This window comes from Variovorax monticola (assembly GCF_051216855.1).
Lineage (GTDB): Bacteria > Pseudomonadota > Gammaproteobacteria > Burkholderiales > Burkholderiaceae_C > Variovorax.
The window spans coordinates 442,346-552,328 of sequence record NZ_JBPJZP010000005.1; the positions used below are offsets into that span (position 1 = coordinate 442,346).

Below are 109,983 nucleotides of genomic sequence, written 5' to 3' on the forward strand. Positions count from 1 at the left end.
AGATGGTCGCCAAGATGGCGGCCAAGCCGGTGATCTTCGCGCTGGCCAACCCGAACCCCGAGATCGCGCCCGAAGACGCCCACGCGGTGCGCGACGACGTGATCATGGCCACCGGCCGCACCGACTACCCGAACCAGGTCAACAACGTCCTGTGCTTCCCGTACATCTTCCGCGGCGCGCTCGACTCGGGCGCGACCACGATCACCGACGAGATGGAAATCGCCGCGGTGCACGCCATTGCCGACCTGGCGCAGGCCGAGCAGAGCGAGCGCGTGGCCGCCGCCTACGTCGGTGAAAAGCTGTCGTTCGGCCCCGAATACCTGATTCCGAAGCCCTTCGACCCGCGCCTGATGATGAAGATCGCGCCGGCCGTGGCGCAGGCCGCCGCCGACAGCGGCGTGGCGACGCGCCCGATCAAGGACATGGACGCCTACCGCGACCGCCTGCAGAGCTTCGTCTATGCCTCGGGCACGACCATGAAGCCGATCTTCGACGCCGCCAAGCGCTCGCCGAAGAAGCGCGTGGCGTACAGCGAGGGCGAGGAAGAGCGCGTGCTGCGCGCCGCGCAGATCGTGGTCGACGAAGGCCTGGCCCGCCCGACGCTGATCGGCCGCCCGGCCGTCATCGCCCAGCGCATCGAGAAGTTCGGCCTGCGACTGAAGGAAGAGCTCGACTACGACATCGTCAACGTCGAGCAGGACCACCGCTACCGCGACTTCTGGCAGACCTACCACCGCATGACCGAGCGCAAGGGCATCACCGCCCAGGTCGCGAAGATCGAGATGCGCCGCCGCCTCACGCTGATCGGCGCGATGCTGCTGCACAAGGACGAGGTGGACGGCATGATCTGCGGCACCTGGGGCACCACGCTGATCCACCTGCACTACATCGACCAGGTGATCGGCAAGCGCCCCGGCGGCTGCGCCAGCACCCCGCAGGACGTGCCGGTGTACGCCTGCATGAACGGCCTGCTGCTGCCCGACCGCCAGGTGTTCCTGGTCGACACGCACGTCAACTACGACCCCTCGCCCGAGGAACTGGCCGAAATCACGACCATGGCGGCCGAGGAAATGATGCGCTTCGGCCTGAAGCCGAAGGCTGCGCTGCTGTCGCACTCCAATTTCGGCACCAGCAACGAGCCCAGCGCCATCAAGATGCGCAAGACGCTCGACCTGCTGCGCGTGCAGGCACCTTGGCTCGAAGTGGACGGCGAAATGCATGGCGACGTGGCGCTGGACAGCAAGCAGCGCGCGATCGTCATGCCGCACAGCGCGCTGGCCGGCGACGCCAACCTGTTGGTTTTTCCGAACATCGACGCGGCCAATATTTCGTACAACCTGCTCAAGACGGCCGCCGGCGGCAACATCGCGATCGGCCCGGTTTTGCTCGGCGCCGCCAAACCTGTGCACATTCTCACGGCCAGCGCGACTGTTCGACGCATCGTGAACATGACAGCCTTGACAGTGGCTGACGCAAACGCCGAAAGATAGGCGCTTTGGCGAGAGTGGTCGCCAACTTAAAACGCCACTTGCACCTCCGGGGACTGCTCAAACTTTGGGCAGTCCCTTGCTATTTTCTCCAGCGTGGTGCACACTCGCGGGCTTGAATTTGCGGGTTAACCCCGACGTTGAACGCTGATTCGAACTCCCCCCGCTCTTTTCTTGTGGTGCCCCATGGCGGCTTACGCCTCGATCACGTCCTCAGTCACAAAGTTTGCGCTCACCGGCCTGATGCTGGCGGCGTTGGCGACCGGGGCCGAGGCCCGCGGATGGTTCGGCGCCGAAAAAACGTCCACTGATGGAACGATTGCCCTGTCCGAATTGCCGGTGCAGGGCCAGCGAACCTACCAGTCCATCCTCAACGGTGGACCTTTCCGGTACGACAAGGACGGCACGGTTTTCGGCAATCGCGAGCGTCTTTTACCGCCGGCACGGCGTGGCCACTACCTCGAGTACACGGTGACGACACCCGGCTCGCGCAATCGTGGTGCACAACGAATTGTTTGCGGCGGTGCGCAACGCACCACCCCCGAGGCCTGCTGGTACACGGCAGACCACTATGCAAGTTTCAGACGGATTGCGCCATGAGCGATGACAACGACCTGGGTGGCGCCCCGAAGCGCCCCGAAGAAATGATGATGACTATGGAAAGACCAGCGGAGATGACCTTATCCCTTCGTGCCGTACGCCCGAACATCGTGCAATCGATCCGCGCGTTCCGCGTGAACGACCTGCAGGACGCTGCCAACGCAGCCGGCCAGCACTTCCTGTACGCCAACCTGGGCAACGCCCAGACCAAGCAGGACGTGCTCGACCTGATCGCGCAGCAGTTCACGTTCCCGGCCCACTTCGGGAAGAACTTCGACGCGCTGTACGACTGCATGACAGACCCGCTGCATAAATCGGGCCCACAGCCAGGTTTCGTCATCGTGCTGGAGCAGATTCCGGCCAATGCCAAGTTCGACAAGGAAGCGCGCGAGCAGCTGCTCGACATCTTCCGCGACGCCTCGGACTACTGGGGCGACCGCAAGGTCCCGTTCCGGTGCTTCTATTCTTTTCTGTAGCCCGTTCTGCATCTACCAGCCAAGCAGAACGGGCGAACGAGGCTCAGCCGAAAGCTGAAAACCTCGATGGCATCGAAGTGAACAACACCGCAGCAGCAACCACCACGGCCAGCACGGAGCCGGCCGGCGAAAAAATGCCAACCGACAAGCTCGTCGACGTGTCGCCGCTGGCGCTGCGCATGAGCAGCCCGTTCAACGCGAGTTACTGGCTCGCCGCCGCTTAAAGCGGCTTGAGCATCGGCGCCTGGGAACCTCCCCGGCGCGCATGAAAAAGCCCGTCTGTGACGGGCTTTTTCATGGGGCCACGGCCTGCGCCAGGGCCACATATTCGTGCACAGGCACTTCCTCCGCCCGGCGCTGGGTGTCGAACTCGCCGGCAAAGCCGTGCTCCTGCAGCCACTTGCCCAGTGTGTGCCGCATGATCTTGCGCCGCTGGCTGAAAGCCACCTGCACGATTTCGCCCAGGCGCTTCGCATCAACGACCGGTGGCTGCGCCAGCGGCACCATGCGCACCACGGCGCTGTCCACGCGCGGCGGCGGCTCGAAGCTTTCCGGTGGCACGAACAGCACGTTGGCCATGTCGTAGCGCCACTGCAGCATCACGCTCAGGCGGCTGTAATCCGACGTGGCGGGCTTGGCCACCATGCGGTCGATCACCTCTTTCTGAAGCATGAAGTGCTGGTCGGCCACCAAATGGGCCGAGCCCAGCAGGTGGAACAGGATGGGCGTGGAGATGTTGTAGGGCAGGTTGCCCACCACGCGCAGCGGCTTGGCCGGAAAGCGGCCCGCGAGTTCGGCGAAGTCCACCTTGAGCACGTCGGACTCGATCACGTCGAGTTGCGCATGGTCGCGCAGGCGCTTGGCCAGGTCGCGGTCCAGTTCGATCACGGTGAGCCGGCCGAGCCGCTCGACCAGCGGCTGCGTGAGCGCCGCGAGCCCCGGGCCGATCTCGACCATGGCGTCGCCGGGCTGCGGGGCGATCTCCCGCACGATCGCATCGATGATCCCCGCGTCGGACAGAAAATGCTGTCCGAACCGCTTCCTGGCGATATGTGCCATCGGTGAATCAGGACTGCGGGGGTTCGCGGTACTCGACGTAGGCCCGCGCACGCACTTCCTGCATCCAGGTACTGAAGGCTTCCTCGATGCGCTGCTCGCGCAATGCTGTCCGCGCGGCTTCACGCTGCTCGGACTGGCTCAGCTTGGCATCGCGGCGCCCGACCACCTGGATCAGGTGAACGCCGAAGCGCGACACCACGGGGTCGCTGATCTGGCCCGGCGAGAGCCGGTCCATCGCTTCCTCGAACTCGGGCACGAACTGGCCTGGACGCGACCAGCCGAGGTCACCGCCGGCCTTGGCGCTCGCGTCCTGCGAGTTGTCGCGGGCCAGGCCCGCGAAGTCGGCCGTGCCGGCCTGCAAGCGGCGCTTGAATTCCGCGAGTTGCGCGACCGCCTGGGCGGTGGTGCGCTTGGGATCGTTCAGCAACAGGATGTGGCGCACCTGCGTCTGGGTGACGGTGGCATCGCTGGAGCCGACCTGGGCCTTGGCCACCACCTTGAGCACATGGAAACCGGCGCTGGAGCGCACGGGTCCGGCAATGCCGTTCACGGCCGTCGATTGGGTGGCCTCGACGAACAGCGCCGGGTAGCGGTCGGCGCTGCGCATGCCGATGGCACCGCCATTGGCACGGTCGGGCGAATCGGAGTTGTCCTGCACCAGTTTGGCGAAGTCTTCGCCAGCGCGGGCGCGCTGGGCGAGGCCCTGGGCCTTCTGCTGCGCGGCGGCGATCTGCGCGTCGGTCGCGTTCTCTGGCAACGCGATCAGGATCTGCGCGAGGTTCAGATTCTCCAGCGCGGCGTTCTTGACGGACACATTGCGCTGGTCGCGCAGGTACTCGTCGGCCTCGACGTCGCTGATCTTGACCTTCGACTCGACCTCGCGGTCGCGCAGGCGCGTGAGCAGCAACTGGTCGCGCAGGTCGTTGCGGAACTCCTTCTGCGCAATGCCTTCGGCCGCCACACGGCGGCGCAGTTCGACAAGGCTGATTTCGTTCTGGCGCGCCACGGTCTGCTCGGCCTGGTCGATCGCCACCTCGTCGACCTTGATGCCGTTTTCCTTGGCGAGCTGAAGCTGCGCGCGCTCGGTGATCAGGCGCTCGAGCACGAGCCGCGTGAGCTCGTTGCGCGGCACGCGCTGGGCGTCGGGGTTTTCCTTCAGCAGGCGCTCCACGCGGGTGAGCACCTCGGTGTTGGTGATGGGCTCGGAGTTGACCAGCGCGACGATGAATTCCGCCGAGCGTTGCACCGGAGCCGCCGCAGGCGGCGTGCCGGGGGCGGGGCGCGCCGCCGGCGGGCCCAGGCGCGGACCGGCGCGCATGATGTCCGTGATGCCGCCGCCCGAGCGAAAGCCCTGGGCGCCTGCGGTTGCAGCCATGGCCGCAAGGCAGCCGAGGGTGATGATGGAACGGATGTTTTTCATGGCTAGCTCAGTCAGTCGACTCAGTCGTAATTGGTGAAGCGGCTGGGCGCCTCGCCCGGTTGGCGCAGGGGTTCGTAGCGCTGGATGTTCTGCCGCAAGGCCTGCATCGGGCTGGAGCCGATGCTGGAGAACCCGACGAATTCGAGCTGGAACATGATGCGGGTGTTCGCCGTCACCTGGCCGGTGGTGATGCGTTGCAGCACCACGCGCCCGATCCAGCAGCAGCCGTCGTATTCCAAGCCGAGCACGCCGTCGGTGAGCTTCTTGTCCTGCAGGCTGTAGTTCAGGCGGCCCACGGCGTACAAGCGTCCGCCGCCCTGGCCCTTGCCCGGACCGAGGTTCTTGCCCTTGTCGCCCCACAGGTCGTTGAGGGGCCATTGCCAGCCCACGTCGAACGACTTGTTGCCGTCGGTGGCGGTCGGGGTGGTGGGTGCCTGGTAGCGGAAGGCCGCGCTCAGGTTGTGGTACGGCTCGGGGTTGTAGCGGGCGCTGATGGCCGAACGCTCCGAGCGGCGGGTGTCGGGGTTGTACTGGACCACCGTGTCCAGGCTCCACTTGGGCGTCCAGTTGATCTGCGCGCCCACCAGCAGGTCGCTCGCGCGGTCGGTGACCGGCGTGCCGCCGGGCAGCGTGACCTTCTGGTCGCTGAAGCGCAGGCGCTGCGCGATGCCGAAGCGCGCCGCCTCGATGCCGGTGGCCGGGTCGATGAGGCGCGAGGTCACGCCGAGCGTGAGCGCATTGGTGTCCGAGATGCGGTCGCCGCCCGAGAACGCGTTCTCGGTGTAGATGGTCGCGAAGCTGAAGTCGTTGGCCGCCGAGTCGTAGTTCGGCAGCATGCTCTGGTTGCGGTACGGGGTGTACACGTAGTACGCGCGCGGCTCGAGCGTCTGGCGGAAGGCGCGCCCGAAGTAGCTGGCGTCGCGTTCGAAGATCAGGCCGCTGTCGAGGCTGAAGGTCGGCACCGTCCGGTTGCTGGAGGTCGGGAAGAAATACAGCGAGCTCGGGTTGTAGGGAATCCCGCCGACGTACTGCGTGCCGTTGATCGTGAGCTTCGGAATGTCCGCTTGCGGCACGTAGTAGCTGTAGGACGCCGTGTTCAGCATCAGCTTGGGAATGACGAACGAGCTGGGCGTGATGAACGGCCGGCTGATCGAGGCGATGGCAGAGGCCCGGTCGCCGTCGGGCTGCGACTGCTGGTTGACGTCGAAGCCGGGCTGGCCGCTCAGGATCGTGTTGACCCGGAAGCGCGTGTAGTCCAGGTTGAGCGACACGTCGAAGCCGTGCCAGTCGTACTTGTTGTAGTTGGCCGTGATCTGCGGCATGCGGTCGTACGACGGCACGATCGGCGACAGGTTGTACTGCAGGTTCTGGTACTTGAGCGCGCGGATCGCGCCGCTCCAGTCGTCCTTGGTCCAGCTGAGCGACGCGTCGTTCGGCAACTGGCGCTGCGCGAGCGACGGCGTGCGCGTGAAATCGCGCCAGTAGTCGTTGTCGCTCACGCGGTTGATCGCGATGTTGGCCGACAGCGAGTCCAGGCCGAACGCCTTGGCGTCGAAGTCCTGGTGGTGACTGAGCCAAAGGCCCCAGCGCCTGGTGCTGTTGGGTGGGCCGGTCAGGTCCTTGGCCTGGATTTCTCCGTTCGCCAGCTGCTGCAGCTGGGAGGTGCGCAGCTCGTTGTAGCGCTGGCCCACCAAGCGGTCGCTGCCCATCAGGTCGAGCCGTGCCGTGCCGCTGTAGCCCTTTTCGAGGTAGCGGAACTCGTTGCTGAGATTGAGTCCGCGCTTGCTCATGAGCGTGGGCGTGATCGTGGCGTCGCGGTTCGGGGCGATGTTCCAGTAATACGGCTGCGCGATCTCGATGCCGTTGTTGTTGTCGATGCCCATGGTGGGCGGCAGCAGGCCGCTCTTGCGGGCATTCGACAGCGGGAAACTCACGCTCGGAATGGGCGGCGTGGTGATGCCCATGAAGCTCAGGCGCGCATTGGTGGCCACGCCTTCGTCTTCCTCGGTGTCGGTGGTCATGGTGGTTGCGGTCAGCAGCCATGCCGGCATCCAGCCGGGGAAGTCCTCGCGGCGGCAGGTGGTGTAGGTGGCCTGGCGGGCCACCGACACGTTGGCGTCGACGAAATCGATGCGTTGTGCCTCGCCGTGCGCCTCGTTCGCCAGGAACTGGTAGCGCACGTTGTTGAAGAAGCCCTCGAAGGTCTCGAGCTTGAGTTGCAGCTCCGGGCCTTCGTACACGTTGCCGCCCTGGTTGACCCGCACGTTCCCGGTGGCCTTGGCCTGGTCGTCGGGCTGGTAGTACTCGAGCCGGTCGGCGGTGATGGAGACCGGGCCGCGGCGCAGCGTGGCATTGCCTTCGACCAGGGTGTCGAGGTCGGGGCGGCCGGAAATGCGGTCGCCGGTGATCAGGCTGGGCAGTTGGCCGCGCTCGGCGGGCGGCACGATTTCGGTCAGCAGCGGCGTGCGCTTCAGCGTGAGCGGTCCGTCGACGTTGGCGGCGGTCTGCGCGGACGCGCCGTGCACATGCATGAGGGCCAGCGACAGCACAGCCAGCGGCAGAGGCGGGCTGGAGCGCCGCGGGGTCGCGCGTCGGCTCATCAAGCCTCCCGCCCGGCCATTCCGAGGAAAGCCGGCGACTCCCCCGGGGAGAGCAGCGAGCGCACAAGGTGCCAAGCGTGAGGGCTTTGGGTCGTAGGCATCGGTTCGGAACGAAGGATCGTCGGGGGACGGCGCGGCAGGCCGGCGGGTTGCAGGGGCCGGCAGCGACCCCGGCCCGGCCGCAAGCCGGCCGCGAGGGGTTGCCGCGCCAGGCGGATTTGTAGAATCGATTATCCATGACAGCACCCTTGCCCCCCGCCTCTTTGGCCCCGAGCCCCGCCGAGACCATTCTCTGGACCGATCCGCAACGCGCAGAGGCGTTCCGGACCTGGCTGGCCGGCATCGCGCCCACCCAGCGGCTGTTGCCCGACACGGTGCGCCTCGCCTCGGCCGACGCGAGCTTTCGCCGCTACTTCCGCGTAGCCACCACCGACCCGGTCGCGCCCACGCGCATCGTGATGGACGCGCCGCCGGACAAGGAAAACAGCGACCCGTTCGTCCAGGTGGCGAAGTTGATGGCCGAGGCCGGCGTGCTCACCCCCACGGTGCTCGAATGGGACCGGCTCCAGGGCTTCCTGCTGCTCGACGACCTGGGCCGCCAGACCATGCTGGACGTGATCGACCCGGCCCAGCCCAACGCGAGCCGCCCGCTGTACGACCAGGCGATCGACACACTGATCAAGTGGCAGCTGTCCTCCAGGCCGGGCGTGCTGCCGCCCTATGACCGGGCTCTGCTCGAGCGCGAACTGGCGCTGTTCCCCGAGTGGTACATCGGCAAGCACCGCGGGGTGGCCATCGAGGGCAAGCTGAAAGAGCGGCTGGAGCGCAGCTTCAGGCTGATCGTCGACACCAACCTGGCGTCCCCCAGCGTGTACGTGCACCGCGACTTCATGCCGCGCAACCTGATGATCGGCAACGGCGCGGCGCTCGGGGTGCTCGACTTCCAGGACGCGGTGTACGGCCCCATCAGCTACGACATCGCCAGCCTGATGCGCGACGCCTTCCTGAGCTGGGACGAGGAGTTCGTGCTCGACATCACCATCCGCTACTGGACCGCCGCGCGCAAGGCCGGCCTGCCGGTGGACGAAGACTTCGGCGCGTTCTACCGCGCCGTCGAGTGGATGGGCCTGCAGCGCCACCTGAAGGTGGCCGGCATCTTCGCGCGCCTCACGCTGCGCGACGGCAAGCCCAGGTACCTGGCCGACACGCCGCGCTTCATCGCCTACATCCGCGCCACCGCCAGCCGCTACATGGAGTTGACGCCGCTGGTGCGGGTGATCGACGAGGTCGAAGGCACGTCGGCGCTCACCGGCTTTGCCTATGGCCGCGTCTGACGCCCGTCGGATGGCCCTGTGTCGCTACTAATTTCATAGCATGCCGCGTTTTCACTGTTCCGTGCCGCTGACCGCCGGCACCAGCCTGGCGCTGCCGTCCGGCGCCGCGCGCCATGTGCAGGTGCTGCGCATGCAGCCCGGCGACGCGCTCACCCTGTTCGACGGCGCGGGCGGCGAGTACGCGGCCACGGTCGAGCGCATGGGCCGCAGCGACGTGTCGGTGGCGGTCGGCGCCCACCTGCCGGTGGAGCGCGAGGCGCCCCGCGCCGTGCACCTTGCGGTCGGGATGCCGGCCAACGAACGCATGGACTGGCTGGTCGAGAAAGCCACCGAACTCGGCGTGGCGAGCATCCAGCCGCTGGCCACCGCCCACGGCGTGCTGCGTCTCTCGGGCGAACGGGCCGAGAAGAAGCGGGCGCACTGGGAGGCGATTGCGGTCGCCTCCTGCGAGCAATGCGGGCGCAACCGCGTGCCGGTGGTCCATCCGGTGCAGTCCTTTGCGGGCTGGATCGATGCGCAGCCAGCCGAATCGTCCGCTGTGCGCCTGGTGCTCAGCCTTGCCGACGGCACACGCGCCGTTCATGCCGTGCCAATGCCGGACGGCCAAGGCGCTCTGGTGCTGAGCGGCCCCGAAGGCGGCCTCAGCAGCGCCGAGGAGCAGCAGGCCATCGTGCGCGGCTTCGCGCCTGTCACCCTCGGCGCGCGCGTGCTGCGCGCCGAAACGGCGGCGCTGGCAGCGCTGGTGTCGCTCGCCGGCCTCTGATCCCCCGCGGCAAACGCCGAACAGAAGGCAAAAGGTGAGTGTTTTCCGCAACGTGCGCGCGGAAAACCTGGGAAACAATCGTTACTTCATTAAGACAAAAGAAGGACTTTTGCCCCATGTCCCGCTTGCCGGGCGCTTTGCGCCTCGCCCCCCTCGCTCTCGCGGTGCTCTGTGCGGCGCCAGGCGCCAACGCCCAGAGCCCGGCCGTCGCTCCGGCGCCCGTGCAGGCCAGCCCCGAGGTCGACAAGGCCTACACCCAGCTGATGGCGTCGACCGCCATCCATAAGCTGCTGGACGCCGTCAAGGCCGACCATGAGCGCTCGGTCGAAGACCTGAGGATGCTCGCCGAGATCGAGGCGCCCCCCTTCAAGGAGCACAAGCGCGCCGAGGCCTTTCTTGCGCGCATCAAGGCGCTGGGCCTGAGCCACGCGAAGATCGACGCCGAAGGCAACGTGGTCGGCCTGCGCAAGGGCATCGGCGGCGGTCCGAAGCTGCTTGTTTCGGCCCACCTCGACACCGTGTTTCCCGCCGGCACCGACGTGAAGGTGAAAGAGCGCGACGGCCGGCTGTACGCGCCCGGCATCGGCGACGACACGCGCGGCCTCGCCGTGCTGCTGTCGTGGCTCAAGGTGCTGAACGACAACAAGGTGCAGACCGTGGGCGACCTGGTGTTCGTCGCCAACGTCGGCGAGGAAGAGCTGGGCAACCTGCGCGGCATGAAGGCGATCTTTCGCGACCACCTCGACATCGACGGCATGGTGGGACTGGAGCCGTCCCCGCCGGGCGCCGTGCTGGTGCTGGGCACCGCGAGCCACCGCTACGAGGTCACGTTCCAGGGCCCGGGCGGCCACAGCTTCGGCGCCTTCGGCCAGGTGCCCAGCGCCATCCACGGCATGGGCCGCGCCATTGCGAAGATCGCCGACGTGCGCACGCCGAGCTTCCCCAAGACCACCTTCACCGTCGGCACGGTCGGCGGCGGCACCTCGGTCAACACCATCGCGCCCGACGCGCGCATGGCCATCGACATCCGCTCGGACGACATGGGCGCGCTGCTCGAGACGGAAAAGAAGATCCTTGCCGCCGTCGACGAGGCCGTGGCCGAGGAAAACAGGCGCTGGAACGTGAACACGCTGAGCGCGAGCACCCGGCTCATCGGCGACCGGCCCGGCGGCCGCACGCCGCCGGACTCGGTGATCGTGGAGGCCGCCACGCGCTCGAACGCGGCCTTCGGCCACAAGACGATGCTGCGCGGCGGCAGCACCGACGCCAACGTGCCGATCTCGCTGGGCATTCCCGCGATCATCGTCGGCAGCGGCGGCAAGGGCTCGGGATTCCATTCGCTCGCCGAGTCCATCGACGTGACAGACGCCTGGAAAGGCGCGCAGAATTCGCTGGTGACGGTGCTCGGGTTGGTGGGTGTGCAAGGGGTGAGCCCTGCATTGCTGCCCAAACGCGTGGCGCGTACCAAATAATTTGTCACGTTACCGGTGCGAAAGTAGCCCTACTACTTTCCACTTAAGGTCCGCAGCATTTAACAATGTTGTCGGTTCTGTCACACACCAAGAAACCAAGGAAACGGCCATGGGATTGCTCGATTCGGTACTCGGACAAGTGCTGGGAGGCGCTGCACAACAGCAGCAGCCGCAAGGCGGCGGCCTCGGGGGGCTGGGCGATCTCGGTGGCCTGGCCGGCGCGCTGGGAGGCCTGCTCGCGAACAATGGCGCTGAAGGTGGTCTGGGCGGCCTGGGAGGGCTGGTCTCGAAGTTCGAGCAGGCCGGCATGGGCAACGTCATCAACTCGTGGATCGGCAAGGGAGAGAACCAGCCGGTCTCGGGCGACCAGCTGCAGAACGCGCTGGGCGGCGACACCATTGCCGCCATCGCGTCGAAGCTGGGCATCAATGCGCAAACGCTGCTGCCGATGCTCGCGACCATGCTGCCGGCGCTCATCGACCATCTCACGCCGCACGGCAAGGTGCCCGAGCAGGGCCTGGGCACCCAGGAAGACCTGCTGGGTTCGCTCAGCGGCCTGCTGCAAGGCAGGAAGTTCTAAGCCGGCCACGGCTTGCTCGAATTCCGGCGCCCGCGAGGGCGCTTTTTTTTGGCCCGCCGCCGTGGCCGACAATGCCGCTCGCATCAGTTCGAGGGGAGCATGGCATGGCGGTCGGTGGCAAGTCGAAAGAGCAGAAGGGGGCGCAAGGCCTGCAGGCAGAGCCCGACGGCAGCGTGCGCTGGACCAAGGGCATGCGCGAATCGCTCGCGCGGTTCAACGACCGGGCCTGCGGCCACTGCGGCGGCCTGCTGTGCGCCGAGCGCAGCCTGGCCGACAGCCTCGACTTCTTCCGCCGGCACCGCGCCAGCTTCTACCCGCCCCGCGCCGCGCGGCTGCGCATGCTCGAGATGCACGGCGCCGCGGCGGCCGAACTGTTCTTCGAGCCGTCGCCGCACAAGGAAGCCGTGACCGACCTGCTGGCGATTTACGACGCGGCGGTCGTGCGTTTCTTCGTGGCGCAGGTCAAGCAGATCGACTGCAAGACCGCTCTGGCCAAACAGGCCGCGCGCTGGCCGCTGTTCGTGCTGCGCGAGTTGCTGTCGGCGAACCCGGCGCGCCACCAGGCCGGCGCCGCGCTCGTGCTGGAGCTGCTGGCCGCCAACCCCGACTGGCAGGCGCCGCTGGAAGCGTCGTGCGACGACGGCCAGCGCAAGACGCTCGCACGCCTGCAGGAAGACGGCTCCGGCGGCGTGACCGACGCCACGCCCGAAGCGTGGCCCGCGCTGCTGCGACGTCCGCCCTGGAACAACCGGCAGGCGCTCCCCGTCGTGCCCACGCTCGCGCTGCAGCCGCTGCCCGCAACCGCCGCGCTGCACTGGAACGCGCTGCCCCCGCCGCAGTACCAGCAGGACACGGGCGACGCGTCCGACTGGCTGGGGCAGGAGGTGCGCTCCTTGCGCGCGCGCTCCGACGAGCAGGCCAGGGATTTCGCGCGCCTCCAGCCCGACGCGCCCGAGGCCATTCGCAACGCCGACCCCGTGCGCAAGGCGCTGTGGATGCTCGGCGTGCGGCCGGAACGCATCGACGACATCGCTGGCGGTCACGCGGTGCAGCCGGAAGACTTCGGCGACATGCCCGGCAGCGCCTGGGCCACGGCCGACCACATCTGGCAGCTGCCGCCGCAGCTGGCCATGGCGGTGTTCACGCACGGGCCGGCGCCGATGCACGCGCTGAGCGACGCGGGCCGCATCCGTCCGGTTCTGCATCACTTCGGCGTCGCCGCGCTGCCGGCGTTGCCACACTACCTGCGGCACGGCGCGCGCGCCATGTTCGAGCTGGCGTCGGCCATCGAGTGGGACCCGCTGGCGGGCTGGATCGCCAAGGGCCTGCACACCAACCGCTGGGTGCGGCGCGAAGCCGGCGACTGGCTGGCCCGCTACCCCGACACGGCCGCGCGGGGGCTCATTCCCGTGGCATTGGGCGAACCCGGCGCCGCGCACGAAGCCGCCCAGGCCGCGCTGCGCTGGCTGCACGCGGCCGGCCATGCCGACGCCGTGCGCCGCCAGGCCGCCGCCTACGGCGCCGAGGCCGCCGACGCGGTGGCGACGCTGCTGGCCATCGCGCCCGAAGACCTGCTGCCCGACGAGTTGCCCGTGCTGCCCAAGACGCTGCCGCTGGCGGCGCTGCCCCGGCTGATCCTGAAAGGCAGCGGCCACGCGCTGCCGCAGGCCTGCGTGCCGGACGTGCTGATGGCCATGATGCTCGGCCGCCCCGACGCCCCCTACCCGGGGCTGCCCGCGCTGCTGGACACGCTCGCGCCCGATTCGCTCGCGCGTTTCGGCCGTGCGCTGCTGGCCTGGTGGATCGGCAACGGCCGCCCCGGCAAGGAGCGCTGGATGTTCGCGCTGCAGGGCCGCCTGGGCGACGACGAAACCGCCCGCCAGCTCTACGGCCTGCTGCGCCAGTGGCGCGCCGCGCTCGACCGCGTTCGCGCCTACGACGCCATGGCGATGCTCGGCGACATCGGCAGCGACGCCGCCCTGATGCACCTGGCCGAGCTCGCGCGCCAGACCCGCTACGACGACCTGCGCACCCGCGCCGACCGCATGCTGGGCGAGGTGGCCGAGCAGCGCGGCCTGAGCCTCGACCAGCTGGCCGACCGCACGGTGCCCGACCTGGGCCTGGACGCGCGCGCCCGGCTCACGCTCGACTTCGGCCCGCGCACGTTCGAAGTGCGCATGGACGACCACTTCCAGCCCGTGGTGCACGACGCCCGGGGCAAGGTGCTCAAGACGCTGCCCAAGCCCGGCGCGAACGACGAGCCCGGCAAGGCCGCCACCGCGACCACGCAGCTGAAAGACCTGCGCAAGCTGGCCAAGACCGTCGCCACCACGCAGGTCAAGCGGCTCGAAGCCGCCATGTGCGCGCAGCGCCGCTGGAGCGCCGACGCGTTTTTGCCCTTCTTCGCGAACCACCCGGTGCTGCGCGTGTTCAGCCGGCCGCTGGTGTGGGGCCTGTTCGATGCGTCGAACCGGCTGACAGGCACCTTCCGCGTGAGCGCCGAAGGCGAGCTGACCGACCTGCAGGACGACCCGGTGGCGCTTGCGGACACCGCGCGCATCGGCCTGCCGCACCCGCTCGAACTGGCGGCGAGCGATCCGGTGCTGGCCACCGCCTGGGCCGCGGTGCTGGCCGACTACGAAATCATGCAGCCCTTCGAGCAGCTGACGCGCCAGACCTTTGCGCTCGACCCGTCGCTGCGCACGCGCCGCGAGCTTGCGCACTGGGCCGGCCGGCAGGTGTCGAACGCCGGCCTGATGGGGCTGGAGGCGCGCGGCTGGCTGCGCGAGGTGGGCGACGGCGGCATGGTCGACAGCTTCAACAAGGCGCTGCCAGGCGGGCGGCGCCTTTGCGTGCAGCTGGAAGAAGGATGGTTCGTGCAGGACAGCCCCGACGGCAAGGCGCTGCAGACAGTGCGCGCGGTGGCGCTGGACGGCACCGACGCGACGAAGGGCACGCTGGGCGACCTGTCGCCGATCGCGTTCAGCGAGATCGAGCGCGACCTGCAGCGCGTGATGCGGGACGCTGCATGAACCACAACCTCCGGCTGCCCTGAAGTCAGCCGGGTGTGCGGCTGAAAGGCGCGTTCAGGCGGGCGGAAAACGCGCGTCGAGCCAGCGCCGCAGGGCCGCGAAGACCGGCGCGGCGTCGAGCTCGTTGAAGATCTCGTGGTACAGCGCATCGAAGCCATGCGCCTCGACCATGCCGCTGGGCGCGGCCGCAGCGGCAAAGGCGCGGCTCGCGTCGGGCCGCACGAGGTGGTCGTCGCCCGCGTAGAGCAGCAGTGTCGGCACGGGCCAGCTTGCAGCGCGCTGCTGCACCCTTGCGCCTTCGCTCGCGAGAAAGCGCGCCAGGCGGCTGCCGATGCGGTCGTGCGTGAGCGGATCGTCCCGGTAGGCCTGCACCACGGCCGCATCGTGCGAGAGGTAGTTGTCGTCCAGCCCGTTGCCCACGCGCAGGTTCGGCGCAATGCGCGGCAGCACCGCCAGCAGCACTTTCTGCACACCGCTCAGGCCCGGGTCGAGCCCCGGCGAAGACAGCACCAGGCCGTCGACCGGCCGCACGTCGCGCGCCACCAGGCTCGCCGCGACCAACCCGCCGAGGCTGTGCCCCAGCAAGACCAGCGGCACGCCGGGGCTCAGGCGGCGCGCGTCGTCGATCACCAGCGCCAAGTCGTCGACCAGTCGCAGTTCGCTCGGCAGGCCGCCGCGCGCACCGGTCGATTCACCGTGCCCGTGGTGGTCGTGCGCCCACACCGCAAAGCCCCATTCGTGGAGGCATTCGGCCACCGCGTGGTAGCGGCCCGCGTGCTCGCCGAGCCCGTGGACCACCACGATGACGGCCCGCGCCGTGCCCGGTGCCGGCAGCCGGCGCAGCACCAGCGTCTCGCCGTCCGGGGTGGACAGCGACACGCGCTGCGGCAGGGGCAGCGGCTCGCTCAAGCGGCGACGGGTTCCGACGCGGCGGCGCGGTGCGCCACCGGCAGGGCCGCGATCACCTCGGCCACGGCGGCGGTCAACTTCTTGGCATACGGCACATGCAGGAACTCGTTGGGGCCGTGCGCGTTGCTCTTCGGGCCGAGCACGCCGCAGACCATCATCTGCGCCTTGGGGAAGCCGGCGCTGAGCATGTTCATGAGCGGGATCGTGCCGCCCTGGCCGATGTAGCCGCACGAGGCGCCGAAGTGCGCCTGCGAGGCCTTGTTGAGCGCTTGCTCGAACCACGGCGTGATGGTCGGTGCATTCCAGCCGGTGGCGCCGCCGCCGCTCTCGAAGGTGACACGGGCCTGGTAGGGCGCGTTGTCTTCCAGCAGGGCCTTGAGCTTTTGCACCGCCTCGGCCGCGTCGATCAGCGGCGGCAGGCGCAGCGACAGCTTGAAAGCGGTGTACGGGCGCAGCACGTTGCCCGCGTCCTTCAGCGCCGGGAAGCCTTCGGCGCCGGTGACCGACAGCGTGGGCTTCCAGGTGCGGTTGAGCAGCGCTTCCACCGGGTCGGTGGTGGTGGGGAGCGCGAACATGGTCGAACCGCCGCAGTCGTAGTGCGCCCATGGAAAGCGCTTGTAGACCTCTTCGCCGAGGATGGCGGCGGTGGCCTGCGCCTGCGCCAGGCGATCGGCGGGCACTTCGCAGTGGAAGCTCGCGGGCAGCAGGCGGCCGGTGGCGCTGTCTTCGAGGCGGTCGAGCACCTGGCGCATGATGCGAAAGCTCGAGGGCACCAGGCCCGAAGCGTCGCCTGAATGGATGCCTTCGGTCAGCACCTCGACCTTGAGCGTGCCGCTGGCCATGCCGCGCAGCGAGGTGGTGAGCCACAGCTGGTCGTAGTTGCCGGCGCCCGAGTCGAGGCAGATCACCAGCTCGACATTGCCCAGGCGCGGACGCAGCGCGTCGACGTAGGGCAACAGGTCGTAGGAGCCGCTTTCCTCGCAGGTCTCGATGATGCCGACGATGCGCGGATGCGCCGCGCCCTGCGCCTTGAGCGCCTGCAGCGCGGCCACGCTCGCGTACACCGCATAGCCGTCGTCGGCGCCGCCGCGGCCGTAGAGCAGGCCGTTTTCGTACTTGGGCGTCCAGGGGCCCAGGTCGTTGCGCCAGCCGGTGAACTCGGGCTGCTTGTCGAGGTGGCCGTACATCAGCACGGTCTCGCCCATGTCGGTGCCGGTGGCCGGCACTTCGAAGAACAGCACCGGGGTGCGGCCTTCGAGGCGAACGATTTCCAGCTTCAGGCCTTCGACCTTCTGCGCCTCGACCCAGGCCGCGGCGTTGCGCAGCACGGTCTCCAGGTAGCCGTTGGCCGACCAGTCCTTGTCGAAGCCGGGCGACTTGGCGGGAATGGCGATGTAGTCGGTGAGTTGCTTGACGATGTCGCCGTCCCATTGGGCGGTGACATCGGACAGGGCGCGCGCGGCGTCGAGCGTGCCGGCGGGCATTTCGCGGTGCAGGGGAGCGTTCATCGGGGTTCTCCGCGGAAAGGGGAAAGAGGGGAAAAGGGAAAAGGGGAAAAATTTGCATTTTGCGCCTTGAAGCGACCGCGCGTAGAGTGCGGGCGATCTCAACGCTGGAGGCCATGTGAGCAAGCCAAACATCAAGGTGGGCATCGGCGGCTGGACCTACGAGCCCTGGCGCGACAACTTCTACCCGAAGGGGCTCGTGCAGGCGAAAGAGCTGAACTACGCGAGCCGCCAGCTCAGCGCCATCGAGGTCAACGGCACCTACTACAGCACCTTCAAGCCCGAGACTTTCCGCAAGTGGCACGACGACACGCCGGCCGACTTCATGTTCTCGCTCAAGGCCTCGCGTTTCGCGACCAACCGCAAGCTGCTGTCGGGTGCGGGAGACTCGATCAAGCGCTTCATCGACAGCGGCGTGGCCGAGCTGGGCGACAAGCTGGGGCCGATCGTGTGGCAGTTCATGCCGACCAAGCCCTTCGAGGCGGAAGACTTCGAGGCGTTCCTGTCGATGCTGCCGAAGAAGGAGGGCAGCCGCGTGCTGCGCCACGTGATGGACGTGCGGCACGAAAGCTTCATCGTGCCCGCCTACAAGGCGCTCGCGAAGAAGCACAAGGTGTCGACGGTGTTCACCGACGCCGACAAGTTTCCGTCCTTCGAGGAGCCCGAAGGCGACGTGGCCTATGCACGGCTCATGATGGCCGACGCCAAGCTCAAGACGGGCTACGGGCCGAAGGCGCTCGACACCTGGGCCGAGCGTGCGCAGGGCTGGGCTGCGTCGCCAACGTCATCGAAAAAGCGCGACGTGTTCGTCTACTTCATCAACGGCGCCAAAGAAAAAGCACCGGCCGCGGCCGGTGCTTTGCTGGAGCGCCTGGGGTGGACGCCGCCGGGCGCCTGAGGCCCGGGCGGCGCACCGGAACTACGCCTTGGTGCCGAAGCTGATTTCACCGGACAGCTGGCCGCCTTCTTCGATGACGATCTTGCCGTAGCGGATCTTGCCGGTGACCTTGCCGGTGGAGTGGATCACGAGCTTTTCGCGCACCGTGAGGTTGCCGTCGAACACGCCGCGGATTTCGGCGATGTCGATCTCGGCGGAACCCTTGAACTCGCCCTGTTCGGCGATCTGCATCAGGCGCGAATCCATCGTGGCTTCGACCAGGCCTTCGACCACGAGCGTGTCGCAATCGGTGATCTCGACGCCCTTGAGCTTGATGTTCGGGCCGACGGTGAGCTTGCTGCCGCCTTCCTTGACTGCGGGTGCAACGGCTGCCGCTGCCGTGTTCAGGCCGCCTTGCTGTGCGGTCAGCGACGAGGGATTGACGGGGGTACCCGAGAGATTGGTGCCTGCGCCGACCAGCGGTGCGGGGCGGGAAGTCAACGAGTCGGTGTCTCGGTCACGCTTGCCGAAGAAGGGGGACTGTGTAGCCAATGGGGAGCTCCTCAAGGAAAAGGACTATCGTAAGAACGCACTTGCGGCCTGCCGTACTTCATTGCGCAAGAGGCGTAACCGAGTAAGACGTTACACCCCGCCGACAATGGCTTTCCAGTAGACCCTAAACCACGGCAGATGACGACCCTTTCGAGCAGCAGCGAAACAACCTCTTCAGATTCGGCCGCAGGCGACGCGCGCTTCGGCAAGCCCGAACAGGGTTGGCGCCGCACATTGTTCTCGGTGATCTTCGAGTCGGAGTCGCGGCTGGGACGGCTGTTCGACCTGATCCTGATCGCGGTGATCGTGACCAGCGTGGGCGTGGTGATTCTGGACAGCGTGCAGGCCATCCACCAGCGCTGGGGCCACGTGTTCGGCGTGCTCGAATGGGTGTTCACCGCGCTCTTCACGCTCGAATACATCGGGCGGCTGGCCTGCGTGAATCGGCCCGCGCGCTATGCGGGCAGCTTCTACGGCGTGATCGACCTGCTCGCGCTGCTGCCGACCTTCCTCGCGGTGCTCACGCCCGGGCTGGCGTACCTCATCGACGTGCGCATCCTGCGGCTGCTGCGCGTGTTCCGCATCTTCAAGCTGTCGCGCTATTCCGAGGAGTACCGCGCGCTGGTGTCGGCGGTGCATGCGAGCCGGCGAAAGATCACGGTGTTCGTCGGCTTCGTGATGATGGTGGTGCTGGTGATGGGCACGCTGATGTACGTGGTCGAAGGGCCGGTGCACGGTTTCACCAGCATTCCGGTGGCGATCTACTGGGCCATCTCGACGATGGCCACGGTGGGCTTCGGCGACCTCGTGCCCAAGACCGACCTGGGCCGCGCGATCGCCTCGGTGATGATGCTGCTGGGCTGGGGCGTGCTGGCCGTGCCCACCGGCATCGTGACGGCCGAGATGGCGCGGCGCGGTCCCGACGACGAGGCGGTGCCGCTGGCGCCGCGCGGCATCCTGGCCATGACGGCGTCCGTGTCCGCGGCACCTGCGCGCGTCGCGGCACCTCCGGTGCCGGCGAAGCGCGTCACGCCTTCGGCCAGACGGCGCGCCCTTGCGCAGCATCGCCGAGACGGGCGATGAACGCATCGGCATCGGGTTCGGGCAGCGAGAAGGCGAAGGCCACGTCGTCGCCGTGCGCCACGCCTTCGAGCACCGCGCCCGCCGCCGCAAGCTCGCGCCGCACCAGGCCTTCGAGCGCGTAGGGCACCGTGCAGCGCAGGCTGCGCTGGCGCACCAGCGGCACGAGCGTGGCGCCGAGCAAAGCCTGCGCGACCGCATCGGTGTAGGCCCGCACGAGGCCGCCCGCGCCCAGCTTCACGCCGCCGAAGTAGCGCACCACGGTGGCAAGCGCGCCTTCGATCTGCTGGTGGCGCAGCACCTCGAGCATGGGCCGGCCGGCGGTGCCGCCGGGCTCGCCGTCGTCGTTCGCGGCCGACTGTCCGCCGGCCATCAGGGCCCAGCACACATGCGCGGCAGCAGGGTGTTCGGCGCGCAGCGAAGCCACCACGGCCAGCGCGGCCGCGCGGTCGGCCACCGGCTGCACGCAGCCGATGAAGCGGCTCTTCCTGATGAGCAACTCGCTGTGGACCGGCCCGGCCAACGTGAAGCTCATCGTGCGCTGCAGGGGTGCTTCAGCTGCCGCCGCGCTCGAACTTGAAGACCGCCGTGCCGGCGCGCGCGTTGGGCAGCCAGCGCACGCCGCGGCCGTCCTGCAGGCCGAAGGCATCAAGCACGCGCAGGTTGTTCTTGCCGGCCAGCACCTCGAAGTCCTTGAAGGTGCCCACGCGGATGTTGGGCGTGTCGTACCACTGGTAGGGCAGGCGCCGCGTCACGGGCATGCGGCCGCGCGCGATGCTCAGGCGGTTGGGCCAGTGCGCGAAGTTGGGAAAGGCGACGATGCCGGTGCGCCCGACGCGCGCGGTCTCGCGCAGCATCACCTCGGCATTGCGCAGGTGCTGCAGCGTGTCGATCTGCAGCACCACGTCGAACGAGGCGTCGTCGAACATCGCCAGGCCTTCGTCCAGGTTGAGCTGGATCACGTCGACGCCGCGGCGGATGCACTGCAGCACGTTGCCGTCGGCAATCTCCACGCCGTAGCCGGTGCAGCCGCGCTCGCGCTGCAGCAGGTCGAGCAGGGCGCCGTCGCCGCAGCCGAGGTCGAGCACGCGCGAGCCTTGCGGCACGAGCTGCGCAATCAGCCGTTGATGGTCGAGGTCGCTCATTGGAACTCCTTGGCAACGCGCTCGAAGTAAGAGCGCACCACACCCATGTAGCGCACGTCGTCGAGCAGGAAGGCGTCGTGGCCGTGCGGCGCGTCGATCTCGGCGTAGCTCACGTTGCGACGGTTGTCGAGCAGCGCCTTCACCAGCTCGCGACTGCGCGCGGGCGAGAAGCGCCAGTCGGTCTTGAAGCTCACGAGCAAAAACTTGGCCGTGGCATTGGCGAACGCGGTGCTTAGCTTGCCGCCATGGCTGCGCGCGGGGTCGAAGTAGTCGAGCGCGCGGGTGATCAGCAGGTAGGTGTTGGCGTCGAAGTACTCGCTGAACTTGTCGCCCTGGTAGCGCAGGTAGCTCTCGATCTGGAACTCGACGTCCTGCGTGGAGTAGCGGTAGTCGAGCGCCGCGGCCCCGCCGCTGCCCTCGCCCTCGACGGCGCTGCGCAGGATGCGGCCGAACTTGGTGTTCATCACGTCGTCGCTGAGGTACGTGATGTGGCCGATCATTCGCGCGATGCGCAGGCCGCGCTTCGGAATGACGCCGTGTTCGTAGAAATGGCCGCCGTGGAAGTCGGGGTCGGTCACGATGGCGCGGCGCGCCACCTCGTTGAAGGCGATGTTCTCGGCCGTGAGGTTGGGCGCGCTGGCCACCACCACGGCGTGGCGCACGCGCTGCGGGTACTGCAGCGTCCACGACAGCGCCTGCATGCCGCCGAGGCTGCCGCCCATCACTGCCGCAAGCGTCTCGATGCCCAGCGCGTCGAGCAGCGCGGCCTGGGCGTGGACCCAGTCTTCCACCGTGACCACCGGGAAGTCGGCGCCGTAGACGCGGCCGGTGACGGGGTTGACGTGCATCGGGCCGGTCGAGCCGAAGCAGGAGCCCAGGTTGTTCACGCCGATCACGAAGAAGCGGTCGGTGTCGACCGGCTTGCCCGGCCCCACCATGTTGTCCCACCAGCCCTCGGAGCGGGCCTGGCCCTGGTAGACGCCGGCGACATGGTGCGAGGCGTTGAGCGCATGGCACACCAGCACCGCATTGCTGCGCTCGGCGTTCAGGGTGCCGTAGGTTTCGTAGGCGAGCGTGTAGTCGCTGATCGACGCGCCGCTGCGCAGGGCCAGCGGCCCTGCGAACTGCATCGACTGCGAGGTGACGACCAAGGGAGGTGACGACGACATGAATGAAAAAACCCGGCCTCGCCAAAAACGAGCCGGGTCTGCCGCGCCTGTCTTTAGCTGAATTTATAAAGCGCCCGCAAGCTGTAGCAAATCGGCGCAGAGCAAGTATATCCCCCAGGCTTCGCGCACTTCGTGTCGCTTCTCCACCCCCCTTTCCGGGGGCAACACCGGCGGCCCGGCGAAGCCGGTTCCGCGGTGTTCCTGGAAGGAACCCGCCCTTCTTACCAGCCGAAGATCATGATGATGCCGAGCACCAGGAAGATCGCGGCGGAGATGCCGTGCACGAGCTTGATCGGCACGCGCTGCACGATCTTGTCGCCGAGCCACACCACCGGCGCGTTGGCCAGCATCATGCCCAGCGTGGTGCCGGCGACCACCCAGAGGTAGTCGTGCGTGAAGCGCGCGGCGAGCATGACGGTGGCGATCTGGGTCTTGTCGCCCATCTCGGCCAGGAAGAAGGCGATCACGGTGGTGCCGAAGACGCCGAACTTCGACGCACCCCGGGCGTCGTCGTCGTCGAGCTTGTCCGGAATCAGCATCCACGCAGCCATCGCGATGAACGAGCCGCCGAGGATCCAGCGCAGCACCTCGGGCCCGAGCCAGTGCGTGATGTAGTTGCCGACGGCGCCCGCCAGCGCGTGATTGACGATGGTGGCAACGAAGATGCCGAGCACGATCGGCCAGGGTTTTCGGAAACGGGCCGCAAGCAAAAGGGCCAGGAGTTGGGTCTTGTCGCCCATTTCCGCGAGCGCAACGACGCCGGTTGCAACGAGAAAAGCTTCCATGATGAACGTGGGGTTCCTTGGGCCGAAGGACGCAATTGACCATGCAACACCTTCGGCCGTATTTCCCGAAGTTGCATGGTCAAAGGTCTCGCCAGGTGTGGGTTCACTGCACGCGCCATGTCCTGTGTGGGGCAGGACAAGTCTGTTGACGCGGGCCCTTCTCGCAAATCGGAAGGCGGCTACTCCCCAATGACGGGGCGGATTCTAACCACCGGTCGCGCCCGAACACGGCCCCCGGCAGTCAGCGTGCGCTGGCTTTGTGGTGGTTTTGAAAGGGGCTACCTCAAGACGCAAATTCCCGCTTGCTTTTCGGATATTTCACCCATAATGCACGAGCCTCCCTCTTCATTTTGGCCGGGAGACAGTTCGGTGATCGGTCAGTTTCGCGCGACTCGACGGCTCTCGTTTGAGTGATGCTTTCGGGACTCCATCGCTTTTATTGATGTGTTTATTAGGAGTCCCTTGATGGGCAACAAACTGTACGTCGGCAACCTGCCTTATTCGGTGCGCGACCAGGATCTCGAACAGGCTTTCGGCCAGTTCGGCGCGGTGACCAGCGCCAAGGTCATGATGGAACGGGACACGGGCCGCTCGAAGGGCTTCGGCTTCGTCGAGATGGGCAGCGATGCGGAAGCCCAGGCAGCCATCACCGGCATGAACGGTCAACCCCTCGGCGGCCGCGGCATCGTGGTCAATGAAGCACGTCCGATGGAAGCACGGCCCCCGCGCAGCGGCGGCGGTGGCGGCTACGGTGGTGGTGGCGGCGGTGGCGGTTATGGCGGCGGTGGTGGAGGCTACGGCGGCGGCGGTGACCGCAGCGGTGGCGGTGGTGGCTACGGTGGCGGTGGCGATCGCAGCGGCGGCGGCGGTGGTGGCCGCTCCGGCGGTGGCGGCTACGGCGGCGGTGGTGGTGGTGGCCGCAGTGGCGGCGGCGGTGGTGGTGGCGATGGCGGTTTCCGCAGCCCCTACGGTGCCGGCCCCCGCGGCGGCGGCGGTGGTGGCCGCAGCGGCGGTGGTGGTGGCGGCGGTTACGGCGGTGGTGGTGGCGGCAATAGCTACTGAGCCACGCACCTCGGCACACAGAAAGACAAAAGGCTCCGTCAGGAGCCTTTTTTCATGGCCGGCCGCTCAACGCCGCCCGCACGATGGCGCTCAGGCTTCCCCGCTTCGCTTCTTGCGCCCGCGCCCCTGCACGGCCCGGTCGAGCAGGGCATTGGGCAGCAAGCGCATGACCTTCGCGATCACGCCCATCTGCCACGGAATCACGCGGTAGCTGGTGCCCGACTCGATGGCGCGCAGCGCCTGGGCGGCAAAGTCTTCCGCCTTCATGAGAAACGGCATGCCGTAGCGGTTGCCCTGCGTGAGCGGCGTGTCGATGTAGCCCGGGCACAGGGTGACCACCTTGACGCCGCTGTTGTGCAGCTCGCCGCGCAGGCTTTCGCAGTACGCCACCACGCCGGCCTTGCTGGCGCAGTAAGCACCGTGCCCCGGCAGCCCGCGAATCGACGCCACGCTGCCGATGCCCACCAGCCGCCCGCTGCCACGCCGCACCATGGCCTGCACGAAAGGATGGAAGGTGGCGGCGAGGCCGACGTTGTTGGTGGCGAAGGTCTGCGCCAGCACGTCGAGGTCGGCGCGCTCCGCCGTGTCGATGCCCACGCTGATGCCGGCATTGGCGATCACCACGTCGGGCAGCCCCTGGCGCGCGATGCAGGCGTTGCCCGCGGCCACGATGCTGTCGGTCTGTGCCACGTCGGCACTGTAAATTTGATAGCGGTCGGCGCTTAACTGGCGTGCGTTTGCCCACGATTCGATCTCTGCCGTGCGGCGCGCGACGAGCGCCAGCCGGTAGCCCGCGTCGTAAAAGCTCGCGGCCAAGGCCTGGCCGATGCCGCTCGATGCGCCGGTGATGAAGACTAGCGGGGACGTGGTCATGCGGGAATGTTCTTCTTCAGCGCTTCTTGGCGGGAGCAGGGGCGGCAGCCGCCGCCGACGGAATCAGCACCCCGCGCACACGGCCGTTCAGGTTGGCCACGCCGCTGAGGTTGTCGTAGTCCAGCGTGTCGCCCACGAATTTGTCGGTGCCGCGGATGAGCGTGACCGGCTTGTTCGAGGTGACGCGCTCGGTGTCGACATAGGCATGCAGGAAGTCGCCGCGAAACTCGAGCTGCGGCGTGGCCTTGCCGCCCGGGCTCACTGTCGGCTCGCGGATGACGATCGCATTGCCGAACAGCTGGATCTCGCTGCCGTCGGAGTTCGACAGGCCCCGGTCTGCCGTTGCGCGGGTCACGAGCCCCTCGGGGGACACGGAGCGCATGCGCACCTTGTCGACTTCCATGGTGTCGGTGTCCGGAAAGTGCCGGCCCTCGGTGCCGTGCAGCTCGCTGCGCAGGTCGCCGCTGGGCAGGAAGTTCTTGATGACGAAGTCGCGCATGAAGTAATCGGGCTCGTGCGTGGGCGCCACCTTGGCCGCGGGCTCCAGCAGCTTGGGCGCGTTGCGCACCAGCCAGTAGGTGCCCAGCGCGACGCACGCCGTCAAAATGATCGGCAGGTAGATCGTGGTGCGGTCGAGCGCGTCGCGCACCAGGCCCCACGCGCGTTTCACGTTGCTCATGGCTTCGGTTCCCGGTTCTGGCCCAGCGCCGTGTCGAGCAGCGCGCGGTACTGGCCGCAGGCGGTGAGCAGCAGGTCGCAGAATTCGCGCGCCGCGCCTTCGCCGCCGCGCGCCTGGGTTACGTAGTGCGCAATGCCGCGCACCTCGGCGTGCGCGTTGGCCGGCGCCGCCGCGAAGCCGACGCGCGTGAGCACCGGCAGGTCGGGCCAGTCGTCGCCGATGGCCGCAGCCTGCGCCCAGCCAAAGCCCAGCTGGTCGAGCATGGCCTGCGCGGCGGGCAGCTTGTCTTCGGTGCCGTAGCGCACATGCTCGATGCCGAGTGCTTCGAGCCGCACGCGCAGCGGCTTGGAGTCGCGCCCGGTGATCACCGCGGGCACGATGCCCACCTTGCGCAGCAGCTTCAGGCCGTAGCCGTCGAGGATGCTGAAGCGCTTGAGCGTCTCGCCGTGTTCGGTGAAGTACACGCCGCCGTCGGTCAGCACGCCGTCGATGTCGAAGAAAACGATGCGCACGTCCTGCGCGGCGAGCAAGGTCTCGGCCTGGAACTCGAGCGGCATCAGATGACCTTCGCGCGCATCAGGTCGTTGGTGTTGATCGCGCCCACGATCACCCCCGCGCCGTCGATCACGAACAGGCGGGTGATGCCGCATTGCTCCATCAGCTCGGCGGCTTCCACCGCCAGCGCGTCCACGCGGATGGTGCGCGGGTTGCGGTGCATCACGTCGGCGGCCTTGGGGCTGCGCAGGTCGGCGCCGGCTTCGATCAGGCGGCGCAGGTCGCCGTCGGTGAAGATGCCCGCGGCGCGGCCGTCGGGCTCGACCACCGCCGCGGCGCCGAAGCCCTTGATGCTCATTGCGCGCATCAGTTCGCTGATGCTGGCCGACGGCGGCACGCGCGGCACCTCGTCGCCCGAGCGCATGACGTCGCTCACGTGCGTGAGCAGCTTGCGCCCGAGCGCGCCGCCCGGGTGCGAACGCGCGAAGTCTTCCGAGCCGAAGCCGCGCGCGTCGAGCAGCGCCACGGCCAGCGCGTCGCCCATCGCCATCTGCGCGGTGGTGCTCGCGGTGGGTGCGAGGTTGAGCGGGCAGGCTTCCTTCGCCACGCCCGCGTCGATCACGATGTCGGCATGGCGCGCCAGGGTCGATTCGGGGCGTCCGGTCATGGCGATCAGGGACACGCCCTGGCGCTTGACGACCGGCAGGATGACGGTGAGTTCGTCGACCTCGCCGCTGTTGGAAATGGCCAGCACCAGGTCGACCGTCTTGATCATGCCGAGGTCGCCGTGGCTGGCCTCGGCGGGGTGCACGAACATCGCGGGCGTGCCGGTGGAGGCGAGGGTGGCGGCGATCTTGCGGCCGACATGGCCGCTCTTGCCCATGCCCATCACGACCACGCGGCCGCGCACGTCGAGGATCTTGCGCACGGCCTCCACGAAGCTCGGGCCGACGCGTGTCTTCAGGCCGAGAACGGCCTCGGCTTCGATGTCGAAAGTCAGGCGTGCCCGGGCGAGGATCGCTTCGGGGTCGACCACGGGGGCCGGGGCGGGGCGGGAACTCATCGGTCGATTTTACGGGCGGTGGCTGTATGCCCCCACGCTCGGCACTGCGTGTCCTCGCTGCCCCCCCGAGAGGGCCGCTCGCGCCTTGGGGCGGCCCGGCGGCGCTCGGTGCCCTTTCGGACGCCCGCGCACGGGTCTTGCTCTAGCATCGGCGCCTATGTCTTCGTTCGATCTCACGCTGTTGTATCTGTTGGCCGCGGTGATCGGCGTCGTTGCATGCCGGTCGCTGAAGCTGCCGCCGATGCTCGGCTATCTGTCGGCCGGCGTGCTGATCGGACCGCACGCCTTCGCGCTGGCGCAGAACACCGAAGGCATCCAGCACCTGGGCGAATTCGGCGTGGTGTTCCTCATGTTCGTGATCGGACTGGAGTTCAGCCTGCCCAAGCTGCGCGCGATGCGCAAGCACGTGTTCGGGCTCGGCCTGCTGCAGGTGCTGCTGACGATGACCATCGCCACCGTCGGCGCGCTGGTGATCGCCACGCAACTGCCGCCCGCTTGGCGGCTGGGCTGGCAGACCGCGCTGGCGCTGTCGGGCGCGCTCACCATGAGCAGCACGGCCATCGTGGTCAAGCTGATGTCCGAGCGCCTCGAGCTCGAGAGCGAGCACGGCAAGCGCGTGATGGGCGTGCTGCTGTTCCAGGACTTGGCCGTGGTGCCGCTGCTGGTGCTGATTCCCGCGCTGGGCGCACCGCCCGAGGCGCTGGCCAAGGCGCTGGGCTTCGCACTGCTGAAGGCGAGCTTTCTCATCGGCGTGCTGCTCTACGGCGGGCCGCGCGTGATGCGCTGGTGGCTCACGCTGGTGGCGCGGCGGCGCAGCGAAGAGCTCTTCATCCTGAACGTGCTGCTGGTCACGCTGGGCCTGGCCTGGCTCACCGAACTGGCCGGCCTGAGCCTGGCGCTGGGCGCGTTCATCGCGGGCATGCTGGTGTCGGAAACCGAATACAAGCACCAGGTCGAGACCGACATCCGCCCGTTCCACGACGTGCTGCTGGGACTGTTCTTCATCACCGTGGGCATGTCGCTCGACTGGCACATCGTGGTCGAGCGCTGGCTGCTGGTGGGCGTGCTGCTGCTGGTGCCGCTGGCGTTCAAGCTGGGGCTGGTGACGGTGCTGGCCAAGGTGCTGGGCGCCACCTCGGGCGTGTCGCTGCGCACCGGCCTGTACCTGGCGCAGGCCGGCGAGTTCGGCTTCGTGCTGCTCACGCTGGCGCAGGAGCGCAGCCTGCTGCCGCCGTGGCTGGCCAACCCGGTGCTGGCGTCGATGGTGCTGTCGATGCTGGCCACGCCCTTCATCATCATGTACAGCAATGCCATCGTGCGAAAGCTCGTGGCCAGCGACTGGATGCAGCAGTCGCTGCAGATGACGAGCATCGCGCGCAAGACCATCAACACCGCCAAGCACGTGATCATCTGCGGCTACGGGCGCTGCGGACAGAACCTGGCGCGCATCCTGGAGCGCGAAGGCATTCCGTACATGGCGCTCGACCTCGACCCCGACCGCGTGCGCCAGGCCGCCGCCGCCGGCGACTCGGTGGTGTTCGGCGACGCGGCGCGGCTGCAGGCGCTGATGGCCGCGGGCCTGGCGCGCGCGAGCGCCGTGGTCGTCACCTACCTCGACGTGCCAGGCGCCATGAAGGTGCTGGCCAACACACGCGCCCACGCCGCCCACGTGCCGGTGATCGTGCGCACGCAGGACGACCACGACCTGGAGAAGCTGCAGGCGGCAGGCGCCACCGAGGTGGTGCCCGAGGCCATCGAAGGTTCGCTGATGCTCGCCAGCCATGCGCTGGCGCTGGTCGGGGTGCCGATGCGCCGCGTGATCCGCGTGGTGCAGGACCAGCGCGACGCCCGCTACAACCTGCTGCGCGGCTACTTTCACGGCGCGGACGACGACAACGCCGACGAGATCAACCACGAGCGCCTGAACAGCTTCACCCTGAACACCGGCGCGCGCGCCATCGGGCAGACGCTGGAGCGCATGGCGCTGCCCACGCTGGACGTGCGCGTGGTCAGCCTGCGCCGACAGGACGGCCAGACGCGTGCATTGGCCGAAGACACGGTGCTGGCGGACGGCGACACGCTGGTGCTGTCGGGCAAGCCGGCCGCGCTGGCCGTTGCCATCGAGCGCCTGCAAAAGGGCTGACAGGGCTGAAGAACGGGCAACGACGGGTGAGGGCCGAAAGGGCCGCCATCGGCCCGGTCAGTTGACCAGTATCGGATTGCGCTTTTCTTCTTCGAGACGCTGCTGGCGGCGCACCGCTTCGCATTGCGCGTGGGCCTTGAACTCGGCCTTCAGGCACTGGGCGGCCATGCACTGCGCCTTGGCGATGAAGTTGCGGTCGCCGCACAGGGCCTGGGGCTCGGCCGCTGGCACGGGGGCGGCCGGCGGCGGGGCCGGTGCGACAGCCGGCGCCGCAGGTTCCGGTTCACTCGGCGCCGGCCCGGCGACAGCCGCCTGCTTGCGCGGCTTGGCGACGGGCTTGGGCGTCGCCAAGCCTGCCGCTGCCGGGGCTGTTTCAACGACCGGCCGTGCATCAACCGACTCGGCTGGCTCTGCGGCCTGCGGTGCCGGTGCCGCAGCAGGCGGCGGCTCGGTCGCTGGCGGGGTTGCGGCAGGCGCCGAAGCCACCACGGCCTGCGCTGGCGCATCGGCCACCGCTGGCGCCTTGCGCGTGCCGTAGCCGTACCAGCCCGCAACGACCATCGCCACCGCCACGACCAGCAAGCCGAGCCACAGCAACACCACGCGCTTGCGCGGCGGCGGCTCGGCAGCAACAGCAGGTACAGGCCGGCGGACCGAAACCCGCGCCTTCGTGCGCCCGTCCTTCGCAGCTTGCTGCGACTCGAAGGTCGCCGACACGGCATGCGGCGCCGCGGCGTGCAGCGGTTCGTCGTCGTCGTCGTGCACCATGAACACCGTCTGCTCGTCGTCCCGCGGCGCGGCGCCCAGCCTCCCGAAGAACGACGACCGCGCGGGTCGGCGCGCCGGCACAGGCGCTGGCGCGCCCGGATCGAACAGCGGCGCCGGAATGGTCGGCGCGCGCAACTGGGCCGGCGCGGTGGTGGCCCATTCGCGCTCGGGGCTCGGCGGCGGGGGAGGCCGCTCGGGCGTGGTGGACAACGCGAGGCCGCAGCTTCGGCAGAAATGGGCGCCGTCACGGTTTTCCGTGCTGCAGACCGGACAGATCAAGGCCATGGCTTGCGACTGACTACTCTGGGATCAAAAAAGAAAATGGGGGCTTCGAGCCCCTGTGGAAGACGGTCTGGCGGCGGACAGCGCAGGCCTCAGGTCACGGCGACGCGCTTGGAGCGGTGACCCATGCGCTTGGCGAGCACGGCGCCCAGCGCCATGGCGATTTCCAGCGCCATGTTGGGCTGGCGGTTCGACATTTCGCCGAAACGGATCGCGTTGAGCCGCCACACGCGGCCCGCGCCGGTGACCACCACGTTGGCCGGGTGCGGCTGGCGCGAGAAGAACGACCCCTCGCCGACCACCGAACCGGGCGTGAGCACCGCGAGCTTCATCTGTTCCTTGCTGCTGACACGGTGCACGCTGATGGCGCCGCTCTCGATGAAGAACACCGAGCGGTCCGGCGTGCCCTGCTCGATCAGCACGTCACCGACGCCGGTCTCGATGGGCTGGAGGTAGCCCGCCAGGGTGTCCCACTGCTGGACGGTGAACGTCAACGCGAAGGCGTCTCCGTTCATGTTCTCCGCGATGGCGCGGCTCAGGTTCTGGATGGACATGTTTTTATTCAACCCCGCAAGTGAGCCGAAGTATCCGCGAACGCCGCAAGATTCGGCTACAAGTGTTTACGCTTTTCCTCGGCGCCTGTCGCTATTTGCCGATGCAGAAGCTCGAAAAGATGACCCCCAGCAGGTCGTCCGCGCCGAACTCGCCGGTGATTGCGTTCAGCGCGTTCTGCGCCAGGCGCAGTTCCTCGGCCAGCAAGTCGAGCAGTTGCGCCTGCGCGGCAAGGTGGCCCGCGGCCAGCGCCAGGTGCGTTTCGACCTGGGCCAGCGCCTGCACATGGCGCGCCCGCGCCAGGTACACGCCCTCGGGCACGGCCTGCCAGCCGGCCATGGCCAGCAGCTGTTCGCGCAGCGCCTCGATGCCCAGGCCGGTCTTGGCCGACAGGGCGATGCCCTGGTCGTGGGGAGCCGAAGGCGCCGCGTCCTGCTTGTTCCACACGTCGAGCACCGGCACGCTCGCGGGCAGCTTGCTGCGCAGGCTGGCCAGGATGGCGGCATCGGCGTCGGCGTAGTCGCTCTGGTGGGCGCGCGTCAGGTCGTGCAGGAACAGCACCGCATCGGCGCTTTCGATCTGCCCCCAGGCACGCGCCACGCCGATCTGCTCGACCTCGTCGCTGCTCTCACGAAGCCCGGCGGTGTCGGCCACGTGCAGCGGCACGCCGTGGATCTGGATGGTCTGCGAGACCACATCGCGCGTGGTTCCCGCCACGGCGCTCACGATGGCCAGCTCGGCGCCGGCCAGCGCATTGAGCAGTGAACTCTTGCCCGCGTTGGGCTGACCCGCGATGACGACCTTGATGCCTTCGCGCAGCAGCGCGCCCTGTTTTGCGCGCTGTTGCACCGTGGTCAGTTGCGCCTGCAACCGCACCAGCTGGCCCGCCGCATCGGCCTTCTGCAGGAAATCGATTTCTTCCTCCGGAAAGTCGAGCGTGGCCTCCACCAGCATGCGCAGGTGGATCAGCGCGTCGCGCAGCGTGTGGATCTCGCGCGAGAAGGCGCCCGACAGCGAGCGCCCGGCGCTGCGCGCGGCCGCCTCGGTGCTGGCGTCGATCAGGTCGGCAATGGCCTCGGCCTGGGCCAGGTCGATCTTGCCGGCGAGGAAGGCACGCTGGCTGAACTCGCCGGGCTCGGCCACGCGCAGGCCGGGGAGGCGAGGGCGCCCGCTGGCGGGGTCGGGCTCGGCGGCGGCCTCCAGGCAGCGCGCCAGCAGCAGTTGCAACACGACCGCGCCGCCGTGGGCCTGCAACTCGAGCACGTCCTCGCCGGTGAAGGAATGCGGCGAGGGAAAGTGAATGGCCAGCCCGTGGTCGATCGGCTCACCGGCCGCGTCGCGAAAGGGCAGGTAGGTGGCTTCGCGCTGCTTCAGCGGCCGGGCGCACAGCGCGTCGATCAGCGGCGCAAGCCGGACACCGGACACCCGCACGATGCCGACCGCCCCGCGGCCGGAGGCGGTGGCGATGGCGACGATGGGGTCGGTGGTGTGTGCGAGCATGGTGGAGGGCGGATTCTTTCAGCAAAAAGGGCCGCAGATGCGGCCCTTCGGGAACGACGCAGGTGGCGTCCGGCTATTTCTTGCCGATCGTGCCGAGCACACCCAGCCGCTTGTTGATGAACCACTGCTGCGCGATCGACAGCGTGTTGTTCGTGATCCAGTACAGCACCAGGCCTGCCGGGAAGAAGATGAACATCACGCTGAACGCGAGCGGCATGATCCACATCAGCTTGGCCTGCATCGGATCGGGCGGCGTCGGGTTGAGCCAGGTCTGGAACAGCGAGGTGGCCGTCATCACGACCGGCAGGATGTACCACGGGTCTGGTGCCGACAGGTCGGTGATCCACAAAATCCACGGTGCGTGGCGCATCTCGACCGACGACAGCAGCACCCAGTACAGCGCGATGAACACCGGAATCTGGATCACGATGGGGAAACAGCCGCCCATCGGATTGACCTTCTCGGTCTTGTAGATCCGCATCATTTCCTGCTGCATTTCTTGCGGCTTGTCCTTCAGCCGCTCGCGCATTTCCATGATCTTCGGGTTGATGGCCTTCATCTTGGCCATGCTGGCGTAGGCCTTGGCGTTGAGCCAGTAGAAGGCCGCCTTCAGCAGCACCACCAGCGCCACGATCGACCAGCCCCAGTTGCCCAGGAGGCCGTGCAGCTGGGTGAGCAGCCAGTACAGCGGCTTGGAGATGATTGCGAAGATGCCGTAGTCCTTCACCAGGTCCAGGCCCGGGGCGATGGCTTCGAGCTTCTTTTCTTCTTCAGGGCCGGCGAACAACGCACTGTTCACGACCTGCGTGGCACCCGGGGCGATCTTCGGCAGCGTGGCCACCATGGCCACGGTGAAGAGGTTGTCGCCCAGATCCTTCACGCGGAACTCGCGGCGCAGCTGTTCGCTGGCCGGGTCGCCCTTGAGCAGCCACGCCGACGCAAAGTAATGCTGCACCATCGCGATCCAGCCGTCGTTGGCCGGCGGCGGTGGTTCGATCTTGCCCTTGGCAATGTCCTTGAAGTCGAGCTTGTGGAACTTCTTCTCGTTGGTGTACGCAGCGGGGCCGGTGAAGGTGTTGGTGCCGAACATGGTGCCGGCGGCCACGGTGCCGTGACGCAGCAGCTGCAGGTACAGCTGGGCTTCGCGCGGCTGGTCGCTCACGTTGACCACTTCGTGGCGCACGCCGATGACGTAGTCGCCGCGGTGGAACACGTAGGTCTTGATGTACTTCAGGCCGCCGACGGGCGCGCTCTCGAAGCCCACTTCCAGCGTGTTCTGGCCGTCGGCCATTTCGCGCGGACCGGCCTTCGGCGTCATCGGCGTCAGGTGGTTGGGGAAGCGGTCACCGGTGTCGACCGTGTTCAGCAGGCCGGTCTGCGCCACATAGCGCGTGGCCGGGGAGCCGTTCTCGAACAACACGACGCGCTTGGTGCGGTCGGCTTCGTCGTACTTCAGCAGCTCGAGGTGGTTGACCGTGGCGCCTTCGCTGTCGATCGTGGCCTTGAACAGGTCGGTGGTCACGCCGACCTGCTCGCGCGGCGCGACCGCGGCCGCCTGCGTGGGCACTGCGCCGGCGTTGCCGGTGGTACCGGCCGCGGTCGGCACGCCGTTGGCTGCAGGTGCGTTGGCGGGGGCGGCGGCCGTGGCCGCCGGCTTGCTCGACGGCAGGAAGGTCGGCTTGTTGCCGTTGAAGACCTGCCATTGGTCCCACAGCAGCACCAGCGAGAACCCAAAAATCACCCACAGGATCGTGCGGCGGATATCGTTCATGACGAAGACTTCTTGTCGGAGGAGAGAAGAGACGAAAACAGCGATCCTGACTTGTCAGTGCGACGCTTTGATTTCGGTGGAACCGGATCGTGCCCGCCCTGGCACCAGGGCTGGCAGCGCACGATACGGTGCGCAGTGAGGTAGCTGCCCTTGAGCGCGCCATGCACCTCGAGCGCCTCGATCGAATACACCGAGCAGGTCGGCGTGAAGCGGCACGACTGGCCGAGCCAGGGGCTCAGCAGCAGGCGGTAGCCTTTCACGAGGCCGATCAGCAGGCGTTTCATGGCGAGGAGGCAGAAGGAGGGGGCGTGGGCGCACGCTCGGAACGCGCGCGCGGCGGCGGCGCCGGGCGGGCAGCCCGCTCCAGCAGCTGCTGGAGCTCGGCGCGCACGGCGGCCTTGAGCTTGTCCGACGTGGCGCTCACGAATTCCTTGCGGTCGAAGGTCGAGCGCAGCCGCACCACGTGCGCAGCACGTGGCAAAACAACGCCGGGAGCAGCGCTCACGGCGTAGATCTGGCGCTTGATGGCGTTGCGCGTGACCGCGCGGCGCGCCCAGCGCTTGGGCACCATGGCACCCAGCCAGACGTCGTCGGACACGAACAACGGCTGTGCGCTCGATGCGAGATCGAGCGCACAGCGGTGCAATGCGAAATGAGCAGTGCGCGCCACGGTGGCACCTGCGAGAGCGGCCTGGAATTGCGCGCGGGTCTTGAGCCGCTGCATGGAAGCCGGGCCGGACACGTCGCGGCCGGTAGAACCGGGTGCGCTGGCTGCGGGAGCTGGCGCTGGCGTGTCGGCTGCTGGCAACGGCAGGTGAGCTGCCGTCAGACTGCCAGGCGCTTGCGGCCCTTGGCGCGGCGTGCGTTGATGACGGCACGGCCGCCACGGGTCTTCATGCGGACCAGAAAGCCGTGGGTACGGGCGCGGCGGACTTTGGATGCTTGGTAGGTGCGTTTCATGGTGATTTCCTGTTTCCCTGTTCGCGCGGACTCTTCGTACGGAAGGCATGAAGAACCTGCGGGGCGCCGGGGGAGCGTATTGGGATGGCCCCTGAGCTCCTAGTGACGAACGCAAGAAGGTTTTCAGGGAAACCCGCAATTATCGCAAACATTGGCGCCCCGGACAATCTTCGAGCGGATTTGCGGGCCTTTCGCCAACCTTGCCAGCATGTGGATAAGGTTTTGACAAGTTAGAATGCCGAGCGCCTTCCAGCAGAGAATATCCACAGTACCTATACCAAAAAATGCACGAGGGTTTCACCACTTTTTCAAGCGCCCATGTCCACTGACGGCATCGGCGAAAGCCTCTGGCAGGCCTGCGTCGACCAGCTCGCGCAGGAGCTGTCCGAGCAGCAGTTCAATACCTGGATCAAGCCCCTGACCGCACAGGTCGCCGACGACCTGTCGCGCATGACCGTGTTCGTCGCCAACCGCTTCAAGCTCGACTGGATCCGCGCCCAGTACGCCGGCAAGATCGCTGCCATGGCCGAGAAGATGTACGGCCAGCCGGTGGCCGTCGAGTTAGCGCTTGCTCCGCGCGAAGCCCCCATCCGCTCTGCGCCCGTGGCCGTCATGGCCGAAACCGATGTGCCGCGCGACGTGGCCGGTCCGGGCGAGGAGCCCGCCGCCGCCGGCTTCAAGAACCGGCTGAATTCCGGTCTCACTTTCGACACGCTGGTCGAGGGCACCGCGAACCGCATGGCGCGCGCCGCGGCCATGCACGTGTCGGGCATGCCGGGCCATCTGTACAACCCGCTTTTCATCTACGGCGGCGTCGGCCTGGGCAAGACCCACCTGATGCACGCAGTGGGCAACCGGTTGCTCGCCGACCGTCCCGATTCCAAAGTTCTCTACATCCACGCCGAGCAGTTCGTGTCGGATGTGGTCAAGGCGTATCAGCGCAAGACTTTCGACGAGTTCAAGGAGCGCTATCACTCGCTCGATCTGTTGCTGATCGACGATGTGCAGTTCTTCGCCAACAAGGACCGCACGCAGGAAGAGTTCTTCAACGCGTTCGAGGCCCTGCTCGCGAAGAAGTCGCACATCGTGATGACCAGCGACACGTATCCCAAGGGTCTGGCCGACATTCACGAGCGCCTGGTGTCCCGCTTCGATTCGGGCCTCACGGTGGCCATCGAGCCGCCCGAACTCGAAATGCGCGTGGCCATTCTTATCAACAAGGCGCGCGCCGAATCGGCCGAAATGCCGGAAGAAGTGGCCTTCTTCGTCGCCAAGAACGTGCGCTCCAACGTGCGCGAGCTCGAAGGGGCGCTGCGCAAGATCCTGGCGTACTCGCGCTTCAACCAGAAGGAGATCTCGATCGCCCTGGCGCGCGAGGCGCTGCGCGACCTGCTGTCGATCCAGAACCGGCAGATCTCGGTCGAGAACATCCAGAAGACGGTGGCCGACTACTACAAGATCAAGGTCGCCGACATGTACAGCAAGAAGCGACCGGCCAGCATTGCGCGGCCGCGGCAGATCGCGATGTACCTGGCCAAGGAGCTCACGCAGAAAAGCCTGCCGGAAATCGGCGAGCTGTTCGGCGGCCGCGACCACACGACGGTGCTGCACGCGGTGCGCAAGATCTCGGGCGAGCGCCAGCAGCTCACCGAGCTCAACCAGCAACTCCACGTGCTCGAACAGACGCTCAAGGGCTGAAGAAGCCGAATGTCATCAGGAACGCCCCCCGCGACAGCGGAGAATGGCGCCCTTACAAGCTGATTCAAAGAGATAGAGAAGAGGAAGAAGACATGATCGTTTTGAAGGCAAACCAAGACAAAGTCCTCGCTGCGCTGCAGTCGGTGGCGGGCATCGTGGAGCGGCGTCACACCCTGCCTATCCTGGCGAACGTGCTGATTCGCAAGACCGGCGGCCAGCTGCAGCTGACCACCAGCGACCTCGAGATCCAGATCCGCACCACCGCCGAGCTCGGCGGCGACGAAGGCAACTTCACCACCACCATCGGCGCGCGCAAGCTCATCGACATCCTGCGCACCATGCCGGCCGACCAGACCGTGAGCCTCGAGTCGAGCGCCAGCAAGCTGGTGCTCAAGGGCGGCAAGAGCCGCTTCACGCTGCAGTCGCTGCCCGCGGAAGACTTTCCGCTGGTGCAGGAAGCGGCCAACTTCGGCCCCGTGTTCAGCGTGCCGCAAAAGACGCTGAAGGACCTGCTCTCGCAAGTGTCCTTCGCCATGGCCGTGCACGACATCCGCTACTACCTCAACGGCATCCTGTTCGTCGCCGAAGGCAAGCAGCTGAGCCTGGTGGCCACCGACGGCCACCGCCTGGCGTTCTCCTCGGCCACGCTGGACGTCGAAGTGCCCCGTCAAGAAGTGATCCTGCCGCGCAAGACGGTGCTCGAAATGCAGCGCCTCTTGTCCGACGCCGAAGGCGCCATCGAGATGCAGTTCGCGAACAACCAGGCCAAGTTCAGCTTCGGCGGCATGGAGTTCGTCACCAAGCTGGTCGAGGGCAAGTTCCCCGACTACAACCGCGTCATCCCGAAGAACCACAAGAACACCGTCACGCTCGGCCGCGCGCCGCTCCTGGCCAGCCTGCAGCGCACCGCCATCCTGACCAGCGAGAAGTTCAAGGGCGTGCGCCTGAACATCGAGCCGGGCACCCTGCGCATCGCGTCCAACAACGCCGAGCAGGAAGAAGCGCAGGACGAGCTCGACATCGACTACGGCGGCGACGCCATCGAAATCGGCTTCAACGTGACCTACCTGATCGACGCGCTGTCGAACATGGAACAGGACATGGTGAAGCTGGACCTGGCGGACTCCAACAGTTCCGCGCTACTGACCATCCCCGAGAACGCATCCTTCAAGTACGTCGTGATGCCGATGCGTATCTAGCAGACAGACCCTGTAGCGCCTTGCGCACACAACCCGCGGCCCCCCGCGGGTTTGCGCTTTCAAGAGGCGGCGAATTGCGTTGTTGCGAGCCCGAAAAATCACGGCCATGCCGTGAGAGAGATAGAGGAATACCGAATGAGTGCAGAAGAAAACAAGCCCGAAGTGCCGCACACCGAGCCGGTCTACACGCCTGAAGTGCAGGTCGTGCCGCCCGAGTCCATCGCGCCCGACACCAGCTACGGCGAAGGCTCGATCACCATCCTCGAAGGGCTTGAGGCCGTGCGCAAGCGCCCCGGCATGTACATCGGCGACACCTCCGACGGCACGGGCCTGCATCACCTGGTGTTCGAAGTGGTGGACAACTCCATCGACGAGGCGCTGGCGGGCCACTGCGACGACATCGTCGTGACCATTCACAGCGACAACTCGATCTCCGTCACCGACAACGGCCGCGGCATTCCTACCGGCGTGAAGATGGACGACAAGCACGAGCCCAAGCGCTCGGCGGCCGAAATTGCGCTCACCGAGCTGCACGCCGGCGGCAAGTTCAACCAGAACAGCTACAAGGTCTCGGGCGGCCTGCACGGCGTGGGCGTGTCCTGCGTGAACGCGCTGAGCATCAAGCTGCGCCTGGTCGTGCGTCGCGAAGGCAAGATCCACGAGCTCGAATTCAGCCGCGGCTTCGTGCAGAACCGCCTGCTCGACAAGGTGAACGGCATCGAGGTCTCGCCGATGAAGGTCATCGGCGACACCGACAAGCGCGGCACCGAGGTGCACTTTCTGCCGGACACCGAGATCTTCAAGGAGAACTCGGACTTCCACTACGAAATCCTCAGCAAGCGCCTGCGCGAACTGAGCTTCCTGAACAACGGCGTGCGCATCCGCCTGAAGGACGAGCGCACCGGCAAGGAAGACGACTTCTCGGGCGCCGGCGGCGTGCGCGGCTTCGTGGAGTTCATCAACAAGGGCAAGACCGTCCTGCATCCGAACTCGTTCTACGCCGAAGGCGAAAAGCCGGCCGACACCTACGGCGGCATTCCCGGCACGCACATCGGCGTGGAAGTGGCGATGCAGTGGAACAGCGGCTACAACGAGCAGGTTCTCTGTTTCACCAACAACATTCCCCAGCGTGACGGCGGCACCCACCTCACGGGCCTGCGCGCCGCGATGACCCGGGTCATCAACAAGTACATCGAAGAAAACGAGTTCGCGAAAAAGGCGAAGGTCGAAGTCACCGGCGACGACATGCGCGAAGGCCTGTGCTGCGTGCTGAGCGTGAAGGTGCCCGAGCCCAAGTTCTCCAGCCAGACCAAGGACAAGCTGGTGTCCAGCGAAGTGCGCGCGCCGGTGGAAGACATCGTCGGGCGCCTGCTCAGCGACTACCTGCAGGAACGCCCGGGCGACGCCAAGATCATCTGCGGCAAGATCATCGAGGCCGCCCGCGCCCGCGAGGCGGCCCGCAAGGCCCGCGAAATGACGCGCCGCAAGGGCGTGCTCGACGGCATGGGCCTGCCCGGCAAGCTGGCCGACTGCCAGGAGAAAGATCCCGCGCTCTGCGAGGTCTACCTGGTGGAGGGCGACTCCGCCGGCGGCTCCGCCAAGCAGGGCCGCGACCGGAAGTTCCAGGCCATCCTGCCGCTGCGCGGCAAGATCCTGAACGTGGAAAAGGCACGCTACGAGAAGCTGCTCACCAGCAACGAAATTCTGGTGATGATCACAGCCCTGGGCACCGGCATCGGCCGCGCCGGCGCCACCAGCGCGGGCAGCGGCGCAGACGACTTCAACGTCGCCAAGCTGCGCTACCACCGCATCATCATCATGACCGACGCCGACGTCGACGGCGCCCACATCCGCACGCTGCTGCTCACCTTCTTCTACCGGCAGATGCCTGAACTGGTGGAGCGCGGCCACATCTACATCGCGCAGCCGCCGCTCTACAAGGTCAAGGTCGGCAAGGAAGAGCAGTACCTGAAGGACGAAGCCGCCCTCAACGCCTTCCTGATCAAGGTGGCGCTGAAGGACGCGCGCATCGAGACCGGCGGCGCCGGCTCCACCACCCTGACCGGCGACACGCTGGCCGAACTGGCGCGCAAGCACCAGCTGGCCGAGGCCGTGATCGCGCGCCTGCGCAACTTCATGGATGCCGAGGCGCTGCGCGCCATTGCCGACGGCGTGGCGCTCGACCTCGACACCACGCCCGCAGCCGAAGCCTCGGCCGCGGCGCTGCAGGTCAAGCTGCGCGAGCTCAACACCACCGGCATCCCGGCCGAGGTGAGCAACGAGTTCGATGCACGCACCGACAAGCCGCTGTTGCGCATCAGCCGCCGCCACCACGGCAACATCAAGAGCAGCGTGATCACGCAGGACTTCGTGCACGGCGCCGACTACGCCGCGCTGGCCGAAGCCGCCAACACCTTCCGCGGCCTGCTGAGCGAAGAGGGTGCCGTGGTTCGCCGCGGCGAGGGAGAGCGTGCCAAGGAAGAAAAGGTCGGCGACTTCCGCCAGGCCATGAAGTGGCTGATCGGCGAAGCCGAGCGCGCCACGTCGCGCCAGCGCTACAAGGGCCTGGGCGAAATGAACCCCGCGCAGCTGTGGGAAACCACCATGGACCCGACCGTGCGCCGCCTGCTGCGCGTGCAGGTCGACGACGCGATCGAAGCCGACCGCGTGTTCACGATGCTGATGGGCGACGAGGTGGAGCCGCGCCGCGAGTTCATCGAGCAGAACGCGTTGCGGGTGGCGAACATCGACGTCTAGGAAAGACGCATCGGCAGGCAGCACCGCACTGCCGAGACGCAACGAACGCCCGGCCGAGCCGGGCGTTTTTCATTGGAGTTGCAAGGTCGTGGAAGCCTGCGAACCTTCGGCGCACGGTCCGTCGGAATACTCGGCAGTGCCGGAAGACGACACACACTTGGTCACCGCCAGGCGCACGGGCGTTGCGACGACGGGCGACAGCGCAGGCGCCACGCGTGTCGCGTCCCGCGCAATATAGGCCCGACCGGAAGACGCCGGCCCATACACCGGCATCGCATCGTCGGCGCCACCGCCCGCCAGAGGCGGCTGAACGACGGCCGGGACCGCGCTCACCGGCACGGGTGCGTGGGCGGCGCGATCTTTCAGCAAGTCGGTCAGCGCCACATAGAAGAGGCACATCGCCACCAGCGCCACGGCCAGGCAGGGCGCCCAATAGCGCTGCGAGCCGGGGCGAGCAACAGTCCGCTCGCTCAGCGCCGCGGCCATGCCAGACCCCCGCTCTGCAACGTTCCGGCCAGCTTGGCGATGCCGCCGGTGCCGCTCGCCGCGCGCCCGATCAACGCACCGCCCGCCGCGCCCACCACCACGCGCATCAGGAACGACCGGCTGCGGCCCGCCGCCAGCAGCAGCAACACACCGGCGCCCAGCACCGCGAGGTGCTCGCCGGGGTAGTCCGCCCGCTGGGCGTCCACTTTCTTGAACTCGTTGAGGGTCGATTCGAGGGTCATGGCCGAAGCTCCTTGTGTCTGTTCAGCCATTCATATCGCGCCCCGCCGTGCACCGCTGTAGGCGTGCACCCATGCACGTTTGCGGATTCGGACGCCAAAACGCCGCAGAACGCAGCGAAACCGCACGGATCAGGGTTTCCGTGAGGCTTGTTGACAAAAATAGCCAGAACGCACGTCACACGGACGTCATCAGCTATGAAAACAATAGCATTCAACCTGAATCCGCAGATCGTTCCTCGTAAACGCTATATCTAGCCCGACTCTTGCTAAGCAAAATCCTTGACGGATTTCACGTTACGCAAGATCGAGGACCACACAGCAATGAACCCTTCGCGTCTCCGCCGGCCACTGGCCGCGCTGGTATTGAGCGGCACAGCAGCATTCCTCGGGGCCGTGACCCTGGTCGCACCGGCCCATGCGCTCTCGAACCCGCCCATCGAAGTGGCGCAGGGCATCGAGTACATGTGCGGCGGCGCCGCACGCGACGAAGCCGCCTTCATGGAAATGGTGTCGCCGCGCTGGGCCGCCACCATCGCGCTCGGCGTGAGCGACGGCAAGGGCGCGCAGCAGGGCGGCTTTCCGGCCAAGGCCGCCGTGCAGATCCGCCAGAAGTACACCGGCCAGCTGGTGATGGACGTGCAGACGAAGTCGCCGTACATGCTCGCGCGCCTGAACCCGGGCGCCTACGACGTGAACGTGACGCTCGGCGGCCTCACGCTGACGCAGTCGCTGGTGGTGATTGCCGGCGTGCCGGCGCGCGCAGCCTTCGTCTGGCCGTCGAACTTCGACATGGCCTCGGTGGCGCCGCAGCTGCCGCAGACGCTGGCGCAGAGCACGGCCACCGCGCGCTGAGGCCTTTGGGGCCCCGGCCACGCCGCATGGCGTGGCCCGTTTTCTTTTCAGGTCAGCCTTTCCTCAGCCACGCCGCGCACAGTGGCCTCGTGGCGTTCCGCCATGTCGACCCGGAAAGGATCCAGACCATGACCTCCCGTTTTCCATCGCGCATGCGGCCCCTGGCGGCCGCGCTGCTGTGCGGCGCCGCCCTGCTCGGCGCGCTGTCGTCGGCCCAGGCGGCGGTGAATCCGCCGATCTACATGTCGCACGGCGTCGAGTACATGAGCGGTGGCATCGGCAGCGATGAAGCCCAACTGATGGAGACGGTGGCGCCGCGCTGGCCTGCCACCTTCGAGTTCGCGGTCAAGGACAGCAAGGGCGCCGACTTCGCGGCCAACGTGCACGTCACGGTTCGCGACAGCCACGGCGTGGCCTTGATCGACAACGTGACCTCGGGCGGCCCGTTGATGGTGGCGCGGTTGGAGCCGGGCAGCTACGAGGTGGAAGCACGCCTGGGCAGCCAGGTGCTCAAGCAGCGGGTGCGGGTGCCCGAAGGCGCGTCGGCCAAGGCGAGCTTCGTCTGGCCTGCGGGCACCGACATGGCCTCGGCCGGCACGCGCGCGGTGCAGTAGCGCTGCGTGAGGGCGCGCAAGTGGGCGCCGGCACCGCGTGGCGACAGCGTTTTTCTTCGGCGCCTTGCCCGCCACAGCGCCCGCTATCCGGGCCCCTTGCGCTATAGAAAAAATAGCGACTGCCGCGTACCGCGGCGTCTTGAATGCGCGGCATGCGCCTTGCAGGTGGTGTATCCCGGGCAGTGCCCGAACCCATTGCCCCGATGCCGATCCGTCCCCTGAGCGCGCTTACCGCGCTGCTGCACGTCTACATTGCGCTGCGCCTGCTGCCCGCGCTGGCTGCGCTCACGCCTGCCTGGCCCCTGGCGCTGCTGGCGCTGGTGGTGTCCGCAGCCACGATTCCCCTGCCTTTTGTCTCGCGCCGCGTCGGGCGCGAGGGCTCGGCCGGCGCCGTCCTGAAATGGGTCGGCCTGATCAGCATGGGCTGGTTCTCCTCGATGTTCGTGCTGACGCTGTTGCGCGACGCGGGCCTGGGGCTGACCTGGCTGGCCAGCATCGCGGGCGGCATGCAGGTGCCGTGGAGCAGCCTGAAGCCCTGGAGCGCGCTGGCGGTGCTGGCGTTGGCTACGGCCACGTCGGCCGTCGGCTTTCTCAACGCGCGCCGCACGGCCAGCGTGAAGCGGGTCGACGTGCCCATCAGCGGCCTGCCGCAGGCACTCGAAGGCTTCACCATCGCGCAGCTCAGCGACATCCACGTGGGCCCGACCATCAAGAGCGCCTACATCCAGCGCATCGTCGAAGCGGTCAACCGGCTGGGCGCGGACGCCATCGCGATCACCGGCGACCTGGTCGACGGCAGCGTGCCCGAGCTGCGCGAGCACATCGCGCCGCTGGCGGGCCTGCGCGCGCGCCACGGCACCTTCGTGGTCACGGGCAACCACGAGTACTACGCCGGCGCGCACGCCTGGATTGCCGAGCTGCGCCGGCTCGGCCTGAAGGTGCTGCTCAACGAGCACGTGGTGCTGCAGACGCGCAACGTGCGCGGCGCGCAGACCGACGAAGAGCTGTTCGAAAGCGCGCTGGTGCTGGCCGGCGTGACCGACTTCACCGCCGGGCACTTCGACGCGGCGCATGCCAGCGACCCGCACCTGGCGCTGCACGACGCCCCGCCGCTGGTGCACACGCGCGTGCTGCTGGCGCACCAGCCGCGCAGCGCGACACTGGCCGCCGCCGCCGGCTACCAGCTGCAGCTGTCGGGCCACACGCACGGCGGCCAGTTCTTTCCGTGGAACCTGTTCGTGCCGATGCAGCAGCCCTTCACGGCGGGGTTGCACCGGCTGCACGACATGTGGGTGTATGTGAGCCGGGGCACCGGCTACTGGGGTCCGCCGAAGCGCTTTGGCGCGCCTTCTGAAATTACATTGCTGACGCTGGTGCCGGCGAAGGGCTGAGCGTTTTCGTCAGGCTTCGAGGTCGGCCAGCCGGCGCGCGTTCGACGTGGCGGCCGCATGGATCGGCTTGAGGCCTTCGCGCGCGATGCCCGCTGCAATGCCCGGCAGCTGGCTCGCGGCCGAGACGGATCCGGCGGCCGACTGCACGAAGGCATCGCCGTTGGCCGCTGCCTGGGCCGGCGTGACGCTGCCGGCCAGCAGAAAGAAAGCCGTGGTGCCCTGCACCCAATGCTGCACCGTGCGGCTGGCCAGCGACACATGGCTGTCATGCCACTGCCTGGCCATCGCCATGCCCGACTCGCTCGCGGCGGCGAGCTTTTCCTGACCCATGAGCTGGAACTCGGCCAGGTCGACGGCGCTGGGCGCGAGCCCCGCCTTGGCCATGCGTTCGGTCCGCATGCGGATCACCGAGCCGGAAGACAGCAGCATCTCCTGGGTCTTGAGTGCCAGGTCGAGCCACTGCGTGAGCGGATGGGCCGGACGGGCGGCGGTGGTGAGAGATGACATGAGGGGGCAGTGCGCAGGTTGGGAGGAGGTCGTACCACTATAGGCTTCTCGCGGCGAAATTGCTGCAGCGCAACAATTTCGTTTTCATTGCTGTGCAATCGGTCCGGACGCCGCGCGCAGCCGCCTGGCGCGCACCTCGGTCGCCAGGTAGGCCACGGTGGCCACCGCCAGCGGCAGCAGGTAGTAAAGGGCGCGGTACGCCAGCAGCGCCCCGAGCAACTGCGCCTCTGCCACGGCATGCCCCAGCAGCGCCACGAACACGGCCTCGAGCACGCCGAGCCCCGCGGGCACGTGCGTGACCACGCCGGCCACCGCAGCCACCAGCAGCACCGCGAGCACGTGCACGTAGCCGACCTGCCCCTGCAGCAGGAACCAGATCACGCCGCCGATCAGCGACCAGTTGGCGCACGACATCGCCAGCTGCAGCAGCGCCATCGGCAGGCCCGGCGTCTTGAACGCATGCCCGCGCACGCGCCACACACGCCCTTTGGCCACCGCACACAACGCCAGGTACGCCAACGCAGCCGCCAGCAGCGCCGCGCCCAGAATGCGCAGCCCTTCGTTGCCGATCTTCCAGCCCGGCGGCAACGCCAGCGGCCAGAAGCAGAAGGCCGCGCCCGCCACCACCAGGTAGCCGAACCAGTTGGTCAGCATGCTGAAGCCCAGCACCCGTGTGATGGTGTCGTTGCTCAGCCCCAGGCGCGAATACAGCCGGTAGCGGAACGCCACGCCGCCCACCAGCGAGCCCAGGTTGAGGTTGAATGCATAGCTGATGAAGGTCACGCCCATCACCGTGCCCGCGCCCAGCCGGTGCTGCGTGATGTGCCGGCCCAGCAGGTCGTAGGTGCTGTACAGCACGAAGCTGCACACCACCAGCGCGCCGGCGGCCAGCAGCGCGCTGGCGGGGAGAGCGCGAATGGCACCGAGCACCTCGGCCCAGTCGATGGTGCGCGCCTGCGTCACCAGCAGCCAGGCGATCAGCGCGAAGAAGCCCCACACGGCCACGCGGCGGGCCCAGGGCCACCAGGCGGTTCGGGTCAGGGTCATCGCGCTCATGTCCATTCGCTCATGCCCGCTTGTTGACACCCGGCCTCAGGCGGCTTCAGTCTGCGTGGCACCGCCAGTCGGGTTGCTCAGCCCGGTGTCGCGCCGATTCGCCAGGTCGGTCGCCTCGGCCGGCGTCAGGCGCGGCACGTGGCGCGGCAGCCGGCCCAGCAGCGCCGGGTACCAGCGCAGGATGTGGAACACGAAGAAGCTGCGCACCAGCCGCCAGCCGCTCCATTCGCTGGCCAGGTCGGCCGCCTCGATCTGCTTGCAGCTGTGGCGCATCAGCTGGTCCATGCGCTCCCACAGCACGCCGTTGAAGGCGGTGTCGCGCACGATCACGTTCGACTCGAGGTTGAGCGACAGGCTCAGCGGGTCGAGGTTGCTCGAGCCCACGGTGCTCCACCTGTCGTCCATCAGCGCGACCTTGCCGTGCAGCGGCCGTTCGCAGTACTCGTAGATGCGCACGCCCGCGTGCAGCAGGTGGTGGTACAGCATGCTCGCGGCCGTCTTCACGATCGGCATGTCCGGCTCGCCCTGCAGGATGAGCCGCACATCCACCCCGCGGCGCGCCGCGCGGCGCAACTCCTTGATGAGCCGGTAGCCCGGAAAGAAGTACGCGTTGGCGATCACGATGCGCTCTTTCGCTGCGCGGATGGCCGCGCGGTACTGGCGCTCGATGTCGTTGGTGTGGCGCCGGTTGTCGCGCGTGACGAACATCACATCGGCCTCGCCGGCAGGGCTTTGCCGCACCGGCGGCGCCAGCTTCAGGCGGCGGCGGAACCAGCCCGCGCCCTTGCCGCCGAGCGCGATGGCGCGCAGCACGAACTGGTGGATCTCCGCGACGACAGGGCCTTCGAGCGCCACCGCGTAGTCCTGCTTGGCCTTGGGGCCGAAGTCCAGCAGGTGATCGGCCGAGTAGTTGATGCCGCCCACGAAGGCACGCTCGCCGTCGATCACCACGATCTTGCGGTGCATGCGGCGAAACACGTTGAGCCGCCGGCCCATGAAGCGCGCACCGGGGTCGAACACACGCACCTTCACGCCGACCGAGGTCAGCCCCTCGATGAACTCGCGCGAGAGGTCGGGCGAGCCGAAGCCGTCGATCATCAGGTCGACCTTCACGCCGCGCTGCGCGGCCTCGCGCATGGCAGCATGCAGTTGCAGGCCCACCTTGTCCTCGAACAGGATGAAGGTCTCGATGATCGCTTCGCGCTTCGCATGGCGGATGGCGTCGAACACGCGCGGGAAGAACTGTTCGCCGTTCTCGAGCAGCTCGATGCGGTTGCCACCGATCCAGTGGTTGTTGTTGTTCATGGGAATGCCCGAAAAACGTCTTGAATTTCAGAGGTCGATGTTCGCCACCAGCGGCGCGTGGTCCGACAGGTGCGACCACGGCCGGCGCGGCAGCACCACCGGCGCATGCACGCCGGCGTTGCGCACGTAGATGCGGTCGAGCTGCAACACCGGAAAACGCGCCGGAAAGGTCTTGGCCGCGCGGCCGTTGGCCTGCACGAACACCTCGCGCAGCGCGGCACCCTTTTCGAGCACCTCGTGCGCCCGCCCGCGCCAGTCGTTGAAGTCACCCGCCACGATCAGCGGCGCGTCGGGCGGCACCTCGTCGCGCACGATGTGGCACAGCAACTCCAGCTGCTGCTGCCGATGCGCCTCGGCCAGGCCCAGGTGCGCGCAGATCGCGTGCACGTCGACCGGGCGGCCCGGCAGGCGCAGCACGCAATGCAGCAGGCCGCGCTTCTCGGGCCCGCTCACCGACACGTCGTGGTTGCGGAAATGCACGATCGGAAACTTCGACAGCACCGCGTTGCCATGGTGGCCCTTGGGGTACACCGCGTTGCGCCCGTAAGCGAACTGCGGCCACATGGTGTCGGCCAAAAATTCGTAGTGCGGCGCCTCGGGCCAGTTGCTCACCTTGCGCTCATGGCGCGAATGCGTGCCCAGCACCTCCTGCAGGAACACCACGTCGGCGCCCACGGTGCGCACCGCATCGCGCAGTTCCGGCAGGATGAACTTGCGGTTCAGCGCGGTGAAGCCCTTGTGGGTGTTCACCGTCATGACCTTCAGCGAGGTGGTCACCGTGGGGGTCACGGGCGCTGCGGCAGCGGAGGGAATGGGCGAAGAAGACATCGTTGCAAGGGTTGTACGTGGCTGAACGCGACCTGACTGTAGGAACGGGCCACCTTCTGGCGCCCCTTTCAGGCCCGGGGCGCGACCTCCTACAGGCAGGCCTGCCCCACCCCCACGTGGCACGGATTTCGGCGCTCCTACGGTGAATTCAGGGCCTGAAGAAAGCAGCCCGCGTTTTCATCCATCCACACCGAGACAAGCCACAAGGAGCACAAACATGAAGTCATCCACTTTTCACGCCGCCGTTCTCGCCGCGCTGCTGGGTACCGCCGGCATGGCCATGGCGCAAACCACGTCGATCCCCGCCGCGCCCGACGCGTCGGTCGGTGGCGAGGCCAGCACCATGACGCCAGCCGGCGTGGCCAATCCGCCGCAGCGACCCGACAACTCGATGCCCGCCTCGCGCGAAGCCGTGAAGGCCGAAGCGCGCGCGCAGAACCGCAACAACGCCAACAGCCTGGTGCCCAAGGGTGAAGCCAGCACCACGTTGAACCACCAGCCCAACGCCACGCCACAGCCCACCGGCGAGATGTCGCGCGCCGAAGTGAGCCAGACCGGCCGCAAGGTCAAGCCGCAGTTCGGCCAGAAGGGCGAACGCCCGGACGTGGCGACGAACCCGACCGACAAGACCGGCACGCCGAAGTAACCCACGAAGTCACCCGGCCACGCACGCAGGAAAAAGCCCGCAGCGCTTTCGCGCCGCGGGCTTTTTTACGAGCCGCCGGGATCAGCCCTTGGCAGGTGCCGCACCGCGCTGGCCGTCAGAGCCGCCATGGCCGTGGTGACCGCGGGGGCCACCATGACCGCCGAAATGCACGGTCTCGGCGTCGAAGGTCTTCTGCTGGTCCGGCGTCAGCGCGGCATAGAAGGTTTTCGTGGCGTCGGCGCGCTTGGCGAACATGGCGCTGCGTTCGGCCTGGCGGGCCTGCATGCGTTCCAGGCGCTGCGGCGTGGTCAGCTTGGCGAACTCGGCGCGGTCCATGCGCGGCGGGCGGGCACCGGCCGGCGGTTGGCTCGCGGCGGTGAAGGTGCTCCAGGCGCTTTCCTGGCCGCCGTTGAGCTTGAGCTTTTCCTTCAGGGCCGCGAGGCGCTTGGCGCGGTGTTCCTGCATGCGCTCCATGCGCTGGGCGGGGTCCATGCGCTTGTGCTGCGCCTTGGGCGCGGCAGCGTTGTCGGCCTGGGCCACCGCGGCGGCGGGTGCGGCTGCGGAGGGTGCGACCGGCGCTTGAGCGAAGGCGCCCGAAGAGGCGAGGGCGGCCGAACCGAGCAGGCTGGCCCAGACGATGCGTTGGCGAAGAGAGATCATGAGAAGTGCTTCCTTTCGAAGACCGCCGCCGATGGGCAGCAGGTGAGACGAAGTGTGGAAGACCTCTGTATCGGCACCGTTAGCCCGGCGTGAGCTTGCGTAAAGAACGGTGAATGCCGCACCGCGTGCCGGACAGTCGTGCGCTCCTTACTTGGGCCGCGGGCGCTTCAGCCCCTGGTCGGGCGGCTGCAGCTTGCCGGCGCGCAACTCGCCCACGGCGCGAGCCACCGCGCGCGCCACGTTGCGCACTTCTTCCTGCATGTCGGTATCGGCGTCGAGCACATCGTGGCTGGTGGCGTAGGGTTCGTAGTAGCCGATGTAGCGGTCCAGCCGCGCTTGCGTGCCGGCGTCGACGAGCCCCATCCAGTCGAGCCAGTCGCAGAGGTTGCGTCGCAGGCTCTCGACGCCGGCCACGTCGCCGTGCACCACCACGCCGTAGGCGCGGCCGTCGAGGTGCTTGGGGTAGCCCCAGCCGCTGCCTTCCAGCTCGAGCGCCTTGGCTTCCTCGGGCTTCTTGCCGTGGGTGCTGCTCGGGTCGGGGTTGCCACCGTCGGCGCACACCAGCCGGTCGATCATCAGCTTCAGCGGGCTCGTGGCCTGGTACCAATGTGTGGGCGTGAGCAGGATCACGCCGTGCGCGGACACCCAGCGCTCGTAGATCTCGTTCATCCAGTCGCCGGTCTGGCGCAGCGAATGGTTCGGGTAGCAGCTGCATGGCCAGTGGCACAGCGGCATGGCGGTGGACACACACCCCTTGCAGGGATGTATCTGCCGGCCGTACTCGGAGGTGACAAGGCTCAGGTCGAGCAGGTCGGTCTCGATGCCGCTGCCTTCGAGCACCTCGCGCGCCAGCTCGGCCATGCGCCATGTCTTGGAGATTTCGCCGGGGCAGGTGCCGTCGTTGCGCGGCGAGGCGTTCACCAGCAGCACGCGCGAGCGTGTCTGCGGCAACCCCCATGCGGCCTGCGCCGCATCGATGCGCGCCTTGGCGTCGAGCCAGTCGACGGACAGGTCGTAGTCGGGATCGGCGTAGCCGGGCCCGGCCTTGCGCGTGACCGGTGCCTTGCGGCCTTCCTCATAGGCCTCCCACGCGACAAGCTCGATGCGCTTGAGCGCTTCGGCCTCGGCCTGGAAGGCCGGGTCCTGAAAAGGCTGCATGAAGCGTTCATGGAACTGGGCGCGCTGCAGCGTGTCTGGCGCCTGTCCTTTTCGGATCGTGGGGGTCATTGCTGCACGCTAGGTAGCGGTGCGTCGGGCCGCACCCGCGCCCCACGCCGTCTTTCGGTAGGCGGGCGACTACATCAGCCCAGCTTGCCGCTTTGAAAGTCGTGCATCGCCTGCCTGATTTCTTCCTGCGTGTTCATCACGAAAGGGCCGTACTGCGCAATGGGCTCGTGCAGCGGCCTGCCCGCGATGAGCAGCGCGCGCGCCGGGCTGTGGTTGGTGGCGCCCGCGCGCAGCACCACGCCGTCGCTGGCCGCGTCGTTGGCGAGGATGGCCATGCGGCGCGTGGGTATCTCGCTGCCAGCGATCCACACCGATTCGCGGAACACGTAGACCAGCACGTTGTGGTCGTGCGGCAGCGGCTGCGCAAACTCGGCTCCCGGCGGCAGCGTGATGTCGAGGTACAGCGGCTCGGTGTGCGCGCGCTGCTCCGCGCCCGCAATGCCGTGGCTGGTGCCGGCGATCACGCGCACATGCACGCCGGCGGCGGTGGTGAACTCGGGAATCTCCGCGCTCTGGATGTCGCGGTACCAGGGCTCGCGCATCTTGTCCCTGGCGGGCAGGTTGAGCCACAGCTGGAAGCCCTCCATCAGGCCTTCTTCCTGCTCGGGCAGCTCGCTGTGCACGAGGCCGCGGCCCGCGGTCATCCATTGCACACCGCCGTTCTCCAGCAGGCCCTCGTGCCCCGCGCTGTCGCGGTGGCGCATGCGGCCCGCGATCATGTAGGTGACGGTTTCGAAGCCGCGGTGCGGGTGGTTGGGAAAGCCGCCGATGTAGTCGCCCGGGTTGTCGCTGCCGAAGGCGTCAAGCATCAGGTACGGATCGAGCCGCTTCTGCAGCGGCTGCTGCAGCACCCGGGTGAGCTTGACGCCGTCGCCGTCGCTGGTGGAAACACCGGCCACGATGTGGTCGATGCCGCGCGGCACGGCGACGGGATCGGTGGGGTGGTTGGCGTGGTGGTGGGCGTTCGTCATGCGGCCATGGTGGCACTAACACGCGCCCGGCGCCACCCATGCACGTGTTCCCGGTCTTCTTACTTCGTCCAGTAGTTGTACTGCCAGTGCGTCTCGAAGCCGGCGCGCCGGTACAGCGCCAGCGCGGCGGGATTCGCCGCGTCGACCTGCAGGAACACCCGCTCGAACCCCTGCGCCAGCGCGGCCTGCGCCAACCCGGCCAGCACGCGGCCCGCCAGGCCGCGTCCGCGCTGCGCCTGCTCGGTTCGCATGCCGTGCGCGCTGGCCCAGCCGTGGCCGAACGCCATGGCGCCGGCCGCCACCGTGCGGCCGCCTTCGCGCACGCTCGCATACAGCGTGCCCTTGGCGCGCGACAGCATGCGCACGCGGTGCGCGCCGTCCACCGGGTCGAAACCTTCACCGAGGAACAAGGCAGCCCACGCGTCGTCGGGGGCGCTGTCGACATCGGCCGGCGCCACGCCGGGCGCGGCCACCTGCCGCATGCGCTGCGCCGAGCCGACCTGCACGCAGGTGGGGGTGTCCGCCTTGTACTGGCGGCGTTCCAGCTCGGCGCGCAGCCCTTCAAAGCAGGGTGCGTCCGCCAGCCGCAGCGCGGTCGCGGCCTGGCGGCTGGCGTAGCGGTCCTCGATGCGGTCGAGCGTGGCCGGCTCGACCGCGCCGCGGTGCAGCGGCACGGCCGACTTGGCGCGCTTCACGGTGCCTTCGGCGAAGGGCAGCAGCCAGCCGTCGAGTTCCTCGGTGAGGTCGGGCGACACGGCCGCGACGGTGGCACGCTCGATGGCTTCGATGTCGGTCACGCTCGGTGGTCGGGTGTTCATGGTGTGGCCTCGGGCGCCGTGAACTTCGCCGCGGCCACGCCCTTGAGCAGCGCCTCGCGCTGGTTCCGGCTGATGCCGCGGATGCCCTCGGCCACCCACTTGATGCGCTCGGCGTCGATGTGGCCGTCGCGCCGCCATTGTTCGAGCACGGCCTGCGGCTTGTGCAGCATCGCCGCGAGCCACACGGCCTGCGCCGGCTCCAGCGTGCGCGCGCTGCGCTTGAAGTAGCGGCGCGCCGCGGCCTCGGCGCCGCACAGGTTGCCGCCCCAGGGCGCGTTGTCCAGGTACAGCTGCAGGATGCGGGCCTTGCCCAGCGTCTGCTCCATTTCCACGGCGTAGAGCAGCTCGCGCAGCTTGCGTTCGGCCGTGCGGTCGCTGCCCGTCACCAGCAGCTTGGCCAACTGCTGCGTGAGCGTGCTGCCGCCGCGGCGGATCTGCCCGGGCTTCTGGTTGTTGTCGATCGACGCGAGGATCTCGGTCAGGTCGTAGCCGGTGTGGGTGAAGAAGCGCTGGTCTTCAGCCGCGATGACCGCGCGCGCCAGCCAGCTGTCGCTGGTGAGTTTGGCCGACGGGCCGCAGCTGGTGCGCGCGTTCAGCATGGCCTCGGTGCCCAGCCCCTCGACCGTGAACTGGCCGATGTTCGGCTGCACCGCGAAGGTGGCCTCTGGCAGCAAGAGCTGGCCGCGCAGCGACAGCGTGCCGCCGATGCGCGCGCGCTGCAGCTCGGGCAGCGTGGGCACCAGCACGGCGTACCAGCGCGCGATGGGCGCGTCCTGCACGCTGGCGTTGAGCTGCAGGGTCCTGGGTGCGAGCTTGCCGTCCCACTGGCCCTGCAGCGGCGTGGTGTCGGTGCTCAGCGGCATGGCCTCGAAGGTGCCGGCCAGCGTGTTGCCGTCGCGCTTGACGGTGGCGACCAGGCGCTCGACCTTGATCGGCTGCGAGCCCAGCGCCGGCACCTCGGCGCTGCAGGGCGCGCACTGCATTTCGAGCAGCTCGCCGGCCGGCTTCCAGGCGAAGCGCACGGTGCCGAAGCGGGTGTCGAGCGAACGGCCGTCCAGGTACGGCGCGAACCATGGCGAGGTGGCCACCCGCAGCGCGGTCGGCACGCCGATCTCGAAGTTCAGCGGCCCGGCCTTCACCGCGGTGCTCCATTCGCCCACGGCCGGCGCGAGCGCCAGCTTGACTATCAAAAAGATAGCTACACACGCAGTGATGACAAGGGCCAGCAGGCCATAAAGCACAAATCGCAGGGTCTTCTTCACAGGCACGTTTTCTCAGATCGGTCTCGCCACGGTGACAGCTTGCCACGGGCCATGCGACTGGCCGCTGGCCGCTGCCCAGTACCAGGCTGAAGTGTCAGTGAAAGCCGTGCCTTGGGCGTCCACGATCCGCTCGCAGACGCGGATTTTTTGCGCGCCGTGCCGTTGCGCAACAAAACAGCGCCACAGGCGCTCCTGCGCATCGCGTTCCAACCGTGCCTGCTCGATGCGGTAGCCCAGCGCGCGGTAGCAGTCCACCGCGGGGTGCAGCATGCGCGTGGGCTGCGTCACCGCGCGCATCACCAGCGTCTGCGTGCCATCGGTCATGCGGCCGATGGCGCCGGGAAAGTTGTCGGCAAAGCGCTGCTCGACCTCGCTCAGCGCCAGCGGGCGCAACGGCGCACCGTCCCATTCGCGGGGCCATTCGTGCGAGGCAACGGCAGCGGCCCGCTCGGCCGGCGCGCGCACCGCCGCCGTGAACGACCACCCCATGCACAGCACCATCGCCAGCGCGAAGGCCGACTTGTGGCCGATGCGGTTGATGAAGTGGTTGGCGAACCAGCGCTCAAAGAAAGGTGTCGACACGGCGGCCTCCTGGGGCGGTGATCAGGCCCGGAATGGGTTGTTCGGAATATTCCGGCGCGGCGCGCACCGGCACCATCAGCCGGGCGATGGCGCCGCACACCACGGCCAGCACCAGCAGGCCCAGTGCGTTGTGCGCCCAGGGCGCCAGCGGATGGCCGGCGCCCTCGAAGGCGATCAGCACGCTGTTGCGCACGATGTTCCCGCCCAGCACGAAGAGGCCGACCATCGGCAGGCAGCGCACGAAGCCGCGGTCGCTGCGGCCGGCCCACAGCGCGACCGCGCAGGCCGTGAAGTAGCCGAGCCAGACCATCTGCACACCGGAGCAGGGCGCGTCGACGATCACCAGGCGCCCATCGACCATCAGCGCCGCGCCTTCGCGTGCCACCTCGAAGCCCGGCGCCAGCAGCCAGCGGCTGACCTCGGCCGTGACCACGCGCAGCGGGTAGCCGGCATAGAACTGCAGCGACGACAGCAGCGGCAGCGCCAGCACCGACAGGCCGACCACCGGCAGCGCCGCCACGCGCCTCGGCAGGAACGCGAGCAAGCCGCAGGCCACCGCCAGCACGGCCACCAGTCCCGCCGCCAGCGGCGGCAGCGCAGGCACGACGCCGAGCCCCGTGCGCAGCAGCGTCGCCAGCACGGTGCCTGCGCCCGCCAGCGCAAGCCAGCCCAGGCGCGGCGAAGCGCGCAGTTCGCGCCGGCGCTGCCAGGCCAGCGCGGCGAGCGCAACCAGCGCCAGCAGGCCCATCGGATCGTCGGAGCCGTCGCGCATGCGCTGGACCATCCAGGCCCAGGTCGGCACCAGCGCGGCGAACTGCAGCGCCAGCCAGCCGGCGGCCGGCGTGCGGTCGATGTGGATGCCCCAATCCACGATGCGCGGGTGGCGGTGGGCGAGCGTTGCCAAGGACATGGGTCTTCTCTCTTTTTTCTGTTCAGGACGTGAAGCGGCGCGCGTCGTTGCGGCGCGCGCGGCGGCGCAGCATGGCGAGCATCGACAGCACGACGGCGATCGCACCCAGCGATTCGGGTTCGGGCGTGCTCGGCACCTCGGCACCGAGCGCCAACTCGCTCACGCCTTGCGGCAGGGGCAACGGCTGGTTCACTGGCGCGCTGTCCTGCGGCGCGAGGTTGCGCACCACCTTGTCGACCGCGATGAAGCTCGTGTACTGCGTGAGCAGGCTGTACTTCAGGCCCAGCTCGGTGATGCGCTCCTTGAAGGCCGCGCTGCCTTCCAGCGTTTCCTGGTCGCCCAGGCTCTGGATGCGGTGGCGCGCCCACAGCGTGCGCAGCGCGGCCGTGTCCTGGCGGGTGCGGCTGTCGATGCGCACCTCCTCGCGGTACGGCCCGCTGGCGCTCTGGCCTTCGATGATCACGCGGCCCCTGGCCTCGCCCCTCCATTTGCCGAACACGATCACCGGGCGCTCGCCCAGCACGTCGGGCAAGGCCTGCGGCTCCACGTCGTACACGTCGAGGCCGCCGAAGGTCGCCTTCACGTTCGTGAGCACCGGCGACTCCACCATGCGGCGAAAGCGCGCGGCCTGCTCGGGCGCCTGCACCGGGTCGGTGATGATGAAGGGCTCGCCCATGCCGGCGCGCGCAATGCCTTCCATCAGGCTGCGGTTCACCGACGAGCCGATGCCGAAGGCGAACACGTTGGCCTTCGACAGGTTGTTGCGCACCAGCTCGAAGGCCTCGCGCTCCACCGTCACGTAGCCGTCGGTCACCACGACCACGGTGCGCGACACCTTGTCTTCCTTCGGTTCGGCGTACACGCGCTTCAACGCCGGAATCAGCTCGGTGCTGCCGCTGCCGCTGTAGTTCTGGATGGTGGCGAGCGCCTGCTCGATGTTGGCGCGCGTGGCCGGCACCGACCGGGGCGACAGCATCTTGTTGCTGCCCGAGAACAGCAGCACGTTGAAGGTGTCGCTGGCGCGCAGCCCGCCGATCAGGCGTTCGAGCACCGTCTTGGCGGTGTCCAGCGGAAAGCCGTGCATCGAGCCCGAGATGTCGACCACGAAGATGTAGTCGCGCGGCGAAATGGCACTGGCGGCCACGGCCTTGGGCGGCTCGATCATCGCGAGGAAGAAGTTCTCGGCGTTCTCTCCCTGGCCCTTGTAGAGCATCAGGCCCGACTCGATCTTCTCGCCCGCCAGGCGGTAGTCGAGCACGAAGTCGCGGTTGTCCGCGGGGCGGCCGTCGGCCGTGAGCGCAATGTCGGCGTGCTGGTCTTCGCCGCTCTTCTTCACCTCGATGGTGTGCGTGGCGGAGCGAATCTCCTTCAGGCCCATCGGCGTGTCGATGCTGGCCTTGAGCTTGAAGCTGGCGGTGGGCGCCGTGCCCGAGGCCGGTGTGGGAAGCGTCGGTTGCGCGACCCACTTGGCCTGGGCGTTCTCCGACTGCGGCGAGTTGTAGCGCGGCCCGACCACGGTCGGGAACACGAACTGGTAGTTGCCCGACTGCGGCACCAGCAACTCGGTGTAGCGCAGCTCCACCTTCACGTCGTCGCCGGGCAGGATGTTGGCGACGTTCATCTGGAACACGTTGGGCAGGTGCTGCTCGAGCAGCGCGGCGGTCTTGCCCTCCTTCTTCGCGGTGTCGTACTCGATCTGCGCCTGCTGCTTCTCGCGGATCTGCGCGGTGATGAGGCGGTCGGCCAGGCGCACGTTCAGGCCGCTCACCGCGGCCTTGGTCGAACCCGGGAACACGTACTTCGCCTCGATGGCGCGACGGCCTTCGTTGCGGTAGGTCTGCGTGACCGTCACGTCGGCGATCACGCCCGAGATCTTCACCGAGACCTCGGTGCCTTTCAGCGGCAGGCGGTCGACCGCGGGGTCGTCGCTCTTCACGAAGAAGTAGGGGCTCTCGGTCTTCAGCCGTTCGCCGGTGGGCACTGCCTGCGCATGCGCCGGGCGCACGCCCATGGCGATGAAGCCCGCGGTCGCCAGGCTCACGGTGGCGAGCCAGAGCCATCGGCCGGGGCGTGGGGTGGTGTGGGCATCCATGGCGGGGTCCTTGTCCGTGCGAACTTGCACAGCGGCAACTGTCGCCAGCGCAAGAGAAGGCAATGGGAAGGCGCCTTGAAGTCGCAACCCTTGAATTCCCCGCTGTGTGAAGTCTGTGTGAAGCCGTGCGGCGCGGGCGCTTCACACGGCCTTCGGATCGCGCGACGAGCATCGCGGCTTCGCTGACAACGAGGAAAGAAAGAAATGCTTCAGTTCCTGAGAGCCCTGCAAACCTCGATGCTGGTCAAGGTGGCCGGCCTGTTCTTTTTGATGCTGCTGCTGTGCATTCCGCTGGCGGAGATCGACTCGATCAACCGCGCGCGCGGCGACAGCCAGCGCGAAGCCGCCCGCGAACTCGCCGCCACCTACGCCGGGCGCCAGACCGTGGTCGGCCCGCTGCTGCTGGTGCCGTATGTCGAACGCTGGATGGAGCCGCAGCGCAATGCGCAGGGCACGGTGATCGGGCAGGAAGCGCGGGCCAAGGAAATGACCCACGTGGTGTTTCCGGAGAAGCTGCACATCGAAGGCACCATGGCGCCGCAGGAGCGCTACCGCGGCATCTTCAAGATTCCGTTCTACACGCTGAACGCCACGCTCGGCGGCGGCTTCGCGGCCTTCGATCCGAAAGCCGTGCAGCACAGCGAGACCGATTCGAAGATCGAATTCAAGACCCCGTTCATCGCCTTCAACGTGAGCGACCTGCGCGGCCTCGACGGCTCGCCCGCGCTGGTGATGGGCGGCGAGCCCTTGCGCTTTCGCCAGCGCGTGCCGGGCATTGCCGACGACGCCTGGTTGGCCGACGGCATCCATGCGCCGCTGGCAGGGGCGGCGCTGGCGGCATGGCAGGCCGACACCCCCGTGTCTTTCGAAATGAAGCTCGGCCTCGTCGGGCAGGACACGCTGGCCATTGCCCCCATTGCCGAGGAAACCACCGCACACCTGAGCTCACCCTGGGCGCACCCGAGCTTCGGCGGCCGCTTTCTCGCGGCCGAGCGCAGCGTGACGCCGCAGGGCTTCGATGCGCGCTGGCGCGTGTCCTCGCTCGTCACCTCGGCGCGCGAGCAGGTGCGCGCCGGCCTGGCCGGGCGCGGGGGCGACTCCGAGAGCGACGCCGAAACCACAGGCCGCGCGCGCCGCACACTGGGCGTGCTGCAGACCTTCGACGTGTCGCTTGCACAGCCCATCAACGTGTATTCGATGAGCACGCGCGCAGGCAAGTACGGCATGCTGTTCATCGGCTTGGTGCTGATGGCGGCCTTCATGTTCGAGCTGTTTCGCAAGCTGCGCCTGCACCCGGTGCAGTACGGGCTGGTGGGGCTGTCGATTGCGCTGTTCTTCCTGCTGCTGCTGGCGCTGTCCGAGAAGTTCGCCTTCTGGATGGCGTATGCGGGCGCCGCCACGGCCAGCGTCGCCTTGCTGGCGGTGTACTTCAGTGCGGTGCTCGAAGGCTGGCGGCGCGGGCTGTCCTTCGGTGCGTTCGTGGCGCTGCTGTATGGCGCGCTCTACGGACTGTTGGCGTCGGAGAGCAACGCGCTGCTGCTCGGCGCGCTGCTGATCTTCGGCATGCTGGCCGTGCTGATGGTGGTGACGCGCAAGGTCGACTGGTATGCGCTGTCGCGGCAAAACAAGGCGAACGAAGCGACGCCGGCCGCAATCGCCGAAGCACGGGCGGCATGAAGTGTCGAAACAATCTGACGCATCCATCGTGCGGGGCCATGTCATCCTTGTGGAACTGGGCGCGCGGCACCCGGTTTCTTTCTCGCGCAAAATCGTGCGGCAGGTGATTCGGGGCGAACGGGGTGGGCAGGGCCTGCGCGTCATCGACGATCTCACGATGGCGCGGCCTGCAAGCGCGGTCTCTGCGAAGCCACCGCTCGCGCCTTTGACGACGACACGTATTTCGATGCCCTGCATTGCGCGCACCAGGCTGTGCAGCGTGGCGCACTCGATCTCAAGATGCTGGAACGCCGCGCCGCGCAGCGGCTCCAATCCTTTCGCTAGCTAGCTTTCTCCTATGTTCAAACGTTCAAGCTCCACCCCTCCCGACGGCCCTGAAGACGATGGCCGTCCCGGCGATCCGAACCGCCGCTGGAAACGCATCGCAGGGTGGGGCGCCATCGTGGTGGGTTCCGGTGCGCTGGTGGCCATCGTCGCGGCCATCGTGGCCGTGGTGGCCATCTACCCGAAGCTGCCCGACGTGTCGGCGCTGTCCGACTACCGCCCCAAGCTGCCGCTGCGCGTGTATTCGAGCGAAGGCCAGCTGATCGGCGAATTCGGCGAAGAGCGCCGCAACCTCACGCCCTTCGCGAACATTCCCAAAGTCATGAAGGACGCGGTGCTGGCGGTGGAAGACGCGCGCTTCTACGACCACGGCGGCGTCGACTACAAGGGCTTCGTGCGCGCGGCCGTGGCCAGCCTGAAGGGCGGGCGCAAGCAGGGCGCCTCGACCATCACGATGCAGGTGGCGCGCAACGTATACCTGAGCTCCGAGCGCACGCTGAGCCGCAAGTCGTACGAGATCTTGCTGGCGCTGCGGCTGGAGCAGCAGCTCACCAAGGACCAGATCCTGGAGATCTACCTTAACCAGATCTACCTGGGCAACCGCGCCTACGGCTTCGCGGCTGCCGCCGAAACCTACTTCGGCAAGCCGCTGCAGAACGTGACCGTCGCCGAAGCCGCCATGCTGGCCGGCCTGCCCAAGGCACCGGGCGCCAACAACCCGGTGGCCAACCCGCGGCGCGCGCGGGCGCGCCAGTTGTACGTGATCGACCGCATGCAGGAAACCGGCTTCATCACCGCCGCGCAGGCAGCCGACGCGAAGAAGGAAGAACTGCACCTGCGCGACTCCGCCGACCCGAGCCGCCTGCACGCCGAGTACGTGGCCGAGACGGTGCGCCAGATGATGTACGCGCAGTACGGCGACAGCATCTACACCAGCGGCCTGAAGGTCTATACCTCGCTGGTCGCGGCCGACCAGGCGGCGGCCTACAAGTCGCTGCGCAAGGGCATCATGGATTACGAGCGCCGCCAGCCCTACCGCGGTCCCGAGAAGTTCGTCGACCTGCCGACCGAGCAGAAGGAAGTCGACGAAGCCGTGGACGATGCGCTGGCCGAACACCCCGACAACGGCGACGTGGTCGCGGCCGTGGTGCTCGATGCGGACGCCAAGGAAATCAACGCCGTGCGCGCCAACGGCGAAACCGTGCAGATCACCGGTGAAGGCTTGAAGCCCGCGCAGTCGGGCCTGGCCGCGAAGGCGCCGCCCAACATCAAGATCCGCCGCGGAGCGGTCATTCGTGTGGCCCGCACGCCGAAGAACACCTGGGAGATCACGCAGCTGCCCGAGGTCGAAGGCGCCTTCATCGGCATGGACCCGCGCAGCGGGGCCATCAAGGCGCTGGTGGGCGGCTTCGATTTCGGCAAGAACAAGTTCAACCACGTGACGCAGGCCTGGCGCCAGCCGGGCTCGAGCTTCAAGCCTTTCATCTATTCGGCCGCACTCGAAAAGGGCTTCTCGCCTTCCACCGTGGTGAACGACGCGCCGCTGCACTTCGACGCCGCCGAGAACGGCGGCCAGCCCTGGGAGCCGAAAAACTTCGAAGGCACTTACGAAGGCCCGATGCCGCTGCGCACCGCGCTCATGAAGTCGAAGAACCTGGTCACGCTGCGCGTGCTGCAGTCGATCGGCGCGCCGTACGCGCAGGACTGGGTCACCAGGTTCGGCTTCGACAAGGACAAGCAGCCCGCCAACCTGCCGATGGGCCTGGGCGCCGGCTCGGTCACGCCGATGCAGATGGCGGTCGGCTATTCGGTGTTCGCCAATGGCGGCTACCGCGTCAACCCCTACCTGGTCACGCGCGTCACCGACCTGCGCGACAAGGTCATCATGGAAACCGAGGCGCCGGTGCTAGACGAAACGCGCCGCGCCATTCCGCAGCGCAACGCCTTCATCATGGATTCGCTGCTGCAGAGCGTGGTGAAGAACGGCACCGGCTTCAAGGCGCACCAGGCCCTGAAGCGTGACGACCTCTACGGCAAGACCGGCACCACCAACGACTCCTTCGACACCTGGTTCGCAGGCTTCCAGCCGACCATGGTCGGCATCGCGTGGATCGGCTACGACACGCCGCGCCAACTGGGCGTGCGCGGCGAGACCGGCGGCAGCCTGAGCCTGCCGATCTGGATCGGCTACATGCAGACCGCGCTGCAGGGCGTGCCGGTGACGCTGCCGCCCGAGCCACCGGGCGTGGTGAACGTCGACGGCGAGTGGTACTTCGACGACTTCACGCCGGGCCACAACGTGGCGAGCCTGGGGCTGGAGACAGAGACTGCGCCGCCACCGGTGGAGGAAATCACCGGCGCGCCGCTGGGTGCGCCGCCGCAGCCTGAAGAGCGCAACAAGATCCTGGATTTCTTCAGGTAGCTCTTTCAACCAGAAAACAGGGCGGGTCGCGGTGCCTACACTCGGTGCTGCGTCCCGCCTTCTCTTTTTCTTCCCCACGATTCCATGGAAATTCTTACCCTGGTGGCATTGATTGCCGCCGGCTTCTACATTCTCAAGTCCCGGGAGCAGCGCCAGCGCATCGCCGTGCTGGGCAGCCACCTCGGCCGCTACCAGATCGAGCGGCTCATGGAGAGCCTGACTTCCGGCTACCTGCGCTGCCTGGGCGAAGACGACGCCGAACGCCGCCAGCAGATCTGGCACCTGCTGGACGCCACCGAGGAAAAGATCGCCAGCCAGCTCGAGAGCTTCGCCACCGAGATGTCGCGCGTGCCCGAACCCATCGCGCGCGTGAGCAAGCTGCCGGTGGCGCTCCCGCTGGCCACGCAATTTCTCCCGGCCGCCAGCTTCGACCTGCGCGAAGCGCTGCGCATCCACGCACGCGGCGTGGCCGGCGTGACGCGCAACGACGCGAACCGCACGCCCAAGTCGAAGGCCTTCACCATGTCTGCCGAGCTGTTCCTGATGCAGCACACCTGCCACTGGTACTGCAAATCGAAGACCGTGGCGTCGGCGCGCATGCTGGCGCGGCACAAGACGTCCTACGACCAGTTGCTGGCTGCGGTGAGCACCGAAACGCGCAGCGCCTACCGCGCCCTCACGGGCCAGTGACGAACTCAGTGATGTGACGACAGCAACGGCAACGTGAGCGTCGCCACCGCGCCGCCCCGCGATGCGTTGCCCAGCTCGATGCGGCCGCGGTGCAATGCCGCGATCTCCTTCACGAACGCCAACCCGAGCCCCGTGCTTTTCTTCTGGCTGTGCGGCCGGGCGAGCGAATAGAACTTCTCGAAAACCTTTTCCTGCGCGTACTCCGGAATGCCCGGCCCGTGGTCGCGCACGGTCACGCGCGCGAGCTTCGAGGTGGTTTCCAGCGTGAGCAGCACCTCGCTGTCGCGCGGTGAAAAATCGATGGCGTTGTCCAGCAGATTGCTGATGGCCCGGCGCAGCAGAAAGGGGTCGCCTTCGGTGCGCGCTTCGTCGCGGATGTTCACCAGCAGGCGGATGTTGCGCTTGGCCGCCGCGGGCTGGGCGCTGGTGGCGATGTCGTCGATCAGCAATGCGAGCGCCACGGGTTCGGTGCGGTCCAGCCTGCGGCGCGTTTCCAGCGCGGTGAGCTCCATCATGCGATCGACGATTTCCTGGATGCGCTGTGTCTCGCGTTCGATGTTGGTGAGAAAGCGTTCGCGCTCGGCATGCGGCATCGACGGTTCCTGCAGCAACTCGGCCGCGCCGCGAATGGCCGACAGCGGGCTCTTCACTTCGTGCGTGAAGGTCTGCACGTAGTCGGCCACGTAGTTGCGCCCGGTCAGTGCGTCGCGCATTTCGCTGAAACCGGTGCGTACGCCGTCGACCGCGCGGCGCGCCATGCGCCACAAACTCAGGCTGCCCATGCGGTGTTGGGCGCGCACCCAGATCCAGTAGTCGCGGATCAAACCGAAGGGCCGCACCAGCCACACCGAGACGATCAACGCCAGCAGCAACAGCGCCAGCCCCGAGCCCACGCCCACCCAGATGGTGCGGGCCCGCGCGTCTTCCACGAACTGGCCGAAGCTCTGCACCGGCTTGCCGACGCTGACCATGCCGACGATCTCGTTGTTCCAGCGGATCGGCGCGCCCACGTACATGACCGAAGTGCGCGGGTCGCCGTCGACATCGCGCGAGGTGCGCGCGCCGTACAGGCCGGCGAGCGTGCGGCTCACGTCGCTCCACTGCGAATAGTCGGCGCCCAGGTGCCTGCCGAGCGAATCGAACATCACGCGCCCGCTGCGATCGGTCACGTACACGCGCAGCTCGACGCGGCTCTTGTGCAGGTTGTAGATCTGGGCCGAGAACTCGCGCGCGTAGACCGTGCGGAACAGCGGTTCGAGCCGCGCCGTGTTGATGGCGCCTGCAATCACGTCCTGCTCGATCAGGCTGGCCACGAGCTGCGAGGTTTCGACCAGCGATTCCTCGGCCGACTCGCGGTAGCGCGGGTCGATGTCCGAAACCACGCGGTAGAGCAGCAGCCCGATGCCCGCCGTGTAGATCAGCAGGATGCCGATGAAGATGCGCGTGCGTCGCGTCAAAGGCTGGCCCTCCCCCAGGCTTGCCCACTTCGTGTGGCCTCCAACCCCCTCGCCGGGGGCAATACCAGCGGCCCGGCAAAGCCGGTTCCGCGGTATTCCGCGAAAAGGCATGCCCGGGTCGGAGTCATGCCTTCGAGGGCAATTCTTCGTTCAATGCATAGCCGGTGCCGCGCAGCGTGCGGATCGGCTCGACGTCGGGCGCGATCGCCTTGAGCTTGGCGCGCAGGGTCTTGATGTGCGCGTCGACCGTGCGGTCGAAGCTGTCGCTGGCGTCGTCCCAGACGAGCTGCAGCATTTCGTCGCGCGTGAAGACGCGCCCAGGCCGCTGCACCAGGAGCCGAAGCAGGCCGTACTCGTAGCGGGAAAGCTCCAGCAACCGGCCGTAATAGCGAATCTGCATGCGCTCGTTGTCGAGCAGAAACGGCATTGCAGGTGCCTGCGGGCTCGCTGAGGAGGCCTGGGGCGCGATTTGAGGGAGTACCCCATGGTTTACCGCTGCGGCGGCTGGCGGGGCTCCTGTGCCGTTCCTGGCGCTGCGCCGCAGGATCGTTCGCACCCGGGCGACCAGCTCGCGCGGCGAGAACGGCTTGGCGATGTAGTCGTCGGCGCCCAGTTCGAGGCCCACCACGCGGTCTATTTCGTCGCTGCGGGCCGTCAAGAACACCATCGGTACCTCCGGACCACCCATCGCCTGATTCAGCGCCTGGAGGCGTTTGAAGAGCTCGAAGCCGTTCAGGTCGGGCAAACCGATGTCCAGGATGGCCAGCGCCGGCGGTTCCTGCGCGAACTGGGCGATGGCTTCCTCGGCCGTGGCGCACCAGACCGGAATGAATCCGTCGCTTTTCAGGACGTATTGCAGCGTGTCGGCAATGCCCGACTCGTCTTCGGCAATCAGGATCCGGGGTTTGAAGCTCATTCCCCGGATGGTAGCGAGGCAGGAGAACCGGGAGCACACGTTGTTGCCCAAGGCGCCGTGGACCGGCGCGGCCGTTCGCGGCCTTTTTTTTGCGCGCAGCTGTCTCTGTCTCCTATCTTCTTATTCTTCTTATTCAAATTAGTAGTAGTAGATAAGGGTCGCACTCTTCTGTGGACATGCCACTTTTTTCGTTATGTGACAACGAGTTGTCATGCCTGCGTCACTGTGCGCACCTGCGCTTCCGAGGTGTACCCGCCAAATGAACAACATTGGGTAACCGCTTCGGCCTGTGGATAAGCCATGACTTGTGCAAAAACTGTCCCCAGAGTTGTGCTTTGACGCCCTCCGGAAAATCTGCCAAAGACGGTTTTGGCGCAAAGAAATTCAGTGCTCAAAATAGAGGCAATGTGTAGATTTCCTTTGTAGATCAACCACTTGCCACACCCCTACACGGAATTGCCAAGGTTATCCACAGAGTTGCCCAAGGTTTGTGGGGAGAACACGGCGCGGAACCTTCCGTCGGCTTTGGCAACCCAACCTGCTCCTTCCATTTACCAAATGTCGAAAATGACACCTTCAGAAACAAAGTCGATCGTGACCCTGAGCCTGCTGGCTGCCTTTGTCGATGGCGAGAAGCACGAGCGAGAGCGCGCCGAGATCAAGCGGATCGCGGAAGGCCTGTCGCAGGCCGACGGCGTGAACCTGCCGACGCTCTACCAGGACGTGCTGATGAAGCGCGTGTCGCTGGCCTCGGTGGCCGGGGAACTGAAGAGCAGCGAGTCCAGGCAGCTGGCCTATGAGATGGCGGTGTGCGTGTGCGACGCGGACGGCACGCAGTCGCAGGCCGAGCGCTTGTTCCTGGCGGACGTGCGCACGTCGCTGGGACTGGACGCGTCGGCGGTCGGCTTTTCGCAGCAGGCGGAAGACATTGCGGCGGCGGTGCCCGCTGCGGCGGCCGGCACGGCGGTTGCAGCGTCGTCGCAGCCGAACTTGCCCGGTGCAGCTGCGTCCGACGCGGCCGAGCTCGACAAATCGATCCTCAACGCCGCCATCCTGAACGGCGCGCTCGAGCTGCTGCCCGAGACGCTGTCGACCATGGCGATCATTCCGCTGCAGATGAAGCTGGTCTACCGCATCGGGCAGGCGCACGGCTACCAGCTCGACAGCGGTCACATCAAGGATTTCCTGGCGACGGTCGGCGTGGGCCTGACCTCGCAGTACCTGGAGCAGGCCGGGCGCAAGCTGCTCGGCGGTTTGCTCGGCAAGGTCGGCGGCGGCCTGCTGCGCGGGCTGGGCAACCAGGCCGTGAGTTCGGGCATGAGCTTTGCCTCGACCTATGCGCTAGGCCACGTGGCCAAGCGCTACTACGCGGGCGGTCGCACGCTGTCCACGCAGATGCTGAAGGAAGCGTTCTCGGGCGTGGTCAAGGAAGGGCAGAGCCTGCAGACGCAGTACCTGCCAGCGATCCAGGAGAAGGCCCGCACGCTGGACGCGGGCAAGGTCTTGTCGCTGGTTCGCGGCGCCTGAACAGGCTCGCCCCAGGCTTCGCGCACTGCGTGTCGCTGCTCCCACCCCCTGCCGGGGGCGACACCTGAGGCCCGGCAAAGCCGGTTTCACGGTGTTCCTGGAAGTGGAAGGGAGCCGGGCGCTAGTTTTTGCTCAAGTCGTCGAGGATGGGGCACTCGGGCCTGGCGTCGCCGTGGCAGCAATGCACCAGGTGGGACAGCGTGTTGCGCATCGACTGCATGTCCGCAATGCGCTGCTCCAGTTCGCCCAGGTGCTTCTGGGCGATGCGCTTCACGCTGGCGCTGGCACGGCGGCGGTTGTGCCACAGCCCGACCAGCTCCGCGATCTCTTCCATCGAGAAACCCAGGTCGCGCGAGCGCTTGATGAAGCGCAGCGTGTGGATGTCGGCGTCGCCGTACTGGCGGTAGCCGCTCTCGGTGCGCGCCACCGCCGGCAGCAGGCCCAGCCCTTCGTAATGCCGGACCATGCGGGCCGACACGCCGGAGCGCTGCGCCGCTTCGCCGATGGCGACGGGGCCTGTCATTGGACGGCGTAGCCCGCGTTCTCTATCGCGGCCGCGATGTCCTGGCGCGGCTGTTCGCTCAGCACGTCGACATGGCCGGTTGCAAGATCGACCGTGACCTGCGCCTGGGCGTCCACCGTCTGCACCGCGTTCTGCACCGCACTCACGCAGTGACCGCAGCTCATGCCCGTGACCTGGAATTTCTGGCTCATCGTTCTGACTCCTTCGAAGTGGGTGAATGGTTTGACCGGGAAGACATCGCAGTCTGAACCTTCTCACGATGTCAATGTCCAGCGAAGGGGCACTGAAATTCTCCGCTTGACCTTGCCATCGTGTGAAGCCTTAGCCTATTGCTCATGTACTTCATGCAACCCACGGAAAACCTGCAGCCATCCCCCGCCGCCACGCTGGACCTCTCGGTCGGCGGCATGACCTGTGCCTCATGCGTCATGCGTGTAGAGCGGGCCCTGAAGAACGTGCCCGGTGTGCAGGACGTGAGCGTGAACCTGGCGACGGAGTCTGCGCGCGTCGTGACCCAATCCGGCAGTGGCGGCAGCGACGACATGGACGTTCGCCTGCGCCGCGCCGTGCGCGCCGCCGGCTACGAGCCGCGCGCGGCGAGCACCGCGGCCGACGACGCCGCGGCGCTGTCGCCGTGGCATGGCTTCGCGCCCGTCGCCGCCGGCATGGCGTTGTCGGTTCCCTTGCTCGCGCCCATGCTCGGCGACCCCTTCGGACAAGACTGGATGCTGCCGCCCTGGGTGCAGCTGTTGCTCGCCACGCCGGTGCAGTTCTGGCTGGGCGCGCGCTTCTACCGTGCCGGCTGGCATGCGGCCAGGGCGCGCACCGGCAACATGGACCTGCTGGTCGCGCTCGGCACCAGCGCCGCGTTCGGGCTTTCGCTGTGGCTGTGGTGGCGCTCGGCCACCGGCGAGCACGCAGGCCACGGCGCGATGCCGCACCTGTACTTCGAAGCCTCGGCCGTGGTCATCACGCTGGTGCTGCTCGGCAAGTGGCTCGAGGCGCGCGCCAAGCGCCAGGCCACCTCGGCCATCCGGGCGCTGCAGCAGCTGCGGCCCGAGGTGGCGCACCTGGTGGGCCTGCGCGGCAAGGAGAGCGACGTTCCCCTGGCCGAGGTGATGGTGGGCGACCGCCTTGCGGTGCGGCCCGGCGAGCGCGTGCCGGCGGACGCCCGCGTGGTCGAAGGCCAGTCCGAAGTCGATGAATCCATGCTCACCGGCGAACCGCTGCCCGTGCCCAAGGGCCCGGGCGATGCGCTGACCGGCGGTGCGGTGAACGGCGACGGCCGCATGGTCGTCGAGGTGCGCGCGGTCGGTGCCGAGAGCGTGCTGGCGCGCATCATCCGCCTGGTCGAGGACGCGCAGGCGGCGAAGGCGCCGATCCAGCGGCTGGTGGACAAGGTGGCCGCCGTGTTCGTGCCGGTGGTGCTGGTGATTGCGCTGGTCGCGCTCGCCGGCTGGCTGATGGCGGGCGCAGGCATCGAGACCGCGCTGATCCACGCGGTGGCCGTGCTCGTCATCGCCTGCCCGTGCGCATTGGGCCTGGCCACGCCGGTCGCGGTGATGGCGGGCACGGGCGTGGCGGCGCGCCACGGCATCCTCATCAAGGACGCGCGCGCGCTGGAAGTCGCGCACCGCGTCGACACCGTCGCGTTCGACAAGACCGGCACGCTGACCGTCGGCCGGCCGGTGCTCACCGCGCTGGTGCCGCTCGCGGGCACGCAGGCCAGCGAAGACGAATTGCTGGCCACGGCCGCCAGCCTGCAGGGCGGCAGCGAGCACCCCTTGGCCAAGGCGGTGCTGGCCGCCGCGGCACAGCGCGAGCTGCAGGCGCCACCGCTGGGCGCGATGCAGGCGTGGCCGGGTCGCGGTGTGCGTGGCGAGGTCGGCGGCGTCCATTGGGCGATTGCCAGCCTGCGCTGGTGCCGCGAGCTCGACGCGATGCCGGAAGCCCGCGACATCGACGCCCTGCAGTCGCAAGGCGCCACCGTGTCCGCCTTGCTTCGTTTCGACGAAGCAGGCACCGCGCATGCGCAGGCCTTGCTCGCCTTTGCCGACGAGCCCAAGCCGCAGGCCTCCGAAGCGGTTCGCACGCTGCGTGCGCGCGGCCTGCGGGTGGTCATGATTTCAGGCGACAACCTGCGCGCGGCGCAGGCGATGGCGGCGCGCCTGGGCATCGATGCCGGCGACGTGCGCGCCGACGTGCTGCCGGCCGACAAGGCCGCGCAGGTCAGCGCACTGCGAAAGAACGGGCATGTCGTCGCGATGGTGGGCGACGGTGCCAACGACGCGCCCGCGCTGGCCGCGGCCGACGTGGGCATGGCGATGGCGCCTTCGGGCGGCGGCACCGACGTGGCGATGGAAGCCGCCGGCATCACGCTGATGCGCGGCGACCTGGCGCTGGTGGCGCAGGCCTTCGAGCTCTCGGCGCGCACGGTGGCGAAGATCCGGCAGAACCTGTTCTGGGCCTTTGCCTACAACGTGGCCGGCATTCCGCTCGCGGCCTTCGGCCTGCTGAGCCCGGTGGTCGCCGGTGCGGCGATGGCGCTGTCGAGCGTGAGCGTGATGGCCAATGCGCTGCTGCTGCGGCGCTGGAAGCCTTGAGATTTCTGCCGACGGCGTTTCAGTCGACCAGCAGCGCCAGCACGTACTCGTCGACGTAGTCCGCGGCGCCCGCGCGCTTGTAGAACTTGCGCAGCGTGCCTTCGCGCTCGAAGCCTATCTTTTCGTAGAAGCGCAGCGCGGGTGCGTTGTCGCTTTCGGCGAAGAGCTCGATGCGCTTGACGCCGGCGGCCTTCAGCGTATCGATGGCGTCGCCCACCATGTCGCGCGCGATGCCCTGGCCGTGGAATGCGGGGTCGACCGCCAGCGTGCCCAGGCAGGCCACGTGCTGCACACGGCCCGGGTAGCGCGTGGCGCGGTAGAAGCCGGCCATCTTTCCTTCGCGCTCGTAGATGAAGAAGCAGCCGCTGTCGACCAACGCCTGGTAGACCGGGCGGAAGTCGTCGAGCGGCATCGGGTCGTAGCCCAGGAAGGGCACGACCTTCTCGTGCATGTAGAGGGCGAAGACGGTGTCGATGTCTTCAAGGGTGGCCAGCCTGCGCATGATGGAAGCTTCTAAGCGATGAAGCCGCCGAGCATAGCGAGGCTCAGGCGAGAAGCAGCGCCGACAGCACCAGCAACAGCAGTTGCGCGCACCATGCCCATCGCAGGCGCAGCCGCGCGTCGAGCACCGCGCCGATGGCCCAGAAACCGCCGACGGCCAGGGCGAGCAGGGCCAGGCCCGTGTGGAACGACAGGTCGTCGGCGCGCCACAAAAAAGCCAGCGTCATGCCGACCCAGCAGGCGAAGTGAATCGACGCCGAGGCCGACTGCGCACGCGTCAGCACCGGTGCGTGGATGTGCCGGGCTTCCTCCAGCGAGAACGGCGGCTCTGGAAAGCGCGCCGCCACGTCGGCCGGCCGCCACCCCGGCGGCTTGAACCACACGGCGACCTTGTCCCGCCAGCGCTCCGTGTGCCACGCGTCGCGCAGCAGCGGCACGTACGGCCCGAGGATCGCGCGCATCGGGTCGAAGCTGGCCAGCGCCTTGCGCGTGCCGTACACGCAGGGCTCTTTTTCTTCGGTGAAGGTGCCGAACATGCGGTCCCATATCACCAGCATGCCGCCGTAGTTGCGGTCCACGTAGCCGTCGTTCACCGCGTGGTGCACGCGGTGGTTCGAGGGCGAGGAGAACACGCGGTCGAACCAGCCGAGCTTGCCGATGTGCTCGGTGTGGATCCAGAACTGGTAGACCAGCACGATCAGCCCCGCCAGCCCGAACTGCTCGGGCGGCACGCCCACCACCGCCATCGGCAGGTAGAAGGCCCAGCCCAGGAAGGCCACCATGCTTTCCTGGCGCAACGCGGTGGAAAAGTTGAACTGCTGGCTCTGGTGGTGCACCGAATGCGCGGCCCAGAACACGGCCGACTCGTGGCCCGCGCGGTGCAGCCAGTAGTCGAAGAAGTCGAACAGCAGCACGGCCAGCACCCAGCCAATGGCGCTGTCCCAGAAGTCCGGCCGGGTCCACACGGCGACCAGCGGATAGACCATGGCATACAGCCCGATCTGGAACAGCTGGGTGCACACCGCGAGCGCCTGGCTGAACAGACCCTGGCTCAGGCTGCCGAGCGTGTCGGCGAAGCGGTAGGTGTTGCGCCGCTTGAGCCAGCCCCAGGCCAGTTCGCACGCCATGAGCAGCGCGAACACGGGCACCACGAAAACGACCAGCCGATGCACCGTGTTCTTTTTTTCAGCAAGCGTTCAGCGAATCTTCAGTCTTGGGCGGCACGACCGACCACGAGGACCGCGTTGGTGCCGCCGAAGGCGAAGGAGTTGGACAGTGCATAGCGGATGCCCTTGGCCTCGCGCGCCTCGCCCTGGACAAAGTCCAGGTCGAACGCGGCGTCCGGTGTCTGCAGGTTGGCAATGGGCGGCAGCGTCTCGCGTGCCAGCGCGCGCAGCGCCGCAATCAGCTCGATCGCGCCGCCGCCGCCGAGCACGTGGCCGTGGATCGACTTGGTCGCGCTCACCGGTGTGCCCCTGCCGAACACCTCGCGGATGGACGCGGCTTCCGCGGCGTCGCCGGCCGAGGTGGCGGTGCCGTGGGCGTTGATGTGACCCACGTCGGCGGCCTCGATGCCCGCGTCGCGCAGCGCCGCGCGCATGGCGCGCACCTGGCCCGCGGTGTCGGGGTTGGTGATGTGGGTGCCGTCGCAGTTGGTGGCGTAGCCCGCGAGCACGAAGGGCGCGGCCTGCGCGCCCCGTGCGGCCGCATGCGCTTCCGATTCGAGCACCAGCGCAGCGGCGCCTTCGCCGATGGCAAAGCCCGCGCGGTCGCCCGAGAACGGGCGGCAGGCGGCAGAGGGCGCGTCGGCCGGCGGCGGTGCCATCACGCGCATCGCGTTCCAGCTGGCCATCACGCCGGGTGTGAGCATGGCGTCGTGGCCGCCGACGATGGCCACGTCGATCCAGCCGCCGCGAATGGCGCGCATCGCCTCGCCGATGGCCACGGCCGAGGAGGCGCAGGCGCAGGCATACGCAATGGCCGAGCCGCGCGCGCCGAAGTGCAGCGCCAGCTCCGCCACGGCGGCGTTGGGCATCACGGTGAGCACGGTGGTCGGGCGCATGCGGCGCTGTTCGCCGTAGAGCGCGCTGGTGGTGTTGTCGAAGGTGCCGGCGCCCGCGAGGCCGCTGCCCCAGAAGATGCCCAGGCGGTCGCGGTCGATCGTCTCGAGGTCGAGCCCGGCCTCGCCGGCGGCGTCTTGCGCGGCGGCCAGCGCCATGGCGGTGCCTCGGTCCAGCGGCAGGCGCGAGGTGCTGCGCACGCCGTTCGAGTCGAACTCGCAGGCGGCCACGGCCAGCTGCACGGTGTCCATGCCCTTGATCTCGAGCGTGTGCGAACGCACGGCCGAGCGGCCTGCGAACAGGGCCTCGTCGAAGGCCTCCACGGTGCGCCCGATGGGCGTGACGAATCCGATGCCGCTCACGCGCACCGGCGCGGAAGCGGCGCGCGCGGCCGAAGCAGCGAGTACGGCGTGGGCGGCACCGCTGCTCATTGGAGTACCTCCGTGCTGCGCACTGCGGTGCGAGCTTGCTTGGGGCGGCCCGGCGCGGCGCTCATGCGGCAGCTACTGCAGGTTGCACCGACACGGCGGCGCCGCTGCTCTCGGCGTCGATCACTTCGCACAGGCGCTGCAGCGTGATGCCGGCTTCGCGCGGGTCGAGGCGGTCTTCGGGAATGCGCAGGTGGAAGGCGTCTTCGACGGCGAAGACGAACTCCATCAGCGCGAGCGAGTCCAGGCCGAGGTCCGACAGCGCGGTGGCCGGCGAGATGGCCGAGCGCTCGACGCGAAAGTCGGTTTCCAGGATCGTGGCGATGCTGTTGAAAGTGGGGGAAGAAGACATGGGAATGCTTTCCTTTCAGGCGGGGTCGGAAGGGTTCAGGCGTACAGCGGATGCTCGGGCATCGTGCCATGCGCCACCGCATCGGCGAACGACACGGTCTCGCGCATGACCTGTTGCCGGTCGTTGTCGATCGTGATCATGTGGTAGCTGTTGGCGACCACCACCGTGCGGAATGCGCGGCAGCGCAGGCCGCGCGCGAGGATGTCGAGGTTGGCCACGCTGGCCACCTCGTCCTGCTGGGCATGCAATGCGAGCACGTTGGCGCATTGCACGTTGTTGAGGTTGCGCCGCACGTGGCGAATGAGCCGGTCGTGCTCGCGCAGGTGGCCCACGCCGATCACCGAGCTGCCCGCGCACGACACCTTGCGGTGGCGCAGTTCGCGCTCGATCCAGGCGCGCACACGTTCGTTCTTCACGCCGTAGGGCGGGCGCTCGCGGTATTGCCACAGCCGCCCGAGCGGTGTGTAGAAAGCCAGCGGCAGCAGGAACTGCGTGCGCGGAATGGCCCAGCCGTCGAAGCGCAGCGTGGTCGACATGAGCACCAGCGCATCGACGTCGCTGCCGCAGCGGATGGCAGCGCCGAGCGCGAGCGACGAGCCGGCCGAAATGCCCACCAGCATCACGCGGTCGTGCTGTACGCGCAGCGCCTTCACACGCGCCTGGATCGCGTCGATCCAGCGCTCGTACGGCGCCGCGCGCTGCATCGGCGCGCCGGCATCGAACGAGTAGCCCTCGATCGTCATCGGATGCACCGAATAGCCGCGGCTGCGCAACGCGGACTGCACGGTCAGCAACTCGTCAGGCGTGCTGCACAAACCATGCAGCAGGACCACCGCGGTGCGTTGCACTTCGGGTGGCACGATGCTCAACTGATCGGAGGGTTCGCGTGCACTCATCGCGTGGCGCGGGCCATGAAAGTGGCCCGTGTTTCGTGTGGCTGTCGTATGCTCATGCCGCGTTTATCGCTTGGAGCGACTGACCGGCCGCTGACCCGTCTGTCGCAAGGGCAGACCACCTCCAACCATTCAAAAATCACCATGCGAATCCTGCTTGTCGAAGATGACGCCGTGCTGCGCGATGTGATGGTCCGAAGCCTCGCGGACGCAGGCCATCGGGTCGACGTGTCGACCAACGTCGAAGATGCCGACCACCTGTGGCGCGTGCAGCCCTTCGATGCCGTGCTGCTCGACCTCAACCTGCCCGCCACCGCCAGCCCCACCAGCGGCCTTGCGAGCGGCCTCACCGCGCTGCGCCAGGCGCGCGCGCGCGGCGACCGCACGCCGGTGCTGGTGCTCACGGCGCGCGGGCGCACCGAGGAGCGCATCGCGGGCCTGGACGCCGGCGCCGACGACTACCTCGGCAAGCCCTTCGACCTGGCCGAGGTCGAGGCCCGCTTGCGCGCGCTGGTGCGCCGCGCCAAGGGCACCGAAGACATCGTGCTGCTGGGACAGCTGAAGCTCGACCGCAAGGCACGGCGCTTTTCCACCGCGAGCGGCCCGCTCGACCTGCCGGCGCGCGAGTTCGAGGTGCTGTGGGAGCTCATGAGCCCGCCGGGGCGCACGGTGAGCAAGCGGGCGCTGTCCGACAAGCTCTCCAGCTTCGACGAATCGCTGGGCGACAACGCGCTGGAGGCCTTTATCTCGCGCCTGCGCAAGAAGCTGCAGGGCACGGGCGCGGGCATTCGCACGCTGCGCGGCATCGGCTACCTGCTCGAAGCCGAGGCCTGATCCGCGTGTGACCGAGTTCGCGAAAGAACGGCCGCAGGAGCCGAAGAAAGCAAGACAGGCACCGTCGCTCACGCGGCGCGTGCTGCGCAACGTGCTGGTGCCGCTGGCGCTCACGTGGATGGTCGGCGCGGTCATCGCGCTGGTCATCGCCAACTACTTTTCCGAACAGGCCTTCGACCGCGGCATGCTCGACGATGCCTATGCGCTGTCGGCCAACGTGCAGGCGGGCGAGCGCGGCATCGAGCTGCTGCTCACGCCGCGCGAAGTGGCCACCGTGCTGTTCGACCAGGTCGACAAGGTGTACTTCGCGGTGCAGCGGCTGGACGGCGCGTTGATCTCGGGCCAGTCGGGCCTGGAGGCGCCGCTGCCGGTCGATGGCGCACGCTACCGCTTCTCGGACATCGACTACGAAGGCAGCGTGCTGCGCGCGGTGGTGCTCGAGCACGACGCCGAGCCCGACCTGAGCATGCCCTACCGCGTGATCATTGCGCAGACCACGCTGAGCCGGACCGCGCTGGTGCGCCAGCTGCTGGGCTATGCGCTGGCGCCGCAGATCCTGCTGCTGGTGCTGCTCGCCATCTGGCTCTGGTACGGCATTCGCAGCGACCTGCGCCCGCTGGGCGAACTGCAGCGCGCGCTCGACCGGCGCGACGTGCACGACCTCTCGCCCGTGGCGGTGGCCGAAACCTCGCGCGAACTGCAGCGCCTGGGCAATGCGGTGAACTCGCTGTTCGAGCGGCTCGGCCAGAGCGTGCAGGCGCAGCGCGAGTTCGTGGGCAACGTGGCGCACGAGCTGCGCACGCCGCTGGCGGGCATTCGCGCGCTGGCCGAGTACGGCCTGGCGCAGCAGGACACGGCTGTATGGCGCGAGCAGCTCGAGCGCGTGTCGGAGCGGCAGTCGCGCGCCAGCCACCTGATCGACCAGCTGCTGGCGCTGGCGCTGGCCGAAGAGGCGCGCGCGGGGCTGGCGCGCGTGCCGGTGCGGCTCGACGTGCTGGCCGAGCAGACGGTGCTGCGGCATCTGGCAAAGGCCGATGCGCGCGGCGTCGACCTGGGCGCGCGCGGCCTGGACGACGGCGTGGAGGTGATGGCGAACGAAGCGCTGGTCGAAGGCATTCTCGACAACCTGATCGACAACGCGCTGCGCTATGGCGGGCGCACGATCACGGTCGAACTTTCGGGCCGCACGCTGAGCGTGATCGACGACGGACCCGGCATTCCGCTGGAGGCGCAGCGCGACCTGATGCAGCGCTGGGCGCAGGGGCCGGAAGGGCAGAAGCTCGGGCAGGGCTCGGGGCTGGGGCTGTCGATCGTGTCGCGCTATGCGGAGCTGCTGGGGGCGGAGCTGCGGCTGGAAGCGGCGGAGCCGACGGGCCTGCGTGTGAGCGTGGCGTTCGGCGAGGTGGCGTAGCGCTGTCCTGCTCGCAGATGACGGGCACGTGGTGGATGCGAGCCAGCTGCATCGTGCGGCTCACTGCATGGGCTTGCGCAGGTACACGCGGGTGCGGCCGTCGAGCGTTTCGCGCTTGTATTCGACATAGCCGATGCGCTGGTAGAGCGCGCGGTTCTCGGTCATCTTCTCGTTGGTGTAGAGGTAGATCGACGCATGGCCTTGCCGCCCTGCCTCGCGCTCCGCGAGCTCGAGCAAGGCACGCCCGACGCCCGTGCCCTGGTGCGCCGGCAGCACGGCAATCACGTCGATCAGGAAGCCTTCGCCGGTCACGTCGAGCAGCAGCGCGGCGACGGTCTCTTGCCGCAGCGTGGCGACCCACACCTGCGCATGGGCGATGGCCTCGGCGTAGTCGCGCGTCATCGGCCGCGGCTCGACGCCCAGGCGCGGAATGTAGACGCGGAAGGCATCGGCGGCGCAGGTGGCGACAGCGGATGTGTCGGCTGCGGTAGCACGCCGCAACCTCCAGGGCAAGGCGGGGTTCGTGGGGTTGGTGGGGTGCGTCACTCGAACTCCACCTCGCCTTCGATCTCCACCGGAATGTTGAACGGCAGCTCCGCCATGCCCACGGCACTGCGCGCATGCGCGCCGATGTCGGGGCCGAAGAGTTCGAGGACGAGGTCGGAAAAACCGTTGATCACGTTCGGCTGCCTGTCGAAGCCGGGGGCGCTGGCCACCATGCCGAACACGCGCGTCCACGCGGTGATGCGGTCGAGGTCGCCGAGTGCGCGCTGCAGGCTGCCGAGCATCGCGAGCGCGGTGAGGCGCGCGGCCACGTAGCCCTGTTCGACGGTGAGCTCACGCCCCAGCTTGCCCAGCGGCTCGGCGATGGTGCCGTCGGCGTTGAGCGGGCCGTGGCCCGAGACGAGTGCGCGCCTGCCGATGACGCGCACGAACTGGAAGGGCAGCACGACGCCGGGCGGCGGCGTCACGGGAGGTGGCAGCACGAGGCCGGAATCGGCCAGTCGTTGTGCAATGCGGGCCATGGCGGTGGTCTCCTGTCAGCGGACGAAGGGGTCCGCCGCATCTTGCCGCATCGCGCCAGGCCCCCCCGGCAGGCAGGCTCAGGCCAGCGCCGGATAGTCCGTGTAGCCCTTCGCGCCGCCGCCGTACATGGTGGCCTTGTCGATCTCGTTGAGCGGTGCGTTCTCGCGCAGGCGGCGCACCAGGTCGGGATTGGAGATGAAGGGCTTGCCGAAGGCCACGAGGTCGTCGCCTTCCTTCACGGCTTCTTCGGCCAGCGGGCGGTCGTAGCCGTTGTTCACCATCCATGCGCCCTTGCCGCCGGCTTCGCGGTAGGCGGCCTTCAGTGCTTCGTAGTCGAACGGACGGTCGGCAATTTCGCGCGGGCCGCCGGTGGCGCCTTCGATGATGTGGATGTAGGCCAGGTTCAGCTGCGCGAGCTGCTTCACCACGTAGGTGAACAGCGGCTGCGGGTTGCTGTCGTGCACGTCGTTGGCGGGCGTGACGGGCGACAGGCGGATGCCGGTCTTGCCGCCGCCGACCGCGTCGACCACGGCGCGCGTGGCTTCGAGCAGCAGGCGGGCGCGGTTCTCGATGCTGCCGCCGTAGTCGTCGGTGCGCTGGTTGCTGCCGTCCTTCAGGAACTGGTCGAGCAGGTAGCCGTTGGCGCCGTGCAGTTCCACGCCGTCGAAGCCGGCGGTTTCCACCGCGCTGCGTGCGGCCACCGCGAAGGCGTGCACGATGCCCGGAATTTCACCGGCGTCGAGCGCGCGCGGCTCGGAGGTGTCGACGAAGCCCGGCACGCCGTTCTTGATGAGCACGGTCTTGGTCTTGGCGGTGATGGCCGAGGGCGCCACCGGCTTGCCGCCGTCGGGCTGCAGTTCGGTGTGCGAGACGCGGCCCACGTGCCACAGCTGCACGACGATCTTGCCGCCTTCGGCATGCACGGCGTCGGTCACGCGCTTCCAGGCGTCGAGCTGTTCGCTGCCGTAGAGGCCGGGCACGTCGGAGTAGCCCTGGCCCTGGTGGCTGATGGCGGTGGCCTCGGTGATGAGCAGGCCGGCGCTGGCGCGCTGGGCATAGTAGGTGGTGGCGATGTCGGGCGGAATCGCGTTGGGCGAGCGGTTGCGCGTCAGCGGCGCCATCACGATGCGGTTGGCGAGCTGCAGGTCGCCGGCCTGGACGGGGTCGAAGAGGGTGGACATCGGAGTTGCGGGTGGGCAGAGTTGAAACAGGCGCAAGGCTAAGCGCCCGGGGTCAACCCTGCTGTCGCACGGTTGTCCTGAAAGGTGTTAGGACAACAGCGCGAGAAGCGCGGGGCTCACCCGCACCGGCAAGGCCAGCAGGATCTGCCCCATCCCCTTGCCCAGCGGATCGTTGCGCAGCGACGCCATGCCGCCGCCGCCCAGCGCCTGCTCGCAGACGAAGTTGAAGGCGCCGATGCCCGGCACTTCGAAGCGCGTGACGCGGCCCTCGACGAGGTGGGCCAGCCAGTTGGCCACGCGCGCCTCGGTGAGCTGTTCGCGCAGCAGCGGCAGCAGGTCGGGGTGGCGCGCGATGACGCCGATGTTCGAGGTGTCGCCCTTGTCCCCGCTGCGGGCCCAGGCGAGGCGCACGAGGGGCACTTCGACCGCGTCCGATGCCTGGGGTGCGGGCGCGTTCGCCGGGGCCTTGGCGGGCTGCGCGGCCGTGGCGGCATCGTTCGCCACCGGTGCCCCTTCGCGCGGCAGCGCGATGCGCTCGCCGCCGACGTGCACCTCAGCCTCCACCAGCGACTTGTCGAGCAGAAAGGCGTACTGCCGGATCGACGGCGACACCGAGGCCCGCCCGCCGCCCGCGCCCGTGGTGCCCGGCGCCCACGAGGTGCCGGCCGGCGCCACCTCGCGCGTGAACAGCGCCAGCGCCTCCTTGCGCGGATGCGTCACCGCGAGCCGCAGCACCGCCTCGCGCGTCTGCAGGGCCTGCGCGCTCGCATGCGGGCCGTAGCACGACTCGGCCCCCAGCACCTCGAGCTGCGTGCCGCTGTAGGGCCCGAAGCCTTGCTGCGCGAACAGCGCCCCGGTGCGCGCCAGGATCGCCTCGCCCGTGCGCCTGGCCTTGGCCACCGCGTCGAAGCCCACGAGGGTGAGTTGCGCCGCGGTCTTGAAGCCGTCGACGTACGTGGCGCTCACCTTGTAGCTGGCCGTGGGTGCGCGGCCGCGCGCGCCGTGCACGCGCACGCGGTGCGCGCCGGCCTGTTCGATGCGCACCTGCGTGAAGTCGGCCGTGACGTCGGGCAGCAGGTAGGCCGCGGGGTCGCCGATTTCGTAGAGCATCTGCTCGCCCACCACGGCGGGCGTGAGCTTGCCGCCGGTGCCTGCGGGCTTGGTGACGACGAAGCTGCCGTCGGCGCCGCACTCGACGATGGGGTAGCCGATGTTCGGCCAGTCGGGCACCGTGTCCCAGTCGGTGTGCAGCCCGCCGGTGGCCTGGCAGCCGCATTCGATGATGTGGCCCGCGAGGCTGCCGGCGGCGAGCAGGTCGAAGTCGCCCGGCTGCCACTTGAACTCGTGCATGAGCACGCCCAGCGTCACGGCCGAGTCGACGCAGCGCCCGGTGATGACCACCTGCGCGCCGGCGTCCAGCGCGGCCCGGATCGGCCCTGCGCCCAGGTATGCGTTGGCCGTGAGCACGCGTTCGGGCAACGCAGCGCCGCTCTGCAGTTCGCGCACGGGCGGCAGCGACTGGCGCAGTTGCGGCAACAGCGCGGACACGTCGTCGCCGCTCACCACGGCGATCTTCAGTTCGATGCCTTGCTCCGCGGCCAGCGCCGCGAGCGCGTCGGCGCAGCCCTGCGGGTTGACGCCGCCCGCGTTGCTCACCACGCGAATGCCTTGTGCCACGACGTCCTTCAGCACGGCCTTCATGGCGACGGAGACGAAGTCGGTGGCATAGCCCAGCTCGGGCTTCTTCAGTCGTGCGCCCGCCAGGATCGACATGGTGAGTTCGGCCAGGTAGTCGAACACCAGGTAGTCGATCTGCCCGCTGGCCACGAGCTGCGGCGCACCCACGCTGCTGTCGCCCCAGAAGCCCGAGGCGCCGCCGATGCGCACGACGCGGTGGCCGCTGTCGCTGCGGTTGTTGCTGCTGCTGTTCATCGCCCACTCCATTGCGGCTTGCGTTTCTCGCGGAAGGCGAGCTGCCCTTCGGCGGCGTCCTCGGTCAATGCGAAGAGGCCGATCTGGCTTTCGGTGAAGGCCATCGATTCCTCGAAGGCCATCGCCTCGATCTTCTTCATGGTGTACAGCCCGCGGCGGATGGCGGAGGGCGACTTGTCGAGCAGGCGCGCAAGCAGCCCTTCGACGGCCTCGTCGACGTCGTCGCTCACGCGGTTGACCAGGTGAAGGTCCAACGCCTGCGCGGCGGTGATGGGCTCGCCGGTGATGCACATCTCGGCCAGCACGCGGCGCGGCAGCAGGCCGCCCAGCACGCTGAGCACCTGCGCGGGAAAGACGCCCACCTTGACCTCGGGCAGGCCGAACACGGCGTGGCTGGCGGCCACCGCCATGTCGCACATCGCCATGAGGCCCATGCCGCCCGCCATGCACGCGCCGTTGACGCGCGCGATCAGCGGCACGGTCGAATGCCGCGCCTGGCGAAAGAGGTTGGCCATGCCCTGGTAGGGCGCGGCGTAGTCGAACTGGAACGAGGTGCCGCTCTGCAGGTCGGCACCCGAGCAGAAGGCGCGTGTGCCGGCGCCGGTGAGCACCACCGCGCGCACGGCGGTGTCGGCGTTGGCGCGTGCCAGTGCATCGCCCAGGCCGGCAATGACCGCGGCGTCGACGGCGTTGCGGCGCGCTTCGCGTTCGATGGTGAGCCACATGACGGGCCCGCGCATCTCTTCGCGCAGTTCGGGGGAGGAGGGAGACGGAGGCGGTGAGGGCGAATGGGGCATGCGCCTAGCGTCGCCCGAAAAAAAAGCCGCTTCATGCGGCTTGTGGCTGAAGCGGGCCGGGTTTTCCCTGAGCGGGAAGCCGGCCGCCGGGTGGCCGGGCTTACTTCAGCAGGCCTTCGGCCTTCAGCGCTTCCTGCACCGCGGGGCGAGCGCCCACGCGTGCGTGCCAGGCCTGCAGGTTGGGGTAGCCGGAGATGTCCACGCCCGTGGGCTTGGTCCAGTTGGTCACGGTGAAAAGGTAGCCGTCGGCCACGCTGAAGGTGTCGCCCATCAGGTACTCCTTGTCGGCCAGTTCGCTGTCCAGCCACTTGAAGCGCGTGGCGAGCTTGTCCTTGAAGATGGTCTTGGCTTCTTCGGGCATGTTCGGGTTGAACAGCGGGCTGAAGCCCTTGTGCATTTCGGTGCCGATGAAGGTCAGCCATTCCTGCAGGCGGTAGCGCTGCAGGGTGCCGTTGGCCGGTGCCAGGTTCTTGGTGGGCGCCAGGTCGGCGATGTACTGCAGGATGGCCGGGCCTTCGCGCAGTCGGGTGCCGTCGTCGAGCTCGAGCATCGGCACGTAACCCAGCGGGTTGATGCCGTAGTAGTCGGTGCCGTCCTGCAGCTTGTGGCTCTTGGTGCTGGCCAGCACGGCCTCGACGACGATGCCTGCTTCGTGCAGGGCGATGTGGGGCGAGAGCGAGCAGGCGCCGGGCGAGTAGTACAGCTTCATTCGAAAAACTCCAAAGGATGACGAGGTGATTGTTGTGGGAGACCGCGCAGGATGCTAGCGGGTTTGGTGGCGTCGCGTTTTTGTCCTACGGCGCCTTGCGCAGGGCGACTATCGGGCGCGCGGCGGGCTTTTTCTAAGCTCCGTCGCACGGCGGGCAGGGCCCCGCTGAAGGAGTTTCAAATGTTGAAGTACGCGATCATTTTTGCGGTCATCTCGCTGCTGGCGGGTGTACTGGGCTTCGGTGGCGTGGCCGCGGGTGCCGCCGGCATCGCCAAGCTGCTGTTCGGCCTGTTCCTTGTGCTGGCCGTGCTGTTCGTCGTGCTGGCCGCGCTGGGCGTGGGCGCGGTGAAAAAAGCGCTCGACTGACATCCCCTGAGCCGACGCTGCAAGGAACCCCATGCATCTTTCCCACATCGACGCGCAACTCGACTACGAGGTGGTCGCGCCCGCCCACATGCTGCTCAACATCGAGGCGGCACGGTGCGGCGCGCAGGCCGTGGTCAACGAGCAGCTGACCATCGAGCCGCCGACCGAGATGCAGGTGTTCTGCGACGAAGGCAGCGGCAACCGCTTCATCCGTTTCGACGCCAGCCCGGGCCCGCTGAAGATCAGCTACAAGGCCAGCGTGCAGCGCGCCCATGTGCTGGTGCCGCCCGACCTGCGCGAGGTGTCGGTGAGCCAGGTGCCCGACGAGGTGCTGCACTACATGATGCCGACGCGCTACTGCGAATCGGACCTGATGTCGCGCTGTGCGCAGCAGCTCTTCGGCGACCTGCCGCCGGGCATCGGCCGGGTGCAGGCCATCGTCGACTGGATTCACGAAAGCATCGCCTACGAGCCGGGCAGCAGCGTCTCGACCACCACGGCGAGCGAGGTGTTCGTGGAACGCGCAGGCGTGTGCCGCGACTTCGCGCACCTGGGCATCACCTTCTGCCGCGCGCTGAACATCCCGGCGCGGCTGGTGGTGGGCTACGTGTGGTTCGACGAGCCGCCGCAAGACTTTCATGCGGTGTTCGAGGCCTGGATCGGCGGGCAGTGGGTGCTGTTCGACCCGACGCGCATGGCGCCGGTCGACCGCCTCGTGCGCGTGGGCACCGGGCGCGATGCCAAGGACGTTGCCTTCTGCACGATCTTCGGCAACGTGCGCATGACCGACAAGCGCCTGTCGATTCGCGAGCTGCAGGACGAAAGCCTGCAGCCCTCGAAGGCACCGCCGCCCACCGGTGCGCTGGTCGGCATCGAAAAGCCCGTGCCGGTGGTACAAGTGGCTGAAGTGACCGGCTGACGCGGGTTGTTTGCTATAAAATATATAGCAAACTATTCAATTGGGACGAGCGCAAGGGGCCAATTTGGCAGGGCCGCCTAGCTTGCCCCCACCACGGGCACAGCCGGGCACCGGCGATTAAAATTGGTGCCCCCTTTTGCGCCGCGCACGCGTCAGTTGTGCGCCCCCATTTCAAATGCTGTACCCCGAAGAATTCGACGTGATCGTCGTCGGCGGTGGCCATGCCGGCACCGAAGCCGCGCTCGCCGCCGCGCGCATGGGCGCCAAGACGCTGCTGCTGTCCCACAACATCGAGACGCTGGGCCAGATGAGCTGCAACCCGTCGATCGGCGGCATCGGCAAGGGCCACCTGGTGAAGGAGGTCGATGCGCTGGGCGGCGCGATGGCCATTGCCACCGACGAGGCGGGTATCCAGTTCCGTATTCTCAATTCGAGCAAGGGCCCTGCGGTGCGCGCTACCCGCGCGCAGGCGGACCGCGTGTTGTACAAGGCGGCCATTCGCCACCGCCTGGAAAACCAGCCGAACCTGAGCCTGTTCCAGCAAGCCGTCGACGACCTGATGGTGGAGGGCGACCGCGTGGTCGGCGCGGTCACGCAGGTGGGCATTGCCTTTCGTGCGCGCACCGTGGTGCTGACCGCGGGCACCTTCCTCGACGGCCGCATCCATGTGGGCCTGGACAACTACCAGGCCGGCCGTGCGGGCGACCCGCCGGCCATCAGCCTGTCGGCGCGGCTGAAGGAACTGAAGCTGCCGCAAGGCCGGCTGAAGACCGGCACGCCGCCGCGGCTGGACGGGCGCAGCATCGACTTTTCAAAGCTGGCCGAGCAGCCGGGCGACGGCATGCCGGGCGGGGCAGGGCCGATGCCGGTGTTCAGCTTCATGGGCCGGGCGGACATGCATCCGCGGCAGATGGCGTGCTGGGTGACGCACACCAACGCGCGCACGCACGACATCATTCGCTCCGGCTTCGACCGCAGCCCGATGTTCACCGGCAAGATCGACGGTGTGGGTCCGCGCTACTGCCCGAGCGTGGAAGACAAGATCAACCGCTTCGCCGACAAGGAAAGCCACCAGATCTTTCTGGAGCCCGAAGGCCTGACGACCAACGAGTACTACCCCAACGGCATTTCGACCAGCCTGCCGTTCGACATCCAGCTGCAGCTGGTGCGCTCGATGACGGGGCTGGAGAACGCCCACATCCTGCGCCCGGGCTATGCCATCGAGTACGACTACTTCGATCCGCGCGAACTCAAGAGCAGCTTCGAGACCCGCTCGGTGAAGGGCCTGTTCTTTGCCGGGCAGATCAACGGCACCACCGGCTACGAAGAGGCGGCGGCACAAGGCCTGTTCGCCGGCATCAACGCCGCGCTGCAATGCCGCGGTGAAGACGCCTGGCTGCCGCGCCGCGACGAGGCTTACCTGGGCGTGCTGGTCGATGACCTGATCACCAAGGGTGTGACCGAGCCGTACCGCATGTTCACCAGCCGCGCCGAGTTCCGCCTGCAGCTGCGCGAAGACAACGCCGACATGCGACTGACCGAAGCAGGGCGCAAGCTGGGCTTGGTGGACGACGCGCGCTGGGACGCTTTCAGCCGAAAGCGCGACGTTGTTTCACGTGAAACAGAGCGGCTCAAGTCGATCTGGGTGAACCCACGCAACCTGCCAGCCTCCGAATCGGAGCGGGTGCTGGGCAAGGCCATCGACCACGAATACAACCTGGCCGACCTGCTGCGCCGGCCCGACGTGAACTACGAAACGCTGATGTCGCTGGACGGTGGCAGGTACGCCGCTCCGGTGGCACTCAACGGCATCGAGGTCGAACAGATCGAGATTTCTGCCAAGTACTCCGGCTACATCGAGCGCCAGCACGACGAGGTGGAGCGCGCGTCGCACTTCGAAAGCCTGAAGCTGCCCGCCGATTTCGACTACGGACAGGTCAAGGCGCTGAGCTTCGAGGTGCGCCAGAAGCTGGACAAGCACCGTCCGGAGACGCTGGGCCTGGCCTCGCGCATCTCCGGCGTGACGCCGGCTGCCATCTCCTTGCTGATGATTCACCTGCGCAAGGGCGGCCACAAGGCCTTCGCCCGTGGCGCTGAAGTGAACGAAGCCGCCACGGAAGCAGCCACCGCGCCGCAGACCGCCGAATGACGGCGCCCATCGACATGCTGCGCGCGGGCGCAGCCGCCATGGGTCTTACCCTGTCGGACAGCCAGGGCGAGCAACTGCTGGCCTACGGCACGCTGATGCTCAAGTGGAACAAGGTCTACAACCTGACCGCGTTGCGCGACCCCGCCAGTGTGCTCACGCACCATCTGCTCGACAGTCTGGCAGCGATCGCACCGCTGCAGCGCGAGTGGCCGGGGGAGGGCAAGCTGCTCGACGTGGGCTCGGGCGGCGGCCTGCCTGGGGTGGTGATCGCCATCATGCGGCCCGACCTGCATGTGAGCTGCCTCGACGCCGTGGCCAAGAAGGCCGCCTTTGTGCAGCAGGTGTCGGCCGAACTGGAGCTGCCCAATCTGCGCGGGCTTCATGCGCGGGTCGAGTCGCTGACTGGCAGCTACGAGGTGATCAGCTCGCGCGCCTTCGCCTCCTTGCCGGACTTCTTCAACGGCTCGATGAACCTGCTCGCCCCGGGCGGTGTGTGGCTGGCGATGAAGGGCAAGGTGCCCAGTGACGAACTCGCTGTCTTGCCCAAGGGCGTCGCAGTGTTTCACGTGGAACAACTGACGGTTCCAGGCCTCGATGCCGAGCGCTGCATCGTCTGGGCGCGCAAAGAAGTCGGCTGAAAGCCGACCAAGGTTGGCGGGAATCGCGTTCGATTCCATAAAAGAAGCGGTGGCACCGGCAAATGCCGGTGCCTCGACAGCCCGCCCGGCAGTGCGCTCGCTTAGACTCGACGCCTCCCTCCGTTTCTCTCTCCCGTCTGTTCCCGGCGCTCTTTTTGAGGCAATCCCATGTTCGGCATCGCTGACTACGGCGCATTCGTCGCCGCCATCGTTTTGTTCCTCCTGATTCCCGGCCCGGGCAACCTGGCGCTGATCACGTCGACCAGCAAAGGCGGAATCCGTGGCGGGCTGGCCGCGACAGCGGGGTTGATCCTCGGCGACCAGTGCTTGATGTGGGCGGCGGTGGCAGGCGTGTCGGCCGTGCTGGCGGCGTACCCGGCGGCCTTCAAGGCCGTGCAATGGCTGGGTGCCGGCTACCTGGCGTGGCTGGGCCTCAAGATGCTGCTGGCCAAGCCGGGCTCGGCGCCCATCCTCAACATCAAGCCCAGCCACTTCCTGCGCCAGGCCTTCACCATCACCTTGCTGAACCCGAAGGCGATCGTGTTCTACATGGCCTTCTTTCCGCTGTTCGTGGACCCGGCCCGTCACCAGGGACTGGTCAGCTTCGCCGCGATGGCCGTCACGATCGCGGCGCTGACCTTCCTGTATGGCCTGACCTCGACGCTGCTCACGCACTTCCTGGCCGAGCGCATCCGCGCCAATCCCCGCATTTCGACCACGCTCGAGAAGCTGGCCGGCACCTTCCTGATCGCCTTCGGCATCAAGCTCGCGATTTCCCGCTGATCGACCTCCCGTACTGACATGGCCAAGATTTTCTGCATAGCCAACCAAAAGGGCGGCGTCGGCAAGACCACCACCACCGTCAACCTCGCGGCCGGCCTGGCCAAGGCCGGCCAGCGCGTGCTGATGATCGACCTCGACCCGCAAGGCAATGCCACCATGGGTTCGGGCATCGACAAGCGCCAGCTCGAACTGACGGTGTACGACGTGCTGCTCGAATCGGCCTCGGTGGCCGAGGCACGCGTCAAGGCCGACAAGCTGGTGGAGGGCGGTTGCGGCTACGACGTGCTGGGCGCCAACCGCGAACTGGCCGGCGCCGAGGTCGAAATGGTGGCCATCGACCGCCGCGAGAAACGCCTGCGCACCGCGCTGGCCGCGGTCGGTGCCGAATACGACTTCGTGCTGATCGACTGCCCGCCCAGCCTGAGCCTGCTCACGCTCAACGGCCTGTGCGCCGCGCACGGCGTTATCGTGCCGATGCAGTGCGAGTACTTTGCGCTCGAGGGGCTGACCGACCTGGTCAACACCATCAAGCAGGTGCACGCCAACCTCAACAAGAACCTGCAGATCATCGGCCTGCTGCGCGTGATGTTCGACCCGCGCATCACCCTGCAGCAGCAGGTGAGCGAGCAGCTCAAGTCCCACTTCGGCGACAAGGTGTTCGACACCGTGATCCCGCGCAACGTGCGCCTGGCCGAGGCGCCGAGCTACGGCCTGCCGGGCGTGGTGTTCGACCCGGCGGCGCGTGGCAGCCAGGCCTTCATTGCCTTCGCGCAGGAGCTGATCGAGAAGATGCCGCCCGCGAGCGCTTTTGCCTCGGGCGCGGTGGCGCCGCCCATTGCACCGGCCGGGCGTACCGCACCGGACCTGGCGATACCGGACGACGTGCTGGCCCCCGCTTCGTCGCCGAACTCCACCAGCGAAAACAATGCCTGACGCTCGTCCAGCCTGCATAGTTTGCTATTAAATTAATAGCAAATGACGGCGCCCCGCATTCTTCTCCTCCCCGGCTGGCAAAACAGCGGCCCCGGACACTGGCAAACCCGCTGGGAGTCGGCGTACGGCGACTGGCGCGTCGAGCAGCATGAGTGGATGCGCCCGTTGCGCGGCGACTGGTCGATACAGCTCGAAGAGGCCGTGCTGGCCGCGCCGGGCCCGGTCGTGTTCGCGGCGCACAGCCTGGGCTGCATCCTCGTCGCCGCATGGGCCGCGCATTCGCGCCACACACACAAGGTGCGTGGCGCCTTGCTGGTCGCGCCCGGCGACCTGGAGCGCGACGACCTGCGCCAGCTGATTCCCGGCTGGGCGCCGATCGTGCGCCAGCCGCTGCCGTTTCCCGCGGTGCTGGTCGCCGCCAACGACGACCCGTACTGCGACGCCGCGCGCTCCCGGCAACTCGCCGAAGACTGGGGCGCCCGCTTCGTCGACGCCGGCCCGGGCGGCCACCTGAATGCCGAATCCGGCCTGGGCGACTGGCCCGAAGGCCGGCACCTTCTGAACGAAATCTCGAAAGACACCGACTGATGGCGACCAAGAAACCCAAGGGCCTGGGCCGCGGCCTCGAAGCCTTGCTCGGCCCCACGGCCGCGCCCGCCGCCGACCACGGCAATGGCGACGGCACGCCGGGCTCGCAAGACGGTGGCGCGCAACGCAATCCGAACACGCTGATGCTCGACCAGATGGTCGCGGGCGTTTATCAGCCGCGCACGCGCATGGACGAGGGCGCGCTGTATGAGCTGGCCGAGAGCATCAAGGTGCAGGGCATCATGCAGCCGATCCTGGTGCGCCGGCTCGACGCCGAATCGGCCGCCGCCAAGAACGCCGAGTACGAAATCATCGCTGGCGAGCGGCGCTTCCGGGCCGCCAGGCTCGCGGGCCTGGACAGTGTGCCGGTGCTGGTGCGCGACGTGCCCAACGAGGCCGCGGCGGCGATGTCGCTCATCGAGAACATCCAGCGCGAAGACCTCAACCCGCTGGAAGAGGCGCAAGGCCTGCAGCGCCTGGTGAACGAGTTCGGCCTCACGCACGAGCAGGCGGCGCAGGCCGTGGGCCGTTCGCGCAGCGCGGCCAGCAACCTGCTGCGCCTGCTGAACCTGGCCGAGCCCGCGCAGCAGATGCTGATGGCCGGCGACATCGACATGGGCCACGCGCGCGCCCTGCTGTCGCTGGACCGCGGCACGCAGATCACCGCGGCCAACCAGATCGCGGCGAAGAAGATGTCGGTGCGCGAAGCCGAGGCGCTGGTGAAGAAGCTCGCGGCCGAGTTCACGCTCACGCCTTCGCGGCGCGGCAATGACGGCGAGAAGTCGCGCGACCTGCAGCGCGTGGAAGAAGAACTCGCCGACCTGCTGACCGCCGAGGTCGAGGTGCGAATCAAGAAGCGCACCAAGCGCGGCGAAAGCGGCGAGCTGGTGATTCACTTCGGCTCCATCGATGCGCTGAACGGGCTCATAGAGCGCATCCGCCGAACGGCGGCCTGATGGATCGCATCCGCCTACACGGCGGCCTGAACGGTCGCATCCGCCTACACGGCGGCCTGATCGGTCGGCATCGTCCGAATGGCCTGTGGTGTGAACGCGGTGTCGGGCGTTCGTTTGGTTGATCAGTGCAATCCTTTGCGCGTATCCTTCGCGACAGAATTTGTTAAACAAAGTCTCTGAACACAGAGGGAGTCCACCCATGCAGCTCACCAGGTTCCCGCTTGCGGCCATTGCCGCGGGCGCCTTCTTTCTCACCGGCTGTGCGGCCACCGACATGCAGATGGGCAGCCCGTCGGCCAAGACCGTGGCCACCGGCAGCGCGGCCGGCGGTGCCACCTCCGGTGAAAGCAGCCAGCTCGAGCGCTGCGAATCGCCGCTCGGCACGGTCTCGCTGATCGAGAACCAGAGCGCGGGTTGGTACACGGTGCTCACCGGTGAGTACAAGCTGCCTCCCACCGCCAACCTGCTGCGTCTGCTGGTGCAACAGTCGAACTGCTTCGTCGTCGTGGAACGCGGCGCGGCCGGCATGAACGCCATGACGCGCGAGCGCGCGCTGCAGCAGTCGGGCGAAATGCGCGGCGGCAGCAACTTCGGTCGCGGCCAGATGGTGGCGTCCGACTACGGCCTGTCGCCTGAAATCGTCTTCAGCAACAGCGATGCCGGCGGCATCGGCGGTGCGCTCGGCGGCCTGGTGGGCGGCGGTCGCGGCCGCGCCCTTGCAGCCATCGGCGGCAACATGCAGACCAAGGAAGCCAGCGCGCTGCTGACCCTCATCGACAACCGATCGAGCGTGCAGGTGGCGGCCGCCGAAGGCAGCGCCTCCAAGACCGACTTCGGTGCCTTCGGTGCGCTGGCCGGCCGCGGCGGCGGCGCCGGCGTGGGCGGCTACACCAACACGGCGCAGGGCAAGGTGATTGCCGCCGCGTTCATGGACGCCTTCAACCAGATGGTGCGTTCGCTGCGCAACTACAAGGCACAGACCGTGCGCGGCCAGGGCCTCGGCGGCGGCGGTCGCCTGGGCGTGGACGGCGGCGCGGCACCGTCGCAAACCTACGTGCCTGCCGAGAAGGCACCGCCGGCACGCCGGCGCAGCAACAGCAACCAATAAAAGAAGCAACCAGCAAGCACGGCAACTGCAAAGCAGAAAGCCCGGTGGCTCTCGCGAGCCACCGGGCTTTTTTTATTGTTGCGGCGGCTGAACGGGCCAGCTCAGAGCGCGAAGATCTTGCCCGGGTTCATGATGTTCTTCGGGTCGAGCGCGCGCTTGATGGTGCGCATCATCTCGATGGCGCCGGCACCCGCTTCGGTCACCAGGAAGTCCATCTTGTGCAGGCCCACGCCGTGCTCGCCGGTGCAGGTGCCTTCGAGCGCCAGCGCACGGCTCACCAGCGCATGGTTGAGTTCTTCGGCCTTCACGCGCTCTTCGGGAATGTTCGGGTCGAGCAGGTAGCCGAAGTGGAAGTTGCCGTCGCCCACGTGGCCGACCAGAAAGTAGGGGATGCCGCTGGCATCGGCCTCGGCCACCGAGTCGAGCAGGCAGTCGGCCAGTCGCGAGATGGGCACGCAGGTGTCGGTAGAAATTACGCGGCAGCCCGGGCGCGACTGCACGGCCGCGAAGTAGCTGTTGTGCCGCGCGGTCCACAGGCGCGTGCGTTCTTCCGGCGTGCTGGCCCATTCGAAGGCATTGCCGCCGTGGCCGCTGGCGAGCTCCTGCACCGTCTCGGCCTGCTCCTTCACACCGGCGGGCGAGCCGTGGAACTCCATCAGCAGCATCGGCTCTTCGCGCAGGTTCAGCTTGGCGTAGGCGTTGACCATGCGCACGGTGTTCACGTCGATGAGTTCCACCCGCGCGATCGGCACGCCCAGCTGAATGGTCTCGATGGTGGTGCGCACCGCCGCCTCGATGCTCGGGAACGAACAGATGGCCGCCGACACCGCCTCGGGCAGCGGATAGATGCGCAGCGTGACCTCGGTCACCACGCCCAGCGTGCCTTCGCTGCCCACCATGAGGCGCGTGAGGTCGTAGCCGGCCGAAGACTTCTTCGCGCGCGTGCCGGTGCGAATGACTTCGCCGCTGGCGGTGACCACCTGGAGCGCCAGCACGTTCTCGCGCATGGTGCCGTAGCGCACTGCGTTCGTGCCGCTGGCGCGCGTGGCCGTCATGCCGCCGATGGAGGCGTCCGCGCCCGGGTCGATGGGGAAGAACAGGCCCGTGCTCTTGATCTCTTCGTTGAGCTGCTTGCGCGTGACGCCGGGCTGCACCGTCACCGTGAGGTCGTCGGCGTTGATCGACAGCACCTTGTTCATGCGCGACACATCGACGCTGATGCCGCCTTGCACCGCCAGCAGGTGGCCTTCGAGCGAGGAGCCCACGCCGAAGGGAATGACCGGCACGCTGTGTTCGCTGGCGAGCTTCACGGCATCGGCCACGTCCTGCGTGCTTTCGGCGAACACCACGGCCGAGGGCGGCGGTGCGTCGAACGACGACTCGTCGCGCCCGTGCTGCGTGCGCACTGCCATGGCCGTGGAACAGTTGGCGCCGAAGCGCGCCTTCAGCCCGTCGATGAGTGCGGCAGGCACGTCGCGCAGATGAAGCGCCGGCATCAGGTGCGAGGTTTGGGTCGGGGCGTTCATCGGGCGTCTCCTGCAGGGTGAGAGGGATCGGGGATCGAGGGGGGAGGGGGCATTTTACGGAGCGCGCACCATAATGCGCTTCGGAAAAAACATGAACCCTACGACCCTCAGCGCTCTCGCGGCCTTCCCGTCGCAACTGGAGGCCCACTACGCGGCCATTCCCCCGGCTTACAGGCACTGGACGCCGCCTTCGTGGGAGGGCGTGCCCAGCGAGGCCTTCACCGCCATCGAGCAGCTCTGCCACGTGCGCGACATCGAGATCGAGGGCTACCACGTGCGCTTTCGCCGCACGCTGGCCGAAGCCCATCCGACGCTGGCCTCCATCGACAGCGAGCCGCTGGCCGTGGAGCGCGATTACGGCGCGGCCGATGCAGCCCGGGTGCTGGCCGACTTCCGCATGGCGCGCGTCCAGACGATGGAAATGGTCTCCAGCCTGAGCGACGCCCAACTGCAGCGCACGGCCGTGTTCGAGGGCTACGGCCCGCTCACGCTGCGCAGCCTCATTCACTACCTTTGCAGCCACGACCAGCAGCATCTTGCAGGCCTGCAGTGGCTGGCCGGCAAGATCGACGCTTCCACCGTCGGCACCTGACCTCTAACAAGGAGCCTCCATGGGCAACCGACTTTCACAGATCGCCACCCGCACCGGCGACGACGGCACCACCGGCCTGGGCGACAACACGCGCGTACCCAAGGACCATCTGCGTGTGCACGCGATGGGCGACGTGGACGAGCTCAACTCCACTATCGGCGTGTTGCTGTGCGAGCCCCTGCCAGAGCCCGTGCGCGAGTTGCTGGTCGACGTGCAGCACCAGCTCTTCAACCTGGGTGGCGAGCTGTCGATGCCGGGTTTCACGTTGCTCAAGGCCGATGCGCTGCTGCAGCTGGACAACGCGCTGGCCGAGCACAACGCCGCCTTGCCGCGCCTGGCCGAATTCATATTGCCGGCGGGCACGCGCGCCGCGTCGCTCGCGCACGTGTGCCGCACGGTGGCGCGCCGGGCCGAGCGCGCGGTGGTGGCGCTGGGGGCGAACGAGCAGCTCAACGATGCGCTGCGGCAGTACCTCAACCGGCTCAGCGACCTGTTGTTCGTGCTGGCGCGCGTGCTCAACCGCATGGACGGCAGCGACGACGTTTACTGGAAGAGCGAGCGCATGGCGCGCGCGGCCGAGTCGCAAGCAAACACCGAGGAGGCTCCATGAAATTCCCGAACACCTTTCACGCGTCGCTGACCGCAACGCTGGTTGCAGCGCTGTGGTTGCCCGTCGCCGCGCAGGCGCAAAGCGCCGACAACCCACCCCATGCCCAGCGTGCCCACACCCTCAAGTCGCCCTCGCGCAGCGGCAAGGTCGTGGGCAGCGTGCAGCGCGGCACCAACGCCGCGGGGCGTGGCGTCGACCGTGCGGACGCCGCCACGCGACGCGGTGTGAACAACGTGTCGGAGAAGGCGAGCCGGCCGGTGCGCAACGTGGGGGAGGCCTTCGGTCGCAAGCTGTCGCCGGGGTCCAGCGGGCGTGCGCGTCCACCGGCTGTGGGGCCTCAAGGCAACGCGCCTTGATTGATTGCCGGGGACAGTTCAGGGCGGTCTCACGCCGACGCGGTACCCCTTTTCTCGAATGTCCCCCGGCCTGCGGCCTCCTCCTTTATTTCGCGAAAAGGGGCACCGCATCGGCGTGAGCCTTCAGCGCGGTCGTTGATCGGCCACGACCCGACAGCGTGCCCAGGTGAACAGGGCGTCGGGTGCTTCCCGCAGCGAAATAAAGGAGGAGGGGCGCAGCCCCGGGGGACATTCGCGGAGGGAAGTACCCGGCGGCCTGTGCACGCGCCCTGAATAAATGCGCCAACGAACCCAACGCAGAGACACATGGCAAGAAACGTCGAGATCAAAGCCCGCATCGACAGCATGGATCGCATCGCCAACATCGCTGCAACGCTCGCCGACAAGGGCCCTGTAGAGATCGCGCAAGACGACACCTTCTTCCGCTGCAACGACAGTGCCGACCGCCTCAAGCTGCGCACCTTCGCACCAGACCGCGCCGAGCCGAAGGAATCGCCCACGCGCTCATGGCGCGGCTGGGCATTGGCGTTGAACAGCTGGTGCAGGACGCCTGCGTCGACCTGCCGAACACCCGATCAGCAGCGGCCGACTAACGCCAGCCGGCGGCCTTCAGCTGGTCGGCCAGCAACTGCGCGACCTTTTCATAGCCTCGTGCATTGGCATGGATGCGGTCGGAGCGCAGCGACGCGTCCGACAGCACGCTCGAATACACATCGGGCACCAGCAGCGCCTGCTGCGACCTGGCCACCTCTTCGTAGAACGGCGCATCGCTGAGCGAGCCCACCGCCGCGCGCATCGCATCGGGCGCGGGCGTGGCCAGCACGGCGACGTAGGGCGTGTGCGCACGCGCCTGGGTGATCAGCGCCGCGAGGTTGTCGCGCGTGGCGGTGGCCGACACGCCGCGCAGCATGTCGTTGCCGCCGATGCCGATCAGGACGGCGTCGTAGGCGCCCGCGCTCAACAGCCCCGGCAACCGCTGCAGCGCGCCTTCGGAGGTGTCGCCGTTCACGCCCTCGTTGTCGACCTGCCAACCCGTCAACTCGCCCAGCTTCACGGGCCACGCCGCGTCGGGCGGCGCGCCGTAGCCGTGCGTCAGGCTGTCGCCGATGGCCAGCACGCGGGCGTCCGGCTTCAACGCGGCCGCCGCTGCCTTGCGCTTGCCGCAGGCTGAAAGAAGGGCCAGGGCAGGCACGCCGGCCAGCAGAGTGAGGAGGTGACGGCGCTTCATGTGGCGCGCAGCATAAACGCGCCACAGGGCCTGCCCGCGCTTGCCCCTTTGCGCGGAAAGCGCATAAGCCTCCCCGTTTTTGTTCGTTCCCCGGTGGGGGGCGCAGGCGAAGAATCGCGGCCCTGCACGTTCATTCATCACGGGGTTCGACACCATGCCCACACCCAAGACACCTGCGACGCCTTTCACTCGCCACCGCTTCCTGCGCCACGCGGTCGCGCTTTCCACCGCCTTGCTGGTGGCACCTCTCTCGGCCTGGGCCGCGCCCGCCACCGGCGAGCCGGTGTGGTTCGGCGTGAGCGGGCCGCTCACCGGACAGAACGCGCAATACGGCGCGCAGTGGAAGGCGGGCTTCGACCTGGCGCTGGACCACGTCAACGCGCAGGGCGGCATCCTGGGCCGTCCGCTGGCCTACAACTTCGAGGACAGCCAGAGCGATCCGCGCCAGTCGGTGGCCATTGCACAGAAGCTGGTGAACGACAAGCGCGTGCTCATCGAGCTGGGCGACTTCTCCAGCCCGGCGTCGATGGCGGCCTCGCCCATCTACCAGCGCGCGGGCCTGGTGCAGCTGGGCTTCACCAACTCGCACCCCGACTTCACCAAGGCCGGCGACTACATCTGGAGCCCCTCCGTCAGCCAGGCCGACGCGCAGCCGCTGCTGGCCGAACTCGCGGTGAAGACGCTGGGCTTCAAGCGCATCGCCGTGCTGTACCTCAACACCGACTGGGGCCGCACCAGCAAGGACGTGCTGGTGAAGGCCGCGCAGGAGCGCGGCGCGCAGCTCGCCATTGCCGAGGGCTACCAGCCCGACGAGAAGGACTTCCGCTCGACGCTGGTGCGCGTGCGCGACGCCAACCCCGACGGGCTGGTGCTCATCTCCTACTACCCCGACGGCGCGCTCATCGCGGGCCAGGTGCGCAGCGTGGGCCTGAAGCAGCCGATCGCGGCGGTGGGCTCGGTGTATTCGCCGAAGTTCATCGAGCTCGGCGGCGCGGCGGTGAACGGCATCCACACCAACACGTCCTTCTATCCCGAAGAGCCGCGCGCCGAGGTGCAGGAGTTCGTGAAGAACTTTCGCGCCAAGTACAACAAGGAGCCCGATGCGTTCAACGCCTATGCGTACGACGCGGTGGTGTATGCCGCGGCGGCGCTGCGCCAGGCCGGCCCGCAGGCCGACCGCAAGGCGGTGCGCGACGCGTTCTACAAGATCAAGGACGTGCCGAGCGTGATCTTCGGCAAGGCCAACTTCGACGCGCAGACGCGCCGCGTGATCGGGGTGAAGAGCGTGAACCTGGTGGTGAAGGACGGCAAGTGGGCGCAGCTGGAAGAGAAGGCGGCCGTGGCCTCGACGGCGAAATGACCGGTCTTTCGCGTTGTCCCCTCTCCCGCTTGCGGGAGAGGGCTAGGGTGAGGGCAGCGGCCTTCGATAGGCGGCAGGTCCTTGCATCCGCCGCCGCACCCTCACCCCAACCCTCTCCCGCAAGCGGGAGAGGGAGCAAGGCAGGCACCGCCGCATGAGCTTCACCTCCTTCTTCGACTACACCGTCAACGGCCTGATCATCGGCAACATCTACGCGTTGCTGGCGGTGGGCCTCGCGTTGATCTTCGGTGTGTCGCACCTCATCAACTTCGCGCACGGCTCGGTGTACACGGTGGGTGCGTACATCGGCTGGGCCAGCATCACCTACCTGCACACGCCGCTGCCCGTCACCATCCTGCTGGTGGTGCTGGGCTCCGGCGCGCTGGGCATGCTCATCGAGCGCGTGGGCCTGCGACCCTTGCAGGGCGCGGCACGCATCGCACCGCTGCTGGCCACCATCGGCATCAGCTTCGTGCTCGACATCCTGGTGCAGTTGGTGTTCAGCCCCGACCCGCGCTCGCTGCCCACGCAACTGCCCGACTGGCGCCTGCAGATCGGCACCGGCACCATCGGCGCACTCGACCTGCTGATCGCGGGCATCGGCATCACGAGCGCGGCCGTGCTGTTCGGCTTCCTGCGCTTCACCAGGCTGGGCTGGGCCGTGCGTGCCACCGCGCAGGACCGCGATGCGGCGCAGCAGATGGGCGTGGACGTCGACCGCGTGAACCAGGCCGTGTTCGCCATCGCCGCCGCGCTGGGCGGGCTCTCGGGCCTGCTGGTGGGCATGTACTACAACAACATCAGCCCGGCGATGAGCTTCCAGGCCACGCTCAAGGGCGTGGTGGCCACGGTGGTCGGCGGCGTGGGCAACGTGCCCGGGGCCATCGTCGGCAGCCTGCTGCTGGGGCTGATCGAAAGCTACGGCGTGGCGATTCTCGGCACGCCGTACCGCAACCTGTTCGCCTTCGCGCTGCTGCTGGTCATTCTGGTGTGGAAGCCCAACGGGCTGTTCGGCCGCAAGCGCGCGCTGCCGCCCGAGCCGCTCACGGGCACCTTCATCGCGCCCAGCAAGCCGTGGCACGTACCGCCGCGCGTGTTGCTCGCACTCTTCGCTGCGGCGGTGGCCTTGCCGCTGTTCGACCCGTCGCCCTACCTGCTGCAGACGCTCACCAACGCATGGCTCTACGGTGCGCTCGCGTTGAGCCTCACGCTGGTGGCCGGCACCATCGGGCAGATCTCGCTGGGCCACGCCGGGCTGCTGGCCATCGGCGCGTATGCCTCGTCGCTGCTGGTGCTCGACCTGCACCTGCCGGTGGGCACGGGCATCCTGCTCGGGGGCATCCTCACGTCGCTGATCGGCACTGCGCTGATTTTTCCGGCGTTCCGGCTGCGCGGGCACTACGTGTCGATCGCCACGCTGGGCATCGGCGAGATCGTGGCGCTCACCATCCTCAACTGGGAAAGCCTCACGCACGGGCCCATCGGCGTGTCGGGCATTCCGCCGCTGTCGCTGTTCGGGCGCGACGCCTCGTCGAACGAGGCCATCTACTGGGCCTCGTTCGGTGCGATGGTGCTGCTGGCCCTGCTGCAGTGGCGCCTCTTGCGCTCGCACCTGGGCCGCACCTTCCGCGCGGTGCGCGAAGACGAGGTGGCCGCGCGCGCCTACGGCGTGAGCCCCGACCGCTACAAGGCGCTGGCCTTCGGCTTCGGCGGCTTCGCGGCCGGCGTGAGCGGCGCCTTCACCGCGCACATGTACTCCTACATCAACCACGAGACCTTCGGCTCGCAGATCTCGATCCTCGCGCTGACGATGGTGATCCTGGGCGGCCTGGGGAACATCAGCGGCGCGCTGCTGGGCGCGGTCGCGCTCGTGAGCCTGCCCGAGCTGTTCCGCGTGACCGCCGAGTACCGCATGCTGATCTACGGCGTGGCGCTGCTTCTGTTGATCCGCTTCCGCCCGCAAGGTCTGCTGGGCACTGTCTGAAAGAACCACACCATGAGCCACCTGAACGACTACCTCGCCGAGAAACGCGCCGCCGTGCTGGCACGCAATGCCGCCGTCGAAGCGGGCACCGCCAAGCCGGCGCAACTCAAGGCCACCGTGAAGGCCGAAGGCCGCAGCGGCGTGCGCCGCCTGCGCATTCGCGAGCACCAGGTCATCAGCGACAGCCCGCCCGATTTCGCGGGCTACAACCTCGGCCCCAGTTCGCCCGAGCTGCAGCTGGGTGTGCTGGGCACCTGCGTCACGCACATCTTCCTGATCCATGCGGCCGAGCGCCAGGTGCCGCTCGAAAGCCTGGAGGTGGAAGTGACCGGCGTCATCGATCCGCGCGGCGGCAAGCCGGGCCACGAGCACACGCCCATCTGGCCGCACGAGATCGGCTACACGGTGCACATCGATTCGCCCGCGAGCCGCGCGGACATCGACGCGCTGTTCGAGGCGGTGGAGCGCAACTGCCCCATCCTGAACCTGCTGCGCAACCCGCAGACCATTCGCGCCGAGGTGAAGCTCGTGAACTCGAAGGCCCATGTGCCGGAGACGCCCGCCGATGCCCTCGCTGCTTGAAATCAAAGGCCTGGTGCGCCGCTTCGGCGGGCTCACGGCCGTCAACGCGGTCGACCTGCACGTGGACGAGGGCGAACTGCTCAGCGTGATCGGCCCGAACGGCGCAGGCAAGACCACGCTGTTCAACCTGGTCACCGGGCTGGACAAGCCCGACGAAGGGCAGGTGCTGTTCGACGGGCAGGACATCACCGGCCTGCCGGCGCAGCAGCTCGCGCAGCGCGGCCTGGCGCGCACCTTCCAGCATGGGCGCGTGTTTGCGAACCTCTCGGTGCTCGACAACGTGCTGGTAGGCGCGCACACGCGGCTGCGCGCCGTGAAGCCGCGCGTGGGCGGCATTCCGGGCCTGGGCGCATTGGCCGAACTCGCGCTGGCGTTGCTGCAGCCCGGTGCCGTGCGCCGCGAGGAACAGGCGCTGCGCGAAGACGCGCACGCCATCATCGCGCTGTTCGGCGAACGCCTGGCGCCGCGCGCAGGCCACCCGGCCTACAGCCTCTCGTACGCCAACCGGCGCCGCGTGGAGATCGCGCGGGCATTGGCGCTCAAGCCCCGCCTGCTGCTGCTCGACGAGCCCACCGCGGGCATGAACGAGAGCGAGACGGCCGAGATGCTGGAGATCGTTCGCGGCCTGAAGGCGCGCGGCCAGACCATCCTGCTGATCGAGCACAAGCTCGACCTGGTGATGCAGCTGTCCGACCGCGTGGCCGTGCTCGACGACGGCCGCAAGATCGCCGAAGGCCTGCCCGACGAAGTGCGCAACGACCCGGCGGTGATCGAGGCGTACCTGGGCCACCGCCATGTGGGCCAGGCACGCAGAGAGACGCACACGCAGGCGCAGGCGGTGCCCGCATGATCGCCACCGTCGCCCGCACCGGCCTTCCTGCTCCCTCTCCCCTGCGGGGCGAGGGTTGGGGTGAGGGTCTGCCCGAACGCACGGCGCCGGCTTCCGGCGCATCCGCGCAACCCCTGCTCCAGCTCAAGAAGATCAACAGCTTCTACGGCCCCGTGCAGGCCCACTTCGACCTCGACATCGAGGTGCGCAAGGGCCAGATCGTGAGCCTGCTGGGCGGCAACGCCAGCGGCAAGTCGACCACCATGAAGATCGTGCTCGGGCTGCTCAAGCCGCGCTCGGGCGAAGTGAACTTCGACGGCGCCTCGACACTGGGCCTGAGCACGCCGCAGATCATCCGCAAGGGCATCGGCTCGGTGCCCGAGGCGCGCCGCCTGTTCCCGGCGATGACCGTGCGCGAGAACCTGCTGATGGGCGCCTATGCGCGCCGAGACCGCAAGGCCGTGGCCGAAGACCTCGAACGCATGCTCGAGCTCTTTCCGCGCGTGGCCGAGCGCATCGAGTTCCAGGCCGGCACGCTGTCGGGCGGCGAGCAGCAGATGGTGGCCATGGCGCGTGCGCTCATGGGGCGCCCGCAGCTCATCTGCATGGACGAGCCGACCATGGGCCTGTCGCCGCTGTACGTCGACAAGGTGCTGGAGCTCATCGCGCGCATCAACGCGCAGGGCGTGTCGGTGTTCATGGTCGAGCAGAACGCCAGCCTGGCGCTGCAGATCGCGCACCACGGCTATGTGCTGCAGACCGGGCGCATCGTGCTGTCGGGCCCGGCGCGCGAGCTGCTGGCCGACGCGCGCATCCGCGATGCGTACCTGGGCGGCGGCGACGCCGCGCGCACCGCTTCCTGATCCCGCTTCCTGATTCAGACGACCCACAGAGAAACACACATGTCCTTGAAACTCGACCACATCGTCATCGCGGTCCACGACCTGGAACGCAGCATTGCCGACTACGGCGCGCTCGGCTTCCACGTGGTGCGCGGCGGCGACCATCCGGGCCGCGCCACGCACAACGCGCTGGTGGTGTTCGGCGACGGCAGCTACTTCGAGCTGATCGCGTGGCGCGAACCGTCGCCCGCCGAACGCTGGTGGCAGCTGCTGCAGCGCCACGGCGAAGGCATCGTCGACTTCGCGCTGCTGCCGCGCAGCACCGCCGCCACCGTGGCCGACGCGAAGGCGCGCGGCCTGCTGCTGGAAGGCCCGCTCGACGGCGGCCGCGTGCGCCCCGACGGCGAACGCCTGCGCTGGCAAACGGCGCGCTCGCCCTCGGCCGACCTGCCCTTCCTGTGCGGGGACCTCACGCCGCGCGCCCTGCGCGTGCCCGAAGGCGAGGTGCGCGTGCATGCCAACGGCGCGCTCGGCGTGGCGAGCCTGGCCATCGCCGTGCGCGACCTCGACGCGACGCTCTCGCGCTACCGCGCCTTGCTCGGCACCGAACACGACGACGCGGACACGCACATCGGGGAGCCCGTGGCGGTGCCCGGCAGCAACGTGCGCGTGGCGGTCGTCGCGTTGGGTGGCAGCGTGCTCGTGCTGTCGTCGCCGCGCGAGAACGCAGCGAATGCGGGGGAGGGCGGCGACACGCTCGCGCAACGCATCGCCGCGCGTGGCGAGGGGCCGTACGCGCTGGTGCTGCACACCGACAAGCCGCAGTCGACCGGCACCTTCGACCTGGCACGCGCGCATGGCGCGTTGATCGAACTCGACCTGCCGCCGGTGGGGCGCGAAACAAAACGCGGCCATCGCACAGACCCGGCCGACAGCGTGGTGGGCGGATGAGTCGACACTGCGTGGCATCCAGAGCTCATGAAGGACAAGGCCCCGTGCGGATACCAGCGCTTACCTGATTTCACCTGACCGCGACCTGAAGTGGCCGAAGCGGACACACGCGGGGCAGACAATGGACCTGTCACCAACGCATGAAGGAGTTCCAGATGATCCGCAATTCAAAGAGCATGGCCGTTGCCGCCGCGGCGCTTGCAATGTGCATGGCCGCGGGGAGCGCCTTTGCGCAAGACCGCCGCTTCGACGGCCGCCCGGGTCCCGGCGGCGATGGCCGTGACGGCCGCTTCGAACAGCGTGGCCCCAATGGCGATCGCGGCGACCGTGGCGATTACCGTGGCGGCCCTCCGGGCTACCGCGGCAACCAGGACTTCCGCGACGGCCGCCAGTTTGATCGCCGTGGCTTCCCGCAGCCGCACGCCGAATGGCGCCGTGGTGGTCGCGTGCCCAGCGAGTACCGTGGCCGCAACTACGTGGTGCAGGACTGGCGCTCTTACCGCCTTCAGCAGCCGCCCCGTGGCTATCAGTGGGTGGGCGTGGGCGGCGACTTCGTCCTCGCGGCCATTGCCACCGGCGTGATCGCGAACATCATCGCAGGCCAGTAAACAGACGCTGTCCCGGCCGTCGCACGCGACAGACCAACGCCGCAGGCCGAAAGGCTTGCGGCGTTTTTTCAGACCAGTGCGGTGGGTGCGGACTGGGCGCAGACGTTGCGCCCGGTGATGGTCAGGCGCAAGCCGCCGCCGTGCCATTCGAGCCAGCTGAGGGCCACGTACGCGTCGATGTCGGCGTCGTCGATGCGGTCGGCCTGTCGGCTCTGCAGCAGCTCCACCGTGGCGGGCAAGGCCCGTCTCAACCGCTCGCGGCGCTCTGCTGCATCGGCCGCCTTGAGGGCGGCCCTTGTTTGCTGTTGCTGCTGCTGCGGGGTCGATGCCATTGCTGATCCGTTTCCAGGAAGCCAGGGAATTAACCCGAATGTACGCCCCCTGTGTGAAGCCGCATTCTTCTTTTTTAACCTTTCTGTCGTCCGCAGTACACACCCGGCCCTTGACCGCGATGTGCCGCCGGCCACGTTCTAGATCTCGTAATGCGAGGCCTTGGCCTCGTCGCCCAGCGCCTTCTCCACGACCGCCCGCGTCAGCGTCGGCGCGAACGACTCGATGAAGGCGTAGACGTACTTGCGCAGGTAGGTGCCCCGGCGCACCGCGAGCTTGGTGAGGTTGATGCCGAACAGGCGCCCCGCGTCGAGCGCGCGCAGCTGCGTGTCGCGCTCGGCCTCGTAGGCCACGCCGGCGACGATGCCCACGCCCAGGCCCAGTTGCACGTAGGTCTTGATCACGTCGGCGTCCATGGCGGCCAGCACGATGTTGGGCTGCAGCCCGCGCTGTTCGAAGGCCTCGTCGATGCGGGAGCGCCCGGTGAAGCCGGTGTCGTAGGTGATGAGCGGATAGCGCGTGAGCGCGTCGAGCGTGAGCGGCGCGTCCAGCAGCGGATGGTCCGGCGGCACGATCACCGAATGTGTCCAGCGGTAGCAGGGCAGGGCGACCAGCTGCGGGTAGTCGCCCAGCGCCTCGGTGGCGATGCCCACGTCGGCCTCGCCGTCGAGCAGCATCTGCGCGATCTGTTTGGGCGAGCCCTGGTGCAGGTGCAGTTTCACGTTCGGGAACTGGGTGCGGAATTCCTGCACCGCCACCGGCATGGCGTAGCGCGCCTGCGAGTGCGTGGCCGCCACCGAGAGCAGGCCGCTTTGCTGTGCCACGAACTCCTGGCCCGCGTGCTTGAGGTTGCTGCTCTCCATGAGCATGCGTTCGATGATCGGCAGCACGTGGCCGCCGGGCTCGGTGAGCCCGGTGAGCCGCTTGCCGGCGCGCACGAAGAGCTCGATGCCGAGCTCTTCCTCGAGCTCGCGGATCTGCCGGCTCACGCCGGGCTGGGAGGTGTGGAGGGTGTGGGCGACTTCGGTCAGGTTGAAGCCGCAACGAACGGCCTCGCGTACCGAGCGCAGTTGTTGAAAGTTCATCTGCCGCGGAGGAGTCAAGAGAGTCGGGGCCCCGGTTGGGGCCGAGGGGCGATTCTCGGCAGAAGTGCTTATTCGGGGAACGATGCGTTTGTTGGTTCCACATGAGTAAAACATCTTTAAGGCTTTTGCCGCCGCGTCGAGGAGGGTGCTGGCGGGTGAGCGCGCGGGCGGCTCGCGGCGTCGTGCCGCGCCCCTAAACTGCCTGCCGACCCTGGCCTTCGCCAGGGACGCACACGCACCGACCGCACATGGGTAATCGCTCCTGGCTCTATCTCGAACACCGCACCGCTGCCGATGACGAAGAGGCTGGCTCCACCGAATTCGGCGCGGCCAACAACAACTTTCCCGTGCTCTGGCAAATCTTGCTGGCCGACGGCGCGGCGGGCGCGGCCATCGACCACCAGCGCGTCTTCGGCGACGCCGGCACCCCCAGCCTCGCCAGCGACGCGCATGCTGCGCTGGGCCGCGTCCGGCGCATGCAGGACTTTGTCGGGCAGCATCCGATGCTGCACACGCTGCCGCAGATTGCGCTGCAGTTCGAGGCACTGGCGCTGCACCTGGCCGCGCTGATCGACGAGGCACCCGAAGGCACCCGGGCGCGCTTGTCCGCCGACCTGGACGAGCTGTCGTGGATGGACGGCGATGCGCAGCAGGACGGCTTCATCGAGCGCAGCCGCGGCGAATGCAACGCGCGGTGGGCCCGCGTGCAGCATTGCATCGACGCCGGCAACCACCCGGGCTTCGACGCCGAACTCGGCATCAAGCGCTTCGCGGACTGGGAGGGCTGGGCCTGGCAGTTCGGCCTGGGCGGTGTTTCGCATCCGTACTTCAACGGCTTCGAGCCGCCGCGCGACGAGCGCTTCGAAGACTTCACGGCAAATGAAGGCGACGGGAACGGCGACGAGCAAGACGGGGAAGACCGCGACTGGGACAACCACCTGGTCGGCCCGCTCTGGCGCTTCGAGGCCGACGGCCTGTGGGGTGTGCGCTTCTCGCAAGACGGCGACCGGCGCACCGTGGCCGAGCCCGCGTGGGACGACATCCGCGCCAGCGGCGCGAGCGATGCGCGCCTGCTGTGGGTGTCGCGCGGCGAGCACACCGGCCTGCTGCTGGCGGACCCCGATGCACCGCGCGTGCTGCTCGCACCTCAGCTCGACGAGGCCTGGGACTTCGAGGACGACATCGCCACCGTGCTGGTGGGCGACCACATCGGCCTGCTGCGCACGGACGGCAGCTGGCTCATGGCGCCTTCGGTCGACGAGATCTGGAGCTTTGCCGGCGGCATGGCGCGCGCCCGCGTGGGCGAGCGCCACGGCTATGTCGATGCGCAGGGCCGGTGGGCCGTGGCGCCGCGGTTCGACGAGGCCGAAGACTTCGCGCCCTGCGGCCTCGCACCCGCGCACACCGACGCCGGCTGGGGCCTGGTGCGCACCGACTGCGCATGGGCCGTGCCGCCGGGTTTCGACACCCTCGAGTGGCACCACGACTGGGACGCCTTCGAAGCCGTGCGCGACGGCATGACCGGGCTCGTCGACACGCAGGGCCGCGTAGCGGTCGAGCCGGTGTATGAGGTGCTGGAGCTGCTCGAGGAATATCCCGTCGAGATGCTGGAGGCCGCCGACGCGGCGCCGGGCCATGCCGCGCCCGTGGCCCGGCCGAAGCGCTTCGCCGTGCAGCGCGAAGCGGGCCGGTGCGGGCTGATCGACGCGCATGGCCAGGTGCTGGTGCCCTTCGACTACGGCCTGTTCGAAACGCTGGAGCCGCCGACCGGCGAGGAGCGCGACCATGCGATGGTGCGGCGCGACCTGGTGCGCGTGGCGTCCAAGGGCGGGCGCACCGCGAAGAACGCGCCGTGGCTGCGCGGCATCTACGACATCGGCGCCGGCCGCGAGCTGGTGCCCTGCAGGCACCGCACGGTGCAGCCGCTCACGTGGGGCACGCAGGACATCGGCTGGCTGGTGGCCGACCCGCTGCCGCGGGCTGAAAAGACCGACAGGACGGCCAAGGGTCAACTGGCCGTGGGCGTGCTGCGCGCCGACGGGTCCACGCTGCACCCGCAGGCCTACCCCTGGATCGCGTCGCCGGTCTCCGTCAGCGAGGGCTGGTACGCCGTGCTGGTTCGCTCCGAACTGCGCAAGCGCTGGAGCGCGGGCGAGCCGGTGAAGGCCGCGCGCAACGACCGCGACGTGTACGTCTGGCTGCACGCCGACGGCCGCGAGCAGGCGCACACCGCGCACATGGCCGAGCGCCATGCGGCGGGCGACCTGCGCTCGGCCTATGAGCTGGCCTGCCATCTGCGCGACGGCGAGGGCGTGCCGGCCGACGCAGCACAGGCCCTGCAATGGATGGCGCGTGCCGCCGGCGTGCGCGCGCCGGGCGATGCGCCGGCCAGTGCGTCACCGGGCGGCTTGCCCGAAGCCATGCGCGAGCTCGCGCTGATGCTGCGCAGCAACGCCGAGGGCACAGGCGCCGACCCGGCCGGCTCGCGCGCATGGCTCGTCCACGCCGTTGCGCACGGCGGCGCCGACGACGCGCAAACCCGGGCCCAGCTGGGCTACATGCTCTTCGAAGGCGTGGGCGGCGAACGCGACCCCGAGGCCGGCGTGCGGCACTACGAAGCGGCCGCCGAACGCGACAGCCCCATGGCGCTGTTCAACCTGGGCCTGGCGTTGCGAGACGGCGAGCAGGTGGCGCCCGACCTGGCGCGCGCCGCAGGCTACTTTCGCCGCAGCGACGAGGCCGGCGACGACGACGGCACGCTGCAGCTCGGCGTCACGCTGCGCCGCCTGGCCGTGGAAGCGGGCGAGACCGCTGGCGACGAGGCTGCCGATGCGGCGCAGGCCAAGCGGTTCTACGCCGAGGCGGCCTACGCGTTCCAGAAGCTGGCGGAAAACAACGACAGCCGCCTGCAGGGCTGGGGTTGCCACGGGCTGGGCATGCTGCGCTTCCACGGGCATGGCGCGCAGCCTGATGTCGCCGAGGCCTTCGAGGCCGAACGCTGGCTGCTGGCCGGCGCCGCGCTCGGCGACTGCGAGCAGAACCGGGAAAGCCAGCGCGCCTGTGTCGAAGACCTGGCGCAGGTGCTCTACGGCGACCGCGCGAGCCCGCTGTTCGACGCGCACAAGGCAGCCGAATGGGCCCAGCGCCTGCAGGCGCTGCCGGCTACCACGTCGGATGAACCGGGGTGAACACCGGCCTGAACAGGTGCCGCCACACGATCTGCCCGTACCCCCGGTAGTAGAAATGGCCGTTCGCTTCCAGCACCGCCGCGCGGTGGCGGCGGAAGTACACCGGAATCTCGTACCAGGGCATGGTCGGCGCGCGGTGGTGCACGTGGTGCAGGTTGTTGAACAGGTACAGCAGCCCGAACACCAGGTTCGACTCGACGATGGCCACGCGCTCGTGCGGCGTGTCGGCCCAGCGGTGTTCGGTGAAGGTGCGCAGCGAGCCGAGCATCATTCCCGGGTACACGAAGTACAGCAGGTACTCGCCCAGGCCGATGCCGCACACGGCCGTCACGAAGTACAGCACCGGCGCCACGCTCAGCGCATGCCAGCCCCAGGTCGGCAGGCGCGAGAAGTCGCCCGAGAGCACCTGGCCGCCCTCGAAGCGCACCAGCTTCCACAGCTTCAGGAACGGCCCCAGCACCACGCGGAAGGCGATGGTCTGGTTGGCCATGTAGATCCACCGCCACACCGGCCCGTAGCCGGCCCAGGCGGGCGCGGAGTGGTAGGCGCTTTCGTTGTCGCGCTCCGGGTGCGTCAGGTGGAAGTTGACGTGGTGCGAGCTGTGGCCGCGGTTGTAGAACGGGTACGGCAGCCACAGGTTGAGCGGCGGCCACACCACCGCGTGGCGCAGCCACTTCGGCAGGTGCCGCATCGCATGGATGCTCTCGTGCTGCAGCGAGAAATGCAGCTGCGCCAGAAAGCCGCCGAGCACGAACAACGCCCAGCCCGGCAGCGCCGCGTGCCACCACAGCAACGCGGCCCATGCGGCGTAGAGCGCGCCGGCCAGCAGCAGCGTGGGCACTTCGTAGTGCCACCACCAGTGGCGGCGCACGGACGGCTTTTCTGTGAGCGGCGTGGCAGTCGATGTCATGGTGAAGGACTGCATGCTAGGTAGCAAGCGACCGCTTGCATGCGCGCATTTCGCATAAGCATGGACGTGAAACTTCGTTCGCCGCGGCGCGGGGTGCGGCCTACGCTCGCCGGCTCCGCTGTGTTCCCTCGCCCATGAAAAACTTCCTTCTCCGCCTGGCCCTGGCGCTGCTCGCCGCACTGGCCACCGATGCGCAGATTCACGCCGCCACCGTGGGCGGCGATACGGTGCAAAGGGACAGCGACAGAGACGCGCACCCGAGAATGCGCGCATGAGTTCGCCGACGCCGACGCCCACGCCCAGCGCCGTCGCGCCCGCCGAGCTGTGGGCCCTGCTGCTGGCCGAGCCGGCGGCGGAACTCGCCTTGCTCGACGTGCGCGAAACGCGCTGGTTCGTGCAGCGCCACCTCAACCTTGCGCGCAACGCGCCCTTCAGCGGGCTCGAGCTGCAGGTCGGCGCGCTGGTGCCGCGCCGTTCCACGCCCGTGGTGCTGCACGACGACCACGGCGCGCCCGACGGCGTGGCGCAGGAAGCCGCAGTGGTGCTCGCGCGCCTGGGCTACACCGACGTGCGCACGCTCGCGGGCGGCCTGCAGCGCTGGCTGGCCGAGGGCCTGCCCGCCATCGACGGCTACGGCACGCTGGTGAAGGCCTTCGGCGACCGGGTGCGGCTGCACTTCGGCACGCCCGGCCTGCCCGTGGAGGCCCTGCGCGCGCGCCTGCGCGAAGGCCGGCCGACCACGCTGGTCGACGCGCGGCCGCGCGCGGAGTTCGAATTTCTCTCGCTGCCCGGCGCGCGCAACCACGCGGGCACCGAGCTGGCGCTGCGCCGCTTCGCGCCGGGCGGGGCCGGTCACCCGGCCGAAGACTCGCCCGACCACCTGTGGGCCATCAATTGCTTCAGCCGCACACGCGGCATCGTCGGCGCCACCACGCTGCGGCTGCTCGGCCGCGCGAGCGACGCCGTGTTCGTCGAGGACGGCGTCATGGACTGGGGCCTGCACGGCGCACCCACGGTGCAGAACGCGGCGCCCGAGGACGAACTGCCGCCCGAATCCCCGGCGCTGCTGCGCGGCATCGCCGACGACCTGCTGCGCAGCTTCGCGCTGCCCGTGGCCGATGCCGCGCAGCTGGCCCGCTGGCGCGGCGACGAAGCGCGCACCCTCTACGTCTTCGACGTGCGGCCCGAGGCCGACCCGGCCTTCGCGCACACCGGCCTGCGGCAGGTACCCGGCGGCCAGCTGCTGATGCATTTCGAGAACCTCGTGGGCACGCGCGGCGCGCGCATCGTGCTGCTCGACGACCCGGCGCACCGGTTGCGCGCGGCCGTCACGGCCTTCTGGCTCACGCAGCTCGGCCAGGCCGAGGTGTACGTGTACGACGGCGAGTGCACGCCGCAGCAGGCCCCGCTCGACCCGTCGGTGGCCATCGACGCGGCGCCGCCACCGCTGGTGCCCGAGGCCCTGGCCGCTCTGCTCGGGGACGGCGCGGCCACGGTGGTCGACGTCGGGCCCAGCCTGGACTACGAGCGCGGCCACCTGCCCGGTGCGCTCTACCTGCTGCCGGCCTCGCTGGCGCCGCTCTCCGCGCACGCCGTGGCCGGCCGCACCCTCGTCTTCACCTCGCCCGACGGCACGGCCGCCGCCCGCGTGGCGCGCGATGCGCACCGGCGCTGGCAGGGTTCAGGGGCGGTGTTCACCTGGCTGCAGGGCGGAACACAGGGCTGGAAGGCTTCGCAGAGGCCGCTGGAGGCGGCTTTCGAGCCGGCCCAGCTGCTGACCCCCTTCGACGACGACTGGGGCTCGGTGATGCGCGTGTTCGGTCCGCGCCGCGATGCGGCCTGGGCCGGCTACCTCGCGTGGGAACGCGCATTGGCCGAACGGGTCTTGAAAGACCCGTCCGTGCGCTTTCGCTTCTTTGCGCTCAGCGCGCCGCAGCGGGCGTAGCGGGCACAGGCGTGGGGTCGGGCAGCTCGATCTTGATGTCGAGCACCTCGAGGTTGTCCTGGGTCTCCAGGTGCACCTTGATGTCGCTCGGGTTGATCGACACGTACTTGGAAATCACCGCCACCAGCTCGCGCTGGAGTTCGGGCAGATAGTCGGGCCGCTTCTTGCCGCTGAGGCTGGACCGCTCGTGCGCGAGGATGATCTGCAGCCGCTCTTTCGCGACGCTCGCAGTCTTCTTCTTTTCGCCCAGCAGGAACGAGAGAAAGGACATGGCCTACTTGCCTCCGAAAATCCGCTTGAAGAAGCCCGGCTTCTCGGCGTCGACGAAGCGCATGGGTTTTTCTTCACCGAGGAATCGAGCGATCACGTCCTGGTAGGCCTGCGCCACGTCGGTGTCCTTGTCGTGGATGGCCGGCACGCCCTGGTTGGAGGCGTGCAGCACGCTCTCCGACTCGGGGATCACGCCGATCAGCTTGATGCGCAGGATGTCCTGGATGTCTTCCAGCGACAGCATCTGCCCGCCCGCCACCCGGTTCGGGTTGTAGCGGGTGATGAGCAGGTGCTCCTTGATGGGGTCGCCGCCGTCCTTGGCGCGCTTGGTCTTGCTGCTGAGCATGCCCAGGATGCGGTCCGAGTCGCGCACCGAAGACACCTCGGGGTTGGTCACCACCAGCGCCTCGTCGGCGAAGTACATCGCCATCATGGCGCCGGTCTCGATGCCCGCGGGCGAGTCGCAGATGATGTATTCGAAGTCCATCGCGGCCAGGTCGGTGAGGATCTTCTCCACGCCTTCTTGCGTCAGTGCTTCCTTGTCGCGCGTCTGCGAGGCGGCCAGCACGAACAGGTTGTCGCACTGCTTGTCCTTGATGAGCGCCTGGCTCAGGTTGGCCTCGCCCTGGATGACGTTGATCAGGTCGTACACCACGCGGCGTTCGCAGCCCATGATCAGGTCCAGGTTGCGCAGGCCCACGTCGAAGTCGATCACGGCCGTCTTCTTGCCCGCCAGCGCCAGGCCCGAGGCGAAGCTGGCGCTCGTGGTCGTCTTGCCGACGCCGCCCTTGCCCGAAGTCACCACCACAATTTTGGCCATGGCCATTCCTTCTTGTTTCGATTCAGTTGTTGGTTGTCAGGGTCGCCGCGGTCCGTGAGGGGGCTCAGGGAATCGGGTCGATCGCTAGTTTCTTGCCGTCCAGGCGCACCTGGGCCGATTTTCCCAGCACCGTGTCGGGCAGCGGCACTTCGTTCGTGCGATAGATGC

General features: G+C 68.2%; 107 protein-coding genes, 1 pseudogene and 1 riboswitch (2 of these 109 only partly in view). Of the genes and pseudogenes, 50 read left to right on the plus strand and 58 right to left on the minus strand.

From position 1 onward, the window contains the following. The 4 genes from ACSFA5_RS19890 to ACSFA5_RS19905 all read left to right on the plus strand — a co-directional run. On the plus strand, positions 1-1,490 hold the 3' portion of the coding sequence (locus ACSFA5_RS19890) for an NADP-dependent malic enzyme (protein ID WP_435445752.1). It extends 859 nt beyond the left edge of the window; only the last 1,490 of its 2,349 coding nucleotides appear in the window; its start codon lies beyond the left edge, outside the window; it ends in the stop codon at positions 1,488-1,490. A 183-nt stretch (positions 1,491-1,673) separates the two neighbouring features. After that, complete coding sequence (locus ACSFA5_RS19895; RefSeq protein ID WP_435445753.1) at positions 1,674-2,087, plus strand: guanyl-specific ribonuclease; 414 nt, start codon at positions 1,674-1,676, stop codon at positions 2,085-2,087. Between the two features lie 50 nt (positions 2,088-2,137). Beyond that, entirely contained in the window at positions 2,138-2,563 is a 426-nt protein-coding gene (locus ACSFA5_RS19900; protein WP_086011111.1) for a barstar family protein, read from the plus strand. Continuing rightward, positions 2,542-2,787: a hypothetical protein gene (locus tag ACSFA5_RS19905; RefSeq protein WP_435445754.1), complete on the plus strand. Its 246-nt coding sequence runs from the start codon at positions 2,542-2,544 to the stop codon at positions 2,785-2,787. The genes ACSFA5_RS19900 and ACSFA5_RS19905 overlap by 22 nt, the downstream gene beginning before the upstream one ends. 70 nt (positions 2,788-2,857) lie before the next feature. Here the strand turns inward: ACSFA5_RS19905 and rsmA are convergent, their stop codons facing one another. From rsmA to ACSFA5_RS19920, 3 genes are read right to left on the minus strand one after another with little or no spacing between them, the layout of a single operon-like run. After that, complete coding sequence (gene rsmA, locus ACSFA5_RS19910) at positions 2,858-3,622, minus strand: 16S rRNA (adenine(1518)-N(6)/adenine(1519)-N(6))-dimethyltransferase RsmA (RefSeq protein ID WP_435445755.1); 765 nt, start codon at positions 3,620-3,622, stop codon at positions 2,858-2,860. Positions 3,623-3,629: 7 nt separating this feature from the next. Then, complete coding sequence (locus ACSFA5_RS19915) at positions 3,630-5,042, minus strand: peptidylprolyl isomerase (RefSeq protein ID WP_435445756.1); 1,413 nt, start codon at positions 5,040-5,042, stop codon at positions 3,630-3,632. 20 nt (positions 5,043-5,062) lie between these two features. Next, positions 5,063-7,642, minus strand: coding sequence for an LPS-assembly protein LptD (locus ACSFA5_RS19920; protein ID WP_435445757.1), 2,580 nt, complete (start codon positions 7,640-7,642; stop codon positions 5,063-5,065). A 236-nt stretch (positions 7,643-7,878) separates the two neighbouring features. On the opposite strand from ACSFA5_RS19920, the gene ACSFA5_RS19925 reads away from it, so the two are divergent. From ACSFA5_RS19925 to ACSFA5_RS19945, 5 genes are all read left to right on the plus strand, one after another. Next, entirely contained in the window at positions 7,879-8,976 is a 1,098-nt protein-coding gene (locus tag ACSFA5_RS19925) for an aminoglycoside phosphotransferase family protein (protein ID WP_435445758.1), read from the plus strand. 40 nt (positions 8,977-9,016) lie between these two features. Then, positions 9,017-9,739 (plus strand): 16S rRNA (uracil(1498)-N(3))-methyltransferase, encoded by a 723-nt coding sequence (locus ACSFA5_RS19930; protein ID WP_435445759.1) that lies wholly within the window; start codon positions 9,017-9,019, stop codon positions 9,737-9,739. Positions 9,740-9,855: 116 nt separating this feature from the next. Further along, on the plus strand, positions 9,856-11,211 hold the full coding sequence (locus ACSFA5_RS19935) for a M20/M25/M40 family metallo-hydrolase (protein WP_435445760.1): 1,356 nt from the start codon (positions 9,856-9,858) through the stop codon (positions 11,209-11,211). A 109-nt stretch (positions 11,212-11,320) separates the two neighbouring features. Continuing rightward, a complete protein-coding gene (locus ACSFA5_RS19940; RefSeq protein ID WP_435445761.1) occupies positions 11,321-11,791 on the plus strand; it encodes a YidB family protein in 471 nt (156 codons plus the stop codon). A gap of 104 nt (positions 11,792-11,895) precedes the next feature. Continuing rightward, a complete protein-coding gene (locus tag ACSFA5_RS19945) occupies positions 11,896-14,823 on the plus strand; it encodes a DUF4132 domain-containing protein (RefSeq protein WP_435445762.1) in 2,928 nt (975 codons plus the stop codon). A 54-nt stretch (positions 14,824-14,877) separates the two neighbouring features. On the opposite strand, the gene ACSFA5_RS19950 is transcribed toward ACSFA5_RS19945, so the two are convergent. Beyond that, positions 14,878-15,732: an alpha/beta hydrolase gene (locus ACSFA5_RS19950; RefSeq protein WP_435445763.1), complete on the minus strand. Its 855-nt coding sequence runs from the start codon at positions 15,730-15,732 to the stop codon at positions 14,878-14,880. Continuing rightward, on the minus strand, positions 15,729-17,240 hold the full coding sequence (locus ACSFA5_RS19955; RefSeq protein ID WP_435445764.1) for a M20 family metallopeptidase: 1,512 nt from the start codon (positions 17,238-17,240) through the stop codon (positions 15,729-15,731). Before ACSFA5_RS19955 ends, ACSFA5_RS19950 begins: the two co-directional genes overlap by 4 nt. Before the next feature lie 115 nt (positions 17,241-17,355). Here ACSFA5_RS19955 and ACSFA5_RS19960 point away from each other — a divergent pair, with 115 nt between their 5' ends. Further along, positions 17,356-18,135 carry a DUF72 domain-containing protein gene (locus ACSFA5_RS19960; RefSeq protein WP_435445765.1) on the plus strand — a complete coding sequence of 260 codons (780 nt, stop codon included), beginning with the start codon at positions 17,356-17,358 and terminating at the stop codon, positions 18,133-18,135. 21 nt (positions 18,136-18,156) lie between these two features. Here the strand turns inward: ACSFA5_RS19960 and ACSFA5_RS19965 are convergent, their stop codons facing one another. Next, a complete protein-coding gene (locus tag ACSFA5_RS19965; RefSeq protein WP_435445766.1) occupies positions 18,157-18,666 on the minus strand; it encodes a bactofilin family protein in 510 nt (169 codons plus the stop codon). A 138-nt stretch (positions 18,667-18,804) separates the two neighbouring features. On the opposite strand from ACSFA5_RS19965, the gene ACSFA5_RS19970 reads away from it, so the two are divergent. Beyond that, complete coding sequence (locus ACSFA5_RS19970; RefSeq protein WP_435445767.1) at positions 18,805-19,749, plus strand: ion transporter; 945 nt, start codon at positions 18,805-18,807, stop codon at positions 19,747-19,749. Here ACSFA5_RS19970 and ACSFA5_RS19975 read toward each other — a convergent pair. The 4 genes from ACSFA5_RS19975 to ACSFA5_RS19990 form a co-directional block, all read right to left on the minus strand. Next, positions 19,694-20,281 carry an IMPACT family protein gene (locus ACSFA5_RS19975; protein WP_435445768.1) on the minus strand — a complete coding sequence of 196 codons (588 nt, stop codon included), beginning with the start codon at positions 20,279-20,281 and terminating at the stop codon, positions 19,694-19,696. The genes ACSFA5_RS19970 and ACSFA5_RS19975 overlap by 56 nt on opposite strands. Positions 20,282-20,300: 19 nt before the next feature. After that, the gene (metW, locus tag ACSFA5_RS19980; protein WP_435445769.1) at positions 20,301-20,891 is read right to left on the minus strand and encodes a methionine biosynthesis protein MetW; all 591 of its coding nucleotides are present in this window, start codon (positions 20,889-20,891) and stop codon (positions 20,301-20,303) included. Then, the gene (gene metX / locus ACSFA5_RS19985; protein WP_435445770.1) at positions 20,888-22,060 is read right to left on the minus strand and encodes a homoserine O-succinyltransferase MetX; all 1,173 of its coding nucleotides are present in this window, start codon (positions 22,058-22,060) and stop codon (positions 20,888-20,890) included. Before metX ends, metW begins: the two co-directional genes overlap by 4 nt. Positions 22,061-22,281: 221 nt before the next feature. After that, positions 22,282-22,845 (minus strand): TMEM165/GDT1 family protein, encoded by a 564-nt coding sequence (locus ACSFA5_RS19990; protein WP_435445771.1) that lies wholly within the window; start codon positions 22,843-22,845, stop codon positions 22,282-22,284. Between the two features lie 9 nt (positions 22,846-22,854). After that, positions 22,855-23,045: riboswitch (yybP-ykoY riboswitch) on the minus strand. Positions 23,046-23,310: 265 nt separating this feature from the next. On the opposite strand from ACSFA5_RS19990, the gene ACSFA5_RS19995 reads away from it, so the two are divergent. Next, the gene (locus tag ACSFA5_RS19995) at positions 23,311-23,907 is read left to right on the plus strand and encodes an RNA recognition motif domain-containing protein (RefSeq protein ID WP_435445772.1); all 597 of its coding nucleotides are present in this window, start codon (positions 23,311-23,313) and stop codon (positions 23,905-23,907) included. A 90-nt stretch (positions 23,908-23,997) separates the two neighbouring features. On the opposite strand, the gene ACSFA5_RS20000 is transcribed toward ACSFA5_RS19995, so the two are convergent. From ACSFA5_RS20000 to ACSFA5_RS20015, 4 genes are read right to left on the minus strand one after another with little or no spacing between them, the layout of a single operon-like run. Beyond that, positions 23,998-24,780 carry an SDR family oxidoreductase gene (locus ACSFA5_RS20000; protein ID WP_435445773.1) on the minus strand — a complete coding sequence of 261 codons (783 nt, stop codon included), beginning with the start codon at positions 24,778-24,780 and terminating at the stop codon, positions 23,998-24,000. A 16-nt stretch (positions 24,781-24,796) separates the two neighbouring features. Further along, positions 24,797-25,459 (minus strand): LPS export ABC transporter periplasmic protein LptC, encoded by a 663-nt coding sequence (gene lptC, locus ACSFA5_RS20005; protein ID WP_435445774.1) that lies wholly within the window; start codon positions 25,457-25,459, stop codon positions 24,797-24,799. Further along, positions 25,456-26,016: a KdsC family phosphatase gene (locus tag ACSFA5_RS20010; RefSeq protein WP_435445775.1), complete on the minus strand. Its 561-nt coding sequence runs from the start codon at positions 26,014-26,016 to the stop codon at positions 25,456-25,458. Before ACSFA5_RS20010 ends, lptC begins: the two co-directional genes overlap by 4 nt. Further along, positions 26,016-27,017, minus strand: coding sequence for a KpsF/GutQ family sugar-phosphate isomerase (locus ACSFA5_RS20015; protein ID WP_435445776.1), 1,002 nt, complete (start codon positions 27,015-27,017; stop codon positions 26,016-26,018). Before ACSFA5_RS20015 ends, ACSFA5_RS20010 begins: the two co-directional genes overlap by 1 nt. Before the next feature lie 157 nt (positions 27,018-27,174). Here ACSFA5_RS20015 and ACSFA5_RS20020 point away from each other — a divergent pair, with 157 nt between their 5' ends. After that, positions 27,175-29,160, plus strand: a complete 1,986-nt coding sequence (locus ACSFA5_RS20020; protein WP_435445777.1) for a monovalent cation:proton antiporter family protein — start codon at positions 27,175-27,177, stop codon at positions 29,158-29,160. Between the two features lie 57 nt (positions 29,161-29,217). Here ACSFA5_RS20020 and ACSFA5_RS20025 read toward each other — a convergent pair whose 3' ends face one another. The 7 genes from ACSFA5_RS20025 to rpmH all read right to left on the minus strand — a co-directional run bounded on the left by ACSFA5_RS20025 (position 29,218) and on the right by rpmH (position 34,993). Continuing rightward, complete coding sequence (locus ACSFA5_RS20025) at positions 29,218-30,213, minus strand: zinc ribbon domain-containing protein (RefSeq protein WP_435445778.1); 996 nt, start codon at positions 30,211-30,213, stop codon at positions 29,218-29,220. A gap of 89 nt (positions 30,214-30,302) precedes the next feature. Continuing rightward, positions 30,303-30,764 carry a Crp/Fnr family transcriptional regulator gene (locus ACSFA5_RS20030; protein WP_435445779.1) on the minus strand — a complete coding sequence of 154 codons (462 nt, stop codon included), beginning with the start codon at positions 30,762-30,764 and terminating at the stop codon, positions 30,303-30,305. Between the two features lie 91 nt (positions 30,765-30,855). Continuing rightward, positions 30,856-32,262 (minus strand): tRNA uridine-5-carboxymethylaminomethyl(34) synthesis GTPase MnmE, encoded by a 1,407-nt coding sequence (gene mnmE / locus ACSFA5_RS20035; RefSeq protein ID WP_435445780.1) that lies wholly within the window; start codon positions 32,260-32,262, stop codon positions 30,856-30,858. A gap of 73 nt (positions 32,263-32,335) precedes the next feature. After that, on the minus strand, positions 32,336-34,033 hold the full coding sequence (gene yidC / locus ACSFA5_RS20040; RefSeq protein WP_435445781.1) for a membrane protein insertase YidC: 1,698 nt from the start codon (positions 34,031-34,033) through the stop codon (positions 32,336-32,338). Then, on the minus strand, positions 34,030-34,317 hold the full coding sequence (yidD, locus tag ACSFA5_RS20045) for a membrane protein insertion efficiency factor YidD (RefSeq protein ID WP_435439806.1): 288 nt from the start codon (positions 34,315-34,317) through the stop codon (positions 34,030-34,032). Before yidD ends, yidC begins: the two co-directional genes overlap by 4 nt. Beyond that, positions 34,314-34,757, minus strand: coding sequence for a ribonuclease P protein component (locus ACSFA5_RS20050; RefSeq protein WP_435445971.1), 444 nt, complete (start codon positions 34,755-34,757; stop codon positions 34,314-34,316). Before ACSFA5_RS20050 ends, yidD begins: the two co-directional genes overlap by 4 nt. A gap of 101 nt (positions 34,758-34,858) precedes the next feature. After that, positions 34,859-34,993, minus strand: a complete 135-nt coding sequence (gene rpmH / locus ACSFA5_RS20055) for a 50S ribosomal protein L34 (RefSeq protein ID WP_007834827.1) — start codon at positions 34,991-34,993, stop codon at positions 34,859-34,861. A gap of 318 nt (positions 34,994-35,311) precedes the next feature. Here rpmH and dnaA point away from each other — a divergent pair, with 318 nt between their 5' ends. From dnaA to gyrB, 3 genes are all read left to right on the plus strand, one after another. Continuing rightward, on the plus strand, positions 35,312-36,691 hold the full coding sequence (dnaA, locus tag ACSFA5_RS20060) for a chromosomal replication initiator protein DnaA (protein ID WP_435445782.1): 1,380 nt from the start codon (positions 35,312-35,314) through the stop codon (positions 36,689-36,691). A 92-nt stretch (positions 36,692-36,783) separates the two neighbouring features. Beyond that, complete coding sequence (dnaN, locus tag ACSFA5_RS20065) at positions 36,784-37,890, plus strand: DNA polymerase III subunit beta (RefSeq protein WP_435445783.1); 1,107 nt, start codon at positions 36,784-36,786, stop codon at positions 37,888-37,890. A 135-nt stretch (positions 37,891-38,025) separates the two neighbouring features. Then, a complete protein-coding gene (gene gyrB, locus ACSFA5_RS20070; RefSeq protein WP_435445784.1) occupies positions 38,026-40,647 on the plus strand; it encodes a DNA topoisomerase (ATP-hydrolyzing) subunit B in 2,622 nt (873 codons plus the stop codon). A 69-nt stretch (positions 40,648-40,716) separates the two neighbouring features. On the opposite strand, the gene ACSFA5_RS20075 is transcribed toward gyrB, so the two are convergent. Both ACSFA5_RS20075 and ACSFA5_RS20080 read right to left on the minus strand, forming a co-directional pair. Beyond that, positions 40,717-41,133 (minus strand): hypothetical protein, encoded by a 417-nt coding sequence (locus ACSFA5_RS20075; protein WP_435445785.1) that lies wholly within the window; start codon positions 41,131-41,133, stop codon positions 40,717-40,719. Beyond that, positions 41,118-41,375: a hypothetical protein gene (locus ACSFA5_RS20080; RefSeq protein WP_435445786.1), complete on the minus strand. Its 258-nt coding sequence runs from the start codon at positions 41,373-41,375 to the stop codon at positions 41,118-41,120. The genes ACSFA5_RS20075 and ACSFA5_RS20080 overlap by 16 nt, the downstream gene beginning before the upstream one ends. Positions 41,376-41,696: 321 nt before the next feature. On the opposite strand from ACSFA5_RS20080, the gene ACSFA5_RS20085 reads away from it, so the two are divergent. From ACSFA5_RS20085 to ACSFA5_RS20095, 3 genes are all read left to right on the plus strand, one after another. Continuing rightward, complete coding sequence (locus tag ACSFA5_RS20085; RefSeq protein ID WP_435445787.1) at positions 41,697-42,227, plus strand: hypothetical protein; 531 nt, start codon at positions 41,697-41,699, stop codon at positions 42,225-42,227. A 128-nt stretch (positions 42,228-42,355) separates the two neighbouring features. Then, complete coding sequence (locus ACSFA5_RS20090; protein WP_435445788.1) at positions 42,356-42,841, plus strand: hypothetical protein; 486 nt, start codon at positions 42,356-42,358, stop codon at positions 42,839-42,841. A gap of 143 nt (positions 42,842-42,984) precedes the next feature. Continuing rightward, positions 42,985-44,232, plus strand: coding sequence for a metallophosphoesterase (locus ACSFA5_RS20095; protein ID WP_435445789.1), 1,248 nt, complete (start codon positions 42,985-42,987; stop codon positions 44,230-44,232). A gap of 9 nt (positions 44,233-44,241) precedes the next feature. On the opposite strand, the gene ACSFA5_RS20100 is transcribed toward ACSFA5_RS20095, so the two are convergent. From ACSFA5_RS20100 to ACSFA5_RS20115, 4 genes are all read right to left on the minus strand, one after another. Continuing rightward, positions 44,242-44,739: a polyhydroxyalkanoate granule-associated phasin gene (locus ACSFA5_RS20100; protein WP_435445790.1), complete on the minus strand. Its 498-nt coding sequence runs from the start codon at positions 44,737-44,739 to the stop codon at positions 44,242-44,244. Between the two features lie 84 nt (positions 44,740-44,823). Next, positions 44,824-45,795: a lysylphosphatidylglycerol synthase domain-containing protein gene (locus ACSFA5_RS20105; RefSeq protein WP_435445791.1), complete on the minus strand. Its 972-nt coding sequence runs from the start codon at positions 45,793-45,795 to the stop codon at positions 44,824-44,826. A 36-nt stretch (positions 45,796-45,831) separates the two neighbouring features. Then, a complete protein-coding gene (clsB, locus tag ACSFA5_RS20110; protein ID WP_435445792.1) occupies positions 45,832-47,100 on the minus strand; it encodes a cardiolipin synthase ClsB in 1,269 nt (422 codons plus the stop codon). A 27-nt stretch (positions 47,101-47,127) separates the two neighbouring features. Further along, a complete protein-coding gene (locus ACSFA5_RS20115; RefSeq protein WP_435445793.1) occupies positions 47,128-47,928 on the minus strand; it encodes an endonuclease/exonuclease/phosphatase family protein in 801 nt (266 codons plus the stop codon). A gap of 217 nt (positions 47,929-48,145) precedes the next feature. Here ACSFA5_RS20115 and ACSFA5_RS20120 point away from each other — a divergent pair, with 217 nt between their 5' ends. Then, positions 48,146-48,574 carry a serine/threonine protein kinase gene (locus ACSFA5_RS20120; protein WP_435445794.1) on the plus strand — a complete coding sequence of 143 codons (429 nt, stop codon included), beginning with the start codon at positions 48,146-48,148 and terminating at the stop codon, positions 48,572-48,574. A gap of 81 nt (positions 48,575-48,655) precedes the next feature. Here the strand turns inward: ACSFA5_RS20120 and ACSFA5_RS20125 are convergent, their stop codons facing one another. The 8 genes from ACSFA5_RS20125 to ACSFA5_RS20160 form a co-directional block, all read right to left on the minus strand. Next, positions 48,656-49,234 carry a Spy/CpxP family protein refolding chaperone gene (locus ACSFA5_RS20125; RefSeq protein WP_435445795.1) on the minus strand — a complete coding sequence of 193 codons (579 nt, stop codon included), beginning with the start codon at positions 49,232-49,234 and terminating at the stop codon, positions 48,656-48,658. A gap of 147 nt (positions 49,235-49,381) precedes the next feature. Beyond that, positions 49,382-50,461: a flavodoxin family protein gene (locus tag ACSFA5_RS20130; protein WP_435445796.1), complete on the minus strand. Its 1,080-nt coding sequence runs from the start codon at positions 50,459-50,461 to the stop codon at positions 49,382-49,384. A gap of 74 nt (positions 50,462-50,535) precedes the next feature. Next, positions 50,536-51,432 (minus strand): pirin family protein, encoded by an 897-nt coding sequence (locus ACSFA5_RS20135; protein ID WP_435445797.1) that lies wholly within the window; start codon positions 51,430-51,432, stop codon positions 50,536-50,538. A 59-nt stretch (positions 51,433-51,491) separates the two neighbouring features. Then, complete coding sequence (locus tag ACSFA5_RS20140) at positions 51,492-52,250, minus strand: GNAT family N-acetyltransferase (RefSeq protein WP_435445798.1); 759 nt, start codon at positions 52,248-52,250, stop codon at positions 51,492-51,494. Next, entirely contained in the window at positions 52,247-53,512 is a 1,266-nt protein-coding gene (locus ACSFA5_RS20145) for a biosynthetic peptidoglycan transglycosylase (RefSeq protein WP_435445799.1), read from the minus strand. The genes ACSFA5_RS20140 and ACSFA5_RS20145 overlap by 4 nt, the downstream gene beginning before the upstream one ends. A gap of 12 nt (positions 53,513-53,524) precedes the next feature. Next, on the minus strand, positions 53,525-54,094 hold the full coding sequence (locus tag ACSFA5_RS20150) for a hypothetical protein (RefSeq protein ID WP_435445800.1): 570 nt from the start codon (positions 54,092-54,094) through the stop codon (positions 53,525-53,527). Further along, positions 54,075-55,004, minus strand: a complete 930-nt coding sequence (xrtQ, locus tag ACSFA5_RS20155; RefSeq protein WP_435445801.1) for an exosortase Q — start codon at positions 55,002-55,004, stop codon at positions 54,075-54,077. The genes ACSFA5_RS20150 and xrtQ overlap by 20 nt, the downstream gene beginning before the upstream one ends. Before the next feature lie 22 nt (positions 55,005-55,026). Next, on the minus strand, positions 55,027-57,096 hold the full coding sequence (locus ACSFA5_RS20160; protein ID WP_435445802.1) for a VIT and vWA domain-containing protein: 2,070 nt from the start codon (positions 57,094-57,096) through the stop codon (positions 55,027-55,029). Between the two features lie 204 nt (positions 57,097-57,300). On the opposite strand from ACSFA5_RS20160, the gene creD reads away from it, so the two are divergent. From creD to ACSFA5_RS20175, 3 genes are all read left to right on the plus strand, one after another. Then, positions 57,301-58,773 (plus strand): cell envelope integrity protein CreD, encoded by a 1,473-nt coding sequence (gene creD, locus ACSFA5_RS20165; RefSeq protein WP_435445803.1) that lies wholly within the window; start codon positions 57,301-57,303, stop codon positions 58,771-58,773. Between the two features lie 337 nt (positions 58,774-59,110). After that, on the plus strand, positions 59,111-61,519 hold the full coding sequence (locus ACSFA5_RS20170; protein ID WP_435445804.1) for a penicillin-binding protein 1A: 2,409 nt from the start codon (positions 59,111-59,113) through the stop codon (positions 61,517-61,519). A gap of 84 nt (positions 61,520-61,603) precedes the next feature. Then, positions 61,604-62,209 (plus strand): hypothetical protein, encoded by a 606-nt coding sequence (locus tag ACSFA5_RS20175; RefSeq protein WP_435445805.1) that lies wholly within the window; start codon positions 61,604-61,606, stop codon positions 62,207-62,209. Positions 62,210-62,214: 5 nt separating this feature from the next. Here ACSFA5_RS20175 and creC read toward each other — a convergent pair whose 3' ends face one another. Together creC and creB are read right to left on the minus strand one after the other, a co-directional pair. Next, the gene (gene creC / locus ACSFA5_RS20180) at positions 62,215-63,666 is read right to left on the minus strand and encodes a two-component system sensor histidine kinase CreC (protein ID WP_435445806.1); all 1,452 of its coding nucleotides are present in this window, start codon (positions 63,664-63,666) and stop codon (positions 62,215-62,217) included. Between the two features lie 124 nt (positions 63,667-63,790). Beyond that, a complete protein-coding gene (gene creB / locus ACSFA5_RS20185; protein ID WP_435445807.1) occupies positions 63,791-64,582 on the minus strand; it encodes a two-component system response regulator CreB in 792 nt (263 codons plus the stop codon). 567 nt (positions 64,583-65,149) lie between these two features. On the opposite strand from creB, the gene ACSFA5_RS20190 reads away from it, so the two are divergent. Then, positions 65,150-66,109: a YcjF family protein gene (locus ACSFA5_RS20190; RefSeq protein WP_435445808.1), complete on the plus strand. Its 960-nt coding sequence runs from the start codon at positions 65,150-65,152 to the stop codon at positions 66,107-66,109. A 121-nt stretch (positions 66,110-66,230) separates the two neighbouring features. Here the strand turns inward: ACSFA5_RS20190 and cueR are convergent, their stop codons facing one another. After that, complete coding sequence (gene cueR / locus ACSFA5_RS20195; protein ID WP_435445809.1) at positions 66,231-66,632, minus strand: Cu(I)-responsive transcriptional regulator; 402 nt, start codon at positions 66,630-66,632, stop codon at positions 66,231-66,233. Further along, complete coding sequence (locus tag ACSFA5_RS20200) at positions 66,629-66,823, minus strand: heavy-metal-associated domain-containing protein (protein WP_435445810.1); 195 nt, start codon at positions 66,821-66,823, stop codon at positions 66,629-66,631. Before ACSFA5_RS20200 ends, cueR begins: the two co-directional genes overlap by 4 nt. 153 nt (positions 66,824-66,976) lie before the next feature. Between ACSFA5_RS20200 and ACSFA5_RS20205 the strand changes: the two genes are divergently transcribed. Then, a complete protein-coding gene (locus ACSFA5_RS20205) occupies positions 66,977-69,235 on the plus strand; it encodes a heavy metal translocating P-type ATPase (protein ID WP_435445811.1) in 2,259 nt (752 codons plus the stop codon). Positions 69,236-69,254: 19 nt separating this feature from the next. Here the strand turns inward: ACSFA5_RS20205 and ACSFA5_RS20210 are convergent, their stop codons facing one another. From ACSFA5_RS20210 to ACSFA5_RS20230, 5 genes are all read right to left on the minus strand, one after another. Next, the gene (locus tag ACSFA5_RS20210; RefSeq protein ID WP_435445812.1) at positions 69,255-69,737 is read right to left on the minus strand and encodes a GNAT family N-acetyltransferase; all 483 of its coding nucleotides are present in this window, start codon (positions 69,735-69,737) and stop codon (positions 69,255-69,257) included. Between the two features lie 43 nt (positions 69,738-69,780). Continuing rightward, a complete protein-coding gene (locus ACSFA5_RS20215; RefSeq protein WP_435445813.1) occupies positions 69,781-70,908 on the minus strand; it encodes a sterol desaturase family protein in 1,128 nt (375 codons plus the stop codon). A 35-nt stretch (positions 70,909-70,943) separates the two neighbouring features. Then, positions 70,944-72,227 (minus strand): beta-ketoacyl-[acyl-carrier-protein] synthase family protein, encoded by a 1,284-nt coding sequence (locus tag ACSFA5_RS20220; protein WP_435445814.1) that lies wholly within the window; start codon positions 72,225-72,227, stop codon positions 70,944-70,946. Positions 72,228-72,288: 61 nt separating this feature from the next. Next, a complete protein-coding gene (locus ACSFA5_RS20225) occupies positions 72,289-72,576 on the minus strand; it encodes a phosphopantetheine-binding protein (protein ID WP_435445815.1) in 288 nt (95 codons plus the stop codon). A 35-nt stretch (positions 72,577-72,611) separates the two neighbouring features. Continuing rightward, positions 72,612-73,472 carry an alpha/beta hydrolase gene (locus tag ACSFA5_RS20230; protein ID WP_435445816.1) on the minus strand — a complete coding sequence of 287 codons (861 nt, stop codon included), beginning with the start codon at positions 73,470-73,472 and terminating at the stop codon, positions 72,612-72,614. A 141-nt stretch (positions 73,473-73,613) separates the two neighbouring features. Between ACSFA5_RS20230 and ACSFA5_RS20235 the strand changes: the two genes are divergently transcribed. Both ACSFA5_RS20235 and ACSFA5_RS20240 read left to right on the plus strand, forming a co-directional pair. Then, positions 73,614-74,303 (plus strand): response regulator transcription factor, encoded by a 690-nt coding sequence (locus ACSFA5_RS20235; protein ID WP_435445817.1) that lies wholly within the window; start codon positions 73,614-73,616, stop codon positions 74,301-74,303. A gap of 7 nt (positions 74,304-74,310) precedes the next feature. Next, positions 74,311-75,714, plus strand: a complete 1,404-nt coding sequence (locus tag ACSFA5_RS20240) for a sensor histidine kinase (protein ID WP_435445818.1) — start codon at positions 74,311-74,313, stop codon at positions 75,712-75,714. A 60-nt stretch (positions 75,715-75,774) separates the two neighbouring features. On the opposite strand, the gene ACSFA5_RS20245 is transcribed toward ACSFA5_RS20240, so the two are convergent. From ACSFA5_RS20245 to gstA, 6 genes are all read right to left on the minus strand, one after another. Continuing rightward, the gene (locus tag ACSFA5_RS20245) at positions 75,775-76,260 is read right to left on the minus strand and encodes a GNAT family N-acetyltransferase (RefSeq protein WP_435445819.1); all 486 of its coding nucleotides are present in this window, start codon (positions 76,258-76,260) and stop codon (positions 75,775-75,777) included. Beyond that, a complete protein-coding gene (locus tag ACSFA5_RS20250) occupies positions 76,257-76,739 on the minus strand; it encodes a RidA family protein (RefSeq protein ID WP_435445820.1) in 483 nt (160 codons plus the stop codon). Before ACSFA5_RS20250 ends, ACSFA5_RS20245 begins: the two co-directional genes overlap by 4 nt. Before the next feature lie 78 nt (positions 76,740-76,817). After that, positions 76,818-77,921 carry an alkene reductase gene (locus ACSFA5_RS20255; RefSeq protein ID WP_435445821.1) on the minus strand — a complete coding sequence of 368 codons (1,104 nt, stop codon included), beginning with the start codon at positions 77,919-77,921 and terminating at the stop codon, positions 76,818-76,820. Between the two features lie 87 nt (positions 77,922-78,008). After that, the gene (locus ACSFA5_RS20260; RefSeq protein ID WP_435445822.1) at positions 78,009-79,853 is read right to left on the minus strand and encodes an acyclic terpene utilization AtuA family protein; all 1,845 of its coding nucleotides are present in this window, start codon (positions 79,851-79,853) and stop codon (positions 78,009-78,011) included. Further along, complete coding sequence (locus ACSFA5_RS20265; protein WP_435445823.1) at positions 79,850-80,593, minus strand: enoyl-CoA hydratase/isomerase family protein; 744 nt, start codon at positions 80,591-80,593, stop codon at positions 79,850-79,852. Before ACSFA5_RS20265 ends, ACSFA5_RS20260 begins: the two co-directional genes overlap by 4 nt. Positions 80,594-80,750: 157 nt before the next feature. Beyond that, the gene (gene gstA, locus ACSFA5_RS20270) at positions 80,751-81,359 is read right to left on the minus strand and encodes a glutathione transferase GstA (protein ID WP_435445824.1); all 609 of its coding nucleotides are present in this window, start codon (positions 81,357-81,359) and stop codon (positions 80,751-80,753) included. A gap of 180 nt (positions 81,360-81,539) precedes the next feature. On the opposite strand from gstA, the gene ACSFA5_RS20275 reads away from it, so the two are divergent. The 9 genes from ACSFA5_RS20275 to ACSFA5_RS20315 all read left to right on the plus strand — a co-directional run bounded on the left by ACSFA5_RS20275 (position 81,540) and on the right by ACSFA5_RS20315 (position 89,799). After that, entirely contained in the window at positions 81,540-81,725 is a 186-nt protein-coding gene (locus tag ACSFA5_RS20275; protein ID WP_354353021.1) for a DUF1328 family protein, read from the plus strand. Positions 81,726-81,756: 31 nt separating this feature from the next. Further along, positions 81,757-82,644 carry a transglutaminase-like domain-containing protein gene (locus ACSFA5_RS20280; protein ID WP_435445825.1) on the plus strand — a complete coding sequence of 296 codons (888 nt, stop codon included), beginning with the start codon at positions 81,757-81,759 and terminating at the stop codon, positions 82,642-82,644. A gap of 175 nt (positions 82,645-82,819) precedes the next feature. After that, positions 82,820-84,793: a tRNA uridine-5-carboxymethylaminomethyl(34) synthesis enzyme MnmG gene (gene mnmG, locus ACSFA5_RS20285; RefSeq protein WP_435445826.1), complete on the plus strand. Its 1,974-nt coding sequence runs from the start codon at positions 82,820-82,822 to the stop codon at positions 84,791-84,793. Further along, complete coding sequence (rsmG, locus tag ACSFA5_RS20290) at positions 84,790-85,431, plus strand: 16S rRNA (guanine(527)-N(7))-methyltransferase RsmG (protein ID WP_435445827.1); 642 nt, start codon at positions 84,790-84,792, stop codon at positions 85,429-85,431. The genes mnmG and rsmG overlap by 4 nt, the downstream gene beginning before the upstream one ends. Positions 85,432-85,599: 168 nt before the next feature. Beyond that, complete coding sequence (locus ACSFA5_RS20295) at positions 85,600-86,214, plus strand: LysE family transporter (RefSeq protein WP_435445828.1); 615 nt, start codon at positions 85,600-85,602, stop codon at positions 86,212-86,214. An 18-nt stretch (positions 86,215-86,232) separates the two neighbouring features. After that, positions 86,233-87,147, plus strand: a complete 915-nt coding sequence (locus tag ACSFA5_RS20300; RefSeq protein ID WP_435445829.1) for a ParA family protein — start codon at positions 86,233-86,235, stop codon at positions 87,145-87,147. A gap of 42 nt (positions 87,148-87,189) precedes the next feature. After that, positions 87,190-87,735: an RBBP9/YdeN family alpha/beta hydrolase gene (locus ACSFA5_RS20305; RefSeq protein ID WP_435445830.1), complete on the plus strand. Its 546-nt coding sequence runs from the start codon at positions 87,190-87,192 to the stop codon at positions 87,733-87,735. Further along, complete coding sequence (locus ACSFA5_RS20310; protein WP_435445831.1) at positions 87,735-88,691, plus strand: ParB/RepB/Spo0J family partition protein; 957 nt, start codon at positions 87,735-87,737, stop codon at positions 88,689-88,691. The genes ACSFA5_RS20305 and ACSFA5_RS20310 overlap by 1 nt, the downstream gene beginning before the upstream one ends. Before the next feature lie 199 nt (positions 88,692-88,890). Continuing rightward, positions 88,891-89,799, plus strand: a complete 909-nt coding sequence (locus ACSFA5_RS20315; protein WP_435445832.1) for a CsgG/HfaB family protein — start codon at positions 88,891-88,893, stop codon at positions 89,797-89,799. 101 nt (positions 89,800-89,900) lie between these two features. Here ACSFA5_RS20315 and ACSFA5_RS20320 read toward each other — a convergent pair whose 3' ends face one another. After that, complete coding sequence (locus tag ACSFA5_RS20320) at positions 89,901-91,325, minus strand: FAD-binding oxidoreductase (RefSeq protein WP_435445833.1); 1,425 nt, start codon at positions 91,323-91,325, stop codon at positions 89,901-89,903. Positions 91,326-91,416: 91 nt separating this feature from the next. On the opposite strand from ACSFA5_RS20320, the gene ACSFA5_RS20325 reads away from it, so the two are divergent. The 4 genes and pseudogenes from ACSFA5_RS20325 to ACSFA5_RS20340 form a co-directional block, all read left to right on the plus strand. Next, entirely contained in the window at positions 91,417-91,917 is a 501-nt protein-coding gene (locus tag ACSFA5_RS20325) for a DinB family protein (protein WP_435445834.1), read from the plus strand. A gap of 19 nt (positions 91,918-91,936) precedes the next feature. Further along, positions 91,937-92,527, plus strand: a complete 591-nt coding sequence (locus tag ACSFA5_RS20330; protein WP_435445835.1) for a cob(I)yrinic acid a,c-diamide adenosyltransferase — start codon at positions 91,937-91,939, stop codon at positions 92,525-92,527. Next, positions 92,524-92,883 carry a hypothetical protein gene (locus tag ACSFA5_RS20335; protein ID WP_435445836.1) on the plus strand — a complete coding sequence of 120 codons (360 nt, stop codon included), beginning with the start codon at positions 92,524-92,526 and terminating at the stop codon, positions 92,881-92,883. Before ACSFA5_RS20330 ends, ACSFA5_RS20335 begins: the two co-directional genes overlap by 4 nt. Before the next feature lie 306 nt (positions 92,884-93,189). Further along, positions 93,190-93,366, plus strand: a pseudogene (locus ACSFA5_RS20340) (adenylate cyclase); the annotation flags it as partial. Between the two features lie 106 nt (positions 93,367-93,472). Here the strand turns inward: ACSFA5_RS20340 and ACSFA5_RS20345 are convergent. After that, positions 93,473-94,111 carry a GDSL-type esterase/lipase family protein gene (locus ACSFA5_RS20345; protein ID WP_435445837.1) on the minus strand — a complete coding sequence of 213 codons (639 nt, stop codon included), beginning with the start codon at positions 94,109-94,111 and terminating at the stop codon, positions 93,473-93,475. A 154-nt stretch (positions 94,112-94,265) separates the two neighbouring features. Here ACSFA5_RS20345 and ACSFA5_RS20350 point away from each other — a divergent pair, with 154 nt between their 5' ends. The 7 genes from ACSFA5_RS20350 to ACSFA5_RS20380 all read left to right on the plus strand — a co-directional run bounded on the left by ACSFA5_RS20350 (position 94,266) and on the right by ACSFA5_RS20380 (position 101,267). Continuing rightward, entirely contained in the window at positions 94,266-95,471 is a 1,206-nt protein-coding gene (locus ACSFA5_RS20350) for an ABC transporter substrate-binding protein (RefSeq protein ID WP_435445838.1), read from the plus strand. A 154-nt stretch (positions 95,472-95,625) separates the two neighbouring features. Continuing rightward, positions 95,626-97,455: an ABC transporter permease gene (locus tag ACSFA5_RS20355; RefSeq protein ID WP_435445839.1), complete on the plus strand. Its 1,830-nt coding sequence runs from the start codon at positions 95,626-95,628 to the stop codon at positions 97,453-97,455. Positions 97,456-97,467: 12 nt separating this feature from the next. After that, positions 97,468-98,037: an OsmC family protein gene (locus ACSFA5_RS20360; RefSeq protein WP_435445840.1), complete on the plus strand. Its 570-nt coding sequence runs from the start codon at positions 97,468-97,470 to the stop codon at positions 98,035-98,037. Next, on the plus strand, positions 98,021-98,887 hold the full coding sequence (locus ACSFA5_RS20365; protein WP_435445841.1) for an ABC transporter ATP-binding protein: 867 nt from the start codon (positions 98,021-98,023) through the stop codon (positions 98,885-98,887). The genes ACSFA5_RS20360 and ACSFA5_RS20365 overlap by 17 nt, the downstream gene beginning before the upstream one ends. Beyond that, the gene (locus ACSFA5_RS20370) at positions 98,884-99,729 is read left to right on the plus strand and encodes an ABC transporter ATP-binding protein (RefSeq protein ID WP_435445842.1); all 846 of its coding nucleotides are present in this window, start codon (positions 98,884-98,886) and stop codon (positions 99,727-99,729) included. Before ACSFA5_RS20365 ends, ACSFA5_RS20370 begins: the two co-directional genes overlap by 4 nt. Before the next feature lie 39 nt (positions 99,730-99,768). Further along, positions 99,769-100,659, plus strand: coding sequence for a VOC family protein (locus ACSFA5_RS20375; protein WP_435445843.1), 891 nt, complete (start codon positions 99,769-99,771; stop codon positions 100,657-100,659). A 155-nt stretch (positions 100,660-100,814) separates the two neighbouring features. Continuing rightward, on the plus strand, positions 100,815-101,267 hold the full coding sequence (locus ACSFA5_RS20380; protein WP_435445844.1) for an RcnB family protein: 453 nt from the start codon (positions 100,815-100,817) through the stop codon (positions 101,265-101,267). 68 nt (positions 101,268-101,335) lie between these two features. On the opposite strand, the gene ACSFA5_RS20385 is transcribed toward ACSFA5_RS20380, so the two are convergent. Then, positions 101,336-101,599, minus strand: coding sequence for a hypothetical protein (locus tag ACSFA5_RS20385; protein WP_435445845.1), 264 nt, complete (start codon positions 101,597-101,599; stop codon positions 101,336-101,338). Between the two features lie 138 nt (positions 101,600-101,737). Further along, complete coding sequence (locus ACSFA5_RS20390; protein ID WP_435445846.1) at positions 101,738-102,682, minus strand: CysB family HTH-type transcriptional regulator; 945 nt, start codon at positions 102,680-102,682, stop codon at positions 101,738-101,740. A gap of 248 nt (positions 102,683-102,930) precedes the next feature. Between ACSFA5_RS20390 and ACSFA5_RS20395 the strand changes: the two genes are divergently transcribed. After that, positions 102,931-105,870, plus strand: a complete 2,940-nt coding sequence (locus tag ACSFA5_RS20395; RefSeq protein WP_435445847.1) for an SEL1-like repeat protein — start codon at positions 102,931-102,933, stop codon at positions 105,868-105,870. Here the strand turns inward: ACSFA5_RS20395 and ACSFA5_RS20400 are convergent. After that, positions 105,845-106,780 (minus strand): fatty acid desaturase, encoded by a 936-nt coding sequence (locus tag ACSFA5_RS20400; RefSeq protein ID WP_435445848.1) that lies wholly within the window; start codon positions 106,778-106,780, stop codon positions 105,845-105,847. The genes ACSFA5_RS20395 and ACSFA5_RS20400 overlap by 26 nt on opposite strands. 134 nt (positions 106,781-106,914) lie before the next feature. On the opposite strand from ACSFA5_RS20400, the gene ACSFA5_RS20405 reads away from it, so the two are divergent. Both ACSFA5_RS20405 and ACSFA5_RS20410 read left to right on the plus strand, forming a co-directional pair. Beyond that, positions 106,915-107,055: a hypothetical protein gene (locus tag ACSFA5_RS20405; protein ID WP_435445849.1), complete on the plus strand. Its 141-nt coding sequence runs from the start codon at positions 106,915-106,917 to the stop codon at positions 107,053-107,055. Next, complete coding sequence (locus tag ACSFA5_RS20410; RefSeq protein WP_435445850.1) at positions 107,052-108,725, plus strand: rhodanese-like domain-containing protein; 1,674 nt, start codon at positions 107,052-107,054, stop codon at positions 108,723-108,725. The genes ACSFA5_RS20405 and ACSFA5_RS20410 overlap by 4 nt, the downstream gene beginning before the upstream one ends. Here the strand turns inward: ACSFA5_RS20410 and minE are convergent. The 3 genes from minE to minC all read right to left on the minus strand — a co-directional run. Further along, the gene (minE, locus tag ACSFA5_RS20415; RefSeq protein WP_435445851.1) at positions 108,703-108,996 is read right to left on the minus strand and encodes a cell division topological specificity factor MinE; all 294 of its coding nucleotides are present in this window, start codon (positions 108,994-108,996) and stop codon (positions 108,703-108,705) included. The genes ACSFA5_RS20410 and minE overlap by 23 nt on opposite strands. A 3-nt stretch (positions 108,997-108,999) precedes the next feature. Beyond that, complete coding sequence (gene minD / locus ACSFA5_RS20420; protein ID WP_435445852.1) at positions 109,000-109,815, minus strand: septum site-determining protein MinD; 816 nt, start codon at positions 109,813-109,815, stop codon at positions 109,000-109,002. Between the two features lie 64 nt (positions 109,816-109,879). After that, positions 109,880-109,983, minus strand: the end of a protein-coding gene (gene minC, locus ACSFA5_RS20425) for a septum site-determining protein MinC (RefSeq protein WP_435445853.1). It continues 667 nt past the right edge of the window; 104 of the gene's 771 nt are visible here — the last part of the coding sequence; the start codon falls outside the window, past its right edge; it ends in the stop codon at positions 109,880-109,882.

Bases quoted from the DNA above. Each gene is read 5' to 3' on its own strand.
- ACSFA5_RS19895 (WP_435445753.1), top strand. From the start codon at position 1,674: ATGGCGGCTTACGCCTCGATCACGTCCTCAGTCACAAAGTTTGCGCTC.
- ACSFA5_RS19900 (WP_086011111.1), top strand. From the start codon at position 2,138: ATGACTATGGAAAGACCAGCGGAGATGACCTTATCCCTTCGTGCCGTA.
- rsmA (WP_435445755.1), bottom strand. From the start codon at position 3,622: ATGGCACATATCGCCAGGAAGCGGTTCGGACAGCATTTTCTGTCCGAC.
- ACSFA5_RS19915 (WP_435445756.1), bottom strand. From the start codon at position 5,042: ATGAAAAACATCCGTTCCATCATCACCCTCGGCTGCCTTGCGGCCATG.
- ACSFA5_RS19920 (WP_435445757.1), bottom strand. From the start codon at position 7,642: ATGAGCCGACGCGCGACCCCGCGGCGCTCCAGCCCGCCTCTGCCGCTG.
- ACSFA5_RS19925 (WP_435445758.1), top strand. From the start codon at position 7,879: ATGACAGCACCCTTGCCCCCCGCCTCTTTGGCCCCGAGCCCCGCCGAG.
- ACSFA5_RS19930 (WP_435445759.1), top strand. From the start codon at position 9,017: ATGCCGCGTTTTCACTGTTCCGTGCCGCTGACCGCCGGCACCAGCCTG.
- ACSFA5_RS19935 (WP_435445760.1), top strand. From the start codon at position 9,856: ATGTCCCGCTTGCCGGGCGCTTTGCGCCTCGCCCCCCTCGCTCTCGCG.
- ACSFA5_RS19940 (WP_435445761.1), top strand. From the start codon at position 11,321: ATGGGATTGCTCGATTCGGTACTCGGACAAGTGCTGGGAGGCGCTGCA.
- ACSFA5_RS19945 (WP_435445762.1), top strand. From the start codon at position 11,896: ATGGCGGTCGGTGGCAAGTCGAAAGAGCAGAAGGGGGCGCAAGGCCTG.
- ACSFA5_RS19955 (WP_435445764.1), bottom strand. From the start codon at position 17,240: ATGAACGCTCCCCTGCACCGCGAAATGCCCGCCGGCACGCTCGACGCC.
- ACSFA5_RS19970 (WP_435445767.1), top strand. From the start codon at position 18,805: ATGACGACCCTTTCGAGCAGCAGCGAAACAACCTCTTCAGATTCGGCC.
- ACSFA5_RS19975 (WP_435445768.1), bottom strand. From the start codon at position 20,281: ATGAGCTTCACGTTGGCCGGGCCGGTCCACAGCGAGTTGCTCATCAGG.
- metW (WP_435445769.1), bottom strand. From the start codon at position 20,891: ATGAGCGACCTCGACCATCAACGGCTGATTGCGCAGCTCGTGCCGCAA.
- metX (WP_435445770.1), bottom strand. From the start codon at position 22,060: ATGTCGTCGTCACCTCCCTTGGTCGTCACCTCGCAGTCGATGCAGTTC.
- ACSFA5_RS19990 (WP_435445771.1), bottom strand. From the start codon at position 22,845: ATGGAAGCTTTTCTCGTTGCAACCGGCGTCGTTGCGCTCGCGGAAATG.
- ACSFA5_RS19995 (WP_435445772.1), top strand. From the start codon at position 23,311: ATGGGCAACAAACTGTACGTCGGCAACCTGCCTTATTCGGTGCGCGAC.
- ACSFA5_RS20000 (WP_435445773.1), bottom strand. From the start codon at position 24,780: ATGACCACGTCCCCGCTAGTCTTCATCACCGGCGCATCGAGCGGCATC.
- lptC (WP_435445774.1), bottom strand. From the start codon at position 25,459: ATGAGCAACGTGAAACGCGCGTGGGGCCTGGTGCGCGACGCGCTCGAC.
- ACSFA5_RS20010 (WP_435445775.1), bottom strand. From the start codon at position 26,016: ATGCCGCTCGAGTTCCAGGCCGAGACCTTGCTCGCCGCGCAGGACGTG.
- ACSFA5_RS20015 (WP_435445776.1), bottom strand. From the start codon at position 27,017: ATGAGTTCCCGCCCCGCCCCGGCCCCCGTGGTCGACCCCGAAGCGATC.
- ACSFA5_RS20020 (WP_435445777.1), top strand. From the start codon at position 27,175: ATGTCTTCGTTCGATCTCACGCTGTTGTATCTGTTGGCCGCGGTGATC.
- ACSFA5_RS20025 (WP_435445778.1), bottom strand. From the start codon at position 30,213: ATGGCCTTGATCTGTCCGGTCTGCAGCACGGAAAACCGTGACGGCGCC.
- ACSFA5_RS20030 (WP_435445779.1), bottom strand. From the start codon at position 30,764: ATGTCCATCCAGAACCTGAGCCGCGCCATCGCGGAGAACATGAACGGA.
- mnmE (WP_435445780.1), bottom strand. From the start codon at position 32,262: ATGCTCGCACACACCACCGACCCCATCGTCGCCATCGCCACCGCCTCC.
- yidC (WP_435445781.1), bottom strand. From the start codon at position 34,033: ATGAACGATATCCGCCGCACGATCCTGTGGGTGATTTTTGGGTTCTCG.
- yidD (WP_435439806.1), bottom strand. From the start codon at position 34,317: ATGAAACGCCTGCTGATCGGCCTCGTGAAAGGCTACCGCCTGCTGCTG.
- ACSFA5_RS20050 (WP_435445971.1), bottom strand. From the start codon at position 34,757: ATGCAGCGGCTCAAGACCCGCGCGCAATTCCAGGCCGCTCTCGCAGGT.
- rpmH (WP_007834827.1), bottom strand. From the start codon at position 34,993: ATGAAACGCACCTACCAAGCATCCAAAGTCCGCCGCGCCCGTACCCAC.
- dnaA (WP_435445782.1), top strand. From the start codon at position 35,312: ATGTCCACTGACGGCATCGGCGAAAGCCTCTGGCAGGCCTGCGTCGAC.
- dnaN (WP_435445783.1), top strand. From the start codon at position 36,784: ATGATCGTTTTGAAGGCAAACCAAGACAAAGTCCTCGCTGCGCTGCAG.
- gyrB (WP_435445784.1), top strand. From the start codon at position 38,026: ATGAGTGCAGAAGAAAACAAGCCCGAAGTGCCGCACACCGAGCCGGTC.
- ACSFA5_RS20075 (WP_435445785.1), bottom strand. From the start codon at position 41,133: ATGGCCGCGGCGCTGAGCGAGCGGACTGTTGCTCGCCCCGGCTCGCAG.
- ACSFA5_RS20080 (WP_435445786.1), bottom strand. From the start codon at position 41,375: ATGACCCTCGAATCGACCCTCAACGAGTTCAAGAAAGTGGACGCCCAG.
- ACSFA5_RS20085 (WP_435445787.1), top strand. From the start codon at position 41,697: ATGAACCCTTCGCGTCTCCGCCGGCCACTGGCCGCGCTGGTATTGAGC.
- ACSFA5_RS20090 (WP_435445788.1), top strand. From the start codon at position 42,356: ATGACCTCCCGTTTTCCATCGCGCATGCGGCCCCTGGCGGCCGCGCTG.
- ACSFA5_RS20095 (WP_435445789.1), top strand. From the start codon at position 42,985: ATGCGCGGCATGCGCCTTGCAGGTGGTGTATCCCGGGCAGTGCCCGAA.
- ACSFA5_RS20100 (WP_435445790.1), bottom strand. From the start codon at position 44,739: ATGTCATCTCTCACCACCGCCGCCCGTCCGGCCCATCCGCTCACGCAG.
- ACSFA5_RS20105 (WP_435445791.1), bottom strand. From the start codon at position 45,795: ATGAGCGCGATGACCCTGACCCGAACCGCCTGGTGGCCCTGGGCCCGC.
- clsB (WP_435445792.1), bottom strand. From the start codon at position 47,100: ATGAACAACAACAACCACTGGATCGGTGGCAACCGCATCGAGCTGCTC.
- ACSFA5_RS20115 (WP_435445793.1), bottom strand. From the start codon at position 47,928: ATGTCTTCTTCGCCCATTCCCTCCGCTGCCGCAGCGCCCGTGACCCCC.
- ACSFA5_RS20120 (WP_435445794.1), top strand. From the start codon at position 48,146: ATGAAGTCATCCACTTTTCACGCCGCCGTTCTCGCCGCGCTGCTGGGT.
- ACSFA5_RS20125 (WP_435445795.1), bottom strand. From the start codon at position 49,234: ATGATCTCTCTTCGCCAACGCATCGTCTGGGCCAGCCTGCTCGGTTCG.
- ACSFA5_RS20130 (WP_435445796.1), bottom strand. From the start codon at position 50,461: ATGACCCCCACGATCCGAAAAGGACAGGCGCCAGACACGCTGCAGCGC.
- ACSFA5_RS20135 (WP_435445797.1), bottom strand. From the start codon at position 51,432: ATGACGAACGCCCACCACCACGCCAACCACCCCACCGATCCCGTCGCC.
- ACSFA5_RS20140 (WP_435445798.1), bottom strand. From the start codon at position 52,250: ATGAACACCCGACCACCGAGCGTGACCGACATCGAAGCCATCGAGCGT.
- xrtQ (WP_435445801.1), bottom strand. From the start codon at position 55,004: ATGTCCTTGGCAACGCTCGCCCACCGCCACCCGCGCATCGTGGATTGG.
- ACSFA5_RS20160 (WP_435445802.1), bottom strand. From the start codon at position 57,096: ATGGATGCCCACACCACCCCACGCCCCGGCCGATGGCTCTGGCTCGCC.
- creD (WP_435445803.1), top strand. From the start codon at position 57,301: ATGCTTCAGTTCCTGAGAGCCCTGCAAACCTCGATGCTGGTCAAGGTG.
- ACSFA5_RS20170 (WP_435445804.1), top strand. From the start codon at position 59,111: ATGTTCAAACGTTCAAGCTCCACCCCTCCCGACGGCCCTGAAGACGAT.
- ACSFA5_RS20175 (WP_435445805.1), top strand. From the start codon at position 61,604: ATGGAAATTCTTACCCTGGTGGCATTGATTGCCGCCGGCTTCTACATT.
- creB (WP_435445807.1), bottom strand. From the start codon at position 64,582: ATGAGCTTCAAACCCCGGATCCTGATTGCCGAAGACGAGTCGGGCATT.
- ACSFA5_RS20190 (WP_435445808.1), top strand. From the start codon at position 65,150: ATGACACCTTCAGAAACAAAGTCGATCGTGACCCTGAGCCTGCTGGCT.
- cueR (WP_435445809.1), bottom strand. From the start codon at position 66,632: ATGACAGGCCCCGTCGCCATCGGCGAAGCGGCGCAGCGCTCCGGCGTG.
- ACSFA5_RS20200 (WP_435445810.1), bottom strand. From the start codon at position 66,823: ATGAGCCAGAAATTCCAGGTCACGGGCATGAGCTGCGGTCACTGCGTG.
- ACSFA5_RS20205 (WP_435445811.1), top strand. From the start codon at position 66,977: ATGCAACCCACGGAAAACCTGCAGCCATCCCCCGCCGCCACGCTGGAC.
- ACSFA5_RS20210 (WP_435445812.1), bottom strand. From the start codon at position 69,737: ATGCGCAGGCTGGCCACCCTTGAAGACATCGACACCGTCTTCGCCCTC.
- ACSFA5_RS20220 (WP_435445814.1), bottom strand. From the start codon at position 72,227: ATGAGCAGCGGTGCCGCCCACGCCGTACTCGCTGCTTCGGCCGCGCGC.
- ACSFA5_RS20225 (WP_435445815.1), bottom strand. From the start codon at position 72,576: ATGTCTTCTTCCCCCACTTTCAACAGCATCGCCACGATCCTGGAAACC.
- ACSFA5_RS20230 (WP_435445816.1), bottom strand. From the start codon at position 73,472: ATGAGTGCACGCGAACCCTCCGATCAGTTGAGCATCGTGCCACCCGAA.
- ACSFA5_RS20235 (WP_435445817.1), top strand. From the start codon at position 73,614: ATGCGAATCCTGCTTGTCGAAGATGACGCCGTGCTGCGCGATGTGATG.
- ACSFA5_RS20250 (WP_435445820.1), bottom strand. From the start codon at position 76,739: ATGGCCCGCATTGCACAACGACTGGCCGATTCCGGCCTCGTGCTGCCA.
- ACSFA5_RS20255 (WP_435445821.1), bottom strand. From the start codon at position 77,921: ATGTCCACCCTCTTCGACCCCGTCCAGGCCGGCGACCTGCAGCTCGCC.
- ACSFA5_RS20260 (WP_435445822.1), bottom strand. From the start codon at position 79,853: ATGAACAGCAGCAGCAACAACCGCAGCGACAGCGGCCACCGCGTCGTG.
- ACSFA5_RS20265 (WP_435445823.1), bottom strand. From the start codon at position 80,593: ATGCGCGGGCCCGTCATGTGGCTCACCATCGAACGCGAAGCGCGCCGC.
- gstA (WP_435445824.1), bottom strand. From the start codon at position 81,359: ATGAAGCTGTACTACTCGCCCGGCGCCTGCTCGCTCTCGCCCCACATC.
- ACSFA5_RS20275 (WP_354353021.1), top strand. From the start codon at position 81,540: ATGTTGAAGTACGCGATCATTTTTGCGGTCATCTCGCTGCTGGCGGGT.
- ACSFA5_RS20280 (WP_435445825.1), top strand. From the start codon at position 81,757: ATGCATCTTTCCCACATCGACGCGCAACTCGACTACGAGGTGGTCGCG.
- mnmG (WP_435445826.1), top strand. From the start codon at position 82,820: ATGCTGTACCCCGAAGAATTCGACGTGATCGTCGTCGGCGGTGGCCAT.
- rsmG (WP_435445827.1), top strand. From the start codon at position 84,790: ATGACGGCGCCCATCGACATGCTGCGCGCGGGCGCAGCCGCCATGGGT.
- ACSFA5_RS20295 (WP_435445828.1), top strand. From the start codon at position 85,600: ATGTTCGGCATCGCTGACTACGGCGCATTCGTCGCCGCCATCGTTTTG.
- ACSFA5_RS20300 (WP_435445829.1), top strand. From the start codon at position 86,233: ATGGCCAAGATTTTCTGCATAGCCAACCAAAAGGGCGGCGTCGGCAAG.
- ACSFA5_RS20305 (WP_435445830.1), top strand. From the start codon at position 87,190: ATGACGGCGCCCCGCATTCTTCTCCTCCCCGGCTGGCAAAACAGCGGC.
- ACSFA5_RS20310 (WP_435445831.1), top strand. From the start codon at position 87,735: ATGGCGACCAAGAAACCCAAGGGCCTGGGCCGCGGCCTCGAAGCCTTG.
- ACSFA5_RS20315 (WP_435445832.1), top strand. From the start codon at position 88,891: ATGCAGCTCACCAGGTTCCCGCTTGCGGCCATTGCCGCGGGCGCCTTC.
- ACSFA5_RS20320 (WP_435445833.1), bottom strand. From the start codon at position 91,325: ATGAACGCCCCGACCCAAACCTCGCACCTGATGCCGGCGCTTCATCTG.
- ACSFA5_RS20325 (WP_435445834.1), top strand. From the start codon at position 91,417: ATGAACCCTACGACCCTCAGCGCTCTCGCGGCCTTCCCGTCGCAACTG.
- ACSFA5_RS20330 (WP_435445835.1), top strand. From the start codon at position 91,937: ATGGGCAACCGACTTTCACAGATCGCCACCCGCACCGGCGACGACGGC.
- ACSFA5_RS20335 (WP_435445836.1), top strand. From the start codon at position 92,524: ATGAAATTCCCGAACACCTTTCACGCGTCGCTGACCGCAACGCTGGTT.
- ACSFA5_RS20345 (WP_435445837.1), bottom strand. From the start codon at position 94,111: ATGAAGCGCCGTCACCTCCTCACTCTGCTGGCCGGCGTGCCTGCCCTG.
- ACSFA5_RS20350 (WP_435445838.1), top strand. From the start codon at position 94,266: ATGCCCACACCCAAGACACCTGCGACGCCTTTCACTCGCCACCGCTTC.
- ACSFA5_RS20355 (WP_435445839.1), top strand. From the start codon at position 95,626: ATGAGCTTCACCTCCTTCTTCGACTACACCGTCAACGGCCTGATCATC.
- ACSFA5_RS20360 (WP_435445840.1), top strand. From the start codon at position 97,468: ATGAGCCACCTGAACGACTACCTCGCCGAGAAACGCGCCGCCGTGCTG.
- ACSFA5_RS20365 (WP_435445841.1), top strand. From the start codon at position 98,021: ATGCCCTCGCTGCTTGAAATCAAAGGCCTGGTGCGCCGCTTCGGCGGG.
- ACSFA5_RS20370 (WP_435445842.1), top strand. From the start codon at position 98,884: ATGATCGCCACCGTCGCCCGCACCGGCCTTCCTGCTCCCTCTCCCCTG.
- ACSFA5_RS20375 (WP_435445843.1), top strand. From the start codon at position 99,769: ATGTCCTTGAAACTCGACCACATCGTCATCGCGGTCCACGACCTGGAA.
- ACSFA5_RS20380 (WP_435445844.1), top strand. From the start codon at position 100,815: ATGATCCGCAATTCAAAGAGCATGGCCGTTGCCGCCGCGGCGCTTGCA.
- ACSFA5_RS20385 (WP_435445845.1), bottom strand. From the start codon at position 101,599: ATGGCATCGACCCCGCAGCAGCAGCAACAGCAAACAAGGGCCGCCCTC.
- ACSFA5_RS20390 (WP_435445846.1), bottom strand. From the start codon at position 102,682: ATGAACTTTCAACAACTGCGCTCGGTACGCGAGGCCGTTCGTTGCGGC.
- ACSFA5_RS20395 (WP_435445847.1), top strand. From the start codon at position 102,931: ATGGGTAATCGCTCCTGGCTCTATCTCGAACACCGCACCGCTGCCGAT.
- ACSFA5_RS20400 (WP_435445848.1), bottom strand. From the start codon at position 106,780: ATGACATCGACTGCCACGCCGCTCACAGAAAAGCCGTCCGTGCGCCGC.
- ACSFA5_RS20405 (WP_435445849.1), top strand. From the start codon at position 106,915: ATGAAAAACTTCCTTCTCCGCCTGGCCCTGGCGCTGCTCGCCGCACTG.
- ACSFA5_RS20410 (WP_435445850.1), top strand. From the start codon at position 107,052: ATGAGTTCGCCGACGCCGACGCCCACGCCCAGCGCCGTCGCGCCCGCC.
- minE (WP_435445851.1), bottom strand. From the start codon at position 108,996: ATGTCCTTTCTCTCGTTCCTGCTGGGCGAAAAGAAGAAGACTGCGAGC.
- minD (WP_435445852.1), bottom strand. From the start codon at position 109,815: ATGGCCAAAATTGTGGTGGTGACTTCGGGCAAGGGCGGCGTCGGCAAG.